We start from the raw sequence: 109123 nt of genomic DNA, 5'->3' as shown, positions 1-109123 counted from the left end.
GCAGGGCGGTGAGATGCTTGTCATGCAGAAACAGCACGGCACGCTCGCGCAATCGCTGCTGTTCGTGCTCGTCCAGGCCGTCGAGGATCGGCAGACGCCGGCAGACTTCGGCCCAGTGGGCGGGATCGATGGGGTTGCGTTCGAGGATACGGTTACGGCGCCAGGCCTTTAGGGACCACATGCATGCGGGCTCGGGAGGACGATGCCGTCACCATAAGGGCGGCCGGCCTTCGCCACAAGCCGGCATGGCCCGTATTGCGCCTCGCGCCCGGCGCTCAGTCGACGTGGATCGGCAGCACGTAGTTCTTGAACTGCTCGTCCTCGACGAAGCCGATGGACTCGTAGACCTTCTGCGCCACTTCGTTGTCGCGGCTGGTGGCCACGCGCATGCGCACGGCGTTGGTGTCCCTGGCCATCTTCTTCGCGGTCTGCAGCAGGCGGTCGGCGACCAGCTGGCGCCGCGCATCCTCGGCCACGTAGATGTCGTTGAGGATCCACACGCGCTTGAGCGACAGCGACGAATAGCTGGGGTAGAGCTGGCAGAAACCGAGCAGCTTGTCCTCGTCGTCGGCCAGGGCCAGGTAGATCACCGACTCCTTGCGCCGCAGGCGCTTCTCGAGGAACTTGCGCGACGACTCGGGGTAGGGCAGTTCGTTGTAGAACTCGCGGTATTTGACGAACAGCGGGGTCAGCAGGTCCAGGTGCTCCAGGGTGGCTTGGACGATGCGCATGGCGGGCCTCGGCTTCTGTGATTGAACTGGATGGACGATGCAGCTGTTGTGCCAGCAGACCAGCCGATGCTGCCTCAAAGCCAGTTGAATGCGCAATCCAAGCAAGCGTTTGATTTCAGCCGGTCGGCAACTTGCTCGCGGCGCCTGGGTCTGAGCAGGGCGCAGCAGCCGCCCGGTGGGCGCTGTGCTAACCTGCCGCCATCGCTTCACGCCCCCGCGTCGGGCTTCATAGAGGTCATTCATGCACATCCATATTCTCGGCATCTGCGGCACCTTCATGGGCTCGCTCGCCGTTCTGGCCAAGGAACTCGGCCACCGTGTCACCGGCTCCGACGCCAATGTCTACCCGCCCATGAGCACCCAGTTGGAAGCCCAGGGCATCGAGCTGATGCAGGGTTATGACCCGGCGCACCTGCAACCGGCGCCCGACCTGGTGGTTGTGGGCAACGCCATGAGCCGTGGCAATCCCGCAGTCGAATATGTATTGAACAAGGGCCTGCCCTACGTTTCCGGCCCGCAGTGGCTGGCCGACCATGTGCTGCAGGGGCGCTGGGTGCTGGCGGTGGCCGGCACGCATGGCAAGACCAGTAGCTCGAGCATGCTGGCCTGGGTGCTGGAGCATGCCGGCATGAGCCCGGGCTTTCTGATCGGCGGTGTGCCGCAGAACTTCGGTATCTCGGCGCGTTTGGGCGATACGCCGTTCTTCGTGGTCGAGGCCGACGAGTACGACAGCGCCTTCTTCGACAAGCGCAGCAAATTCGTCCACTACCGCCCGCGCACGGCGATCCTCAACAACCTGGAGTTCGATCACGCGGACATCTTCCCGGACCTGGCGGCCATCGAGCGGCAGTTCCACCATCTGGTGCGCACCATTCCCAGTGAGGGCCTGGTGATCCACCCGGCCAGCGAAACCGCACTGGCGCGGGTGATCGAGATGGGCTGCTGGACGAAGGTCGAGACCACTGGTGACGGCGGGCAGTGGCAGGCACGCCTGCTCAGCGCCGATGGCTCGCGCTTCGAGGTGAGCTTCGATGGCAAGGTCGAGGGCGTGGTGGAGTGGCAACTGACCGGCCAGCACAACGTTGCCAACGCCCTGGCCGTGCTTGCGGCGGCGCGCCATGTCGGCGTGGTGCCGGCGCTGGGCATCGAAGCGCTGGGCAAGTTCATCAACGCCAAGCGGCGTATGGAGAAGGTTGCCGAGGTCAGCGGCGTGACCATCTTCGACGATTTCGCCCACCATCCCACGGCCATCGCCACCACGCTCGATGGCCTGCGCAAGCGTGTCGGCGACGACACCCAGGTGATCGCGGTGATCGAGCCACGCTCCAATTCGATGAAGCTCGGTGCTCATCGCGACGGCCTGGCCGAGTCGGCCGAGCAGGCCGATGCGGTGTTCTGGTACGCACCGCCGAATCTCGGCTGGGACCTGGCGGCCACCGTGGCGCGGGCGCGCAACCCGACGCGCGTGTGCGACTCGCTGGAGTCGATCATCGACGGCGTGAAGGCCCTGGCGCGCCCCGGCACCCAGGTGGTGATCATGAGCAACGGCGGCTTCGGCGGCCTGCATGGCAAGCTGGCAGCAGCTCTGGAGGGATAAATGTCTGGCCCTGAGAGAATAACCCTGGCCATGACCGGCGCCTCCGGCGCGCAATACGGCCTGCGCCTGCTCGATTGCCTGGTGCAGGAAGAGCGCGAGGTGCACTTTCTGATCTCCAAGGCCGCGCAACTGGTGATGGCCACCGAAACCGACGTGGCGCTGCCGGCCAAGCCGCAGGCCATGGCGCAGTTCCTCACCGAATACACCGGCGCAGCGCCGGGGCAGATCCGCGTCTACGGCAAGGAAGACTGGATGGCGCCAGCGGCCTCCGGCTCCGGCGCGCCGACGGCCATGGTGGTGGTGCCGTGCTCAACCGGCACCCTGTCGGCCATCGCCACCGGCGCCTGCAACAACCTGATCGAACGCGCCGCCGACGTGGCGCTGAAGGAGCGTCGCCAGCTGATTCTGGTACCGCGCGAGGCGCCGTATTCGAGCATTCATCTGGAGAACATGCTCAAGCTGTCCAACCTGGGCGTGACCATCCTGCCGGCTTCGCCCGGTTTTTATCACCAGCCGCAAACGCTGGATGACCTGGTGGACTTCGTGGTTGCGCGTATCCTCAACTGCCTGGGCATTCCCCAGGACATGCTGCCGCGTTGGGGCGAGCATCATATGGTGTCGGATGACTAGCACCCTGCGCCTGCTCGTTTGCGCCGTGGCGCTGCTGAGCCTGACCGGCTGCGCCACGGTGCGCACGCTGGATGCGGCCAAGCCCGATGCGCCGGTGGTCTACGCCGGCACGCGGCTGGACTGGTATGCGCTCAATGGCGGTTGCTGCCCGCTGGATCGTTTCGGCGCCGCGGCGCCGCGCTACCCGGGGCTGGATCTGCCGGCCAGTGCGCTGCTCGATACGCTGTTGCTGCCATTCTCGCTGGCCACCGCGCTGGGGGTGAGCCTGGGCGTCAGCGGCGGGTTGTAGGCCAACGAGATACGCCCCTTTCTGATAACCGGCCCCGGATGCAATCCGGGATGGTGCCATGGCGCCGTAGGGTGCGCTGTGCGCACCGGTTTTCTGCGGCGGTACGCATGGCGCGCACTCAGGTTGCAGCGTTGGAGGTAATCCGGAAAGCCCGGTGCGCGCGGCGCACCCTACGTCGCCCGTTCAGCAGGGCTCCGTTTCCACTTCCTGGCACACGTCGATCCACTCGGCGTCCACCAGTTCGGCCAGGCGTTGCGGGCTGATGCGCACGGCGCTGTGGGTGGCGCCGGCAGCCGGCAGCACTTCGTCGAAGGCCAGCAGCGAGCGGTCGCAGTAAACGCTCAAGGGGGTGGCCAGGCCGAACGGGCAGACGCCGCCGACCGGATGGCTGGTCAGCTCGATCACCGTCTGCGCATCGAGCATGCGCGCCTTGGCGCCGAAGCATTCCTTCATCTTGCGGTTGTCGATGCGCGCGTCACCGCGGGCGACGATCAACACGTCGCGCTCGGCGATGCGAAAGGCCAGGGTCTTGGCGATCTGCCCCGGCGATACGCCATGCGCTTCGGCCGCCAGCGCCACGGTAGCGGTGCTGGTGTGCAGCTCGATGATCGCGATGTCGGGCGCCTTGGCGGCGAAGAAGGCGCGTACAGAGGCCAGGCTCATGAAGCGATTCCCCAGGGCTGTCGAAGTGGGCACGGCACGACGGCCTGCTAGCCAGGCGTAGCCCCTCCCTGGGACGCTGGTGTGGTCGTGACCACGGCGAAAAACAAGCGGCCATGCTCGCGCTGCATGACCGGCTCGTCAAGGCCCGATGGCGTCAGTTTGCCAGCAGATGCACCGCGTTCGTCGCCGCATCGAGGCCGTAGCGGCCTTTTTCGTCTCGCGTCACCCGTCCCATGGCCACGTCGGGGTCGTGGGTGAATACCAGACGACCACCACGGGCGACCAGATCGGCCAGCAGCGTCTCCTTCTCCTCGATCAGGCCTTCGGGGAATCGGTCGTAGCCCATGGTGATCGGCAGGTGCGCCCAGGGCGCGCCGGGGATCAGGTCGCCGGGAAACACCACCGGCCCGCCCGGCATGGCCACTTCCGGCAGCAACTGGCCGGGCGTATGGCCGTCGCTCCAGTGCAGGCGCCAGTCTGGGCCGAGCAGCTCGCAGCGGTCGGTTTCGTCGATCAGCAGCAGGCGGCCGCTGTTTTCCAGCAGATCGAGCAGTTCCGGGATATAGGAGGCTCTATCCCGGGCGTGTGGATTGCAGGCGCGCTGCCACTGGCGACGGCCGGTGAGGAAGCGGGCGTTGGGAAACAGCAGGCGCGCGGGTTGGTCCGCCTGCCAGGCGGCGAGCAGGCCGCCGGCATGATCGAAGTGCAGGTGGGTGAGCACCACGATGTCGATGTCGGCATCGCTCAAACCGACCTTCGCCAGTTCGTCGAGCAGCACGTGGTGGTCTTCCTGCACGCCGAAGCGCTGTTTCAGCTCGGGGCTGAAGAAGGCGCCGATGCCGGTTTCCACCAGGATGTTGCGCTCGTCTTCCTGCACCAGCAGGGCGCGGCAGCCGAGGTCGATGCGGTTCAGTTCGTCGGCCGGCATCCAGCGCTGCCAGAGGGCCTTGGGCGCGTTGCCGAACATGGCGCCGCCATCGAGTTTCTGGCTGTTGCCGGTCAGGGTGGTCAGGGTTCGCATGGGGTTTCTCTTGTTCTTGTCCGTTCGCGGCGATTGTTTCAGCGTTCGATGGCCAGGGCCACACCCTGGCCGCCACCGATGCACAGGGTGGCCAGGCCGCGGCGGGCATCGCGGCGCTGCATCTCGTGCACCAGGCTGACCAGGATGCGGCAGCCGGAAGCGCCGATGGGATGGCCGAGGGCGATGGCACCGCCATTGACGTTGACCTTGGCGCTGTCCCAATGCAGTTCGCGACCGACGGCGATGGCCTGGGCGGCGAAGGCTTCGTTGGCCTCGATCAGGTCGAGCTGTTCCAGGCTCCAGCCGGCGCGCTCTAGCGCCTTGCAACTGGCGAATACCGGGCCGATGCCCATCACTGCCGGATCGACCCCGGCGCTGGCGTGTGCGGCGATGCGCGCCAGCACCGGCAGTTGCAGTTCATCTGCCTTCTCGGCGCTCATCAGCAGCACGGCGGCGGCGCCGTCGTTGAGCGTCGAGGCGTTGCCGGCGGTCACCGTGCCGTCATTCTTGAACGCCGGGCGCAGCTTGCCCAGGCTGTCCAGGCTGGTGCCGGCGCGCGGTTGTTCATCCTGGGCAAAACGCAGCGGTTCGGCGCCGCGCTGGGGGATTTCCACCGGGACGATTTCGCCGGCGAAGCGTCCGGCGTCGATGGCCGCCTGGGCACGCTGCTGCGAACGCAGGGCGAAGGCGTCCTGCTCGGCGCGGGTGACGCCGTACTGCTCGGCCAGATTCTCGGCGGTGATACCCATGTGGTAATTGTTGAAAGCGTCCCACAGGCCGTCCTGAATCATCGTGTCGACCAATTGCGCATGGCCCATGCGCAGGCCGCTGCGGGTGCCGGGCATGACATAGGGCGCCAGGCTCATGTTCTCCTGGCCGCCGGCGATGATGATCTCGGCGTCGCCGCCACGAATGGCCTGAGCGCCAAGGATCACCGCCTTGAGGCCGGAGCCGCAGACCTTGTTCAGGGTCATGGCCGGCACCGTATGCGGCAGACCGGCGAGCAGCACGCTCTGCCGGGCCGGGTTCTGCCCGGAGCCTGCTGTGAGCACCTGGCCGAGAATCACCTCGTCGATCTGCTCGCCTGCAATACCGGTGCGGGCGAGCAGTTCACGAATCACCGCGGCGCCCAGCTGTGGCGCGGGTATGCGGCTCAACGCACCCTGAAAGCTGCCGATGGCGGTACGGCAGGCGGCGACTATCACGACTTCACGCATAAGGACTCCTCGTCGGCTGGGCAGCGCCAGCCGAGGCTCGAATAAAAAAGCGCGGCGCCGAAGCGCCGCGCAACACGCTCAACAGTTTTACAAGGGTTACCGGGTGTCAGGCATTTCGCAGGCGTTGGAGGGCCTCGTAGGGTGGGCTTCAGCCCACGTGAACCGCCGTCGGTAGGCTGAAACCGAACGTTGTCCGGACGGCCCTATGAGCCCCTGCACAGGTAACGCAGACACGGTCTTCAAAATTGCTCTGCAGCCAGACCATAAAGCGGCTGGCTGCCGGCACGAATGCTCGCCTCCAGGCTCAGAGTGCGTGGCAGCAGACGGGCGAAGAAGAACTCGGCGGTGGCCAGCTTGCCGCCGTAGAAGGCCTCGTCTTCGCCCTGCTTGCCCTGCGCCACCGCCGCCATGCGCGCCCACATATAGGCGTAGGCGACGTAGCCGAACAGATGCAGGTACTCCACCGAGGCGGCGCCCACCGAGTTGGGGTCGCTCTTGGCTTGTTCCAGCAGCCAGCCGCTGACCGCCTCCAGGCGTTCCAGGGCTTCGATCAGGCGTTCGCGGTAAGGCGATTCATGGGCATGGGCGAAGTCGCGCACCTCGGCGGCGAACAGGCGCAGCGCGGCGCCGCCGTTGGCCACCACCTTGCGCCCCAGCAGGTCGAGCGCCTGAATGCCATTGGTGCCCTCGTAGATCTGTGCGATACGCACGTCGCGCACCAGCTGTTCCTGGCCCCATTCGCGGATATAGCCGTGGCCGCCGAACACCTGCTGGCCGTGTACGCAGCTTTCCAGCCCGGTATCGGTGAAGAAGGCCTTGGCCACCGGGGTGAGCAGGGCCACCAGGGCTTCGGCGTTCTGTCGTTCGCTGGCGTCCTCGGCGTACTTGGCCAGGTCGAGCTGCTGACCGACGTAGCAGGCAAAGGCCCGGCCGCCCTCGTTCAGCGCTTTCATGGTCAGCAGCATACGACGCACGTCAGCGTGGACGATGATCGGGTCGGCGACCTTGTCGTGGTTGACCGGGCCAGTGGCGGCGCGGCTCTGGATGCGTTCGCGGGCGTAGCTGACGGCCGACTGATAGGAAGCCTCGGCGCAGCCGATGCCCTGGATGCCGATGGACAGGCGCTCGTAGTTCATCATGGTGAACATCGCCGCCAGGCCCTTGTTGACCTCGCCGATCAGGTAGCCGGTGGCGCCGTCGAAGTTCATCACGCAGGTGGCCGAGGCCTTGATGCCCATCTTGTGCTCGATGGAGCCGCAGCTCACGGCGTTGCGCGCGCCGAGGCTGCCGTCGGCGTTGACCATCACCTTGGGCACCAGGAACAGCGAGATGCCCTTCGGCCCGGCCGGCGCGTCCGGCAGCTTGGCCAGCACCAGATGGATGATGTTCTCGGTCAGGTCCTGCTCGCCGCCGGTAATGAAGATCTTGCTGCCGGTGACCTTGTAGCTGCCATCGGCCTGCGGCTCGGCGCGGGTGCGGATGATGCCCAGATCGGTGCCGGCATGGGCCTCGGTCAGGCACATGGAACCGGCCCAGCGGCCTTCGTACATTGGCGGCAGGTAGGTGGATTTCAACTCCTCGCTGGCGTGGGCGTCGATGGCCAGGCAGGCGCCGGAGCTCAGCGCCGAGTACAGCGCGAAGCTGGAACCGGCGGCGTAGAGCATTTCCTCGAAGGCTACGGCGAGCATCTTGGGCATGCCCATGCCGCCGTAATTCGGGTTGCCGGACAGGCCCACCCAGCCGCCTTCGGTGTAGGTGGCATAGGCCTCGCGGAAACCGGTCGGGGTGCGCACGTCGCCATCGACCCACTGTGCGCCTTCTTCGTCGCCGCTGCGGTTGAGCGGGGCGATCAGGCTGCCGGTGACCTTGGCCGCTTCTTCGAGGATGGCGTCGGCGGTGTCGGCATCGACGGTTTCCGCCAGGGCCGGCAGACGTGCCCACAGGCTCGGCGCCTGGAAGACTTCATGGAGGACGAAGCGCATATCGCGCAGCGGGGCGTTGAATTCGGGCATGGTGCAACCTCGACAGCAGTGGCGCCGCGACAGGCGCGGCGCGTGGAACGAAATGCGTCAGTCGGCTTCCGCCGGACTACGCGACTTATCCTTGATGCTGGTGAATTTAAGCAGATGGGTGCGTTCGACCAGGATGTACAGCGCCGCACCCGCGGCCAGGCCCCAGCCCGCGCCGTAGACGGCGAGCACCACACCCATGGTGCCGGCGATGCCGCGCTCGGTGTTGTTGTTGAGCTGCTCGAAACCGACCATCAGGCAGATGTAGCCGGTGAGAATCAGCGTCAGCGACAGGGCGATCGGCAGCACCGGCTGGAAGAAACTGACCAGCGGCAGCATGAACAGCGCGGCGAAACCGGTGATCCAGAAGGTGCCGGCGCCGCTGTAGATCGAGTCCATCGCCTTGCGCCCGTACTTGTAGCGCTCGGCCATGGTCGCCGCCACCGCCGTCCACAGCGGGCCAGCCAGGCCAGGGTAGGGCGCAAAGAAGGCATGCAGGGCGTTGCGGATGGCGGTCACCAGGTGAATTCGGTCGACGTTGTTTTCGATCACCTCGTCGGTGCGCAGTTCATCGGCGCGCTGCATCAGCGACTGGCCGACGATGATGTCGCCGAAGGCGATCACGTAGGCGATCACCGCGGTGGGCACGGCCAGCATGAACACGTCCAGGCCGGGGAAGCCGACGTTGAAGGGCAGGTAGTTCCACATTTCGCCGAAGGCCGGCGCGGTGATGCCCCATTTGACGTCCGGCATCTTGTACTCGCCCACGGCGATGCCGATGAAGATGGCGATCAGCATGCCCGGCACCATGCCGTAGTTGACGATCTTGCGCGCCAGCGGCACGCGCTCGGTCAGGCCCTTGAACGACACCGAGAACATCAGGTACAGGCAGATCAGGCTGCCCAGCACCAGAGAGATCGGCGTGTTGGCCAGGCGGCCGCCGGCGCTGATCTCGCCCATCAGTGCGGCGATGCCGGCACCGATGATGATGCCGCCCTTCATCGAGTTGGGGATCAGCCGCACCAGCGCGCTGCCCAAGCGGGTGACGCCGAGGAAGAGGAAGATCACGAACACCAGGAACTGTAGGGCGAACAGCGCCTGGATGGCCGCAGGACCCGGCTCGTAATTACCGAGAAACAGCAGCACCACCGGAATGCCGGGAGTGATCCAGCCGGGTACCAGCGGCACGCCGAGCAGCGCCGGCAGCATGAAGCCGATGCCGCAAACCACCACGTAGGCCAGGGCCACGTCGTAGGGCAGGCCGAGGTATTTCTCCAGCAGCGGGATCATCGCCAGGCTGACCACGAACATGATCAGTGCCTGCAGCATCTCGGCGGTTTCCCAACGGTAATGCACGAAGGGCAGGCGCACCTTGAACGGGCCGAGGGGCCAGTGCGGTTGCTCGTCGCCGTCACGGCGCTTGAAAATTTGCATGAGGGTTCTCCGTCGGCCGCCTGGGCCGGTTCTTGTTGTTGTGAAAACGGTGCGGTTTTGCCGTAGCCCGGATTGCATCCGGGCTACGTGATCAGAGCGCCTTGGCCATATCGCGCAGGACGAACTTCTGGATCTTGCCGGTGCTGGTCTTGGGCAGCTGGGTGAAGACCACGGTCTTGGGCACCTTGAAGCCGGCCAGGTGCTCGCGGCAGAAGGTCATGATCTCGGTTTCACTGGCCTGCTGGCCGGTCTTCAGGGTGATGAAGGCGCAGGGCGTCTCGCCCCATTTCTCGTCCGGGCGGGCGACCACCGCCGCCTCCAGCACCGCCGGGTGGCGATAGAGCACGCCCTCGACCTCGATGGTGGAGATGTTCTCGCCGCCGGAGATGATGATGTCCTTGAGGCGGTCGCGGATTTCCACGTAGCCGTCGGCGTGGCACACGCCCAGGTCGCCGGTGTGGAACCAGGCGCCCTCGAAGGCTTCGGCGGTGGCGCTGGGGTTCTTCAGGTAGCCCTTCATCACGGTGTTGCCGCGCATGAAGATCTCGCCGATGGTCTGACCGTCACGCGGCACCGGCTCCAGGGTTTTCGGGTCGGCGACCATCACCCCTTCCAGAGTCGGGTAGCGCACGCCCTGGCGCGCCTTGATGGTGGCGCGTTCTTCCAGCGGCAGTTCGTCCCATTCGGCGTGCCACGCGCACAAGGTCACCGGGCCGTAGACCTCGGTCAGGCCGTACACATGGGTGACGTGGATGCCCATCTCCTCCACCGCGCCGATCACCTTCGCGGGCGGCGCGGCGCCGGCGACCATGGCCTTGACCGGGTGATCGATAGCCGCCTTGGCTTCGGCCGGCATGTTCACCAGGGCGTTGAGCACGATGGGCGCGCCGCACAGGTGGGTGACCTGTTCGTCGCGGATCAGGGTGAGGATCTTCGCCGGGTCGACGCGGCGCAGGAACACATGCACGCCAGCCAGTGCGGTGATCGTCCAGGGGTAGCACCAGCCATTGCAGTGAAACATCGGCAGGGTCCACAGGTAGACCGGGTGGTTGCCCATGTTCCAGGTCATCTGGTTGCCCATGGCATTAAGGAAGGCACCGCGGTGGTGATAGACCACGCCCTTGGGGTTGCCGGTGGTGCCCGAGGTGTAGTTGAGGCTGATCGCCTGCCACTCGTCGGTGGGCCACTGCCAGGCGAATTCGGGGTCGCCCTCGGCGAGGAAGGCCTCGTAGTCCAGGTCGCTGACTGCCTGGCCCTCGCCGTACTCGGGGTCGTCGACGTCGATCACCAGCGGCGGGTGATCGAGCATGCCGATGGCGGCGTGGATCACATCGAAGAACTCGCGGTCGGCGATCACCACCTTGGCTTCGCCATGCTGCAGCATGAAGGCGATCGCCTCGGCATCCAGGCGCACGTTGAGGGTGTTGAGCACCGCGCCGATCATCGGCACGCCGAAATGCGCTTCGAGCATGGCCGGGATGTTCGGCAGCATCACCGCTACCGTGTCGCCCTTGCCGATGCCACGGCCGGCCAGCGCCGAGGCCAGGCGTCGGCAACGCGCGTAGGTTTCGGCCCAGTTGCGGCGAATCGAGCCATGCACCACGGCCGGATAGTGCGGGTATACCGCCGCGGTACGTTCGATGAAGCTCAGGGGGCTGAGGGCGACGTGATTGACGGCGGCGCGGCCGAGGCCCTGCTCGTAGATCGACATGGCGGATACACCTTTGGCTGATTGTTAGCTCTGGTTATTCCGGTAATGATGCAGGCATTACCGAAGCTTGCTGGTGATAATTTATAGGTCATTTCTATTTTGTATGGAAGTTGTACCAAGGTTTTATAGAATAACTACTATATGAAGACTGACGCTCATCTTTCCGCGGTTCCCCTGCAGTCCTGGCTGCGCATCCAGCGCGAGGCGCCGCCCCTGGGCGAGCGGGCCGAGGCCCTGCGCCAGGCTCTGCTGGGTTGCCCGCAGGTGCGCCAGGCCTGGTACCTGGCCTGGCAGCCGGCCAGTCGTACCTACGCTCAGATGGACGACGGGCCGCGTCTGCCACCGGGCATGGGCGACCCGCTGGAGGCCAGTGACGAGACGCTGTTCGCTGCGCTTGGTGAGCAACCGAGCCTGCCCTTCGACGCGCTGCGCCGGATGCCCTGCTGGCTGGCCGGGCGTCTGCGCCGCGCCGCGCTGCATCATGGCCAGGCGCTGGCCCTGCAGCTGCAGGCCGGCCAGCCCGGCGTGCTGCTGTTGCAGGTCGACGAGGCGGCGGGGCTGGAATGGTTGCCCTGGTTGCGCGAGCTGCTGGTGCAGATGGTCGAACTGGCCTCGGGGCTGGCGCGCAGTGCGCCGCTGCTGTCATCCGACCCGCAGCCGGCGCTGCTGCTCGACGCCGAGGCGCGTCTGCTGGAGAGCAACGCGGCGTTGCAGGGGCTGCTTGGTGAACGCGCCCTGACGCAGGTGGGCGAGCTGCTGCCGGTGAACCATTTGCCGCTGGTGCGCGCCTGCCTGGAGCAGTCGCGGGCTGTGGAGTCGGTGGAAGCGCAGGATGGCGAGCGCATCCTGATCTGGAGTTTCATTCCCGATGGCGCCGAGCGCCGCGTGCTGGCGCGCTGCCGCGAGGCCACCCGCGAGGTTCGTGAGCAGCGTGAGGCCGCGCGGGCGCGGCGCTTGTATCGGCTGATCACCGAGAACACCACCGACCTGATTTCCCGGCACACGCCGGAGGGCGTGTTCCTCGACGCTACGCCTGCCAGCTGGACGTTGCTCGGCTACTGGCCGGAAGAACTGCGCGGCATGGCCGTCGACAGCCTGCTGCATCCGCAGGACCAACTGCAGCAGGCCAAGCAGGCGCGCGAGGCGCTGGAGCAGGATGGCTACCACACCATGACCTACCGCATCCGCCACCGCGACGGCCACTACCTGTGGTTCGAGACCGCCAGCCGCGCCATTCGCGAGACCTACACCGGTGCGGTGGTCGAGGTGGTCAGCGTGTCGCGCGACATCACCGCGCGCATCCAGGCCGAGGAGAACAAGCGCCGCCTGGAGGACGAGCTGGCGCACACCACGCGGCTGATCACCCTGGGCGAACTGGCCTCGGGTATCGCCCACGAGATCAACCAGCCGCTGGCGGCGGTGGTCAACTACGCCAGCGCCAGCCAGCGCTATCTGCAGGGCATCGGCGGCGATCAGGCCGGTGTGGACAAGGTGGGCCAGGGCCTGGCGCGCATCACTGAGCACGCCAACCACGCCTCGGCAGTGATCAAGCGCCTGCGCGCCTTCCTGCGCAAGGGCCAGCGGCGCATGCAGGCGCTGGATCTGGCCGAGGTGGCGCGCGAAGCGGTGCGCCTGTGCAACTGGGAGGCCGGTACAGCGCAGGTGGCGGTGAGCGACGTCTTGCCGGACAATCTGCCACCGGTATTCGCCGACCGCGTCCTGCTCGAACAGGTACTGCTCAACCTGCTGCGCAATGCCATCGATGCCAACCGCGAACGTCACCCCGGCGCGCCTTCGCAGGTGCGTCTGGAGGCTGGAGAAGCTGACGGCTGCCTGGCCATCCGGGTAATCGATCAGGGGCCGGGCGTCAGCGACGAGCAGATGGCCAAGCTGTTCACCCCCTTCTACACCAGCAAGGCCGACGGACTGGGGCTCGGCCTGTCCATGAGCCGCAGCATCATCGAAGGCTTCGGCGGTGCGCTGGAGGCCTCCCCGGCCGAGGGTGGTGGGCTGTGTCTGGAATGTCGTTTGCCGTTGGGCAGGGACGACGTATAACAACAAGAGGAGCTGCACGCAGATGCAACAACGGGTTTATGTAGTCGATGACGACCAGGGCATGCTCGACTCGACGCTCTGGCTGCTGGAGTCGGTTGGCCTGACAGGCGTGCCCTTCACCAGCGGTCGGGCCTTTCTCGACGCTTGCGATCCGACTGCCAATGCCTGCGTGCTGCTCGATGTGCGCATGCCCGGCATGGGTGGGCTGAACGTGCAGGAGGAGATGCGCGCGCGTGGTATCGACCTGCCGGTGATCTTCGTCAGCGGTCATGCCGACGTGCCCATCGTGGTGCGCGCGTTCAAGGCCGGCGCGGTGGATTTCATCGAGAAGCCCTACAACGAGCAACTGTTGCTCGACAGCGTGCAGCAGGCGCTGGATCGCCGCCCGGCCCGGCCAAAGCGCGACGCGCGTCTGGCCGAGGTGCAGACGCGGCTCGATCAGCTCACCCCGCGTGAGCGTGACGTGCTGCTGCCCTTGGTGCGCGGCTACACCAACCGCGAAGTGGCCGAGCAGCTCGATATCAGCGTGAAGACCGTCGACCTGTATCGCTCGCGGGTGATGAAGCGCATGCAGGCCGAGACGCTGCCGGAGCTGGTGGGCATGGCCATCGCCGCCGGGCTGGTGGATGCGCTGGCGATTCGTTCAGAGATTTGAGCGCACAGGGGGCGTAGGGTGCGCCGTGCGCACCAAGGTGCTTGATGCGCGCAGGGAGCTTATGTCAGCGGCCGCTTCGGTGCGCACGGCGCACCCTACGCTTTCGTACGCCGCGCGTATCAACGTCAATCGGCCCAGCCGCGGTAGACGTGGGTCATCGGCCGCGGGCCCTTGAGATAGCCGGTGCTCATCTCGCGGATATGAAAGCCGCCGGCTTCGATCAGGGCGGGGATATCGCGGTCCAGGTGGCAGCCGCCGGCCAGCGGTTTCCACAGCGGCGTCAGGCGCTTTTGCCAGCGCACCACCGGCAGGTCCGGCGCCAGGCCGTGTTCGCAGAACAGCAGGCGGCCGCCGGGTTTCAGCACGCGGCGCATTTCGCCCAGGACGGCGATGGCATCGGGGATGGTGCACAGGGTGAAGGTGCAGACGATATCGTCGAAGCTGGCGTCCGCCGCCTGAATCTGCCCCAGTTCCAGGGCGATCATCTCCACCGGTACCTGGCAGCGTGCGGCGCGTTCGCGGGCCAGGGCCTGCATCTCCGCGGAGGGGTCGACGCCGACCACCACCTCGACCCGCTGCGCATCGTAGAAGCCCAGGTTCAGACCGCTGCCGATGCCGATTTCCAGCACGCGTCCGCGCGCCAGCGGCACGATCTGCGAGCGCGCCTTCATCACCGCCCCCATGCCGCAGGCGAAATCGATCAGATGCGGCAGGATATGGCGGTCGTAAAGGCCCATGGCTCAGGCTTCGTCTTGCCCGTCGTCGTCATCGTTGTCGCCACGATAGGCGGCGAAACACTTGAGGGAATGGCTGACCTCGTTGCCTTCGATCAGCCAGCTGTCGTCCTCCTCGAGGTGGCGCGCGGCCTTGACCGCAGCGAGGGAGAACTTCCACAGGCGGCGCTCGCGGCCGTCGATGCAGTGCACCTGCAGCAGCGGCTTGGCCGCGCTGTCGGCGCTGTCGGTTCCGGCGCTGACCTGGGCCAGCAGCTCGGTGTCCAGATCGAACTGCCAGGCATGCAGGCCATCGATCTCCAGCATGTCGGCGTCTTGCAGGGCTTCGATCAGGCTTGTCGGTTTCATCGGCTTGTCCACGGCATCAGCGCCCCAGGCGGCGCAGGTCGGAGGACTCTATCACGCGCACGCCGTCTTCTTTCTCCAGCGCCAGGCGCCACAGCGCGCGGGCCAGGGCGCAGGCGTCGATGCCGCGGTATTTGCCCGGCAGCCAGCGCAGCAGCGGCGCCGCCAGGCGCTCGCCAAGACGAAACTCCTGGCGCGCACCGAGCAGCAGCGAGGGGCGGGCGATGGTCAGTTGCGGCCAGTCCATGGCCTTCAGCGCTTGCTCGGTCTCGCCCTTGACGCGGTTGTAGAACACCGAGGAGTTGGGATTGGCGCCCAGGGCGCTGATCACCACCAGATGCCGTGCGCCCAGCTCGCGAGCGCGACGGGCGAAGGCCAGCACCAGGTCGTGGTCGACGGCGCGGAAGGCCTCCTGCGAGCCGGCCTGCTTGATGGTGCTGCCCAGGCAGCAGAAGGCGGTGTCGACCTGGCCGGAAAGCTGCGGCAGCAGGGCCTGCAGATCACCGACCGGGTTTTCCAGATGGGCATGGGCGGCCAGCGGGCGTCGCGTCGGCGCCAGCACGCGGGCGACCGTCGGCTCGCTGAGCAGACGATCGAGCAGATGTTCGCCGGTAAGGCCGGTGGCGCCAGCGAGCAGGATATGTTGCGGGGTCAGGTGCATGCAGTTGTCTCTAGTCCGTTACAGCTGAGCTTAGTCGTTGCCGCTACTGCTGGCCACGGCCCCCAGGGCTCGCTCAGCCTGATTCTGGCGCAGGCTGCGCCAATGCTGGAGTACGCCGCGTGGCGCCCAGATCTGCGGTTCGGAAGGTTCGAAACCGTCGCTCTGCTCGCGCTCGGCGACGCGTTCCCTGGCCAGTTCGAAGGCCCGTTCCAGGTTGTCGGTTTCGCCCAGCGCCTCGGCGAACAGGGCGCGGCCGAAATAGGTGAAGTCGTTCTCTTCGCTGCAGCCGAAGGACACCCGGTCGGCGCGTGCGGCGGTCATCACCAGGGTCTTGTCGTCTTTCAGCGGCGGGATGAAACCGCCGGAGTAGCAGGCCGATATCACCACCACCTTGTTGCGCTGCTTGAGCGGGGCGAGCAGGGCAGCCAGTTCGCTGGCCGGCAGGTCGGCCAGCTGCAGGCGCGGCTGGTCGAGATTGAGTTCGTGGCGGCGCGAGCCATGGCTGGTCAGATAGATAAAGATCAGGTCTTCCTCGCCGCTGCGTTCGGCCAGGGCCTGGACCACACGGGTGAGATTCTCGCGGGTGGCCAGCGGGCGGTCGGCGAGATGGTCGCGATGGTTGATCAGGCTGATGCTGCCATGGGCGCCGAAGCGTTCACGCATCAGGCGGCTGACGTAGTCCGCCTCGCGCATGAACACGCTCTGCTTGCCATCGCCGGCCAGGGTCAGGGCATAGAGTTCGCGCGCCTCTGTCGAGGCCGGAATCGCGGCGATGGCTTCGTCGAGCAGCTGGCCTTGTTGCAGCAGGCCCAGTTCGAGGCTGTCGGGCAGCACCTGGCCCTGATCGTCACGCACCAGTCTGCCGTCTTGCCAGGTGCCGGATTGGCGGCTGCCGTCGGCCAGGGTCAGGGTGCCCTGACCGCTGTATTCGCCGCCGGAGAAACGCCCCCGGTAAGCGCTGCCATCGGGCAGGGTGAGCAGGCCTTCGCCTTCGTACTGCCAGTCGGCAAACTCGCCGAGGTAGCGGGTGCCGTCGCCATCGTTGTATTCACCAGGGCCCTGCATCATGCCCTCGACGAACTCGCCGGCCCAGACTTCACCGTTGGCGCTCTGGTAACGGCCCTTGCCGTGAAACTCGTCGTTCTGGAATCCGCCGCTGTAGTTGTCGCCATCGGCGTTGCGATAGCTGCCCTGGCCGCTGAGCAGGCCCTGGGCGAACAGACCGCTGAACTGATTGCCGTAGGCATCGCTGCGCACGCCCTGGCCCTCGGGCTGGCCATTGACGAACTGGCCCTGGAAGCTGCTGCCGTCAGCCATTTCCAGTTTGCCCAGGCCATGGAAGCGGTCGTTGAGAAACTCGCCCTGATAACGCTGGCCACCCTGCTCCAGCAGGCCCTCGCCATTGAAACGGTTGCGCTCGAAACCGCCCTGATAGCGGCTGCCATCGGCGTAGGTCAGGGTGCCATGGCCATGGAACATGCCCTGGTGAAAGTCGCCCAGGTAATGCTCGCCGCCGGGGCCCTGCCATTCGCCGGGCCCCTCGAACATGCCGTCCTTGAACTGGCCGACGAACCAGCTGCCGTTGCGGTAGTCCAGGCGTCCGGGGCCTTGCAGCAGACCGTCGACGATCTCGCCGCGATACTCGGCGCCGTCGGGCAGGATGGCGTTGGCCGGCAGCAGCGGGCGCGCCTCGTCGCAACCGGCGAGCAGCAGGGACAGGCAAAGGGGGAGCAGGCGCAGGGCAAGGGGGTTCATGACGGACATCCAGGTCGGTGCTGTGGCCCGCAGTATGCCGCAAGCCTGGACGCTTGCGCTGCCGAGTCTCACGCTTTGCAGACGCGAGTGCGTTCCCGCTCCGGCGCGGAGCGCCGAAAACGGGAACGACCGGATGGCCGGGTCAGACGAAGCAGAGGGTCAGCGGTTCGGCGATATAGGCCGGCTTCTCCTGGCCTTCGATCTCCAGCACGGCGCGGGCCTTGAGCAGCCACTGGCCGGGGTTCTTTTCGTTGGCGTCGGTCAGGGTCACCGTCAGGCGCACCTTGGAGTCGACCTTCACCGGCTGGATGAAGCGCACGCTGTCGAGGCCATAGTTCACCGCCATCTTCAGGCCCTGCGGCATGATCATGATGCCTTCCATCAGCATCGGTACCAGCGACAGCGACAGAAAACCGTGCGCGATGGTGGTGCCGAAGGGGGTCAGCTTGGCCTTTTCCGGGTCGACGTGGATGAACTGATGGTCGCCGGTGCATTCGGCGAACTGGTTGATGCGCTGCTGGTCGATGGTCAGCCACTCGGACTTGCCGAGTTCCTTGCCAACATAGTCCTTGAGCTCTGCTACGGGTACGAACGGCATAGTTCCTCCTTGAGGACGCGGGTGTTTTTCTTGTGTGCGTGGAACCGTTGCGGCCTAGATCATCACGGGGCCGGCAACGGGTCAAGCCTGCCTTGATCCACTGAATGGCGGGGCATAGGCCATACGGACGAGGCAATACAGAGGCCAGCGCCGGGTCATCGCGCCTATAATGGCCGGCATGCCCTCAAGATTGCCCGGATACCCCTGCTAGCGCGGTGGTACTGGGCATCGCTCGTTTCGGAGATTGCCCATGCTGCTTCGCGGCCTTTCCTGGCTGGTGCTCTGCCAGTTGCTCGGTACCGTCCTCAACGTTTTGCTGCTGCCCATGTTGCCGGGGCCGATCATCGGCATGCTGCTGCTGTTCGTGTTCCTCATGCTGCGCGGCGAGGTGGGCGAGCCGCTCAGCCTCGCCTCCAGCAGCCTGCTCAAGTACCTGCCGCTGATCCTGGTGCCGCCGGCCGTCGGGGTGATGGCCTATGCCGGCGCCATCGCCGCCGACTTCTGGGCGGTGGTCGGTGCATTGCTGCTGTCGCTGTTGCTGTCGGTGGCGTTCGCCGGCTGGCTGATGCAGAAGCTGATCGAGCGCCAGCAGCGTCGGGAGGAAGCATGAGTCCGGACTGGCAGGGCGCCTGGCAGGCGCTGATTCATCACCCGCTGTTCGGTGTCGGCATCACCCTGGGCGCCTATCAGCTGGCCGTTGCCGCCTATGAGCGTACCCGCTGGGTATTCCTGCAGCCGGTGCTGGTATCGATGCTCACGGTGATCGGCATTCTGCTGCTGTGCGGTTTGAGCTTCGCCGAATACCGCAGCAGCGTTTCGCTGCTGACCCTGCTGCTCGGCCCGGCCACGGTGGCGCTGGCGGTGCCGCTGTATCTCAACCTGCGGCGAATCCGCCAGTTGTTCTGGCCGATCATCCTCACCCTGTCGATCGCCGGCACCTTGGCTACGCTGTTGGGAGCCGGGCTGGCCTGGCTGTTCGGCGCCGAGCGGCTGATGCTGATGAGCATGGCGCCGAAGTCCGTGACCTCGCCGATCGCCATGCTGGTGGCCGAGCAGATCGGCGGCATCGCCGCGCTGGCGGCGGTGTTCGTGATGATCACCGGGGTCATCGGCGCCATGGTCGGGCCTTCGCTGCTGCGTCTGTGCGGCGTGCGTCATCCGGCGGCGCTGGGCATGGCGCTGGGCATCACCGCCCATGCCGTAGGCACGGCGCGGGCGCTGCAGGAGAGCGACGAGTGCGGCGCCTTCGCCGCCCTGGCCATGAGCCTGATGGGCGTGATCACCGCGGTGCTGTTGCCGCTGGCGATTGTCCTGTTCTTATGAGGTGACGATGAACCTGCCGCTGTTCCCCCTCAATACCGTGCTGTTCCCCGGCTGCATGCTCGATCTGCAGATATTCGAGGCGCGCTATCTGGACATGATCAGCCGCTGCATGAAACAGGGCAGCGGCTTCGGCGTGGTGTGCATCGTCGACGGCGCGGAGGTGGGCGAGGCCGCCAGCAGCTTCGCCGCCATCGGCTGCGAGGCGCTGGTGCGCGACTTCCAGCAGCGCCCCAACGGCCTGCTGGGCATCCGGGTCGAGGGCGGACGGCGTTTCAGGGTACGCGAGGCTCGCGTACTGCCGGATCAACTGACGCTGGCGGAGGTGGACTGGCTGCCGGAGCAGGAGGATCGACCGCTGCTCGGCGAGCATGCCGACCTGGCCGCCTTGCTAGCCGCCCTGGCCGAGCATCCGCTGGTTTCGGGGCTGGGCATGGCCGGAGTGGTCGGCGCTCAGCAGCAGCTGGCGAATCAGCTGGCCTATCTGCTGCCGCTGGAGCCGACGCAGAAACTGCAGCTGTTGCAGCAGGACGATCCCGCGCAGCGCCTGGAACAGCTGCAGGTCATGGTGGATCAGCTGCAGGGCGATGCCTGAAGCCTGGGCTCAGTAGGCGTAGCGCAGCAGCGCGGCCGACAGTTGCCAGGCCGCCATGCCGCCGAGTACCGCCAGGCAGGCTGGCAGCACGATCCACCACAGGCGTGCCGGCAATGCCGGCAGCACCTCGCGGCGCTGGCACAGGGTCAGGCTCAGGCCGCATACGGCCGATGCCAGCAGTGCCCCGGCGATCACGTCGCTGGGCCAGTGCACGCCCAGATAGACGCGCGACAGGGCAATGGCCAGCGCCGGCAGACAGGCCACCACCAGCCAGGCCAGGCGCAGACGCACGCCCTGACCTCGACCGGCAAGTACCCCGAGCACCAGGAAGAAGGCGAACGAGGCCGAACTGTGACCGCTGGGGAAGCTGAAGCTGGTCAGCGGCTCGCTCAGAATATCGGGACGCACGCGGGCGAAACCGTGCTTGAGCGTGGTGTTGCCCAGCGCGGTGAGCAGCAGCGTGGAACCGGCGAACAGCAGATGACGCCATTGCCGGGCGAGCAGCAGCAGGCTGCACAGCACCACGGCCGCCACCAGTTGCGTGCGCAGATCGCCGAGCCGCGTCAGGGTGACGATCCAGCGATCCAGGTGCGCCCGGCGCTGCTCCTGGACCAGGGTCAGCAGGCCCTGGTCCAGCGCATCCAGGTGTGGCCAGCCGATCATGATCGCCAGCAACAGCAGCAGGCTGAGCCCGCCGGCGAGCAGGCTGGCGCGTTGTTTTCCCGCCAGGCTGGCCTGCACCGTCAGCAGCAGGATCAGGCCGATGCCGGCCAGCAGAACGGCCGCCTCCGTCCAGAACCCCTCGGCCATCGGCAGGCGCAGCGCGGCGCCGGTGGCCCAGCCGGGCAGCAGGTAGGCCACCGACCAACCGGCTGCCGCCACCAGACTCACCAGAATGAAGCGCAGTAGCGGCATGTTCAGCATGCCGGCGACTAGCGGCAGCAGAGGGCGCAGGGGGCCGATGAAGCGCCCCACCAGCAGGCTGGCCACGCCGTAATGGCGGAAGTACAGCTCGGCGCGCATCACCCACTGCGGATGACGGCGCAGGATCGGCAGGCGCGGAATGTTGTGCTTGAAGCGTCGCCCCAGGGTGTAGGACAGCAGGTCGCCGCAGAAGCCACCGGCATAGGCCAGCGCCAGCGTTTCCCACAGGCTGAGTACGCCGCTGCCGGCCAGCAGGGCGACGCTGAACAGCAGCACCACGCCTGGCAGGAGGATGCCCACCAGGGCCAGGCATTCGAACAGGGCGATAAGGAAGATCGCCAGCCCCAGCCATTGCGGGTTGGCGCTCAGCCAGGTGGTCAGGTTGTCCAGCCAGACGCTCAAAGGTCACCTCCTGCGACGCTCAGCAACTGGTAATCATGTCCTTCGACCTGACCACGGCGCAGTGGGTTGCGTGTGCAGTAGCGCGCGTAGCCGGCGTCGACGAAACGGTAAGGCAGATGCTCGTCGCGCCCCTTGGGAATACCCAGGCGCGCGCACTGGATGATGGTCTGCGGGCGCTCGCCGACGTCCTCGACGAACAGCCGCTGCAGGTCGAAACGGCGCGCGTCCCAGTCCGGCACTTTCAGGGCGAGGGCCTTGCACAGCAGCGTCTGGCCGGCGCACAGGCGCTCGGGCGCGCGCGGCATGCCGAGGCTGTCCGGATTGTTGCGCTGCATGGCGGCTAGCGAGTCGGCGCCGCTGATGGCGTCGACCCAGGGATGCGCGGACTTGATCAGCACCGCATTGCCCGGGCCATGGACGCTGAAGTTCAGCGAATCGCCGCCGCGCGCGTAGTACATGTAGATGTGCCCGCCGTCGGCGAACAGCGCCTTGCGTTTCTCGGTGTAGCCGAGCGAGGCATGGCTGCCCTTTTCCGCCAGGTAATAGGCTTCGGTCTCGATGATCCGCGCGCTCAGCCAGAGCGCGCCGACGCGGTGGCGAATCACCTTGCCGAGCAGCTCGCGCGCCAGCAGTTGCGCGTCACGGTCGAAGAAGGCATCGGCCAGGGGGCGGGCCTGCGGCCAGGGCAAACTAAGGGTGGGTTCGGCTGGCATCATCTGTTGCATGAAGTCGCATGGGCATAGTCTGGGGCGGCGAGCATAACAACAAGAACCTTAAAGATGCCTGAACGTTCCCGCAGCAGCAGTGCCCATATCAGCCCTTCGGCGCATTACACCGGTTACGTCTGGTATCGCCACCAGCTCGCCGAGTCGGCGTTCGTCACCGCCTTCGGCCGCTTCGTGCACAAGCTGCTGTGGCCGCTGACCTGGGGCGCACGCGCAGGCTTCGGCCTGGATATCGAGGCCCTGCTGCTGCAGCGTCATCTGCAGATCGATGCGCTGCTGACCGAAGCCATCGAGCAGGGCGGGGTGCGGCAGGTGGTGGAGATCGCCTGCGGCCTGTCGCCTCGCGGCCGGCGCTTCTGCGCGCGTTATCCACAGCTTCGGTATCTGGAAGCGGACCTGCCCGCCATGGCCGCACGCAAGCGCCTGCTGCTGCATGGTGAAGGCTGGCTGGACGGGCGGCACCAGGTGCGCGCGGTCGATATCCTCGCCGAGCGCGGCAATCAGCGGCTGGGTGCACTGTTCGCGGATCTGGAGCGCAGTGAGCCGGTGGTGGTGATCACCGAGGGGCTGGTCAACTACTTTCCGTTGACGCTGATCGAGGGCTTCTGGAGCCGGCTCGCCAACGAACTTGGCGAGTTCCCCGCTGCTACCTACCTGACCGAGCTTTATCCGGACCTGCGTGAACATCCGCGCTACCGCCAGCTGCGCTGGGGCGTCGATCTGATCGGCCGCTTGACTCGCGGCAGTTACCCGCTGCATTACCGTAATCATGACGAGATCGTCGCGGGCTTCCGGCGTTGCGGCTTCGCTCAGGTGCAGGTGCTTGATCCCAGTGCCGATGCGTCCCGTCTGGGGCTCGCGCCTTCACGCTTGCCCGGACTGGTGCGGGTGATTCAGGCGCGGACCTAGGAAGCGCTGCGCTCCGCGGCTGTGCCGGCTTGCTACCGATCTAGGCGCAGGCCGCTGCCGGCAGCGGCGCCGGATGGATGCGCGCGGCCAGCGCCAGGCTGGCATTGGCATCGGTATGCGGGAAGACGAAGGCCAGGCCCCTGTCTTCGTGGCGCAGCGGTAGCAGCGGCTGGCTGGGCAGATCCGCATAACTCAGCTGCCAGCCCCGCCCAGGCAGATCCCGCGGCAGGTCGCCTTGCAGCAGCCCGCCGAAGAAGCCCAGCTCGCTCAGCTCCACCGTCCATTGCCGGCCTTCGGCATGCTGCAGCAGTGCCTGACGCTGGCGGGGCGCCAGGCGCGGCTCGCAGCGTTTCTCCAGCTTCAGGAGCTGCTCGGCTTGCAGGCGCGTGCTGCCCGGGCTGCGTGCCGGCAGCGGTCGCCCATCGAGGAAGGGGCGGTACAGCGCGGCGCAGGCTTCACGTCGTTCGAACTGGGCAAGATGATCGGCCTGGTGGATCAGGGCGCAATCGGCCTGGGCGCAGGCCGCGGCGAACTGGGCGTGTTCCCAGGGCTGGGTGAAATGATCGTGCTCGCCGGCCAGCACCAGGGTCGGGCATAGCGGGTGGCGCTCGAAGCCGGCGAAGGCCAGCAGGCGCCGGCTGTTCTGCCGGTAACGCTCCACCTCGGTCGGCGACAGGCGCTGGATCTGCCGCAGCAGCGCCTTGCGAAACACCGGTGAAACGCCCGTGTCCTGCAGATGCAGCGGGTTGAGCAGGCCGGTCAGGGCACCCTGGGCGAACTCGCCGATGCGCCCCTCATCGAGCAGGGCAAGGCCCTCCTCCAGCAGCCGCCGCGCGCCGGGGCGGCCGAAGGCGGTGACCCCGGCCAGCAGCAAGCGCGCGCAGCGTTGCGGGTGACGGGCGGCGAACAGGGCCGCCAGCGCCGAGCCATAGGACAGGCCGATGGGCATCAGTGCCGGCAGCTGCAGCTGTTCGGCGAAGGCGGCGATCAGGTCGGCCAGTTGCTCCAGGCCGAGCTCCGGCGCCAGTTGCATATTGCCGCCCTGGCTGGGCAGGTCGAGCAGAATCACCGGATGGCTCGGCAGCAGCTCCTCCACCTCGGCGGCGAAGGAGCGAAAGCTCTGGAACGCACCGCCAAGCAGCAGCACCGGCGGGCGCGGGTCGTGCTGGCGGGTGGAGTAAGCCTGGTAATGCAGACGCCAGCCGGCGATCTCCAGGACCTCGGGCGGGCTGACGAGCAGGGCGGCGCTGTAGTCGGTGCGGTAATGCATGATGGAGGCACTCCGGCTTTTTCTTGTCGTTATCCACGGGGCGGCACACGGCGCCGGGGCGGTCTTGTCTGACAAAGCTTGATCGCAAGGTAAACATCGCGCTGTCTTTTGTTTACCCAACCTTCGGGCGGCCCCATGGCCTGGGTGTCACCGTTGCGCTGGCGGCGGCTCTGCCGTGGGGCGGGCGGCGTTACCGCGGGCCCCTGGCGAACGCCTTGTCTACCTGGCGCGGGCTCTTGTCAGAGAGGCTCTGGGGGCTTCTGCGATGATGGGTCGGCAGGCATGGCGCCGCGGCTAGAACCCCGCCCGCCAGCATCACCCCGACCGCTTGCCAGACGCCGCTGGGCGTGGCCTTGCGAGCTCGCTATAATCAGCCCCTTTTTCCAACTGCCAGACCTCCGCCGCCATGACCGAGTCCGTGCACGCTTACATGACCCGCCTGGGCCAGGCCGCCCGCCAGGCTTCGCGGGTGCTTGCCCGCGCCAGCACCGCGCAGAAGAATCGCGCGCTGCAGGCCGCGGCCAATGCCCTCGACGCCGCTCGCGCCGAACTGACTGCCGCCAATGAACTGGACCTGGCCGCGGCTCGCGCCAGTGGTCTGGAACCGGCCATGGTCGACCGTCTGGCCCTGACGCCAGCGGTGGTCGACGGCATGATCGAAGGGCTGCGCCAGGTGGCGACCCTGCCGGACCCGATCGGCGAGATCCAGGGCATGCGCTATCTGCCCTCCGGCATCCAGGTCGGCAAGATGCGCGTGCCGCTGGGTGTGATCGGCATCATCTACGAGTCGCGGCCGAACGTGACCATCGATGCCGCCAGCCTGTGCCTGAAGTCCGGCAATGCCACCATCCTGCGCGGCGGCTCCGAGGCCATCCACTCCAACCAGGCGATTGCCCGCTGCATCCAGCTGGGCCTGGCCGAGGCCGGTTTGCCGGCGGCCTGCGTGCAGGTGGTGGAAACCACCGACCGCGCCGCGGTGGGTGAGCTGATCACCATGCCGGAGTTCGTCGACGTGATCGTGCCGCGCGGCGGCAAGGGCCTGATCGAACGCATCAGCCGCGATGCCAAGGTGCCGGTGATCAAGCACCTGGACGGCGTGTGCCACGTCTATGTCGACATCGCCGCCGATCTCGACAAGGCCATTCGCGTCTGTGACAACGCCAAGACCCAGCGCTACTCGCCGTGCAACACCATGGAAACCCTGCTGGTGCACCAGGCCATCGCCGAACGCGTGCTGCCGCCGCTGGCTGCCATCTACCGCGACAAGGGCGTGGAGCTGCGCGGCGATGCCGCCACCCGCGCACTGCTCGGCAGCGATGTGCTGGAAGCGAGCGAGGACGACTGGTTCGCCGAGTACAACGCGCCGATCCTGGCGATCCGCATCGTCGACTCGCTGGATGCGGCCATCGAGCACATCAACCATTACGGTTCGCACCATACCGATTCGATCATCACCGAGCACTTCAGTGATGCGCGACGTTTCCTTACCGAAGTGGATTCCGCCTCGGTCATGGTCAACGCCTCGACCCGTTTCGCCGATGGTTTCGAGTATGGCCTGGGCGCCGAGATCGGTATTTCCACCGACAAGCTGCACGCCCGTGGCCCGGTCGGCCTGGAAGGCCTGACCAGCGAGAAGTACGTGGTCTTCGGCGACGGACACATTCGCACATAAATGAACGGTATTGGCGCCCGACGTATCGGCCTGCTCGGCGGTACCTTCAACCCGGTGCACAACGGGCATCTGCGTGCGGCGCTGGAAGTGGCCGAGTTCATGGCGCTGGACGAGCTACGGCTGATCCCCAGCGCGCGGCCGCCGCACCGCGACGCGCCACAGGCGAGCGCCGAGCAGCGCTTGGCCATGGTTCGCCTGGCGGTGGCCGGCGAACCGCGGCTGACGGTCGATGACCGTGAGCTCCAGCGCGACAAGCCGTCGTACACGGTGGACACTCTGGAGTCGGTGCGCGCCGAGCTGGCGGCGGACGATCAGCTGTTTCTGCTGCTTGGCTGGGATGCCTTCTGCGGGTTGCCGAGCTGGCACCGCTGGCAGGAGTTGCTCGATCACTGTCACCTGCTGGTGCTGCAGCGGCCGGATGCCGACAGCGAGGCGCCGGAGGCGCTGCGCGATCTGCTGGCGGCGCGCAGTGTCAGCGACCCGCTGAGCCTGGCCGGGCCGGGCGGGCAAATCAGTTTCATCTGGCAGACTCCGCTGGCGATATCCGCCACGCAGATTCGCCACTTACTGGCAACCGGCCGCTCGGCGCGCTTTCTGCTGCCCGATGCGGTACTGGCCTATATCCAGGCGCACGATCTTTACCGTGCGCCCAATGCTTGAGGCGTCGCGCCTGCGCTGACGTCCATTACACGAGGCAAACGAGTCATTTATGAGCAAGCAGAACATGCCCAGCGAAGAGCTGGTCAAGATCGCCGTGGCGGCGCTGGAAGAGATCAAGGCGACCGACATCACCGTGATCGACGTCAAGGACAAGACCAGCATCACCGATTTCATGGTGATCGCCAGCGGTAGCTCCAGCCGCCAGGTCAAGTCGCTGGTGGAAAACGTGCTGGAAAAGGTCAAGGAGCAGGGCGTGCGCCCGATCGGCAGCGAAGGTCTGGACAGCGGCGAATGGGCCCTGCTCGACCTGGGCGACATCGTCGTGCACGTGATGCTGCCGACCGCGCGCCAGTTCTATGATCTGGAGCGCCTGTGGCAGGGCGCCGAGCAGAGCCGCGCCCAGCATTCCGCTGAATAAGGCGGCGCGATGCGCATCAAGCTGATCGCCGTCGGTTCGCGCATGCCGCGCTGGGTCGAGGAGGGCTGGCAGGAGTACGTCAAGCGTCTGCCCGCCGAACTCCCGCTGGAGCTGGTGGAGATTCCTCTCAATACCCGCGGCAAGAACGCCGACGTCGCCCGCCTGATCCGTCAGGAGGGCGAGGCCATGCTGAGCAAGGTGCAGCCGGGCGAACGTATCGTTACCCTGGAGGTCCATGGCAAGCCCTGGAGCACCGAACAGCTGGCAGCGGAGCTGGAGCGCTGGCGCCTGGATGCGCGCAACGTCAACCTCATGGTCGGCGGCCCGGAAGGGCTGGCGCCGGAGGTCTGCGCGCGTAGCGAACAGCGCTGGTCGCTGTCGCCGCTGACGCTGCCACACCCGCTGGTCAGGATTCTGCTCGGCGAACAGATCTACCGTGCCTGGACCGTGCTGTCCGGCCACCCGTACCACAAGTAGTCATCGATGCCGCAGCCGATTCGTCTCAAGGATCATGAAAAGGACGCCCGCCTGGTCAAGCGCCGGGTGGTGTTCTGTGCTGTGGCAATCATCGTGCTCACCTGCCTGCTGATCATGCGCATGTACTACCTGCAGGTGGTTCAGTACGAGTATCACTCCACGCTGGCCGAGAACAACCGCATCCACGTGCAGCCGATTCCGCCGACGCGCGGGCTGATCTTCGACCGCAACGGGGTGATCATCGCCGACAACCGACCGAGCTTCAGCCTGACCGTTACCCGCGAGCGTGCCGGCGACTGGCTGAGCGTGCTCGATACCGTGGTCGAGGTACTGGAGCTTTCCGCGGACGAGCGCGCGCTGTTCGAGCGCCGCGTGCGCCAGGGGCGGCGGCCCTTCGAGCCGGTGCCGATCCTGTTCGAGCTGTCCGAGGAGCAGATCGCCCGCATCGCGGTCAACCAGTTCCGCCTGCCCGGCGTCGAGGTGGCGGCGCAGCTGGTGCGGCATTATCCGCAGCAGGAGCACTTCGCTCATTCGGTCGGCTATGTCGGTCGCATCAACGAGCAGGAACTCAAGCGTCTCGATCCGACCGACTACGCCGGCACCCACCATATCGGCAAGACCGGCATCGAGCGCTTCTACGAAGACGAGCTGCACGGCGAAGTGGGTTACGAAGAAGTCGAGACCAACGCCCGTGGCCGCGTACTGCGGGTGCTCAATCGCATCGACCCGAAGCCGGGCAAGGACATCGTCCTGAGCCTCGACGTGCACCTGCAGGAGGCCGCCGAGAACGCCCTGGGCGGCCGCCGCGGTGCGGTGGTGGCGATCGACCCGAACAACGGCGAGGTGCTGGCGATGGTCAGTCAGCCCAGCTTCGATCCCAACCCCTTCGTCACCGGCATCAGCTTCAAGGCCTATGGCGAGCTGCGCGACTCAATCGACCAGCCGCTGTACAACCGCGTGCTGCGCGGCCTCTATCCGCCGGGCTCGACCATCAAGCCGATGGTCGCCGTGGCCGGCCTCGATGCCGGCGTGGTCACGCCCACCTCGCGGGTGTTCGACCCAGGCTTCTATCAGTTGCCCAATCACAGCCACAAGTACCGTAACTGGAACCGTACCGGTGACGGCTGGGTCGATCTCAACCTGGCCATCGCCCGTTCCAATGACACCTACTTCTACGATCTGGCGCACAAGATGGGCGTCGATCGCATGCACGACTACATGAGCCGCTTCGGCCTCGGGCAGCGCGTGGCGCTGGACATGTTCGAGGAAACCGCGGGCCTGATGCCCTCGCGCGACTGGAAGCGGGCGCGTTATCGCCAGCCCTGGTACCCCGGCGAAACCCTGATTCTCGGTATTGGCCAGGGCTACATGCAGACCACGCCGCTGCAGCTGGCGCAGGCTACCGCGCTGATGGCCACCCGCGGCAAGTGGATACGTCCGCACCTGGCCAAGAGTGTCGATGGCCGCCTGCCCGTGGACCCGAATCCTATGCCGGATATCGTGCTGCGCGATCCGAAGTTCTGGGAATACGGCATCCGCGGCATGGAGGACGTGCTGCACGGTGCCCGCGGCACCGCGCGCAAGGTCGGCGAGAGTTCGGTCTATCGCATCGCCGGCAAGAGCGGTACCGCGCAGGTGGTGGCGATCAAGCAGGGCGAGAAGTACGACCGCAACAAGGTCCAGGAGCGCCACCGCGACCACGCGCTGTTCGTCGCCTTCGCCCCGGTGGAGAACCCGCAGATCGCCGTGGCGGTGATGGTGGAGAACGGTGAATCCGGCTCTGGCGTCGCCGCGCCGGTGGTCAAGCAGGTGATGGACGCCTGGTTGCTGGATCAGCAGACGGGCCAGCTCAAGGCCGAGTTCGCGCAGCCGAAGAACGCCGAGGTCAGTCAGCGATGAAGAGCAATTTCGACCGCACCCTGTCCGATGAGGACGTGCTGCGCCGCCGCGCCACGCTGCTGCAGCGCATGCACCTGGACGGCTGGCTGTTGCTGCTGCTGCTGGTACTGGGCGCCGGCAGCCTGTTCATCCTCTATTCGGCCAGTGGCAAGAACGTCGACCTGTTGATCCGGCAGGCCACCTCGTTCGGCATCGGCATGCTGGGCGTGGTGCTGATCGCCCAGTTCGACCCGCGCTTCATGGCGCGTTGGGTGCCGCTGGCCTATGTGGCGGGCGTCGGCCTGCTGCTGGTGGTCGAGCTGATGGGACATACCGCGATGGGGGCCACCCGCTGGATCAACATCCCCGGGGTGATTCGCTTCCAGCCGTCGGAGCTGATGAAGATCATCATGCCGATGACCATCGCCTGGTACCTGGCGCGGCACAACCTGCCGCCGCGTTTCAAGCATCTGGTCGTCAGCCTGGCGATGATCGGTGTACCCGTGGTGCTGATCGCCAAGCAGCCGGACCTCGGCACCTCGCTGCTGATCCTGGCCTCGGGGGCCTTCGTGGTGTTCATGGCCGGCCTGCAGTGGCGATGGATCCTCGGCGCTGCCGCTGCCGTGGTGCCGATTGCGGTGGGCATGTGGTATTTCGTCATGCACGACTACCAGAAGCGCCGCGTGCTGACTTTCCTCAACCCGGAGAGCGATCCGCTGGGGGCGGGCTGGAACATCATCCAGTCCAAGGCGGCCATCGGTTCGGGCGGCGTTCTGGGCAAGGGCTGGCTGCTGGGCACTCAGTCGCACCTGGATTTTTTGCCGGAAAGCCATACGGACTTTATCATTGCCGTGCTTGCCGAAGAGTTCGGCCTGGTTGGCGTCTGCCTCCTGTTGCTGCTGTATCTGCTGCTGCTGGCGCGCGGCCTGGTGATCACCGCCCAGGCACAGACGCTGTTCGGCAAGCTGCTGGCCGGGGCGCTGACCATGACCTTCTTCGTTTATGTTTTCGTCAACATTGGTATGGTCAGCGGGCTGTTGCCGGTGGTTGGGGTGCCGCTGCCCTTCATTAGCTACGGCGGAACCCATCTGGTGACGCTGTTGTCAGGCTTCGGGATATTGATGGCGATCCACACCCACAGAAAGTGGATCGCTCAGGTTTGATTGGGGGTTGGGACTTAATGCATTCACTGCGCAGTTGGGCTGCTCGGACGGTCATCGGGGTCGGCATGGCCGGCCTGCTCGGCACAGGTGCCCAGGCGCTGGCGGCTGATTACGACGGCTCGCCGCAGGTGGCCGAGTTCGTCGAGGAAATGACCCGCGACTACGGTTTCGCCAGCGAGCAGCTGGTTGCCCTGTTCGCCGAGGTGGAGCGCAAGCAGGCCATTCTCGACGCCATTTCGCGTCCGGCGGAGAAGGTCAAGCCATGGAAGGAGTACCGCCCGATCTTCATCACCGACGCCCGCATCGCGCGTGGTGTGGACTTCTGGCGTCAGCACCAGGCGGCGCTGGAGAAGGCCGAAGCCGAGTACGGCGTGCCGCCGCAATTCATCGTCGCGATCATCGGCGTGGAGACCTTCTACGGCGGCAACACCGGCAGCTGGCGGGTGATGGACGCGCTGTCCACCCTGGCCTTCGACTACCCGCCGCGCGCGCCGTTCTTCCGCAAGGAACTGCGCGAGTTCCTCATGCTGACTCGCGAGGAGCAGGTCGATCCGCTTTCGCTGAAGGGCTCCTACGCCGGTGCCATGGGCCTGCCGCAGTTCATGCCGAGCAGCTTCCGCGCTTACGCCGTGGACTTCGACGGTGACGGCCACATCAACATCTGGAGCAACCCGACCGATGCCATCGGCAGTGTTGCCAGCTATTTCAAGCGTCACGGCTGGCAGACCGGCGGCCAGGTCGCCAGTCGCGTCCAGGTCAGCGGTGCGCGGGTCGACGAAGGCCTGACCCAGGGCCTGGACCCGGTGAAGAACGTCGCCGAGCTGCGTGCGCTGGGCTGGAAGAGCAAGGACAAGCTGGCCGAGGATCTGCCGGTCACCGCCTTCCGCCTGGAGGGCGCGCAGGGCGACGAATACTGGTTCGGCCTGCCCAACTTCTACACCATCACCCGCTACAATCGCAGCGTGATGTACGCCATGGCGGTCAACCAACTGTCTGAACTGCTGGTCGAAGCACGGGGTAATCGATGAGTGCGTCCAAACTGCTGCCGCTGGCGGCCTGCGTCACCGCGGCGCTGCTGCTGACCAGCTGCTCTTCCAATCGTGCACCGCAGCCGGTGGTGACGCCTGGTCAATCCAGCGGCATTTCCGGGCCGGGCGATTTCAACCGTCCGCACAAGGATGGCGCGCCCTGGTGGGACGTGGACGTGTCGAAGATCCCCGATGCCATCCCCATGCCGCACTACGGGCCGGTCAAGGCCAGCCCCTACGTAGTGTTCGGCAAGCAGTACTACCCGATTCAGGACGCCCGTCGCTATCAGGCGGTGGGGCCGGCTTCCTGGTACGGCACCAAGTTCCATGGTCAGGCCACCGCCAACGGCGAGACCTACGACCTGTACGGCATGACCGCGGCGCACAAGACGCTGCCGCTGCCCAGCTACGTGCGGGTGACCAACCTGGAGAACGGCAAGAGCGTGATCCTGCGCGTCAACGACCGCGGACCGTTCTATTCCGATCGCATCATCGACCTGTCCTTCGCCGCGGCGAAGAAGCTCGACTATGCCGAGAAGGGCACCGCGCGGGTCAAGGTCGAGGGTATCGACCCCCACGAGTGGTGGGCGCAGCAGGGCCGACCGGTACCGCTGGTGCTGGCCAACAATCAGCCGGCCAAGGCCGCTGTGGCCAAGCCTGCCGCGCAGCCGGTGGCACAGGTCGTCGAGCAGTACTCGCCACCGCCGACGCAGCACGCGGCGGCCGTGGTGCCCGTGCAGATCGACTCAAAAAAAAACGATTCACTCGCAGCCTCTGGCCTGTATCTCCAGGTGGGAGCCTTCGCCAATCCGGACGCTGCGGAGCTGCTCAAGGCCAAGCTGACTCAGACCACCAGTGTCCCGGTGTTCATCAGCTCAGTGGTACGCGACCAGCAGATCCTGCACCGGGTCAGGTTGGGGCCGATCAGCAACCAGGGCGAGGCTGAGCAGCTGCAGAGCAGCGTACGCCTGGCCAACCTGGGGCAGCCCACGCTGGTGCGTGCCGACTGAGGGCACTTCCCCGGCAATTGCCGGACTAACACCCGTGGCTCGCTCGTGGCGAGCCGCCAGATGATCCTTCGGGGTCGCGTTTACAACCCAAGCAACACATTTTCGAGAGACGGATGAACATCACCAGCTTCGCGCAACGTGCCTTCCTCTTCCTGGGCCTGCTGACCGCACCGCTCGCCTGGTCCAGCCAGCAAGTGGTTCCCGCTCCCCCGCAACTGGCCGCGACTTCCTACGTGCTGATGGATGCCGCCAGCGGCCAGGTCCTGGTGGAGAGCAACGGTGACCAGCGCCTGCCGCCGGCCAGCCTGACCAAGCTGATGACCGCCTATATCGCCACCCTGGAGATCAACCGCGGCCAGATCAAGGAAAGCGACATGGTCCGCGTCAGCGAGAAGGCCTGGCGCAAGGGCGGCTCGAAGATGTTCATCGAGGTGGGCAAGGAAGTCTCGGTGGACGATCTGCTGCACGGCATCATCATCCAGTCGGGCAACGACGCCAGCATCGCCATCGCCGAGCACATCGCCGGTAGCGAGGACGCCTTCGCCGACATGATGAACACCCATGCCCAGCGTCTCGGCATGAGCAACACCCACTTCATGAACTCCACCGGCTGGCCGGACCCGGAGCATTACTCCTCGGCGCACGACATGGCCAAGCTGGCCCGCGCGATCATCTACGAGGACCCGGCTCACTACGATATCTACAAGCAGAAGGAATTCCTCTGGAACGGCATCAAGCAGCCGAACCGCAACCTGCTGCTGTGGCGTGACAGTACGGTCGATGGCCTCAAGACCGGCCACACCGAAGAAGCCGGTTACTGCCTGGTGGCCTCTGCCGTGCGTGACGGCCAGCGCCTGATCGCCGCCGTGTTCGGCACCGTCAGCGAGCAGGCCCGCGCCGCCGAGGTACAGAAGCTCCTGACCTACGGCTTCCGCTTCTTCGAAAGCCGCACCTTCTACAAGAAGGGCACCGAGCTGGCGCAGGCTACTGTCTGGAAGGGCACCACGCATCAGGTCAAGGCCGGCCTGGCCGAGGACCTGACCATGACCCTGCCCAAGGGCCAGCTGGAGAAGCTGCAGGCGAGCATGAGCCTCAATCCGCGTCTGATCGCGCCGATCCAGCAGGGCGACGTGATCGGCAAGGTCGAGGTCAAGCTGGGCGAGGAGGTGGTGCGCAGCACCGACCTGGTGGCCCTCGAGGCGGTCGAAGAGGGCGGTCTGCTGCGCCGTCTGTGGGACAGCATCCGACTGTTCTTCTTCGGCCTGTTCAACTGATCAAACCTGGCCGCTCCAACCCGGGGCGGCCCTCTTCTGGACGGGCTTTGAGCCCGCTGATGCCATGACCGATAGCGACGTCCAACCGCCCAAAATCGAATTTCCCTGCGAGCGTTACCCGATCAAGGTGATCGGCACCGCTGGCGAAGGTTTCTCCGACCTGGTGATCGAAGTGATCCAGCGTCACGCGCCGGACCTGGATGCCTCGACCCTGGTGATGCGTGACAGCCGCAACGGCAACTTCCTCTCGGTGCAGGTGCTGATCACCGCCACCAGCGTCGAGCAGTTGCAGGCCATTCACGTCGATCTGCGTGCCACCGGCCGCGTGCACATGGTGCTGTGATAGCCGTGCCCGAGCTCGTTGTCCGCCATCTGGGGCTGGTCGAGTATCAGCCCACCCTGGAAAGCATGCGCCAGTTGACGCGCGAGCGTGACGAGCGGACGGCGGACGAGATCTGGCTGCTGCAGCATCCCAAGGTGTTCACCCAGGGCCAGGCCGGCAAGGCCGAACACCTGCTGGCGCCGGGCGACATTCCGGTGGTGCAGGTCGAGCGCGGCGGCCAGGTGACCTATCACGGTCCCGGCCAGCTGGTGGCCTACCTGATGCTCGATCTGCGCCGCCTCGATCTCGGCGTGCGCGAACTGGTCACCGCCATGGAGCAGAGTCTGGTCGACCTGCTTGCCAGCTATGGCATCGAGGCGGCGCCCAAGGCCGACGCGCCAGGGGTGTACGTGGCAGGCGACAAGATCGCCTCGCTGGGCCTGCGTGTCAGCCGTGGCTGCTCCTTCCATGGCCTGGCGCTGAACGTCGATATGGACATGTCGCCTTTCCAGCGCATCAATCCCTGCGGCTACGCGGGGCTGAAGATGGTGCAGATGCGCGATCTGCTGCCATCGCCGCCAGCGTTCGACGAGGTGTCGCAACGGCTGGAGCAGGCGCTGCGCGCCCGTCTGGGCTACGCATAGGGGCGGGCCGCCCAGGGATATCAGCGATTTCGCGGTGCGCACGGCGCACCCTACGGACGGTGATCCGCCATGCGTAGGGTGCGCTGCGCGCACCAATGAGGCTACCGAGTTTAGTGTTGTCAGAAACGAAAAAGGGACGCCTCGGCGTCCCTTTTTCGTTTGTCGTGAAGAGCAGGCTCAGTTCAGGTTCAGCGCCGGAATCAGGCTGGCGTCGACCTCCTGGCCGGGCACTGGAACCGGGGCGGCCAGGCCCAGGTTGTTCTTCTCGAACACGCGGTCGGCGCGGTAGCTGGAACGGACCAGCGGGCCGGCGGCGACTTCCATGAAGCCCTTCTCCAGGCCGATGTCACGCAGGCGGTTAAACTCTTCGGGGCTGACCCAGCGCTGTACCTTCAGGTGGTTGCGCGTGGGTTGCAGGTACTGGCCGAGGGTGAGGATGTCCACGCCGATGGCACGCAGGTCATCCATGGTTTCCAGGATTTCCTCATCGGTTTCGCCCAGGCCGAGCATCAGGCTGGTCTTGGTCAGCACCTGCGGACGGTGCTTCTTGGCGTGCTCGAGCACCTTGAGGGTCTTCTCGTAGCCGGCGCGCGGGTCGCGTACCACATGGGTCAGACGCTTGACCGTCTCGACGTTCTGCGCGAACACCTCCAAGCCCGAGTCCACCACGCGTTCGATGGCCTGATGGTCGCCATCGAAATCCGGGGTCAGGGCTTCGACCACCACCTGCGGGGTGTTCTCCTTGATCGCCCGCACGCAGGCTGCGTAGTGGCTGGCGCCGCCGTCTTCCAGGTCGTCGCGGTCCACCGAGGTCAGCACGATATAACGCAGGGCCATCAGTTCCACCGACTTGGCGGTGTTCTGCGGCTCTTCCAGATCCAGCCAGCCATTGGGGTTGCCGGTGTCCACCGCGCAGAAGCGGCAGGCGCGGGTGCACACCGAGCCCATCAGCATGATGGTCGCGGTGCCGTTGGACCAGCACTCGCCCATGTTCGGGCAATGCGATTCCTGGCACACGGTGCTCAGGCGGTGCTCGCCGACGTTGCGCTTGACCGCCTCGAAACGGCTGCCGCCCGGTGCCTTGACCCGCAGCCATTTGGGCTTGGGCTCGAAGACCTGGGGCTCGGCCGAGGCACGGCGCTTCTGACCATCCTTGATCGCGGTGATGCCTTGGGCGGTGCGGAATTTTTCGCCGCTGGCGACGGGTTTGGGCGAGGAGGTATCGGACATCGGAAATCTGGGCTCCGGTAGAGGCTCCGTGGGCAGGTGGCTTTTGGCCGCCCGCCAGTCTACCACAGAAGGTGTATGCAGACGCCGGGGCCGCTTGTCGACAAGTAGCTTGGCGAGAGGCTGGTGGCCGCCTGCCGGGGCGGCCACGCCAGCGGCGTTGGCGTCAGCGGCCGCGCAGCTGTTGCAGCAGTTGCGTGTTGGGATAGCCGTCGGCCGGCCAGTTCAGCTGCAGCTGCAGGGCGCGGATGGCCTTGCGTGTATTGGCGCCGATGATGCCGTCGGCCGGGCCGGGGTCGAAACCCTTCTGTGCCAGCAGCTCCTGCAGTTCGATGCGTTCGCTGCGGCCCAGCTGACGTTCGTCACGCGGCCATTGGCCCTGCACCTCGCTGGGGCGCAGCAGGTTGTCGGCGAGCAGACCGATGGCCAGCGCATAGGAGGTGGAGTTGTTGTACTTGAGGATGCTGCGGAAGTTGTCCAGCAGCAGGAAGGCCGGACCGCGATGGCCGGCAGGCAACTGCAGGCTGGCTCGGGAGCTTGCCGCCGCCCCTGTCGGTGCCAGTGGCCGTACGCCGAGCTCGGCCCATTCGGCCAATGTGCGGCGCTGCTCGGGGTCGGCCAGGGCGTAGTCGAAACCGTTCGGCAGACGAACCTCGAAGCCCCAGGGCTGGCCGCGCTGCCAGCCGGACGCCTGCAGATAATGGGCGGCCGAGGCCAGGGCATCGCTCGAGGAGTTCCACAGGTCGCGCTTGCCGTCGCCATCGAAATCCACGGCGTGCTGGTTGTAGGTGGTGGGCATGAACTGGGTCTGGCCCATGGCTCCGGCCCAGGAGCCGATCATGCGCTCGCTGCTGATGTCGCCGTTCTGCAGTATCTGCAGGGCGGCCAGCAACTGGGTGCGCCAGAAGGCCTGGCGGCGGCCTTCGAAGGCCAGGGTGGACAGCGAGCGAATCACGCTGTGGCCGCCGATGTTGTTGCCGAAGTTGCTCTCCAGACCCCAGATCGCCACCAGTACCGGCGCCTCGACGCCGTAGCGCTGCTCAATGCGCTGCAGCACTGCATTGTGCTGGGCCAGCAGCACGCGTCCACGGCCTATTCGGCTGGCCGAGACGGCGCCATCGAGGTACTCCCATACCGGGCGAGTAAATTCCGGTTGGCTGCTGTCGGCCTTGATGACGCTCGGGTCAGGCGTGATGCCGGCGAAGACGCGGTCGAACAGGGCGGCATCGATTCCGGCAGCCACTGCCTCGCTGCGCAGCGCCTGGCGCCAATCGGCAAAGCTGGGGGCAGGTTTCTCGGCGGTGACCTGCGGTGCGGCAACCGGTGCGGCTGGCGGAAGACTTTCTGCTGGGGCTTGGGCGCAGGCTGCCAACAGCAATAGAGGAAGCAGGGCCAGGGTGCGACGTGGAAACTGGGGTGGCATGTCTATCTCAGGGCGTTTAAGCAGGCTGCTACCTTAGCATGACCGGGCTGCAGGCAGGGCCATCAGTGCGCCGACATACCCCATAAAGCAAGAAGCCTCCCAGTTGTGGGAGGCTTCGCGGCGGTAGCTGCCTTTGCCTTTCTGCGGTCGTTCCTGGCGGGAACGAAACAGTGGCTGGGCGATGATGGATTTGGCCTTGTTCGGCCGCTTTGCGGCTTTCTTGCTCATGCGGGGTTCCTCGGTAGGGCCTGTTTCCAGCGCAGGCGCGCGGACTATGCGCCGCTGTACGGAAAATGTCCAGATTGTGGAGGCTGCGGTGCGTACCGGGATTACCGCCATTGGCTGCGCACGACCTGGGCGGCCCCGCGGCGCCCTACGCGAGGCGCAGGCGTTGACCGGCCAGTTGCAGGGTCAGCAGTGCCAGATCGCTCCAGGGATCACCGGGCGCCTGGCCCTTGATCTGCGCGTCAATCAGCTGCGCCTGCTGCAGCAACTGGCCCCAGCGTTTGCTGCTGTGGCGTTGCAGGGCTTTGGAAACCAGCGGGCGGCGTTTGTCCCAGACGGGAGGGCGGGCGCTGGCGAAGGCCTTGTCCAGCGGGATGCCCTGGCTCTGCTGGTGGGCGATGCCAGCCAGCAGACGAATCTCGCGCGCCAGAGCCCAGAGGATCACCGGCGTTTCCACGCCCTCGCCGCGCAGCCCTTCGAGGACGCGCAGGGCATGCGCCGCGTCGCCGGCCAGGGCGCAGTCGATCAGGCCGAACACGTCGAAGCGGGCGCTGTCGGCCACGGCGGCTTGCACGGTCTCCGCATCCACCTGGTTGCCTTCGGCGAGCAGCTTGAGCTTTTCCACTTCCTGGGCGGCGGCCAGCAGGTTGCCTTCGACGCGTGCGGCGATCATTTCCACCGCATCGGCGCTGGCGCTCAGGCCGGCCTGGGCCAGGCGCTGGCGAATCCATTGCGGCAGCTGGTTGGCGTCCACCGGCCAGATCTGGATGAACTGGCTCACCTGGCCGTCGATCAGGGCCTTGGCCCATTTGGATTTCTGCGTGCTGCCGTCGAGCTTGGGCAGGCTGAGCAGCAGAACGGTGTCCTCGGGCGGCCGGCCCAGGTATTCGAGCAGGGCAGCCGTGCCCTTGTCGCCCGGCTTGCCGGAGGGCAGGCGCAGTTCCAGCAGGCGTTTTTCGGCGAACAGCGAAAGGCTGGCGCCGGCCTGCAGCAGGTTGCCCCAGTCGAAGTTGGCTTCGGCGTTAAACACCTGACGTTCGCTGAAGCCCTGCTGGCGGCAGGCGTTGCGAACGGCGTCGGCGGCTTCCTGGCAGAGCAGTGGCTCGTCCCCGCTGATGGCGTAGACAGGGGCAAGCGCGCCTTGCAGGTGTTTGCCGAGTTGCGCGGGGGCAAGCTTCATCGAGGTGAGGTCATCTGGACGGAGGCGTCGGGCCGCGGCTGCGGCCCTTGGACTTTTAGCGGGACGGCAGTTCGATCGGCGACTGCTGCGGAGCGACCTGAGCTTCGCGGGCGCTGCGGGCAGCCTCCAGCGCTTCGGCTTCTGCCCTGGCGCGGGCTTCGGCGGTCTGCTGCAACTGGTCCAGCTGTGCAGGCGTGATCTGCTGCAGGCGCAGTGCCAGTTGCTGGATCAGCTCGCGGCGTAGCTCGTTGCGCAGCTGAGCGGCTTCCTGATCCGAGCCGGTCAGGTTGTTGTCATCCTGCTGGTAGTAGTTCTGGACCTCGACGCGGTCGTTGGTCAGCAGCAGGTCGCGTGCACCACGGAGTTCGTAGTCCAGAGCCATGTTCAGCTCGTACTCGGCGGTACGGGCGCCGCTGTTGTAACTCGCGCTGCGACGATTCTCCGACTCGTTGCTCAGCACCAGCTTGTAGGGGGCGCCGGCGTGAACGCGAACGCCGTTGTTTTCCAGCACGTCACGCAGTTCCTTCACGGTTTCGCCATAGGCGTTACGCGCGCTGACATCGAGCTCCTTGAGGGCGAACTGTACGTCGCCGGTGCCACGCAGCTGGAAACCACAGGCGCTGAGCAGGGCGGCCAGGCCGATGACCAGCAGATTCCGTTTCATCATTCTCATATCCCCTTGGCGGATCGCGGCGCCACGTCGCGGTGGCGCCGAGCTTAATCAGTTGGCGACTATGTTGACCAGCTTGCCTGGCACCACAATGACCTTGCGAATGCTCAGGCCCTCGGTGAAGCGCAGCACGTTCTCGTTGGCGCGGGCGGCGGCTTCGACATCCTCGCGGGAGGCGCTGGCCGGAACTTCGATCTGCCCGCGCAGCTTGCCGTTGACCTGTACCACCAGGGTCAGGCTGTCCTGCACCAGGGCGGATTCATCGACCTGCGGCCACTGCGCATCGATCACCGCATCGGCGTGACCCAGGCGCTGCCACAGCTCGTGACTGATGTGCGGGGTGATCGGTGCCAGCAGCAGGGTGACGATCTCCAGACCTTCGTGCACCAGTGCGCGGTCCTGTTCGGTTGCGGTGGCGGCCTTTTCCAGCACGTTCATCAGCGTCATCACCTGGGCGACGGCGGTGTTGAATTTGTGATGCTGGCCGATATCGTTGCTGGCCTGCTTGATCGCCAGGTGAATGGCGCGGCGCACGGCCTTCTGCTCGTCGCTGAGGCTGGTGATGTCCAGCTTGCCAGGCAGACCGGCGCTGACATGGCCGTGGGCCAGGCGCCAGACGCGACGCAGGAAGCGGTTGGCGCCCTCGACGCCGGCATCCGACCATTCGCAGCTCTGATCGGGCGGCGAGGCGAACATCATGAACAGGCGGCAGGTGTCGGCGCCGTACGCATCGATCATGTCCTGCGGGTCGACGCCGTTGTTCTTCGACTTGGACATCTTCTCGGTGCCGCCGATTTCCACCGGCAGGCCGTCGCTCTTGAGCTTGGCGCCGATGACCTTGGCCTTGGCGTCACGCTCGACTTCCACGTCGGCTGGGTTGAACCAGTCCTTGCCGCCGTTTTCCAGGGTGCGGTAGTAGGTCTCGGCGACCACCATGCCCTGGGTCAGCAGGTTCTTGAACGGCTCATTCGAAGACACCAGGCCCTCGTCGCGCATCAGCTTGTGGAAGAAGCGCGCGTAGAGCAGGTGGAGGATGGCGTGCTCGATGCCGCCGATGTACTGATCCACCGGCAGCCAGTGGTTGGCCGCTTGCGGGTCGACCATGCCGCCTTCGTAGTTCGGGCTGGCGTAGCGGGCGAAGTACCAGGACGACTCCACGAAGGTGTCCATGGTGTCGGTTTCGCGCTTGGCCGGGGCGCCGCATTTCGGGCAGCTGCACTCGTAGAACTCGGGCATCTTCGCCAGCGGGCTGCCTGCGCCATCCGGCACCACGTCTTCGGGCAGCACCACCGGCAGCTGGTCTTCCGGCACCGGTACATCGCCGCAGCTGTCGCAGTGGATGATGGGGATCGGGCAGCCCCAGTAACGCTGGCGGCTGATGCCCCAGTCGCGCAGACGGAACTGGGTCTTGCGCGCGCCGTGCGCACTGGCTTCCAGATCACCGACGATGGCGTCGAAGGCGGCGCTGAAATCCAGACCGTCGTACTTGCCGGAGTTGATGGTGGTCAGGCCGGCCTTGTCTCCGTACCAGTCCTGCCAGGTGCTGGCGTCATAGTCCTTGCCTTCGCCGGTGTAGACCTGCTTGATCGGCAGGTCGTACTTGCCCGCGAACTCGAAGTCGCGCTCGTCATGCGCTGGCACGGCCATCACCGCGCCTTCACCGTAGCCCCACAGCACGTAGTTGGCGACGAATACCGGCAGCTTGTCCCCGGTCAGCGGATGAATGACGAACTGGCCGGTGGCCAGGCCCTTCTTCTCCATGGTGGCCATGTCGGCCTCGGCCACGGAGCCGGCCTTGCACTCGGCGATAAAGGCGGCGATGGCCGGATTGGATTCGGCAGCGCGCTGGGCCAGCGGGTGTTCGGCGGCCACGGCGACGTAGGTGGCGCCCATCAGAGTGTCGGGGCGAGTGGAGTAGACCTTCAGCTGACCATCGATGCCGATGCTGGCGACGTCGTAGTCGAACACGATGTCGGCACCGAAGCTCTTGCCGATCCAGTTGCGCTGCATGGTCTTGACCTGCTCGGGCCAGCCATCCAGCTCGTCCAGGCTGCTCAGCAGCTCATCGGCGTAAGCGGTGATCTTGAAGTAGTACATCGGGATTTCGCGCTTCTCGATCAGCGCACCCGAACGCCAGCCGCGGCCGTCGATGACCTGCTCGTTGGCCAGTACGGTCTGGTCCACCGGATCCCAGTTGACGGTGCCGTTCTTGCGGTAGATCACGCCCTTCTCGAACAGGCGGGTGAACAGCCACTGTTCCCAGCGGTAGTAGTCCGGCTTGCAGGTGGTGACTTCGCGCGTCCAGTCGATGGCCAGGCCCAGCGATTTGAGCTGGGACTTCATGTAGGCGATGTTCTCGTAGGTCCACTTGGCCGGCGCCACCTGGTTCTTCATCGCGGCGTTTTCCGCCGGCATGCCGAAAGCGTCCCAGCCCATCGGCTGCAGCACGTTCTTGCCCTGCATGCGCTGGTAGCGCGCGATCACGTCACCGATGGTGTAGTTGCGCACGTGCCCCATGTGTAGCTTGCCGCTGGGGTAGGGGAACATCGACAGGCAGTAGAAGGTGTCCTTGCCGGGCTGTTCGCTGACGACGAAGGATTTCTGCGCGTCCCAGTGGGACTGCGCGGCGGCTTCTATTTCACGGGGCGAGTACTGTTCGTGCATGGCTCTGGCGCTGAAGGAATGGGGCTTGCGGAAAACGTCGTAGCATACATGAGCGCCGTCTGCCGAGGGAAACCCAGATTGCGGCGCGCACGCCGTTTGTCGCGGCATCCGGCTGCTTGCGGGGCCTTCGCTAAGCTTTACTCAAGGGCCGCGAATCTCGGGCCTTGCGAGGTGTTGGATGGCTGATGCGCGGCAATTGGAACGAGGCGGGGGGCTGTACGAGCGGCTGCTGCAGCGGCTCGCCCTGGCGCTCGAGGAAGCCGACACGGCCAGCCGGCTGCATGCCGAGCCCTTGCGCGAGCTGGAGCTGGACGGCCTGAGTCCGGCCGAGCTGGAGCTGATCCGCGCTTACCTCAACCGTGACCTGCACTGGCTGCGTGGCTGGCATGCGGCGGCCGAGGAGCTGGCGCTGATCCAGCGTCAGCCCGTGCGCGTGGGCAAGGGCGCCGCTGCCCGCCCCGTGGCCAAGGCCAAGCCCTTGCTCAAGCGGCGCCAGGCATTGTGCTGCGCCCTGTGCGGCACGCCGGTGACCTGGCAACGGGGCCAGAATGCCCAGGCCTGTCAGGCCTGTGGTTCCAAGTTGTTCCGTAGCGGCAATCCTCGTTAGGCTTGGGCGCCCTGGAGGTGCCCATGCCGATTCGCTTCATCCTCAAACAGCTGCTGATGCCGCCCGGCTTGTTTCTGCTGCTCATCCTGTTCGCCTGGTGGCTGCGCCGGCGCTTTCCCTGTCTGGCGACCGCCTGCTTCGTGGCGGGGGTGGGCGGCCTGTGGCTGATGAGCCTTCCGGCCGTGGTGGAGTGGAGCGCGCGGCAGCTGGAGCGCGAGCCGGCGCTGGCCGAAGCGCAGTGGCCGAGTCTGGCGCAGCGCGCCGATGCCATCGTGATTCTGGGCGCGGGGCGCGAGCAGGGTGATCCGGGCTGGGGCCTTGTCGATCAGCCGGGCCTGATGGCGCTGGAGCGTCTGCGTTACGCCGCGCGACTGGCGCGAGCTTCCGGTTTGCCGCTGGCTGCCACGGGCGGCCTGCACTACGGTCAGCCGCCCAGCGAGGCGGCGCTGATGGCCGATGTGATGCAGCGCGACTACGGCCTGGAGATCCGCTGGCGGGAGGAGCAGAGCCGCACCACCTGGGAAAATGCCCAACTGAGCGCCGAGCTGCTGCAGGCGCAGGGGGTGCGGCGCGTGGTACTGGTGACCCAGGCCTGGCATATGCCGCGGGCTCGCTGGTGTTTCGAACAGGCCGGCTTCGAGGTGATCACGGCGCCCATGGGCTTTCTCAGCAAGGGCTACGAGCGTCCGCTGGGAGGCTGGCTACCGGAGTCTCGGGCCATCTGGCAGAACAGCCAGCTGCTCAACGAGGCGCTGGGCCTGTGGTTTTATCCTCTGGTCTATGGGCAGCGTTAAGCGATAAGCCACAAGCTGTAAGAAGGAGCCGCGGCGATCCGTGCGGCAGGAAGTAGGGCGCGCCGTGCGCACCAGCGCTCCAGGCCAATCCACACCCTGAAACGAAAGTGCGTTCCTCCGGTGCGCACGGCGCGCCCTACGAACTGCAGGCGGCGTAGCGGCTAAAGCGTCTTGGCCATGCGGCTGGCCAGCAGCGCCCAGCCCAGCAGCAGGGCGCAGAGAATCGCCAGCGGCCAGATGCGCCATTGCAGGTAGGGCGTGAGCCCCTGCATCGGCAGCACTTCGCCATAGAGCACGCCTTGCTCGAACTGCGGCAGCGCAGCCTGGATCCTGCCCTGCGGATCGATCACCACGGTCATGCCGTTGTTGGTGGCGCGGATCATCCAGCGACCCGCCTCCAGCGCACGCATCTGCGCCATCTGCAGATGCTGCAGTGGGCCGATGGAGGTGCCGAACCAGGCGTCGTTGCTCACCGTCAGGAGGATGTCGCTGTCTGCCGCCAGCGCCGCGGCAAACTCCGGATAGACCACCTCGTAGCAGATGAACGGCGCCACCCGGTAACCCTTGGCCAGCAGCGGCGGCTGATCGGCCGGACCGCGGGCGAAGTCGGACATCGGCAGGTCGAAGAAGGCGATCAGCCCGCGCAGCACCTCCTGCAGCGGCACGTATTCGCCGAAGGGCACCAGCTTCTGCTTGAGGTAGGTGCCCTGGCCTTCGCCGAAGCTGGTGATGGCGTTGTAGTAACGCAGTTCGCCACGCTCGTTGGACTGCCGCACCGGCACGCCGGTGATCAGCGCGCTGTTGCGGTCACGGGCGAAGCGGTCCATCACGCCGATATAGCCTTGGGCCAGATCCTTGAGCACCGGAATGGCGGTCTCCGGCCAGACCAGCAGGTCGACCCGCTCGGCACTGAAGCTGAGGTCGCGATACAGCGCCAGCTGGGCATTGAGCTGGGCCGGGTCCCATTTCAGGTTCTGCTCGACGTTGCCCTGCACCAGGGCCACCTTCAGGCTGTCGCCTGCCGGGCGCGTCCAGCTCTGGCCCTGCAGCGCCAGGCCGGCGAGCCAGGGCGCCAGCAGCAGAAGCAGGGCGCACAGGTAGCGCGGCTTGTGCGGGCGCAGGCGCTCGAGATTGACGATCAGCGCGGCCGACAGGGCGATCAGGAAGGACGCCAGCCATACGCCACCGATGGGTACCAGGCCGCTCAGCGGGCCTTGCAGCTGGCTGTAGCCGGTGTAGAGCCAGGGAAAACCGGTGAGGAACCAACCGCGAAACACTTCCTGGGCGACCCACAGCGCGGCGAACGCCAGGGCGTCGGCCAGCGGCGCTTCGCTGCGGCGTATCCAGCGCGCCCACAGCGCTGCGGTCAGGGCGAAGAACAGGCCAAGGCCGGCGACGAAGCCCAGGGTGAGCAAGCCGGCCAGCGCCGGCGAGGCCGCGCCATAGTCGTGAATGCTCACATAGACCCAGCTGGTGCCCGCGGCGAACAGGCCGAAGCCGTAGCTCCAGCCACGCAGCGCCGCATGGCCCGGGCGCAGTTCGCGCAGGCCGAGATAGAACAGGGCGATGGACAGCACTGCCAGCGGCCACAGGTCGAAGGGGGCGAGCGCCAGGGTAGTCAGGGCGCCGGCGGCGCAGGCGAGCAGATGGCCGGGCCAGCCCGGGCGGGTCATCCATTGCAGCATGGGCAAATCCTTGGGATCGGGGTGGCGCAAGGGTAGGGGCAGGCAGTGGCAGGCGGCAAGTCGTAGCCCGGATGCAATCCGGGGAGGCACTTCAGCCCTCCCCGGATGCCGGCCGTCAGCGGCTGACCGGGGTCAGGCGCAGCAGGTGGATGCGGCGGCTGTCGGCGTTGAGCACGCGGAAGCGGAACTCGCCGATCTCGGTGACCTCGTTGCGCTTGGGCAGATGGCCGAAGGCGTTCATCACCAGGCCGCCGACGGTGTCGTACTCGTCGTCGGAGAATTCGCTGTCGAAGGTCTCGTTGAAACTGTCGATGGGCGTCAGTGCCTTGATCAGGTAGTCGCCGGACGGCAGCGGCTTGATATAGCCGTCTTCCTCGACGTCGTGCTCGTCCTCGATGTCGCCGACGATCTGTTCGAGCACGTCCTCAATGGTCACCAGTCCGGCGACGCCGCCGTACTCGTCGATCACCACGGCCATGTGATTGTGGTTGGCGCGGAACTCGCGCAGCAGCACGTTGAGACGCTTGGACTCGGGCACAAAGGTGGCCGGGCGCAGCAGGTCCTTGATGTTGAAGCTGGCCTGCTCGCCCTGCAGGATCAGCGGCAGCAGATCCTTGGCCAGGAGGATGCCGATCACGTCGTCGAGGCTTTCGCCGATCACCGGATAGCGCGAGTGGGCGGCGTCGATGATGGCGGGCAGGAACTCGCGCGGGCTCTGGCTGGCCTTGATGCTGATCATCTGCGAGCGCGGCACCATGATGTCGCGTACCTGCAGGTCGGCGACCTGGATGGCACCCTCGACGATGGCCAGCGCCTCGCTGTCGAGCAGCTTGTTCTGGTGGGCTTCGCGCAGGACTTCCAGCAGTTCCTGGCGGTTTCTCGGCTCATGAGCAAAAGCCTGGGTCAGTTTGTTGAACCAGGACTTCTGCTCGTTGCTCGATCGGTCTTCGCTCATGGCGTTTTACTCGGGGTCCTTATCAGGAGAATCATTCGTCGCCCGCATACGGGTCGGGGTGACCCAGTTCGGCGAGCAATTGTCGTTCCAGTTCTTCCATCTCGAGGGCTTCGTCTTCCTCGATATGGTCATAGCCAAGCAGGTGCAGGCAGCCGTGAATCACCAGGTGCGCCCAGTGCGCCTCCAGGGTCTTGCCCTGCTCGGCCGCTTCGCGCTCGAGCACCGGCACGCAGATCACCAGATCGCCCAGTAATGGGATATCGAGAATTCCATCGGGAATTTCGGCAGGGAAGGACAGGACGTTGGTGGCGTAGTCCTTGTGCCGCCAGGTGCGGTTCAGCTCGCGGCCTTCTTCCTCGTCGACCAGGCGGATGGTCAGCTCGGAATCGGCCGTGCGCTGGCGCAGGGCCAGTTCGCACCAGCGGCGCAGTTGTGCCTCGTCCGGGTGCTGGCCATCGCTGGCCAGCTGCAGGTCCAGCTCAAGCATTGCCGTCCTCGACCTTGCCGTGCAGGCGTGCATCGTGGCGCTCGTAGGCTTCGACGATGCGCTGCACCAGCGGGTGGCGCACCACGTCCTTGGGCTTGAAGTGGGTGAAGCTGATGCCCGGCACCTCGCGCAGCACGTCGATCACGTGGGTCAGGCCGCTCTTGGTGCCGCGCGGCAGGTCGACCTGGGTAATGTCGCCGGTGATCACCGCGGTGGAGCCGAAACCGATACGGGTGAGGAACATCTTCATCTGCTCGACGGTGGTGTTCTGACTCTCGTCGAGAATGATGAAGCTGTTGTTAAGGGTGCGGCCACGCATATAGGCCAGCGGCGCAACCTCGATCACCTGCTTCTCGATCAGCTTGGCCACGTAATCGAAGCCGAGCATTTCGTAGAGCGCGTCGTACAGCGGGCGCAGGTAGGGGTCGATCTTCTGCGCCAGATCGCCGGGCAGGAAGCCCAGCTTTTCGCCGGCTTCCACCGCCGGGCGTACCAGCAGGATGCGTCTTACCTGCTCGCGCTCCAGCGCGTCCACCGCGCAGGCCACCGCCAGGTAGGTCTTGCCGGTGCCGGCCGGGCCGATGCCGAAGTTGATGTCGTTGTCGAGGATGGCCTTGACGTAGCGCTGCTGATTGGGACCGCGCGGCTTGATCACCCCCTTCTTGGTGCGCAGCGTCACCTGCGGCGCATTGCTGGGGTTGGCCAGCTCTTCGACGCCGGATTCCTGCAGGTACAGGTGCACTAGGTCGGGTGACAGCTCGGTGGCTTTGGTTTCGCGGTACAGCTTGCGCAGCAGGGACTCGGCGGCGATGGCCTTGTCGCTGGCGCCGACCAGTTCGAACTGGTTGCCACGGTTGCGGATTTCCAGACCGAGACGTTCTTCGATCAGGCGCAGGTGCTCGTCGAACTGGCCGCAGAGGTTGGCGAAACGGCGGGCCTCGAAAGGTTCGAGGGTGAAGCGATGGGGTTCTAGGGGAGCGTTCAAGGTTGTGTTGTGGCCGTCACTTGGCTGAGGGATAACTGGAGCATAACGCCGGCCGCCCACAACGCAAAGCGTGAGCGGCCGTGGCTTTAGTTGAGGGTGCTGGCATCGAGCAGGGTGCCGCGCAGCGAATGGGGCAGGGCGTCGTCGATGTGCACATCGACGAACTGGCCGATCAGGCGCGGATTGTCGCAGCGGAAATTGACGATGCGGTTCTGCTCGGTGCGGCCCTGGAGCATGCCCGGGTCCTTCTTCGAGTAGTCGCTGACCAGGATGCGCTGCACCGTGCCGACCATGCGTCGGCTGTTCTCGAAACCGTACTGGTTGATGCGGTGCTGGAGGATGGCCAGGCGCTGCTTCTTCACTTCATCCGGGGTGTCGTCGACCAGGTCGGCGGCCGGCGTGCCGGGGCGCGAGCTGTAGATGAAGGAGAAGGAAAAGTCGAAGCCGACGTCCTCGATCAGCTTCATGGTCTGCTCGAAGTCCTTCTCGGTCTCGCCGGGGAAGCCGACGATGAAGTCCGAGCTGATCAGAATGTCCGGCACGGCGGCGCGCAGCTTGCGGATGCGCGACTTGTATTCCAGGGCGGTGTGGTTGCGCTTCATCGCCGCGAGGATGCGATCCGAGCCGGATTGCACCGGCAGGTGCAGGTACTTCACCAGCTGCGGGATCTCGGCGTGGGCGGCGATGATGGCGTCGGAGAACTCCAGCGGGTGGCTGGTGGTGTAGCGGATGCGCTCGATGCCGTCGAGGGCCGCCACCGCATGCAGCAGCTCGGCGAAGTCGGCGATGCGACCGTCCGGCGTCGCACCGCGATAGCCGTTGACGTTCTGTCCGAGCAGGGTGACTTCCTTGACGCCCTTGTCGGTGAGTTGGGTGATTTCCAGCAGTACGTCGGCCAGCGGGCGGCTGACTTCCTCGCCACGGGTGTAGGGCACCACGCAGAAGGTGCAGTACTTGCTGCAGCCTTCCATTACCGAGACGAAGGCGCTGGGACCATCGACGCGCGGCTCGGGCAGGCGGTCGAATTTCTCGATCTCGGGGAAGCTGATGTCCACCTGGGCGGTCTTGGTGGTGCGTGCGGCGTCGATCATCTCCGGCAGGCGGTGCAGGGTCTGCGGGCCGAATACCACGTCGACATAGGGCGCGCGGTCGCGAATCGCCGCGCCTTCCTGGCTGGCCACGCAGCCACCGACGCCGATCACCAGATCCGGGTTGGCCTGCTTCAGCTCGCGCCAGCGGCCGAGCTGGGAGAACACCTTATCCTGGGCCTTTTCGCGGATCGAGCAGGTATTGAGCAGGATCACGTCGGCTTCTTCGGGTTTTTCCGTGACCTCCAGAGCCTGATGCTCGCCCAGCAGGTCGACCATGCGCGAGCTGTCGTACTCGTTCATCTGGCAACCGTGGGTTTCGATATAGAGCTTCTTGGTCATGGCACTGTCTGAGGTGGTTAAAAAATGACCGCGCATTATAGGGGAGCGTCGAGCATCAAGCTACCGGCACAGGTGCGAGCCTGGCGCGATATCTGCGGGTGTCACGGGCTTTCGCCACGCGCGCAGGGCATTCCGATCCGCCTGCTGTGCTATCCTGCGCGCCCCGTTTTTCCTGACTTCGAGTCTTCATGAGCAAGCGTGACCCCATCTACAAGGTGATTTTCCAGAACCAGGGCCAGGTGTACGAGATGTATGCCAAGCAGATCTACCAGAGCGATCTGTGGGGCTTTCTGGAGGTGGAGGAGTTCGTCTTCGGCGAGCGCAACCAGCTGGTGGTCGACCCCAGCGAGGAGAAGCTCAAGGCGCAGTTCGAGGGCGTGGTACGCAGCTTCGTGCCGATGCACGCGATCATCCGCATCGACGAGGTGGAGCGCCTGGGCACGGCGAAGATCAGCGAGGCCAAGGGCGGCGGCAACGTCATGCCGTTCCCCATGCCGATGCCGGACAAGTGAGCGCAGAATCGTAGGGTGCGCCGCGCGCACCAGCTTTTCCACGTCAGTGGTGCGCACGGCGCACCCTACGGGTCAGGGCAAGGGCGAGAAGGGTGAACGACCTTCGACGGTCTGCAGCTCCAGCAGGTAGCTGCGGAAGATCTGCCCCAGCACCTGGCTGGCGATTTCCAGTTCATCGCGACGCATCTGCGCCGACACCAGGTCGGCGCTGTCCATGGCTTCGTCCGAGCCATTGACCGATGCCATCTTCAAGACGATATAGGCCTGCACGTTGTTGGCCGGTACGCCTTCGCCCCGAAAGAACATGGTGCCCAGGCGCAGTTGCGCTTCGGCGTGCCCCTGCAGCGAGGCGCGCTCGAACCAGGTCAGCGCCTGCTTGAGGTCGCGCGGGGTGCGTTTGCCGTCGTAGTAGTACTCGCCGAGTTCGAAGGCCGCCTGGACGTTGCCGCCGCGGGCCATTTCCTGGCAGGTGGCCAAGGCGTCGGGCATGTCTTCGGGGGTGCCCGTCAGGGCGCAGCTGCCGGTTGCGGGAATCAGCAGGGAATTGCCGCCTGCCAGTGCAAACAGCGGGAGGAAAAGCAACAGGCAGCCCAGGGAGAGGGTGCGGCCGGTGCGGTTCATCTGGATAACGGGACCTCGGCGGTTCGGAGCGGGTGGCATGCCCGGCCGGCGCAAAATCGTGCCGGCCGTCGCATTATGGAGTAAACCGCCCGCTTCTTACAAAACCTTTACCCGGCCTGCTCGCCTGGACTCCCCGGCAGATGCAGCAGCAGCCAGGCCAGCAGCGGATAGGCCGGCGTCAGCAGGCCGTGAAACAGGTCGATGCGCCTGAGCGGGCCGATGAACCCCTGGGTGCCGACCGCCATCCCGGCTGCCAGAAACAGGCCGACCACTGCGCCGGCCACCAGCAGCGGTGCGCGCCGTGGCCACTGCACGGCACCGGCGTAGAGAATCAGCGCCAGGCTGGCCAGGTTCAGCGCCAGGCGGTAATCCTCCAGATAGCCCATCTGCCGGAACAGCTCGAAGAAGGCGCACAGGCCGAGGACGATGCGCCCCCAGTTCGGCCGGCTCCAGACCCAGCCGCGACCCAGCGCCAACGCCGCGGCGCCGAGCAGCGGCAGGCCGAGAAAGCTGCTGGCCTGGGAGAGCCACAGGTGCGCGGCCTGCCAGCTCGGGTCGAAGCCGTAACGAATCACGCCGACGCCGGCCGCCGCAGCCGGCAGCAGGAAGCCGAGCAGGGCGCAGAACAGCGCCGGCTGATCGCCCTCGCCGTAGCGCCCGCGCGCCCGGCCGATCCATACGACGCAGACGGCGCAGGCCAGGGCCAGCAATGCATCACTGAAGGCGGTGCTGTATTGCATCAGGCTTTTTTCAGCTCGGCGAAGGCGCGCTCGGCTGCGGCGAAGGTGATCTCCAGCTCCTTGTCGCCATGGGCGATGGAGGTGAAGCCCGCTTCGAAGGCGCTCGGCGCCAGGTACACGCCACCTTCCAGCATCAGGTGGAAGAAGCGGTTGAAGCGCGCGCTGTCGCTGGCCATCACGTCGGCGAAGGTGACGATGTCGTCGGCGCCGCTGAAATACAGGCCGAACATGGCGCCCGCCTGGGTGGTGACGAAGGGGATGCCGGCGGCATCGGCGCGCTGCTGCAGACCGTCGAGCATGCGCGTGGTGTAGTCGCTCAGCTCGGTGTGGAAGCCCGGACGGCTGATCAGCTTCAGCGTGGTCAGGCCGGCGGCCATGGCCAGCGGGTTACCCGACAGGGTACCGGCCTGGTACACCGGGCCGAGCGGGGCGATGCACTCCATGATCGCGCGCTTGCCGCCGAAGCAGCCCACCGGCATGCCGCCGCCGATGATCTTGCCAAAGGTGGTCAGGTCCGGAGTGACGCCGTAGTGCGCTTGGGCGCCGCCAAGGGCGACGCGAAAACCGGTCATCACTTCGTCGAAGATAAGCACCACGCCGTGCTTGTCGCACTGCTCGCGCAGGCCTTCGAGGAAGCCCGGCGCCGGCGGCACGCAGTTCATGTTGCCGGCTACCGGCTCGACGATGATGCAGGCGACTTCCTTACCCACCTGCGCCAGGCATTCTGCCACGGCGTCGATGTCGTTGAACGGCAGGGTCAGGGTGTGCTTGGCGAAGGCTGCCGGCACGCCCGCGGAGTTCGGCACGCCCTGGGTCAGGGCACCGGAGCCGGCCTTGACCAGCAGGCTGTCGGAGTGGCCGTGGTAGCAGCCCTCGAACTTGATGATGCTGTCGCGGCCGGTGTAGCCGCGGGCCAGGCGGATGGCGCTCATGGTCGCCTCGGTGCCGGAGCTGACCATGCGCACCATCTCCATCGACGGCACCAGGCTGCATACCAATTCGGCCATCTCGGTTTCCAGCGCGGTCGGCGCGCCGTAGGACAGGCCGTGCTGCAGCTGGCGCCGCACCGAGTCGAGCACGTCCGGGTGGCTATGGCCAAGGATCATCGGGCCCCAGGAACCGACGTAGTCGACGTAGCGCTTGTCGTCTTCATCCACCACGTAGGCGCCTTCGGCGTGCTTGAAGAACAGCGGCGTGCCGCCGACGCTGCGGAAGGCGCGCACCGGCGAGTTGACGCCGCCGGGGATGTGCTTCTGGGCATTGGCGAAGAGGATTTCGGAGCGGGACATGGCAGGTTCTCTCTGAAAAGGGTCAATCGAACAGCGCGGCGAAGGCGCGGGCGCGGTCTTGCACCTCGAGGGCGGAGTCCGCGGCAAACAGGGCGTGGATCACGGCCACCATGCTGGCGCCGCGGGCGATCAGGCCGGGGGCGTTGTCCAGGGTCACGCCGCCGATGGCGACGATGGGCTGGGCAAAGCGCGCGCGCGCCTGATCCAGCAGCTCCACGGTGGCGGCCGGGGCGCCGGGCTTGGTGTTGGAGTTGAAGAAGCGGCCGAAGGCGATATAGCTGGCGCCTTCGGCGACGGCGCACTCGGCCAGCTCCAGCTGGGCGTGGCAGGTACCGCCGATCACGACTTCTGCGCCGAGGCGAGCGCGAGCGGCGGCCAGCGAGCCGTCGGTCTGGCCCAGGTGCAGGCCGACGCCCAAGTGCGCGGCCAGCTCCAGATCATCGTTGATGATCAGCGTGGCGCCATGGCGCTGGCACAGTTCGGCCAGTGCCTGGGCTTCATCGAGGCGACGCACGGCATCGCCCGACTTGTCGCGGTACTGCAGCAGGCGCGCGCCACCGATCAGCGCCGCTTCGGCATAGGGCAGCAGCTTGCCGTCGGCCAGCAGGGGAGTGTCGGTGATGGCGTAAAGGCCGCGCAGCGCCGCAGTCATTGGGCGAAGTCCAGCGGCAGACGGCGCGGCACGTACTGGCCGTGGCCGGGTTGCTCGGCGTCGCGCAGGGTGCGCCAGGTGTAGTCCAAGGCACTTTTCACGGCGCTGACCAGTTCCTCGCCCAGGGCCAGGCGACCGGCCAGGGTGCTGGCCAAGGTGCAGCCGGAGCCGTGGTAGCTGCCGGGCAGGCGCGCGCAGGTGAAGGTGTGGCGGCTGCCGTCACGGCAGTACAGGCGGTTGTGCACTTCGGCTTCGTCACCGTGGCCGCCGGTGATCAGCAGGTGTTCTATAAAAGGCAGCAGCTTCTCGGCGCACTCGTCGGCGCTGCCTTGCGGCAGTTCGGCGAGGATGCGCGCTTCCGGCAGGTTCGGCGTGGCGATGGTGGACACGGCGAACAGGCGCTCGCGCATGGCATAGCCGACGTCGTCCTTGCCCAGCGAGCCGCCGCCACCGGCGCGCAGTACCGGGTCGCAGACCAGCGGTACGCCCGGCAGCTGGCTCATCACCTCGAGCACGGTCTCGACCATCTCCACCGAGCCGAGCATGCCCAGCTTGACGGCGGCCACCGGCATGTCGGCGATCACGGCGCGGGCCTGGGCCAGCACCCAGTCGCGGTCGAGCACGCGGAAGTCGGAGACGTTGACGGTGTCCTGCACGGTCAGCGCGGTTACCGTCGGGGCGGCGTGACAGCCCTGCGCCAGCAGGGCTTCGATATCGGCCTGCAGGCCGGCACCACCGCTGGGGTCGTGACCGGACATGCACAGCACTACGGGGCGGGAGTTTGGCGTTTTCATGGTGCGCGAGCTTATCACTAACCGCCTGTCGGCCGCTGCATGTCATGCAGGCTGCTAGCCGTTCTGATTCTCGTCCGTATTGGCATTTGCGGGCTTGTCGATGGCATCATGCGCGGCCCTGCCGCCTTGCCCGACTGCCTCCGATGACGCTGCGTACCTGCCTGATCATGATGACCGCTCTGGCGGTGATCACCGACAACCTGATCATTCCCTTCTATCCGCAGTACTTCGCCGAGCGCTTCGACAATCCGCCGGAGCAGCACGTCGGCCTGTATCTGGCGGTGGTCAGCTTCGTGGTGATGGCGGTGTTCCCGCTCTGGGCGCGTCTGGCCAAGCGCGTGCACCCGGTGCGCATCCTGATCAGCGCGCAGCTGATGGCCGGTAGCCTCACCGCTGCCTGCTATTTCATCGATTCGCTGCCGCTGTTCTGGGTGGTGTCGCTGCTGATGGTGGTGTTCAAGGGCAGCTACCTGCTGATGTATCCCTACGTGATGAGCCTGCAGCAGCAGGACAACCACACCCAGACCATCGGCACGCTGTCGGTGGTGGTGCACTTCGGCGCCATTCTCGGCGCCGCGCTGGGCGGGCTGATCCTGCAGGTGATGAACATCGGCGACGTGTTCCTGGTGATGGCCGCCGGCGACTTCATCCAGATGGCCATCTGCATGCATCTGGTGCGCGGCTACCTGCCGGCGCCGGGTGAGCAGCCGGCCAGCGACGAGGCGCCGGTGAAGAACGAGGCGCGCAGCCTGCCGGCCATCTACCGCCTGTGCCTGGTAATGCTGCTGTTCTACTTCGTCGGTTACGTGACGCGGCCGTTCTTCGCGGTGTACTGGCAGCAGGTGGCGCACTGGAACAGCGAGATGGCCGCCGGCTTCGTCTATGCGCTGCCCGGCGCGGTGGCCGTGGTGGCGCTGTGGTGGGGGCGCCGCGCGACCAGGCAGGGCAACACCCGTGACGGCATTCTCGCCGGATTGCTGCTGGGCGCGGCGGCCACCTTCATCCAGGGCTTCGGCGATCAGTGGCTGATCCTGCTTGGCCGCGTGCTGTTCGGCTGGGCGCTGTATCAGGTCACCGTGCGTCTCGACGCGCTGCTGTTCGAGCTCAGTTCGCCTGAGCACTACGCAGTGGACTTCAGCAAGATCAATATCTTCCAGTGCCTGGGCAACATGGGCTCGGCCTACGGCGCGGGCCTGCTGGTCAGTCATTACGGCCAGGCCATGCCGTTCTGGGTCGGCGCTGCCGGCCTGCTGGCGACGGCCGCGCTGTTCCCGCTACTGGTGCGCAAACCGCGCACGGCCTGAGTCTTGAATGGCGAATGATAATTTGATGCAGATGCGTTTCGGTGATTAAATTCGCCCTCCGCACTGCCGCCGTCGTCCGGGTTCGCCGCGATGCAAGACCTCCACCATCTGCTCGATGTCATTTCCCGCAGCCTGCCCGGGCTGCAGGGACGGATCGGTGCAGCCGGCGCTGACCTGCTGGTGTGCGGCAGCGAGGGCAATGCCCAGCGTATCGCCACGCTCTATCAGCACTGGCGTCAGGCGCATCCCGAGGCCGGGCCGCATTACTGGACGGTGCGCAGCTGGACCTATCTGGTCTGGCAACCCATCTACCTGACACTGCTCGGCGTGCACCTGGCGCAGCGTGCGCCCTGCCTGTCGAGCCTCGGGCAGTGCGTTGAGGGCGGTGTGGTATCGGGTTTCTGCCTGGCCGAGCACTCCGTGCAACAGGCGGCGCAAGACCAGCTGATCGGCCTGGCCGCGCGCCAGCTGGACGATTGGCTGCGGCGCCAGCACGCCGAGTTCTGCCAGGTGCAGAACATTCACGGCAAGCTGGCCCAGCGCCTGGCGGCCGACTACGTGCTGGCAGCCCTGCTGCTGGTGCAGCGTCAACAGAACCTGGGCAACCAGCAGCTGCGCACCCTGGCCGCGCACTGGCTGGACGCGTTGGGCCTGCGCGGCGCCAGTGAGCTGCTCGAAGTGCGGCTGGACGATGGTCGCGACTGCCTGACCCTGGAGCGCAAGGCCTGCTGTCAGCACTTTCGCCGCGGCGACGGCGAGCTGTGCAGCACCTGCCCGAAGCTGCGGCGTGACGAGCGCCTGCTGCGCCTGCGCGAGGAGCTGGCCCTGGCATGCTGACGCTGCGCGATATCGAAGTGCGCCGCGGCGAGCGGGTGACGCTGGCGCTGGACGAGCTGCAGCTGCAGGGCGATCGCTTCACCGTGATCCTCGGCCACAACGGCTCGGGCAAGTCGACCCTGATGAACCTGCTGGCGCGGCAGCTGCAGCCGACGCGCGGCACGCTGGCGCTGGACGAGCAGCCGCTGGCGCGCTTCTCCGCGCGTGACTTCGCCCGCCGCGTGGCCTTTCTGCCGCAGCATCTGCCCGACGTGGCCGGCCTGACCGTGCGTGAGCTGGTGCGTCTGGGGCGTTTTCCCTGGCGCGGGCTGCTTGGTCGCTGGCGTGCCGACGACCACGCCGCCGTCGATCAGGCGCTGGCGCAGACCGATGTAGCCCATTACGCCGATCATCTGGCCGACAGCCTGTCCGGCGGCGAGCGTCAGCGCGCCTGGATCGCCATGCTGCTGGCCCAGCAATCGCCGCTGCTGCTGCTCGACGAGCCGACCTCGGCGCTGGATCTGGCGCACCAGTACGAGCTGATGGGCCTGCTGCGCCAGCTCAACCGCGACAGCGGGCGCGGTATCGTTGCCATCCTGCATGACATCAACCTCACCGCGCGACATGCCGACCGGGTGATTGCCCTCAAGCAGGGGCGCATCTTCTTCGATGGCAGCCCGGACGAACTGCTCAGCGGGCCGCTGCTCAGCCAGCTTTACGACATCGACATCCAGCTGATCGAGCAGCCCGGCAGCGCGCGCAAGATCGCCGTGGTGGCCTGAGCATGGCGGCAGTTTCGGCGCCGTCACGCCATGTCCTGACGCTGCTTGCGTTGCTGCCCCTGGCGCTGCTGCACCTGTGGCTGGCGGCCGACCTCGACCCGTTCGAACTCGGGACCATGCTCGGCGCTGCGGAGCAGAGTTTCGAGCGCCTGCAACTGCAGCTGTCGGCGTTGCCGCGACTGAGCATGGCCTTGCTGGTGGGCGCTGCACTGGGGCTGTCCGGCAGCCTGTTGCAGCAGATCACGCAGAATCGCCTGGTTTCCCCCATGACCATTGGCGCCTCGTCCGGGGCCTGGCTCGGCCTGGTCCTGGCCACCTTGCTGATGCCGGCCTTCGCCGCCAGCCATGGTCAGTGGGCGGCGCTCGGCGGAGCGCTGCTGGCGGTCGGCCTGGTACTGCTGATCGCCGGGCGCAGCGGCATCGGCGGCCTGCCGCTGGTGCTCGGCGGCATGGCCATGAACCTGCTGCTCGGCGCGCTGGCTGCCGGGTTGGTGCTGATCAACAACCAGTACACCCAGGGCTTGTTCGTCTGGGGCGCGGGGGACCTGGCGCAGATCGACTGGCACTGGGTGCAGTGGCTGTGGCCCAAGCTGCTGCTGGCCGTGCCGCTGCTGATCCTCGCGCCGCGGCCGTTGAGCCTGCTGCAGCTGGGTAGCGACGCCGCTCAGGGCCGCGGCCTGGCGCTGTGGCCGGTGATGCTGGTGCTGTTTCTGGCGGCGCTGTGGCTGTGCGCGGTGTCGATCACCGCGGTTGGCCTGATCGGCTTCATCGGCCTGCTCACGCCCAATCTGGCGAAGATGCTGGGCGCCCGCACGGCACGCGACGAGCTGAGTTACAGCGTGCTGCTCGGCGCCTTGCTGCTGCTGGCCACCGATGCCCTGGCGCTGCTGGCCAACCAGCTCAGCGGCCAGCTGGTGCCCAGCGGCGCGGCGGCTGCGCTGATCGGCGCACCGGTGCTGTTGTGGCTGGCGCGTCGGCACCTGGCGGCAGAGGATCCGCACGGCCTGCGCTTGCCGGCCGGCGCCGAACGTTTTGGCTGGCGCGGCGCCTTGTGGCTCGGGCTGCTGGCTGTGCTGGCCCCGGTGCTCGCCCTGTGCCTGGCGCGCGGCCTCGATGGCTGGCGTCTGCAATGGCCTTCGGCGCTGGTCTGGTCGCTGCGCTGGCCGCGCGTGCTCACCGCCGCTTCGGCGGGCGCCGGGTTGGCGATTTCCGGTCTGCTGCTGCAGCGCCTGCTGCGCAACCCCCTGGCTAGCCCGGACATCCTCGGCCTGTCGGCCGGCGCCACGCTGGCGGTGATGCTGGCGCTGACCTGGTTCGGTGGCGCCTTGCTCGGTGCCGTCGCGCCGCTGGCGGCCTTCGTCGGCTGTCTCGCCGTTCTGGCGCTGTTGATGCTGCTGGGCCGCCGTCACCATTATTCGCCGGCGCTGATGGCGCTGCTGGGCATTTCCCTCGGCGCGCTGCTCAACGCCGCCTTGCAGTTCGTGCTGGCCAAGGGCACGGGCGATTCGTTCGCGCTGCTGGGCTGGCTGGCCGGCTCCACCTACCGCGCCACGCCGGCGCAGGCGCTATGGCTGACGCTGGGCGTGCTGCTGCTCGGCGCGCTGGCGCTGCTGTTCCAGCGCGCGCTGACCTTGATCGGCATCGGCGATGGCGTGGCCGCCAGCCGCGGCCTCGACGTGCCGCGACTGCGCCTGGCGCTGCTGGTGCTGGTGGCGCTGCTCTGTGCGCTGGTTACCAGCCTGCTCGGGCCGGTGGCATTCCTAGGCCTGCTGGCGCCGCATATCGCGGTGACGCTCGGCGCGCGTCGGGTGGCGCCGCAGCTGTCGCTCGCCGCCGCCCTGGGCGCGCTGCTGATGCTGCTGGCGGACTGGGCCGGGCGCACGCTGATCTTCCCCTTGCAGATTCCGGTGGGCATCGTCGCCTCGGTGCTGTGCGGCGGCTATTTCGTGTTGCTGCTGATTCGCGGGAGGCTGGCATGAGGCGGTGGCTGCTGGGCGTGCTGCTGCTCTGGCTGGCGCCGGTGTGGGCTGACACCGCGCCGCGGGTGGCGGCGCTGAGCTGGGAGGCCACCGAACACCTGCTGATGCTCGACGTGACGCCGCTGACCGTTGCCGATGCCGGCGACTATCGCACCTGGGTGGTACGGCCGACCTTGCCCGCTGGCGTGCCCTCGGCCGGCTCGCGCCTGGAGCCCAATCTCGAACTGCTGGCCGAGCTGCAACCCGAGTTGATCGTCATCCCCCCTTTGCTGGAGGACATCCGCCCGCTGCTCGAGCGTATCGCGCCGGTGCAGGTGTACCAGGGCTTCAGCCAGCAGCACGACAATCTGCAGGCGCAGCGCGAGGCGTTTCTCGACCTGGCGCGCGCGCTGGGCCGCGAGGCATTGGCCGAGCAGCGCCTGCAGGCCATGGACGCCGAGCTGGCGCGCTGGCGTGAGCGGCTGCAGGCACATTACGATGGCGCGCTGCCGGCAGTGACGGTGATCCGTCTGTCCTCGCCGACGGCGGCCTTCATCAATGGACCCAACTCCATGCCGCAACACGCGCTGACCTTGCTCGGTCTGCAGCCGGCCATGCAGCTGGCACCCAGCCCCTGGGGCATCACCCAGGTGCCGATCACCGCCCTGGGGCGCATCGACCGGGGCGCGGTGCTGCATATCGAACCCTTCGCCCAGGAGGCGCAGCTGTTCGCCTCGCCGTTGTGGCAGGCGATGCCCTTCGTGCGTGAGCAGCGCTTTGCCGGGATGCCTTCGACCTGGACCTATGGCGGGGTGTTTTCCCTGCAGTACCTGGCCGAGGCCATGGCTCAAGCACTGCTGAAACTGCCGTCCGACGCTGGAAAAGCGCCACGCCAGCCCCTAGAGTAGTGCGATTCGAATATAAGTCTGCCGTGCGTGACGACATCGCATGGGGCAAATGGGGGCCCCGGTGTCGTTCGACAGGCTTGGCAGGTTGTTGAATGACCACCTGCGTTGCCACCGCTGCGTCAAAGACAGGCCCGATCGAAATGCGCACTTACGGCGGTAAGATGTGTCTTTCACGCCTGTCTTTCCTTGCGCTGGCTGCCTCGGCAACGCTTTTCAACAGTCTGCTTAGTGGAGTCGTATGTACCGGCTGCTCCTGCTCTTCTTGAGCCTCGTTTTTTCCTCGCTCGTGGGCGCCGTTACCTTCGACGAAAAGATGCGCGCCTTGCCGCTGGGGCAGAGCATGTACGTGTTCGAGGACGTGCGCGGCGATGCCAGCATCGACGACGTCGCCTCGCCAGCCCTGCAGGGCAGCTTCCGTCTGCATGACAAGCCGGTGCTCAATGCCGGCTACTCGCGCTCGGTGTTCTGGCTGCGTCTGGATCTGGAATACCGCCCCATACAGGCGCAGGGCCCGCGCAACTGGCTGCTGGAACTGGCCTACCCGCCGCTCGATCATCTGGAGCTCTACCTGCCCGACGACCGCGGCAGCTTCGCGCTGGCGCAGCGCACCGGCGACGCCCTGCCATTTGACACGCGGCAGATCCGGCAGAACAACTACCTGTTCGAGCTGAACCTCGAACCAGGCCAGAGCAAGCGCATCTACCTGCGTCTGGAAAGCCAGGGCTCGATCCAGGCGCCACTGACTCTGTGGGCGCCCAACGCCTATCTGGAAGAGCAGCCTGGGCGCATCTACGTGCTCGGCATCATCTATGGCGTGCTGCTGGTGATGCTGGTGTACAACCTGTTCATCTTCCTCAGCGTACGCGACACCAGCTACCTGTATTACATCCTCTACATCGCCTCGTTCGGCCTGTATCAGGTTTCGGTCAACGGTGCCGGCATCGAGTATTTCTGGCCCAACAGTCCCTGGTGGGCCAATGCCGCCACGCCCTTCCTGATCGGCTCGGCTGCCCTGTTCGGCTGTCAGTTCGCCCGCAGCTTCCTGCACACCGCCGAGCACAGCCCCTGGGTCGACCGCCTGCTGCTGCTGCTGATGGCCTGCGGCGCCGTGGTGATGGTCCTGGCGCTGAGCGTCAGCTACGCCACCGCGCTGCGTCTGGCCACCTATCTCGCTCTGCTGTTCACCGTGGTGATCTTCGCCGCCGGTGTGCTCGCCTGGCTGCGTGGCATGCGCGTGGCGCGCTACTTCATCTTTGCCTGGACCGCCTTTCTGGCCGGCGGCATCGTCAACACGCTGATGGTGCTGGGCCATCTGCCCAATGTCTTTCTCACCATGTACGCCAGCCAGATCGGCTCGGCGCTGGAGGTCGGCCTGCTGTCGCTGGCTCTGGCCGACCGCATCAACGCCATGAAGGAGGAGCGCACGCGCATCCTCCAGGAGGCCGGGCGCAAGCTGGAGGCGCTGAACCAGGAGCTGGCCGACAGCAACCGCTTCAAGGACGAGTTCCTCGCCACCGTGACCCACGAACTGCGCACGCCGATGAACGGCGTGATCGGCTCGCTGGAGCTGATGCAGACGGTGAAGATGGACGTCGAGCTGGAGCAGTATCAGAAAACCGCCGCGGCCTCGGCGCGCGACATGATGCGCATGGTCAACGACATCCTGGCGCTGACCGAGCTGCAGGCCGGCAAGCTCTACCCGCGGCGCGAGACGTTCAGCCTGCGTGGTCTGTTCGACGGCCTGCGCGCGCAGTACGCCGCGCGTGCCGACGACAAGGGCCTGGCATTCGTGCTGGAGCTGGACGACAGCCTGCCCGACACCCTCGAGGGCGACGCTGCCAAGCTGGCCCAGGCGCTGGGCTATCTGCTGGACAACGCCATCAAGTTCACCGCCGAAGGCAGCGTGACGCTGCAGGTCGGTCGCGCCGGCAGCCACGCCGACAACCTGCCGCTGAGCGTGGTGGTCAGCGACACCGGCGTAGGCTTCGAGCCCGGCGAGGGCGATCTGTATCAGCGTTTCCATCAGCTCGACGGTTCGATGACGCGCAAATACGGTGGCCTCGGCATCGGCCTGGCGATCTGCCGGCAACTGGTCGACCTGCTCGGCGGCGCCCTCAGCCACGAATCGCAGCTGGGCGTGGGCAGCCGCTTCCGCCTCGACGTGCCCCTGACCCTGCCGCCGCAACAGCCCGCCAGCACCGCCCGCCCGCGCTCGAGCGGCCGGGTGCCGCTGCGCCAGGCTCAGCAGTGCACAGTGCTGATCGTCGAGGACAACGCCATCAACCAGTTGGTGACGCGCGGCATGCTACTCAAGCTCGGTTACCGGGTGCGCACCGCCGACAATGGCGCCGAAGCCCTGGACCTGCTGCGCAGCGAGACCGTGGATGCCGTGTTGCTGGATTGCCAGATGCCGGTCATGGACGGCTTCGCCACCTGCCGCGCCCTGCGTGCGCTGCCCGGTTGCGCCGAGGTACCGGTGCTGGCGATCACCGCCCATAGCCACAGCGGCGACCGCGAACGCTGCCTGGCTGCCGGCATGAGCGACTACCTGGCCAAGCCGATGAAGTTCGAAGAGCTGCGCGTGCTGCTGCACGACTGGGTGCTCTGTCGTCCGCCTGCCGTCTCGCAGTCGCCGGGCATGCCGTAGATCGGCTGCAGCCCGACACGCGTCCGCGCTGCGAAGCGGCTATCGATGTCCGTTCGGCCGCAGATATGGCCGGATCGTCCCTTTAGCCATGGTCTGAATCCTGATTCACTACGAACATGTGAATCAGGATTCAGACCATGGCCTATCGCACCACCGAAGCCCGTCTCGACCGTGACCAGGCGCTGCGCGAGCGCATTCTGGCCTGCGCACTGCAGCGCGTGAGCGCAGGCGGTTTCGCGGCGCTGACCATGCAGGCGCTGGCCGACGATGTCGGCATCGCCACCGGCAGCCTGTACCGGCACTTTCGCAGCAAGGGCGAACTGGCGGCCGAGGTCTTCGCCAGCGCCAGCCAGCGCGAGGTCGATGCCCTGGCCGTGCAGCTGCGTCAGCCCGGCAGCGCTGCGCAGCGCCTGCGCGAGGGGCTGCAGCAGTTCGCCGCGCGCGCCTGGCATAGCCGGCGCCTGGCCTTCGCCCTGATCGCCGAACCGGTCGAGCCGGAAGTCGACGAGCAGCGCCTGCTCTATCGCGAGGCCTATGCCGAGCTGTTCATCGACCTGCTCGAAGAAGGCAGGCGCAGCGGCGAGTTTCAGGTGGACCAGGTGGGCCTGGCCGCCGCCTGTCTGGTCGGTGCCATCGCCGAAGCCCTGGTCGGACCGCTCTCGCCACCGGCGCGTGCGGCCCGTGCTGCAGGTCATCCCAGTCTGGAACTGGCTCAGGTCAGCGCCAGCCTCGTCACCTTCTGCCTGCGCGCCGTGGGCGCCAAGGAGTCAACCCGATGAAACCCAGTCTGCACGCCGAAACCCATGAGGTCTTCAACCAGGTGCCCAGCCTCGACGGCGCCAACCTCTACCGTCTCGATCTGCCGCTGCAGGAGTGGGTCCGCCGCTACGATGGCGCCTGGGCGGAAGAACGTCTGAGCGCCTATGGCGCGCTGGCCGGCGGCGCGCTGATGCAGGCGGGCTTTCTCGCCAACGAGAACAAGCCGGTGTTCAAGAGCCATGACCGCTACGGCAACCGCATCGACCTGGTGGAATTCCACCCGGCCTATCACGAACTGATGCGCACGGCCATCGAGCACGGCCTGCCGTCGCTGCCCTGGACCGACCCGCGCGCCGGTGCCCATGTCGCCCGCGCCGGGCTTTCCTATCTGCACAGCCAGGCCGAATCCGCCAGCGGCTGCCCGCTGACCATGACCTTCGCCGCCGTGCCGGCCATTCGCCTGCAGCCGAATGTGGCCGAGCAGTGGCTGCCGAAGATCCTTGCCACCGAGTACGACCCGCGCAACCTGCCGATGGAGCAGAAGGCCGGCGTCACCATCGGCATGGCCATGACCGAGAAACAGGGCGGCACCGACGTGCGCGCCAATACCACCCGTGCCTATCCCATCGGCCTTGGCGGGCCGGGGCAGGGCTACGAGCTGGTCGGTCACAAGTGGTTCTGCTCGGCGCCGATGTGCGATGCCTTTCTCACCCTGGCCTATACCGACAAGGGTTTGAGCTGCTTCCTGCTACCGCGCCATCGCCCGGATGGCACGCGCAACCAGTTCTACATCCAGCGCCTGAAGAACAAGCTGGGCAACTGGGCCAACGCCTCTAGCGAAGTGGAATACCGCGGCGCCTTCGCCTGGATGCTCGGCGAGGAAGGGCGCGGCGTGCCCACCATCATCGAGATGGTGGCTATGACCCGCTTCGACTGCATGGTCGGCTCCAGCAGCCTGATGCGCCAGGCGCTGACCCAGGCCGCGCATCACTGCGCGCATCGCCAGGTGGGTGGCAAGATTCTCGCCGACCAGCCGCTGATGCAGAACGTGCTGGCCGATCTGGCCCTGGAGAGCGAGGCCGCCCTGGCGCTGTGCATGCGCATGGGCCGCGCGCTCGATCATCTGCATGACGAGCAGGAAGACAAGTTCGCCCGCCTGGTCACTGCGGTGGGCAAGTACTGGATCTGCAAGCGCGCCCCGGAAATGGTCTACGAGGCCAGCGAATGCATGGGCGGCGCCGGCTACGTCGAGGAAACCATCATGCCGCGTCTGTATCGCGAGGCGCCGGTCAACTCGATCTGGGAAGGCTCGGGCAACGTGCAGTGCCTGGACGTGCTGCGCGCCCTGTCCAAGGAGCCGGGCGTACTCGATGCACTGTTCAATGAGCTCGGTGACGGCCATGGCGATGCACGGCTGAAGGCGCATATCCAGCGACTGAAAACCGACTTCAGCGACACCGCCGACATCCAGTACCGCGCCCGCCAGCTGACCGAGGACATGGCCGTGGCGCTGCAGGCCAAGCTGTTGCTGGAGGCCGGCAACAGCGTGGTCAGCGACGCCTTTATCGCCAGCCGCCTGGAAGGCCGCGGCCGCGTCTACGGCACCCTGCCGCGCGGCGTCGACGTCGAGGCGCTGGTGGCGCGCAGCACGCCGCATCTGCTGTAAGGGGCGATAGTCCCGGAACGAAGCGCCGGCTATTCAGCCGGCGCATAACGCGGGTCAGTAGTCACTCTCCAGCACTTCACGGTCGTAGAGCGCCTGGATCGGGCGTGCGTTCATCGCATACAGGTGCTGGAACTGCTCCAGCTGTGCATGGGACAGTTCGACCGGCTGCTTCAGCACGCGCCATTGCACGTTCTCGCTGCACGGCGGGGTGGTCAGCGAGCCGGCGAAGGCGTAGTAGCCCTGCTGCTGCGGCAGCACGGCCTGCGGGGTGAAGCTGCCGGCCAGCTCGACTTTCTCGCCTGCCTTGGGCGGCATGGTGTCGAACACCTGACCCAGCGCCTGGTTCTGCGCGCCTTCCTTGAACAGCACCGCTACCACCGCCAGGCGGCCGTCGCTGGCCTGGTGGACGAAGTGCGCCACCATCGGGAACGCCTGCCCGGCAATGTGCTCCTCGCTGGGCGTATGGAAATGGAATTGCACTAGGCGGTAGGGCTTGCCGTCGATCTCGATGCCGCCGGCATTGGCCAGGTTTACCTGAATGGTGTGGCCGTTGTTTACCACCTCGGCCGGGCTGACCTGGTAGTCGAAGGCGAGGCGCGGCAGGGAGGCTCGGGTGGCATTGCGGATATCGATGGGCGACTGGGCGTGGCCGATCGCGCAGGTTTCGTAGCCTGGGTCCAGCTGGGCCCAGTGTTCGGGGCCTTCGTTGCCGTTGTAGCTCCAGTGCGGTTGCTGTTCGGCGGCCATGGCGCCGGTTGCGAACAGGGCGGTCAACGCAACGATCAGGGTCTTCTTCATATGCGCTCTCGTGACTGGATGATGGGCCTGCAGGCTCGCGTGGGCAGAGGCCGGCGCGAGTGCAGAAATACTACGCTTGCTTTGTAATATGAAGTTACATATACGCCTGGCGGTGTGACGCTTTCCGCATCTGTGCCGCATCGGCCGTGTTCGGGACAGCGTTCGTTCAGCCAGCGCGGCGCAGCTGCCGGAAAGTGGCCTGCGGCCTGCACGTGGCTCGGTCGCCCACCTGACCCGTGCGGCGGCGAGTGCGGATGCTGTCTTTTGCTCCGGCGGCGGAGTAAGGTTGCCGCCGATGGTTCCGCCGCCTCTGGCGCGCGGATGAAAAGGGAACAGGGTGCGGCGCCGCGTCGCCAATGCCCTGGCTGCCCCCGCAACTGTAAACGGCGTACGACGCTCCCTATGCCACTGGCCGCCAGGCCGGGAAGGCGAGCGAAGTGGCAAGCCGTGAGCCAGGAGACCTGCCATCGGCAAACGGGCGATTCGCCCATCCTTCATCCGAATCGTCGCGCGGTGGGCGCGGCCAAGGAACTCGCATGCATATCGAACCCGGTGTCGTCGAAGGCGCCAAGATCTTCCTCAGCTACGCAACCGCTGTCGGCGCCTTCGGCCTGACCGCCAAACTGGCGCGCGATGCCATCCGCGACAACGGCGGGGTGACGGCCCTGGCGCTGCGCAGCCTGCTGACCACTGCTTTGGTGTTCTGCTTCTTCGAGGTGTTGCCGCATCACCCGGTGGGTGTTTCCGAGGTGCACCTGATCCTCGGCTCGACCCTGCTGCTGCTGTTCGGCGCCGGCGCTGCCGCCATTGGTCTGGCCGCTGGCCTGTTGTTGCAGGGGGTGCTGTTCGCTCAGTTCGACCTGCCGCAGTACGGCATGAACGTCACCACCCTGCTGCTGCCGTTGTGGGGCATCAGCCTGCTGGCCAAGCGCATCGTCGCGCCGGGCACGGCCTACGTGGACCTCTCCTACAAGCAGGCGCTGGCGCTGTCGACCGCCTACCAGGGCGGTATCGTCGCCTGGGTGGCCTTCTGGGCGTTCTACGGTCAGGGCTTCGCCGGCGAGAACCTGGCGGCTGTGGCCAGTTTCGGTCTGGCCTATATGAGCGTGATCCTGGTCGAGCCGCTGATCGACCTGGGCGTGCTGGCCGCCGCCAAGGCCCTGTCGCGTTTCAGCCAGGGGCCGCTGTTCAACGTGCGTCTGCACCACAGCGCCGCCTGAGCACGCGCCGCTAACGGCGGCGCTGCCAGATCATCTTGCCGGTATTGCTCTCGGTGACCAAGTACTGGTCGCTGAAACGGTAGTAGGCGGCCGGTTGATAGTCGGCAGCGCCTGCCAGGCGCACCAGCAGCATGCCGTCCTGGCTGCGCCAGTGGCCGCTGTACTGCACCTCGCCGGGGCTGTCATAGCTCCAGTCGCTGCCGCCATCGATCGAGCGGGTCCATTGCGTGACACTGCCATCGGCGTTCAGCTGCAAGGTCATCAGGGTCGTGAACGAAGCGAAACTGGCACCGCCGCTGTTGATGATCTTCTCGTGCACCCAGGTGCCGATCAGTGCCGGGTCCTGCTTGCCCGAGGTGGCTGCCGGCGGCGTTTGCGCGGCGGGGGCTGCGGCAACGCGCTGGAACAGGGCCTGGCGCTCGAGCACCTGACCGTTGCGCGGATCGCGCGCGGCGATGCTGGTGTTGAGCATGGCATTGGCGTAGGTGGCGTTCATGTTGGCCAGCAGCAGCCCTGACTGCGGTTCGCTGATTTCGGCGCGCAGCAGCTCACCGTCATAGCGCCCCTTGACGATCAGGCGCAGGCGCTGGTTCTCCAGATATTCGCCTTCCACCACATCGCCGTTCTGGCGCAGGATCAGCTCGCTCGGCTGGCCGTCGAGCGTGGCGCGATAGTGGCCGTCCAGTTCCCCGGCCTGAGCGCAGCAGCAAAGCAGGGCAAGCAGCAGTGGAGCGATGGCACGGGGCATGGCGCGGCCCTCCGGCTGGCTGATTGCCATAAGCCTAGCTGCTGGCGCGACGACGGGCTCGCTGCCGCGCGCTATGTTTTCGTCGCCGTATGCAGGCAAGATAGGGGCGTTCACTCAGCCAGGAAGACACGCTGTGAAACCCTGTTCCGATGATTTCGTCATTGCCCATACGCCGGAAGAGGCGGTAGATCGCCTTGCCGCCCTGCATCTGCAGGCCACCAACGCCCTGAGCCGGGCGCTCAAGCGCTATCTCAAGGAGCGCATTCGCCCTGACGCCAGCGAGCATTGCCTGTTCCGCTACCCCGAGCTGCGCCTGACCTACCTGTGCCAGGGCGAGGTGCCGACCACCGTGCGCGCCTACGCCAAGGTGCAGGTGCCGGGTACCTACGCCATCACCGTGACCCAGCCGGCGGCCTTCCGCAAATACCTGCTGGAGCAGCTGCGCCCGCTGATGAACGACTTCACCCTGCGCGTCGAGGTGGGTGTCAGCCAGCAGAACATTCCCTACCCCTATGTGGTGGAGCAGGGCGACGAGCTGGCCGGCAGCGGCGTGACCGCCGCCGAGCTGGCGCGGGTGTTCCCCAGTACCGATCTGTCCGCCGCCACCGACGGCACCGCCGACGGCCTGTACGACTGGGAAAACATCGACCCGCTGCCGCTGGCGCTGTTCGACGCGGCGCGCACCGACTTCTCCCTGCGCCGCCTGGTGCACTACACCGGCAGCGACTGGCGCCACGTGCAGCCGTGGATCCTGCTGACCAACTATCACCGCTACGTCGACCAGTTCATCCGCCATGGTCTGGACATGCTGGTGGGCGACTCGCGCTTCACCCGCATGGTGCTGCCGGGCAACGTGGTGATCGAGCGCGGCATGGCCGAAGGCGAGATGCAGGCGATCATCGAGAACGTGGTCTGGCACCGCTACCAGATGCCGGCCTATCACCTGCTGGCCGCGGATGGCCATGGCATCACCCTGGTCAACATCGGCGTCGGCCCGTCCAACGCCAAGAACATCACCGACCACCTGGCCGTGCTGCGTCCGCACTGCTGGCTGATGATCGGTCACTGCGGCGGCCTGCGGCAGTCGCAGACCATCGGCGACTACGTGCTGGCCCACGCCTATATGCGCCGCGACGGCATTCTCGATCGCGTACTGCCGCCGAACATCCCGCTGCCGGCGCTGGCCGAGGTGCAGCAGGCGTTGCAGGAGGCCGCCAAGCTGGTCACCGGCGAGCAGGGCGACGAGCTGAAGAAGCGCCTGCGCACCGGCACCGTGCTGACCTACGACGACCGCAACTGGGAGCTGCGCTGGGCCCAGGAACGGCCGCTGATCAACCTGTCGCGCGCGGTGGCGGTGGACATGGAAAGCGGCACCATCGCCGCGCAGGGCTATCGCCTGCGGGTGCCCTACGGCACGCTGCTGTGCGTGTCGGACAAGCCCCTGCACAGCGAGATCAAGCTGCCCGGCGCAGCCGGCGCTTTCTACGAGCGCGCGGTGACCCAGCACCTTCATATCGGCATCGCCGCGCTGGAGCTGATGCGCAGTCAGCTCGATTCGCTGCATTCGCGCAAACTGCGCAGCTTCGACGAGCCGCCGTTCCGCTGAGTCAGGCCGCGACCGGCGCCTCGTCACGCAGCAGTTCGGCCAGCGCAGCGCGGTCGATATTGGCGCCGCTGAGCACCACGGCCACACGCTGGCCGGCGTTGCGCTCGCGCTCCTGCATCAGCGCGGCCAGCGCGGCGGCGCCGGCGCCCTCGGCGAGGTTGTGGGTGTCCTCGTGATAGGCGCGGATGGCGGCGCGAATCTCCTCATCGCTCACGCGCACGATGCGCGCGGCACCGGCGCGGATCATCTCCAGCGCCAATGGCTGCGGCTGACGACAGGCCATGCCGTCGGCCAGGGTGTCGGCGCGTTCGGTCTGTACCAGGCAACCCTGCTCGAAACTCTGCGCGTAGGCATCGGCGCCGCTGGCGACCACGCCGACGATTTCGGTGTCGAGGCCGAGCAGGTCGCGGGTGCGGATCATCCCGCAGATGCCCGAACCGAGGCCGATGGGCACGTACACTCGGCGCAGGTTCGGCAGCGCCTCCAGCAGCTCCAGGGCATAGGTGGCCACGCCGCGCACCAGATCCTCGTGCAGTGACGGCACCCAGTGCAGGCCGTCGCGTTCGGCCAGGCGCGCGGCTTCGGCGCGCGCTTCGTCGAAGTCGCGGCCATGTTCGATCACCTCGGCGCCGAGGGCGCGCATCGCCGCATTCTTCTCGCGGGCGTTGCCCTGCGGCACCAGGATACGAATCGCCAGGCCGGCCTGACGCGCGGCCAGCGCCAGGCTCTGACCATGGTTGCCGCGGGTGGCGGTGACCAGCCCGCGCACCTGCGGCTCGCGGCGCAGCAGCGCGTCGATATAGACCAGCCCGCCGCGCACCTTGAAGGCGGCGGTGGGGGCGTGGTTCTCGTGCTTGACCCACAACTCGCAACCCGTGCGCTCGCACAGCAGCGGCCAGCTCAGCTGTGGCGTGGGCGCCATATGGCGGTGAACCAGTTGTGCGCTTTGGCGCAGTTGGGCGAGGTCGAACATGACGGGCACTCCGGGTGGTGTTGACCCCGATGCTAGTGCGGCGCATTGTATGGATAAATCTTTATATTGCATGGCAAACAATGTGGCTCCCTGACCTGTCCAGCATTTCCTTGCCCACCTACCTCGCCCTGGTGGAGGCCATCGCCGCCGCCATCGGCCGCGGTGAACTCAAGCCCGGCGAACGCCTGCCGCCGCAGCGGCGCCTGGCCTGGACGCTGGGTATCAACCCGAGCACGGTGATGCTCGCCTACCGCGAGGCGGCGCGTCGGCATCTGGTCTCCGGCGAGGTCGGCCGCGGCACCTACGTGCTGGCCGGTAGCCGCGAGGCGAGCCTGTTCCGCCTCAAGCAACCGGCTGCGCAGGGTGAACTGATCGACCTGTCGACCAATGTGCCGGTGCACGATCCGGACAACCGCGACCTGTCCGTCAGCCTTGCCGCGCTGGCTGCACGCGGCGAGCTGGATGGGCTGCAGGCCTATCCCTCGGCGGCGCTGGTCGAGCGCGCGCACCTGGCCGGCGCCACCTGGCTGCGCCGCCGCGGCCTGGAACTGGCGCCGAACGGCCTGCTGCTCTGCGCCGGCGCCCAGCAGGGCGTCTCCGCAGCGCTGCTGGCGCTGTGCGAGGCCGGCGAGCCGATTCTGGTAGAGCGCTTCACCGCGCCGGGGATCAAGGCCGCCGCGCGCCAGTTGCGCCTGCCGCTGCATGGCGTGGCGATGGACGAGCGCGGCATCCTGCCCGACGAGCTCGACCGCCAGGCACGTGCCACCGGTGCTCGCGTGGTGGTGCTTACCCCCTGCCTGCAGAACCCCACTGGCGCCAGTCTGGACGCCGAGCGGCGCGCCGCCATCGCCGAGGTGGCGCGCCGACGCGAGCTGTGGATCGTCGAGGATGACGTCTACGGCGTGCTCGGCAGCGCGGCGCCACTGGCGGTGCAGGTGGCCGAACGCTGTCTGCTGATCAGCAGCCTGTCCAAGAGCGTGGCCCCGGGTTTGCGCCTGGGTTTTATCGCCGGCGCACCCGAGCTGCTCGAGCGTATCGACCCCGAAGCCCAGGCCACCCGCTGGGCGGTGACGCCGCTGAGCCTGGCGCTGGCCTGCGAATGGGTCGAAAGCGGCATCGCCGAACGGCGCCTGGCCTGGCAGATCGAGGAATTGCAGCAGCGCTGGCGCCTGGCCGCGCGGGTGCTCGGGCCGCGCATGCCGCAGGGCAGGGCGGTGGCGCCGCATCTGTGGCTCGATGGCGCGCCGCCGGCCGGTTTGGCCGAGGCCTGTCGGCAGCATGGCGTGGAGGTGGTGCCGGCCGAGGTATTCGCGGTGGAGGCCAATCCGGGGCATGCGGTGCGCATCAGCCTCGCCGCGGCGGCCAGCCGGGTTGAGCTCAAGCGTGCATTGGAAGGGATAGTCGCAGCCTGGCCCGTTTAGCCAAGAGACATATGCAGAATCGGAAAGGGCCGCCCGCCGCCATCCAGACGCGAGCGATCGGTCACCACGAAACCCAGGTGCTGGTAGAAACCAACGGCCTGCGGGTTCTGCTCGTTGACGTCGACCCGCGTAGCGCCCAGCTCGTCGATGGCGTGGCGCATCAGCCGCTTGCCCACGCCCTGACCGTGACAGGCCGGGTCGACGAAGAGCATTTCCACCATGCCCTCGGCCGTGCCGAGAAAACCCAGGATTCGCCCCGCATCATCGCGTGCGCAGGTCAGCTGCACGGCCGGGAAATACTGCTCGCGCAGCAGCGGCTTGATTACCTGCAGGTCGCTCTCCGGCAGGAAGTGGTGGGTGGCGCGCACGGCGGCCTCCCAGATTTCCACCAGGGTGGGCAGTTCGGCAGGGCTGGGGGTGTCGAGAGTCAGTGGCATGAGGGCAGGCATCTTGGATGAAGCGGGGCGCAGAGCATGCCAGCTCCGCGCCCATGCTGTCATTTGCTGGCGTCGAGCACCACGCGATAGCGCGCCTTGCCGCTGCGCAGGTGGTCGATGGCCGCGTTCACCTGGCTCATGGGGAATTGCTCGACCTGCGGCAGGATCTGGTGGCGGGCGCAGAACTCCAACATGGTCGCCATGGTGCTCGGCGAGCCCACTGGCGAGCCGGACAGGCTCTTCTGCTGCGGGATCAGGTTGAACACGTGCACCGGGATGGCGCTGGGCACGATGCCGACGAAGTGCAGGCGACCCTTGCCACGCAGGGTGGCGATCAACGCCTGCCAGTCCAGATCGGCGCTGGCGGTGACCAGGAGAAAATCCAGCGTGCCGGCAATCGCCTTCATCGCTGCGCTGTCGGTGGAGGCCACCACCTTGTGCGCGCCCAGGCGCTTGGCTTCGTCCTGTTTGTTCAGCGAGGAGGTGAAGGCGGTCACCTCGCAGCCCCAGGCGTTGAGAAAACGCAGCGCCAGGTGGCCGAGGCCACCGATGCCGACCACGCCGACGCGGTCGGTGGGCTTGATGTCGAATTCCAGCAGCGGGCTGAACACCGTGGAGCCGGCGCAGAACAGTGGGCCGACCAATGCCGGGTCGAGCCCGTCGGGCAGCGGCACGGCCCAGGCCCAGTGCGAGCGCAGGCGGTCGGCGAAGCCGCCGTGGCTGCCGACGATGGTCGGCTTCACCGAACGGCACAGCTGGTGCGAGCCCTCCATGCACGAGCCGCAATGCATGCAGCTGCCCTTGTACCAGCCGATGCCGACGCGCTGGCCCAGCTTGAGGCCGCGCGCCTGCTCGCCGAGACGGACGACGGTGCCCACCACTTCATGACCGGGGATGAAGGGGTAGCGCGCGTTGCCCCATTCGTTGTCGATCATCGACTGGTCGGAGTGGCAGATGCCGCAGTATTCCACCGCGATCTCGACTTCCTCGGCACCCAGCGGGCCAGGGTCGTAGCTCAGGGGCTCCAATGGTGCCTTGGGCGCGGTGGCGGCCCAGCCGCTGAAAGTGGCGAGTTCGGCGCTGCTGCTCATGGCTGACTCCTGTTTCGAGGGGAGGGAATCAGCAGCTTAGTCGCCGCGTCGCGGCGGGGAAGCACCATCAGCGCCGCTTATCGTGAGTTACACTGCAAGGCCCAGTTCCACCGAAGCCTGTCGCATGTCTCGCCCTCGTCCTCCTGCCAGTCGCCGTCCCGCTACCCCGCACCGTGTGGCCAAGGCGCCGCCCGCGCAGCCGCGGCTGATCCTGCTGAACAAGCCGTTCGACGTGCTGACCCAGTTCAACGACGAGCAGGGCCGCGCCACCCTCAAGGACTTCGTCGAGGTGCCCGGCGTCTATCCGGCCGGGCGCCTGGATCGCGACAGCGAAGGCCTGCTGCTGCTGACCAACGACGGCCGCCTGCAGGCGCGCATCGCCGACCCTAGGCACAAGCTGGCGAAGACTTACTGGGTGCAGGTGGAGGGCGAACCGAGCGAGGCGCAGCTGCAGCAGTTGCGCGATGGCGTGACGCTCAATGACGGCCCGACCCTGCCGGCCGAGGCGCGGCTATTGGACGAACCGCAGCTGTGGGACAGGAATCCGCCGGTGCGCTTTCGCAAGAGCGTGCCGACCAGTTGGCTGGAGCTGGTGATCCGCGAGGGGCGCAACCGCCAGGTGCGGCGCATGACCGCCGCGGTGGGCCTGCCCACGCTGCGCCTGGTGCGTGTGGCCATCGGCCCCTGGACGTTGAGTGGCCTGCAACCTGGTCAATGGTGCGAGGTCCCGGCGTTATTGCCATAGGGAACGCCACTGCCGGCGAAGTGGGTGCGCACGGCGCCGGTGTCCCCGTAGGGTGCGCCGCGCGCACCAGGGTTCCCGTGTCGCCGCTGGACGACGGGTACAGGAGGAGAACGGCGACGGCCGCGGTGATCGGTGAGGCGCACCGCGCAGCGGACGTTTTGTCGCAGAGGCCGACCCTGGCGAAATGACCTGAATCAATAACCGCCCTTGATCACGGCGATACCTTTGTTCAGCACTTCACGCCAGGCCTGGCGTATGTCCGCGTCGCACTCCTTGTCGTGTTCGCTGATGGTCAGCAGTAGCGCGTCGAGCCACAGGTCGTAGAGTTCGGGGCGGATATCCAGGCGCTGGCGCGAGTGCGATTCGCCAAGGGCGCGCAGCTTGGTGTCCGGCATGCCGCGGGCATGCATCACCAGATTCATGATGCCCTGGCGCAGCAGCTGCTTCTGCGCGCTCATGTCGGTATCGACGAACTTCTCGCGGATCAGCGGCGAGCTGGCGAGGAAGTGGCGGTAGAAATCGTCGAAGAAGGCGGGGCTGGCGCAGCAGCGTCCATAGCTCTGCATCACCAGATTGGCGGCGCTCATGTGTAACTCCTTGGGTTGCTGGCCGCCTCACCAAGGCGGCCCTGAATCGATCGGACGCGTGGCGGGCGCTGGGCGATACGTCAGCCGTGGATACCGCGTGCGGTCTCGATGATGTAGGTGATGATGGGTTTCGCCAGGAAGGCGAACAGGCACAGGCCCAGGCCGAGGAACAGGATGGCGGTGCCGAGACGGCCGGCCTTGGACTTCTTCGCCAGGTCCCAGATGATGAAGAACATGAACAGCATCAGCCCGCCGACCAGCACGTACATCATCAGGGCTTCGAATTGTTCGGTTTCCATGGGACCTCGGGATTCGGACGGAAAAAACAGGGCGGGGATTATACGCGCCCTGTCTTGGACCGCGGCATGATCCGTTTCTCCCTGCGACTTTCAGTCGCGCAGGTGCTGTAACGGCAACTGGGTGCTGGACAGGATCTGCTGCAGCACGAAGCTCGAGCGCACGCTGGATACGCCATCGATGCGGGTCAGGGTGCCCAGCAGCAGCTTCTGGTAATGATCCATGTCCGGTACCACCACCTTCAGCTGGTAGTCAGCGTCCATGCCGGTGACCAGGCAGCACTCCAGCACCTCCGGGCATTTGCGAATCTGTTCCTGAAAATGTTCGAAGCGCTCCGGCGTATGCCGGTCCATGCCGATCAGCACGTAGGCGGTCAGGCTCAGGCCGAGCTTCTTGCGGTCGAGCAGCGCCACCTGGCCGAGAATGTAGCCATCGTCTTCCAGTTGTTTGACCCGGCGCGAGCAGGGCGAGGGCGACAGGCCGATACGTTCGGCCAGTTCCTGATTGGACAGCCCGGCGTCGCGCTGCAATTCGGCAAGAATGTTCAGGTCGTAGCGGTCGAGTTTGTTCATTGCGCGCGGTCCCCGTTATCGAATTGCGAGCAATGATGATCCTTTAGGTGAAAATTGCGCAATAGCCTGGTCGATAAGCAATATTCGCAATCTTCTTTCGGCGCCACAGGCGTAAGCTTTCTCTCAGTTTCACGGCCCGGACGACAAGTCCTACCGGACTCGCCCAACCAGGTGAGCCGGCGCCGACGGTCCTACCGGACCGCACCGGCACCCGGGTCCGCACTGCCCAACCAGGCGGGCGACGAAAGCGGCGACAACATCGCCAGTACCGGACAGATTCCCCGAGGGGGCCGCAAGGCCCCTTTTTTATGGCCTGCAAATGGCCAATCGCGAGGCCGGCTACGGCAGTCGAGGGGCCAGTCTCAGTGCCTGACGACCTCGGGCGGGTCGGCATGCACCAGCACTTCGGATCTCGGGTAATGCTCGCGAATCGCTCGCTCCACTGCCACGCAGTGCGCGTGCGCCTCGGACAGGCTCATCTCGCCCGGCAGCTCCAGATGCAACTGGACGAACCAGCGGGTGCCAGAGACGCGGGTGCGCAGGTCGTGTGCGCCGAGTACGCCGGGCACGGCGCAGGCGAGCTGGTGCATGTGCTGGCTGACCTCGCTGGGCAGCGCCTCGTCCATCAGCACCGCCACCGCGCCGCGCACGATGCTGATGGCGCTCCAGAAGATGTAGAAGGCGATGCCGATGGCGAAGATCGCATCCATCTGCAGCCAGCCGAAGCGGGTCAGCAGCAGGGCGAGCAGGATGCTGCTATTGAGCAGGATGTCGGAGCGGTAGTGCAGGGAATCGGCGTGGATGGCGGTGGAGCCGGTCTCGCGTACCACCTTGCGCTGGAAGCCCAGCAGGGCGAGGGTCAGTGCCAGTGACAGCAGCATCACCGCAATGCCGACGCCCTCGGCCTCCAGCGGCTGCGGCGCCTGCAGGCGCTCGATGCCCTGCAGACCGATGAGCACCGCGCTGACGCCGATGAACAGCGCCTGGCCCAAACCCGCCAGGGCCTCGGCCTTGCCATGGCCGTAGCGGTGGTCCTCGTCGGCCGGGCGCAGGGCGAAATGCACGGCGATCAGGTTGATCAGCGAGGCGGCACTGTCGAGCAGCGAATCGGTCAGACCCGCCAGCAGGCTGACCGAGCCGCTCAGCCACCAGGCGATGGCCTTGGCCAGCACCAGGGTCAGCGCTACTGTCAGCGCTGCCCGGGTGGCCAGGCGCATCAGCCTGGCATGGGGCGCGTGCATGGCCTCAGGCGGCCGGGCGCAGACCGTAGGCGGCCAGTTGCTCGGTGCTGCCGCTGTGCTGGATCAGGCGCGGGTCGTCCAGCGGCAGCTGATGGCCGGTGCTGCTTTCGATCAGCGCCTTGAGGGCGTACTGGTCGACCTTGCCGTCTTCGCCGATCAACTGCTTGAGCTGCTGCGGATCGACCTGAGCGGTCTGGCCCTGCGGCAGGTAGATGGCGCCGGTGGCGAAGTCGACGGCGAAGGCGATCAGGCCGGGAATCACGTAGAACAGGATGCCGATGGCGTTGGCCCCGGCGATCAACGGGTCGATCTGGCCTTCGATCTGGCCGCGACGATCCGGATAGAAGATGGTGCCGCAGGCGGTCAGTTGAGTGAACAGGGTTGCGGCGACAACGCCGGCGATAACTCGGGATTTCGTGCGCATCGAGCACCTCCATGGAAAAAAGTGGCGCAACTATAGCAAGGCGGTGATTGCAAAACTGCTGCTCGATCTTTCTGACTCGCGGGGCGGTTGGCAGTTCGCCGTTATAATCGCCGGCTTGCTGCGGAGAGACCATGAACGCCCTGCCCATCGATGCCCTGTTACCTGCCCTGCGCGATGCCTTGAGCGCCCGCCACGAAGTGGTGCTGGAGGCGCCGCCCGGCGCCGGCAAGACCACCCGCGTGCCTCTGGCGCTGCTCGATGCGCCCTGGCTGGCCGGACAGACCATCCTCATGCTCGAACCACGCCGACTGGCCGCCCGCGCCGCCGCCGAGCGCCTGGCCAGCGAGCTGGGCGAACGGGTCGGCGAGACGGTGGGCTACCGCATTCGCCTGGACAGCAAGGTGGGGCCGAACACGCGCATCGAGGTGGTCACCGAAGGCATCCTCGCCCGCCGCCTGCAGGACGATCCGGCGCTGGAAGGCGTCGGCCTGGTGATCTTCGACGAATTCCACGAGCGCAGCCTGGATGCCGATCTGGCCCTGGCGCTGACCCTCAACGGCCGCGCCATGTTCCGCGGCGAAGGCAGCGGCGAGGCGCCGCTAAAGGTGCTGCTGATGTCCGCCACCCTGGAAGGGGAGCGTCTGGCGGCGCTGCTTGGTGAGGCGCCGGTGCTGCGCAGCGAAGGGCGCATGTTTCCGGTGGATATCCGCTGGGGCGCGCCATTTCAGCCAGGCGAGTGGATCGAGCCACGGGTGCTGCAGACGGTGCAGCAGGCGCTGGCCGACGAGCCCGGCAGCCTGCTGGTGTTCCTGCCCGGGCAGGCCGAGATCCGCCGCGTCGCCGAGCAACTGGGCGAGGCGCTGGCGGGGCGCGACGACATTCTGCTCTGCCCGCTGCATGGCGAGCTCGATCTGGCCGCCCAGCGCGCCGCCATCGAGCCGGCGCCGGCGGGTACGCGCAAGGTGGTGCTGGCCACCAATATCGCCGAGACCAGCCTGACCATCGACGGCGTGCGCGTGGTGGTGGATGCCGGCCTGGCGCGGGTGCCGCGCTTCGACCCGGCCAGTGGCATGACCCGTCTCGATACCCAGCGCATCTCCCGGGCTTCCGCGACCCAGCGTGCCGGCCGCGCCGGGCGTCTGCAGCCGGGTGTGTGCTATCGGCTGTGGTCGCAGGCGCAGCACGAGCAGCTCAGCGCCTATTCCGGTGCGGAAATCCTTGCGGCCGATCTGGCCGGGCTGGCCCTGCAACTGCTGCGCTGGGGCGTGACGCCACAGGAGCTGAGCTGGCTCGACGTGCCGCCGCCGGCTGCCTACGCGCAGGCGCTGGATCTGCTCGGTCGCCTCGGCGCGCTGGACGAACGTGGCGCGCTCAATGCCCATGGCCAGGCCATGGCCGAGCTGCCCAGCCATCCGCGCATCGCCCATCTGCTGCTGCGTGGTCAGGCGCTGGGCCTGGGCGCGCTGGCCTGCGATCTGGCCGCGCTGCTCTCCGAGCGCGACATTCTGCGCGGCGGCGGCGCCGATCTGCACAGTCGCCTGGCCCTGCTCAGCGGCGAAAGCCGCGCCACGCGCAGCGCTCAAGGCGGCGTGCAGCGCGCCCGGCAGCTGGCCAAGCAGTTTCAGGGACTGCTCAAGGGGCGGCCGGTCATTGGGGCGGTGAGCGACCCCGAGCACCCGCGCTGGCTCGGCTGTCTGCTGGCCTTCGCCTACCCCGACCGCATCGCCCAGCAGCGCCGTGCCGGTGGCGCCGACTACCGCCTGGCCAACGGCCGCGCCGCACAGTTCGGTGAGGCCGATGCGCTGATGAAGCACGAATGGCTGGTGGTGGCCGACCTGGGTAGCCGTCAGGGTCAGCGCGAGGAGCGCATCTATCTGGCCGCCGATCTCGACCCGGCGCTGTTCGAGCGCGAACTGGCCGAACAGGTCACGACGCTGGAGGTGCTCGACTGGGACGAGCGCGAAGGCGTGCTGCGCGCCGAACGTCAGCGCAAGGTGGGCGAACTGGTGCTGGAGCGCCAGGCACTGGCAGCGCTGGACGAGGACACGCGCAGCCGCGCCCTGGTCGGGCTGGTGCGACGCAAGGGCCTGGAGCTGCTGCCCTGGACGCCCGACCTGCGTCAGTGGCAGGCGCGCGTGGCGCTGCTGCGCGAGCTGGACCTGCAGCAGCAGGGGCAGAGCGAATGGCCGGACCTGTCCGATGCCGCGCTATTGGCCAGCCTCGAGCAGTGGCTGACGCCGTTCCTGGGCAAGGTCAACCGCCTCAGCCACTTCGCCAATCTCGACCTGCCGGCGATCCTGCAGACGCTGCTGCCCTGGCCGCTGCCGCAACGCCTCGACGAGCTGGCGCCGCGCACGCTGAGCGTGCCGTCCGGCTCGCGCATCGCCATCGACTACACGGAAAACCCGCCGGTGCTCGCCGTGCGCCTGCAGGAGCTGTTCGGTCTGGCCGCCACGCCGCGCATCGCCGGCGGCCGCCTGGGCCTCAAGCTGCACCTGCTGTCGCCGGCGCGCCGGCCGGTGCAGGTCACCCAGGATCTGGCCAGCTTCTGGGCCAACACCTACCTGGAGGTGAAGAAGGACCTCAAGGGCCGCTATCCCAAGCACTACTGGCCGGACGACCCGCTGATCGCCGAACCCACGGCGCGCGCCAAACCCCGCAAATGAGGTGTTCATGTTGACCCTGGATATCGGGCCGCTGGCCCTTTCTACGTCGCACCTGCTGTTGCTCGGCAGCCTGCTGCTGGCCACCCTGGTCGGCTGGTGGAGCGGCCGCAGGCTGGGCTGCAACCCGGAGCGGCAACTGTTTCGCCAGTTGCTGCTGGGCCTGCTGGTGGCGCGTCTGGCCTTCGTGCTCAGCTACGCCGAGTTCTATCGCGAAGCGCCCTGGCAGGTGCTGGACATTCGTGACGGCGGCTTCATCGCCTGGCCCGGCGTGCTGGCGGCGCTGGCCCTGGGCGCCTGGTATCTATGGCGCGACGCCCGCCTGCGCCGGCCGCTGGGCGTGGCGATGGCGTTCGGCCTGAGCCTGTGGCTGGGCGGCAGCCTGTTGCTGCACGCCCTGGAGCGGGGTACGCAATTGCCGGACCTGCAGCTGCAGGACGCTCAGGGCCGCACGGTGAACCTGCGTGATTACGCCGGGCAGCCGCTGGTGGTCAACCTCTGGGCCACCTGGTGCCCGCCGTGCCGTCGCGAGATGCCGGTGCTGGCGCAGGCGCAGCAGCGCGAGGCCGGCATCCGCGTGCTGTTCGTCAATCAGGGCGAGAGCGTCGGCGAGGTCGAGGCCTACCTCGCCAGTCAGAATCTGGAGTTGCAGCACGTGCTGCTCGACGCTCAGGTACGTCTCGGTCAGCTGGTGGGTTCGCGCGCCCTGCCGACCACGCTGTTCTACGACGCCCAGGGGCGTCAGGTCGGCAGCCATCTCGGTGAGCTGTCGCACGCCAGCCTGCAGCGGGCGTTGGCCGCGCTGCGGCCGGAGTGAGGCGTCACGGCAGCCAGAGGTCCTCGCCGGCCTCTTCCAGTTCCTCATAGGCACGGTCGAGCTCGTCGCGCAGGCGCTCGGCATCCGCGGCGCGGCGCGAGAAGATCAGCTTCAGCGGCAGGCGCTGCACTTCGATGAAGGGCAGCTCGCGCATGCCCAGCAGCTGCCTGGCCTCGTCCACCGGCGTCTGGTAGTCCAGCAGGTAATCGCCACGCCGGCGCAGCAGCATCTCCAGGGCCGAGGTGTGGCTGGCGGTGCGGTGCTGGGTGATTTCACGCGCCGGGTCTTCCAGCCACCGGTTGACCTCCTGCCAGTAGCTGTAGCCGGTGATCAGGATCACGCCGCGTCCGTTCAGGTCGTCGGGCACGCGCGGTGGCGGGGTGTCGTGGCGAAAGTACAGGTTGAGGGTGATTTCACCGAGCAGGTGGCGACCTTCGAGGGTGTGCTCGGTCAGCTCGGGTTTGCCCGATGCCCCCGTCCACACCTCCACGCTGCCGTCGATCAGGCCGCCATAGAGGCGCGCACCGGGGTAGGAGCGAAACTCCGCCTGGTAGCCGGCCTGCTCCAGCAGGCGCGCGGTCAGCTCGAGGCCGGAGCCGCTGGGCTGGCCTTGGGCATCCGTGTAGGAGTACGGCGGGAATTCGTAATAGCCGACATGAATGCGGCGTTTGGCGTCGTCCGCATGGGCAGCGGGCAGCCAGAGCAGGGCGATGAGTAACAGGCAGAAGCGTCTTGGCATCCGGTCGTCGCGGCTCTTCGCCGTCTTGTCGTTATGGGCTGGTGCCCTGCGAGCATGGACAACTCCTGGTGGACTTGTCCAGTCCCGCCCCGGTTATTCCTCGCTGGGCAGAAAGAAGCGACCGATGACCGGCAGGTGGTCGGAGATGCCCAGGGTGTCGTGCTGGCGCACCTGGCTGGCGAAGGGCGTCAGGCGCGGGCTGTAGAACAGATAGTCGAGGGTGCGATCCGGGCCGCTCGCCGCCGGGTCGTTGGGGTAATGGGTGTACCACTGCGCTTGCTGTGCGCCGCTGGCCTGCTGCAGGCTGGGAATCATCGGGTAGCGCCCGGCCAGATCCTGCAGTTCGCTGTCGGCGGCGTACCAGCCGCGCTGGTTCTCCGGCAGATGCTGGAACTGGCCGGGCGGCAGCAGGTTGAGGTCGCCGCCCAGGATCCAGGCGCTGGCGCCTGCCTGCAGCTGCTGCAGCAGCGCATCGGTCATCTGCACCTGACGCCGCATGGTGTCGTCGCCCTGAGCGAAGGCATCGAAATGGGTATTGATCGCCACCAGCTCGCCGCCGCCACGGATCGGCAGGTGGCTGACCAGCAAGGCGCGCTTGAGCTGGAACTGGCGGCTCAGCGGGTCGCTGGGGATTTCCGGCAGTTGCAGGCGTTCGGCGCGGGCGATCTGGAAGCGGCTCAGGGTGCCGAGCTTCATGCCGACGCTGCCGAGGATGCGCGGGTGCGGGACGAACGCGGCCTTCCAGTAAAAGGCCTGGCTGCTGCACGGGTAGAGATCGGCCAGGCGTTCCTGCAACAGGGCCAGCTGGTCCTGATAGTCGCTGGCCTTGGCGCCGTCGTGCAGCTCCTGCAGCAGCACCAGATCCGGCTGCTCGTCGCGCAGTACGCGCACCACTTCGTCCAGGGTGGCGGCCAGATCGTCGCTGCTCGGGCGCTCGTCCGGGCCATCGCCGCCGGGCAGGTCGTACCAGAACACATGGCGTTTGCCGGCCAGGTACTGCACGTTCCAGGTCATCACCTTGAGCGCCTGGCCCGGTTGCAGCTGCGCCACCTTGCCGTTGCAGGCCAGCGGCGCCGGCTCGTGCGCGGCGGGGCGCCAGGTCAGGGCATGCAACAGGGCGAACAGGGCGCCGAACAGCAAAGCGATGATGAGCAGCAGACGGAACGGGCGGGACAGGGACATGGCGACGCGGACGGCTATGCTGAAGGGAGGCGAGGATACCCGACTGTGGCCCGCCGGCCCAGGCTCGCGGCATTCTGCCGGGAGGTTGAAATGAACCAGCCGCTGATCGCCCAGCGCGGCCCCTACGCAGTGGATGTGGAAGCCGGGCAGGACTATTTCTGGTGCCGTTGCGGGCACAGCGCCAGCCAGCCGTTCTGCGACGGCAGCCACAAGGGCAGCGGGCTGACGCCGCTGAGGTACCATGCCGAGCGCGCCGAACGGGTATTTTTCTGTGGCTGCAAGCACACGGCCACGCCGCCCTGTTGCGATGGCAGCCATAACAGGTTGTAGTGTCGCGAGGGCAGTGCAGGGGAGCAGCGCATGTATCGCAAGGTGTTCGCCAACAAGGTGTTCGATCGCAAGGTCGTCCTCATCACGGGGGGCTGTGCCGGTATCGGCCGCGCCTTGGCGATGCGTCTGGCTCAGGCGGGCGCGCGCCTGGTGATCCTCGACCTGCAGCAGGCCTCGTTGGACAGCCTGGTGCAGCATCTGGCCGACCACCACAACGCCGAGGCCCTGGGGCTGGTCTGCGACGTCGCCGACGCCGAGGCGGTGCAGCGTGCCGTGGCCCTGGCGGTGGAGCGTTTCGGCGGTATCGACGTGCTGGTCAACAACGCCGGCATCACTCATCGCAGCACCTTCGCCGAGACCAGCCTGGAGGTGTTCCAGCGGGTCATGGCGGTCAACTATTTCGGCGCCCTGCACTGTACGCAGGCGGCGCTGCCCAGCCTGATCGCGCGGCGCGGCCAGATCATCGTGCTCAGCTCGCTGTCGGGCATCGCCCCCTTGCTCTATCGCAGCGCCTACAACGCCAGCAAGCATGCGCTGCACGGGCTGTTCGAAACCCTGCGTTACGAGCTCAAGGGCTCCGGGGTCAACGTCATGCTGGTGTGCCCCGGCTTCACTGCCACCGACCTGCGCAAGAACGCCCTGGTCGGCGACGGCTCGGTGGCCGCCCAGCCGCCCCTGGCGATGGGCAAGGTGGCTTCGCCGCAGGACGTCGCCGAGGCGATCTACCGGGGAGCGCTCAAGCGCCGGCGTCTGCTGGTGTTGTCCAACGTCGACTGGCGCGCCCGGGTGCTGGCGCGCTTCTTCCCGCGGCTGTTCGAGCGGGTATTGCTGCCGCGGCTTTCCGGGCTGCGGCCGCAGGGCTCGGGGCGCCACTGATGCGCAGCTGGCTGTTCGCAATGCTGATGCTGGTGCCGCTGTGCCGGGCCGGTGAAGCCGAGCCCCTGCGGGTGATGACCGACCTCTGGCCGCCCTTTCGCATGGAGGGCGAGAACGGCCGCTTGCAGGGGCTGGACATCGATCTGCTCGACGAGCTGTCACGCCGCACCGGGCTGCGCTTCGAAGTGGAGCGGGCACCCTGGGCGCGCGGCCTGGCAGCGCTGGAGCAGGGCAAGGCCGATCTGATGACCGGGCTGGCCAGAACGGCGGAGCGCGAGCGCTATATCCAGTACCTGAACGCGCCGTACTACGCCTGCTCGCCGCGCTTCTACGCCAGCCCGACGCTGGCCACGCGCCTGGACGACTACGAGAAACTTCGCGGGCTGCGCATCGGCCATGTGCTGGAGTCGGTGTACTTCCAGCCGTTCGACGGCGATCAGAAGCTGAACAAGGTCGGTGTCAGCAACGAGAGCCAACTGCTTCAGATGCTCGCACGCGGCCGCATCGACGTGCTGGTGGGCACCGACTGCCAGGTCGACTACGCCCTGCTCGCCCCCGAGCTGGCCGGGCGCATCGTCAAGGCGGCCTACCGTCCCGAGGCACGCACCGAACTCTACATCGGCTTTTCCCGCCAGCGCCTGCAACGCCTGCCGCAGCTCTCGGCTGCACTGGAGAGCCTGCTACGCGAGGGCTGGATCGCGCGAGCCGCGCTGCGTTACCAGCGAGTGGTGGCGCGTCAGTAGCTGGGCCTCAGCCGTGCTCGTGCGGCTCGACGTACAGCTCGTACATCATCGACATGTCCCAATAGGCCGCCTCGATCTTGTGGCCGTCGAGATCGCGCACGAAACAGCCGTAGTAAGGCTCGCCGTAATCCGGGCGCGGGCCTGGCTGGCCTTCGTCGCTGGCGCCGGCTTCCAGGGCGGCCTGGTGAAAGGCGTGCACCGACTCCTTGTTCGGGGCGACGAAGCCGAAATGGCTGCCGTTGCCGAGGGTAGCCGGCTGGCCGTTGATCGGCGTCTGCACCCAGAATTCCGGGTACTCGCGGCCGAACGCCACGGCGCCGGGATGACGCATGATCTCCTTGCAGCCCAGGGTGGCGAGCACCTTGGCGTAGAAGGCGCTGGCCTCGTCGAAGCGGTTGGTGCCGATCGACACGTGGGACAGGATGCTGGGGTTGGTTTCGCTCATGGCGCTCTCTCCTTATCTGGCCAAAGCTGCAAGCCTAGTCGGTGTTTTCCTCCGGCGCCGATTGCGTGTCGAGGAGCATGAACAGGCGAAACACCACCACCACCGCCAGCAGCTGGAGAAAGCCGTTGCCGGCCTGCTGCAGCACCCACAGCAGGGTGTCGTCGCGGCTCGGCTGCGTCCACCAGTCCAGCAGCCACAATGGCACCAGCACGTTGGCCAGGCAGACGAACACCGGCCAGAAGCGCCCCTCGGTCAGCCCGAAGCTGCTCTGCAGGGCGCGCATCGGCGGCTCCTGACGCAGCACCAGGATCACCTCGGCGAAGGCCAGGCGCACCATGATCCAGATACCCGGCACGATGAACAGCGACAGACCCAGCATGATCACCAGCGTGCTCAGGCCGGCGAGCAGGGCGAAGCTCGGCCACAGCTGCAGCGCGGCGGCGAATAGCTGGCCTGCGCTCGCTTCGCGCCCGCTGCTGCGCGCATGCAGGAAGAGAATCAGCGGCGCGGCGTACAACGGGTAGAACAGCACGCCGAGCAATATGCCGTATGCCGGGTTGGCGTCCGCGCCGAGCTGGGCGGCGAGCAGAACCTGGCAGATGGCTTCGAGCAGCAGCAGGGGCAGGGTGATGCGGGCGATGGCCGCCAGGTTGTGACTGAAGAAAAACCAGGCGTCGCGCAGGACGGACAGAGGCTTCATCGGCAGGTTACCAAGTGTGGGGGCGAGGGCGCTGGCCGTTCGCCGAGGCAGTCGAATGGGTTCAAGGGTACTCCAGCTGCGCATTGGGCTGCGCCGCGAGCAGGCGCGGCAGGGCGCTGCCCGGTACCTCCAGGGTGAGCCCGGGCGGGCCGGGCGAGTACAGCAGAAAGTCGCAGCCCAGCACCTGGCGGTCGATCACCAGGGTGATGCTGGGGTCATGGCCGAAGGGGCAGGCGCACATCGGCACGCAGCCGGTGTGCTCGCTCAGCTCCGCGTCGCTGGCAACACGTGGCCGGCTGCCGAGCAGGTGCTTGAGCCTGGTCCAGTCGGCGCGGGCACCTTCGAGGCTGACCAGCATGGCGTAGCGCTGCGCCGCGATGCGCAGGAACAGGCTCTTGCTCTCCACGCCGCGCAGGCCGAAGCGCTGGCGCACGGCGTGGGCGGTTGGGTAGTCCAGCACCGGTTCGTGTTCGACCAGGCGGTGGTCGATATTCAGGCTCTGGAGCAGGTCGAGGTTGCGCTGGCAGAGGCGTTCGAGAGGCGTCATGGCGGCTAGGATAGGGGCTGCGCCACGCCCGGGCCAGCCCCGGACGCAGGATGCGGCCGGCTCTGGCATACTGGCGCCTTCGTCGCCCCCGAGGACTCCCGGTGAAGAAGATCGCCGTATTCGCCGATGTGCAGAACCTCTACTACACGGTGCGCCAGGTCCATGGCTGCCATTTCGACTACAGCGTGCTGTGGGCCGAGGTCAGCCGCCGTGGCGTGATCGCCGAGGCCTACGCCTACGCCATCGATCGTGGCGATGCCAAGCAGCAGCAGTTCCAGCAGATCCTGCGCAAGCTGGGCTTCACCGTGAAGCTCAAGCCCTATATCCAGCGCGCTGACGGCTCGGCCAAGGGCGACTGGGACGTGGGCATCACCATCGACGTGCTCGACGCGCTCGAGCGGGTCGACGAGATCGTCCTGGCCTCCGGTGATGGCGACTTCGATCTGCTGCTCGAACGCGTGCGCAGCCGGGGCGTAGAGGCCATCGCCTTCGGCGTGCCGGGGCTGACGGCGCAGTCGCTGATCCGTGCCGCCAGCCTGTACGTGCCCATCGAGGGTGAACTTTTGCTCCGTAATCATTGAGGCGTACGTGGAATCCATTGCAGTAATCGATTTCGAAACCACCGGCGTGTCGCCGAGCCAGGCGCGCGCTACCGAGATCGGCGTGGCGATCATCGAGGACGGGCGCATCGTCGACCGTTACCAGAGCCTGATGAACAGCGGCGCCTGGGTGCCGCCGTTCATCGAGCAGCTCACCGGCATCAGCAACGCCATGCTGCGCAAGGCGCCACCGTCGGAGCAGGTGATGAACGAGGTGGCCGACTTCATCGGCGAGCGGCCGCTGCTGGCGCACAACGCGTCCTTCGACCAGAAGTTCTGGGACGCCGAACTGGCGCGCGTGCGCCGGCGTCGTTCGCAGCCCTTCGCCTGTTCGCTGCTGCTCTCACGCAGGCTGCTGCCGGAGGCGCCGAGTCACAAGCTGGGCAACCTCAATGCCTGGGCCGGCCTGCCGGATACCGGCCGTGCCCACCGCGCCCTGGCCGACGCCGAGATGGCGGCGAACCTCACCCTGCATCTGTTCGGCTTGCTGCGCGAGCGTCATGGTCGGTACCAGGCCGACCATGCCTTTCTCTGCCAGCTGCAGAGTCTCTCGGCCGCCAAGGTGCGGGCGCTGCTGGCCACGGCTTAGCCGTCGTAGCCCGGATGCAATCCGGGGGGCGCTATTCCCGGATTGCATCCGGGCTGCGCAGCGGTGCTTTACGGGCACGAACGGGTAAACTACGCGCCAGTTTCCTACTTCCTGCGGTTAGCCTCCATGACCTTCGCCTCCCTCGGTTTGATCGAACCGCTGCTGCGCACCCTCGCCGAACTCGACTACCAGACCCCGACCCCGGTGCAGAGCCAGGCCATCCCCGCCGTGCTCAAGGGCCGCGACCTGATGGCCGCGGCGCAGACCGGCACCGGCAAGACCGCCGGTTTCGCCCTGCCGCTGCTGCAGCGCCTGACCCTGGAAGGCCCGCAGGTGGCCAGCAACACGGTGCGTGCGCTGGTGCTGGTGCCGACCCGCGAGCTGGCCGAACAGGTGCTGCAGAGCTTCCAGGCCTACGGCCAGCACCTGCCGCTGAGCAGCTACGCGGTGTACGGCGGCGTCAGCATCAACCCGCAGATGATGAAGCTGCGCAAGGGCGTCGACGTGCTGGTGGCCACGCCGGGGCGGCTGCTCGACCTGTACCGGCAGAACGCGGTGAAGTTCGCCCAGCTGCAGACCCTGGTGCTGGACGAGGCCGACCGCATGCTCGATCTGGGCTTCGCCCGTGAGCTGGACGAGCTGTTCAGCGCGCTGCCGAAAAGGCGCCAGACCCTGCTGTTCTCCGCCACCTTCTCCGACGTGATTCGGCAGATGGCCGGCGAGCTGCTGCGCGATCCCGTGTCGGTGGAGGTCAGCCCGCGCAATGCGGCGGCCAAGAGCGTCAAGCAGTGGCTGATCCCGGTGGACAAGAAGCGCAAGAGCGAGCTGTTTCTGCACCTGTTGCAGGAAAAGCGCTGGGGCCAGGTGCTGGTGTTCGCCAAGACGCGCAAGGGCGTCGATCAGCTCGAGCAGGAGCTGCTGGCCATGGGCGTGTCCGCCGACTCGATCCACGGCGACAAGCCGCAGCCGAGCCGCCTGCGCGCGCTGGAGCGCTTCAAGGCCGGTGAGGTGCAGATCCTGGTGGCCACCGACGTGGCCGCGCGTGGCCTGGATATCGACGACCTGCCGCTGGTGGTCAACCTCGACCTGCCGATCAACGCCGAAGACTACGTGCACCGCATCGGCCGTACCGGCCGTGCCGGCAGCACCGGTGAGGCGGTCTCGCTGGTGTGCGCCGACGAGGTGGAGCTGCTGGCTGCCATCGAGCGGCTGATCCGCCAGGTGCTGCCGCGCCGCGAGGAGCCGGACTTCATCCCCGATCACCGGGTGCCGCAGACCACCATCGACGGCCAGGTGCTGAAAAAACCGAAGAAGCCCAAGCAGAAGCTGATCCCCGGCGCCGCCAAGCCTGCCGGCAAGGGCAATATCCACCTCGGCCGCTGGTTCGAGGAAGAGGATGCCAAGCCGAAAGCCAAGGCGGTGCGCAAGGTGCCGAGTTTCGGCAGCAAACCCAAGGGCGGCAAGAAGTAGGTGGAATCTCCGTTGGCGGGTTGCACCCGCCCTACGGCACGCCGCAGCCGTCTCGTAGGGCGGGGGCACCCCGCCATTGCTCTCAACTATTCTGCGCGATTCGCCACAGCACGCCGCTAGGATCGAACACCATGAACTCGCGCATGCCCCAGGGCTGATCCTGCGGCGCGATCAGTCGCGTGCCGAACCGCTCATCCAGACGGGCTGCCTGAATCTGCTGCCACCACGCATCGACTTCTTCCACCAGCAGGTGCATGACGAAGTTCTCCGCCTGTTCCTTCACGTAGAAGTTCTGCAGCAGAAAGGCGCAGTGATCACCATGGCTGAAATAGGCCATCTGTTCGTCCGACCAACCGCGCTTAAAGCCCATGGCCTGGTAGAAATCCATGCTCAGGGCGAAGTCCCGTGCCGGGACGAAGGTTTTCAGTTCAACACTGCGCAGCATGTAAATCCCTTTTCTGAGAGCCGTAGCCCGGATGCTATCCGGGAACATTGTATGCAGCATGACCCGGATTGCATCCGGGCTACGACAACCTCAACTCGTAGATTGCGCCTGCGCCGCCACGGCCGCCGCGGTCATGTCGTAGATCACCAGACACACATGCTCCACCGGCTGGCCGGCCAGCGGCAGCAGGGTGACGTTCTGATACATGAAATCGGCCTGGCCGGTGATCGGCTGATAGCTCTTGAAACGCATCAGGTAGGGGCGCTGCTGCCACAGGCTGAAGGCGCGGGTGCCCAGCTGTACCACGCTTTCCACCTTGCGCTCCAGCCAGGGACGGTCGATGTCCGGGAACAGCTCGAACAGCGAGCGCCCCTGCACCTGATCCGGCCCCAGCCCGGAGTGGTTCTCCATGAAGGCGTTCCACACCTCGACGCGGTACTGGCGGTCGAGCACCAGCACGCCGACGTCGATGCACTGCACGATGTCGAGCAGCCAGTGAACCTCCTTGATATCGATCTGCGCGGGCATCGCCTCACTCCATCAGGTAGCCGATCTTCGCCGTCAGGCGGGCGATCGAGTCTTCGGTGAACAACAGCAGCAGGTCGAAATGAATGGCGTGGCCCTCCAGGCTGTAGCTGATCTCCACGGCCAGGGTCTTGCGCCAGCGCTGGCGGTTGACCTGAATCAGCTGGTCGAGGCTGGCATGCTGGCCGAGCAGTTGCGGGTGGCCCTGGGAGAAACGCAGGTCGAGCTGCTCGGCGACGCCGGCCAGGCAGGCGCCGATCAGGATGCTGGCCAGGTCCAGCAGCATCTCCGAAGTCTGCGTCTCGTTCTTCGGCTGCCAGCCGAGCAGGCGCGCCATGTCGTTCACTTCCGAGTCATGGAACAACAGCAGCGCCTCGCCGGCGATGGCTTCGCCGATGAAGCCCTGGCAGATGGCGCTGAAGCGCTCGCCGCGCTGGGCGTCGAGCAGGGTCATGTGTAGCTCGCTGACCTCGAAGAGATTCACCTGCGGCACGGGGAGCTGCACGAATACCCCCAGCACCTTGGCCAGCAGGGCGGCGGCGCGGCCCATGGCGACGTTGCTCACCTCGCGCAGGGCGTCGCGGAAGCTCACCTTCAGCTCCGACAGCGCCGCGGCCTGGGCCTGCGCCATGGGCGTGGCCTGGGGGTTGAACAGGCCCAGTTCGATCAGCGTCTGGCGCAGGATGGCGGGGTCAGCGGGTTTCCTGATAAAGGCCAGGGCGCCCAGCTCGCGCACGCGGCGCACGGCTTCGTCCTGCACGTCGCCGGACACCACGATGACCTGGCTCTGCAGCCCCTCGGCCCGCAGCGCGGCCAGGGTCTGGTAGCCGTCGAGCACCGGCATGGTCAGGTCCAGCAGCATGATCTGGCCCTGGCCCTGGCGAACCAGTGCCAGTGCCTCCTCGCCATTGGCCGCCTGGCTCAGGGTCACCGGCCATTCCGGCGGCAGCGCGCGAATCAGTTGCTTGCGCGCCATGTTGGAGTCGTCGCAGACCAGCAGCGGGATCACGGCGGGGGATTACCTGTGTGGGGGAGCGCTGAAACTGAGCATAGACGCAGCCTGGGGCAAGGGCACGGCGGTTTTTCCGGTGTAGGGCGGCGTGTCGCCGGACTACCAGGCGCCATGATCGCCTGGTAGGAGCCCGCTTGCGGGCGATCGAGGCGGCATGAGGCGGATCGCCCGCAAGCGGGCTCCTACGCCAGGTGCTGCAGCCAGCGCAGAATGCCCTGCGCTGCCACCTGCCCGCTGGCGAAGCAGGCGGTGAGCAGGTAACCGCCGGTGGGCGCTTCCCAGTCGAGCATCTCGCCGGCGCAGAACACGCCGGGCAGGGCCTTGAGCATCAGTCCGTCGTCCAATGCCTCGAAGCGCACGCCGCCGGCGCTGCTGATCGCCTCATCCAGCGGGCGGGTGCGCAGCAGGGTGATGGGTAGCGCCTTGATCCACAGAGCAAGCGCGGCCGGATCAGTGAAAGCCTCGGCGGGGGCGAGCTCGCGCAGCAGGGCAGCTTTCACGCCGTCGAGGCCGGCCTGGCGGTGCAGGTGCTTGGCCATGGAATGCTTGCCGCGCGGCTTGCCCAGCGCCTGCTGCAGTTTGGCCAGCGGCATCTGTGGCAGCAGGTCGAGGTGGATCAGGGCCTGGCCGTCGGCCTCGATGGCGCGGCGGATATCGGCGGAAAAGGCGTACACCAAGCTGCCTTCGATGCCGCCTGCGGTCAGCACGAATTCACCGATGCGAGGCACCTGGCCGGGCAGGCTCAAGGCGACGTTCTTCAGCGGCGCCCCGGCGAATTTCTCCCTGAGATATTCACTCCAGCCGGCCACTTCGAAACCGCAGTTGCTCGGTTTCAGGGCCGCTACTTCGACGCCGCGCTGCTGCAACAGGGCCGTCCAGGCGCCATCGGAGCCCAGGCGCGCCCAGCTGCCGCCGCCCAGGGCCAGCAGGCAGGCATCGGCGGCCAGTGCGCGTTCGCCGTCTGCGCCGGCGATACGCAGGCTGCCGTCCTGGTTCCAGCCCAGCCAGCGGCTGCGGGTATGGATGGTCACGCCCAGCTCGCGCAGGCGGCGCAGCCAGGCGCGCAGCAGCGGTGCGGCCTTCATGTCGCTGGGGAACACGCGGCCGGAGGTGCCGACGAAGGTGTCGATACCCAGGCCATGAATCCAGGCGCGCAGGGCGTCGGCATCGAACTCGTGCAGGAGCCTTGCGACCTCGGCCTGGCGCTCGCCGTAACGGCCGATAAAGGCGTCCTTGGGCTCGGAGTGGGTGATGTTCATGCCGCCAACGCCGGCCAGCAGGAACTTGCGCCCCACCGAGGGCATGGCGTCGATCAGCTCCACGCGCACGCCACCCTGCGCCAGCACCTCGGCAGCCATCAGCCCGGCAGGGCCACCGCCGATAATGGCGACGTGATGAGCATTGGGCTGAGCGGCAGTAGTCATGGCGATGAGCAGACAGGAGAAAGGCTGCGCATTCTACCCGAGTGCTCCCCGGCCTTGTCATTTGCCCCGGGTTGGGGCAGGTTCAGCTCGAACCTTTTCGGCTGGAGCCCGTTATGTCCCAGATCTGCCCCGACATCGATCCCGATGGCCTGCTCGAATATTCGGTGGTTTACACCGACCGCTCGCTGAACCATATGTCGCAGTCGTTCCAGGGCGTGATGCGCGATATCTCCGCCACCCTGAAACAGGTCTACAACGCCCATGCCGTGGCGGTGGTGCCGGGCAGCGGCACCTACGGCATGGAGGCGGTGGCGCGTCAGCTGGCGACCGGGCAGAAGTGCATGGTGCTGCGCAACGGCTGGTTCAGCTACCGCTGGACGCAGATCTTCGACATGGGCCGCATTCCCGCCGAGGCCCAGGTGCTCAAGGCGCGCCCGGTCGCCGAAGGCCATCAGGCCGCCTTCGCTCCGACGCCGCTGGACGAGGTGCTGGCCACCATCGCCGAGCAGAAACCACAGGTGATATTCGCTCCGCACGTGGAAACCTCGTCGGGCATGATCCTGCCGGACGACTACCTGCGCGCGGTGAGCGATGCAGTGCACGCGGTCGGGGGCCTGCTCGTGCTCGACTGCATCGCCTCCGGCACCCTCTGGGTGGATATGCAGGCCTGTGGCGTCGACGTGCTGATCAGCGCGCCGCAGAAGGGCTGGAGCGCCTCGCCCTGCTGCGCCCTGGTGATGCTCAGCGAAGCGGCGCAGGCGCGCGTCGAGGCGACGCAGAGCACCAGCTTCGCCTGCGACCTGAAGAAGTGGCTGCAGATCATGCAGGCCTACGAGCAGGGCGGCCACGCCTACCACGCCACCATGCCCAGCGATGCCCTGGCGCGTTTCCGCGACGCCATGTTCGAGGCCAAGGCCATCGGCTTTGCCAAGGTGCGTGAGCAGCAGCAGGAACTCGGCGACCGGGTGCGTGCGCTGCTGGCGGCGCGCGGCTTCAGAAGCGTCGCCGCCAAGGGCTTCGAGGCGCCTGGCGTGGTCGTCTGCTACACCGACGATGCGCAGATCAAGACCGGCGCCAAGTTCGCCGCCGTCGGCCTGCAGATCGCCGCTGGCGTGCCGCTGCAGTGCGACGAGCCGGCGGACTTCCAGACCTTCCGCCTCGGCCTGTTCGGGCTGGACAAGCTGGGCAACGTCGAGCGCACGGTGAAGACGCTGGAGCAGGCGTTGGACAAGGTGCAGGTCGGCTGATCCTCAGCGCAACCCTCGCGCCGCCCACACCCTTGCGGCGCTGTGATGCAGGATGCCGTGGCGGCGGGCGAGGGCGGCGTGATCCTTCGAGTAACCGCCGCCGATCACTCCGAGTACGGGAATGTCGCGGCCCAGGCAGTGATGCAGCACGGCTTCGTCGCGGGCGGCCAGGCCGGCGTCGGTGAGTTGCAGGTAGCCCAGGGCGTCGTCCTTGTGCACGTCGACGCCGGCGTCGTAGAGCACCAGGTCCGGCTGGTAGATCGGCAGCAGGTAGTTCAGCGTGTCATCCACCACCTTCAAATAATCGGCGTCGCCCATGCCGCGCGGCAGGGGAATGTCCCAATCGCTCTGCGCCTTGCGCGCCGGGAAGTTCTGTTCGCAATGCAGTGACACGGTGATCGCATCCGGCTCGTCTTCCAGCAGCCGCGCGGTGCCGTCGCCCTGGTGCACGTCGCAGTCGAAGATCAGCACGCGATGCACGCGGCCGGCCTCCAGCAGGTAGCGGGCGATCACCGCCAGGTCGTTGAAGATGCAGAAGCCGGAGGGAAAGTCGTAGTGCGCATGGTGCGTGCCGCCGGCCAGGTGGCAGGCCAGGCCATGTTGCAGGGCCAGTTCGGCAGTCAGCAGCGAGCCGCCCACGGCACGCACCGTGCGCCGCGCCAGCGCTTCGCTCCAGGGCAGGCCGAGGCGGCGCTGGTCCTCGTATGACAGCTCGCCGGCCATGTAGCGGGCGATGTAGTCCGGGCAGTGAACCAGGGCGAGAATCTCCGCCGGGCACAGCTCCGGCCGTTGCAGTTCGGCATCGCTGGTCAGGCCGCTATCGACCAGGTGATCGCGCAGCAGACGGAATTTCTCCATGGGGAAGCGATGCCCGGCCGGGAAGGGCGGGCTGTAATCCTCGTGGTAGACCAGCGGTAGCGGCATACAATGACGACTCAAGCGAATTGACGGCTTATGGTCGCAGCCAATCGAGACAACTGCCATGCCCCTGATCGAAACCTCCACCGAGCGGCTGCTGCTGCGCGCCTGGCGCGACAGTGATCTGCCGGCGCTGGCCGCGCTGAATGCCGATGCCGAGGTGATGCGCCATTTCCCCGCGCCGCTGGACGCCGAACAGAGTGCGCGCCTGCTGGCGCGCTTGCGTGCGCATCATGAGCAACATGGTTTCACCTTCTGGGCACTGCAGCGGCGCGACAGCGGCGAGCTGATCGGTTTCACCGGCCTGGCGCAGGTCGGCTTCGAGGCGCCTTTCGTGCCGGCCGTGGAAATCGGCTGGCGTCTGGCGCGGGCGCACTGGCGCCAGGGCTATGCCGGCGAGGCAGCGCGCGCCGCGCTGGCGGTGGCCTTCGAGCAGCTTGGGCTGGACGAAGTGGTGAGCTTTACCGTGCCGGCCAATCTGCCGTCGCAGGCGGTGATGCGCAGCATCGGCATGCAGCGTGACCCGGCCGGCGATTTTCTCCACCCGCGTTTACCGGACGGTCATCCGCTGCAACTGCATGTGCTTCATCGCATCCGCTGCGAACAGTGGGAGGCCGGACGATGAAGGATGTGCTCGCCTATCACCAGCTCAGCAAGCATGCGCCGGAACGCTTCGCGCCGGGGCCGGGGCAGCTGGATTGGGCGACCCAGCCGGCGCCGTTTCGCCGCTACGAAGGCGCTCGGCTGATCGAGCTGCACCACCGCCCGCTGGAAGAAGGGCCGGGCTACGACACGGCATTTGCCGGGCCTCACACACCGCCCGCGCCGCTGGATCGCGCCAGCGTCTCGCAACTGCTGTACGACAGCCTGGCCATTTCCGCCTGGAAGGAAGCCGGCGGCAATCGCTGGGCGCTGCGGGTCAATCCGTCATCCGGCAACCTGCACCCGACCGAGGCCTATCTGCTGTTGCCGCCAGGTGCCGTGGATGAGGTCGCTGTGTTGGCCCACTATTCCCCGGATGCCCATGCGCTGGAGATACGCAGTGAGTTGCCCGCGCCGCTTGGCCGGCAGCTGGCGAGCAGTCTGCCGCCCGGTGGTTTTCTCCTGGGGCTGAGCAGCATCGCCTGGCGCGAGGCCTGGAAGTACGGCGAGCGCGCCTACCGTTACTGCCAGCACGACCTGGGGCATGCCCTGGCGGCGTTGGCCATCGCCGCCAGCGTGCAGGGCTGGCAGGTGCGCATGCTGCATGGCGTGGCCGAAGCGCGTCTGGACGGCCTGCTGGGACTGGATGGAGACAACTTTCACGAGGCCGAACACGGCGACTGCCTGCTGTGGATCGGCCCGGCGCAAGCGATGGAAATCGCGCTGCCCGAAACCCTGCTTAACGGGTTGGCGCAGCTAGAGCGGGTCGGGGCGCCCAATCGTCTGTCGCGCGAGTATCGCCACTGGCCGGAGCTGCAGCGGGTGCATGGGCTGTGCCGCGCGCCGGCACGTCCTCGCGCCGTCTGGAGCCTGGATGCGGCCAACGCAGGGGCTGACAACCCCGGCCTGCCACTGCGGCCGATCCTGCATCGCCGACGCAGTGCGCAGGCCATGGATGGCCGCAGCGGCATTCAGGCGTCACTGCTGCTGGCCTGGCTGCGTCGCCTGCTGCCGCAGCACTCGCCGGTGCCCTTCGCCGTCAGCGGCGAGCCGAGCGAGATCGACCTGCTGCTGTTCGTCCATCGCGTGCAGGGCCTGGAGCCGGGGCTGTACTGGCTGGATCGCACAGGCAGCGGGGTGCAGCCACTGCGCGAGGATTACCAATGGCTGCGGGTCGATGACGAGCTGCCGCTGTACCGTCTGCTCGAAGGCGACGCCCGTGGTCTGGCGGGCTTTCTCAGTTGCGGCCAGGACATCGCCGCCGATGGCTGCGTGGCCTTGGCCATGCTGGCGCGGGTGGAGCGCGCCCTGGCCAATGGCGCCTGGCGCTATCCCAGGCTCTACTGGGAGTGTGGCCAGATCGGTCAGTTGCTCTATCTGGAAGCCGAAGCGGCAGGGCTTTCCGGTACGGGCATCGGTTGCTACTTCGACGACGCCTTGCGCGAGTTGCTCGGCGATGCCGACAGCGGGCTGCAAAGTCTTTACCATTTCACCCTTGGCCGCGCCGTTTGGGATGAACGCCTGACATCGCTGCCGGCCTACCCGCAACTGCGTATACCCCCCGTGCAAGGAGATGACACCCCATGACTCAGGTTCTCGATGATCTGGTGGCGCTGCTCAGCCTGGAGCAGATCGAGGAAAACCTGTTCCGTGGCCGCAGCCAGGATCTCGGTTTTCGCCAGCTGTTCGGCGGCCAGGTGCTTGGCCAGTGCATCTCCGCCGTCAGCCAGACGGTCGAGGAGGCGCGCCATGTGCACTCCATGCACGGCTACTTCCTGCGCCCGGGCGATGCCAGCCTGCCGGTGGTCTATCAGGTCGAGCGCACCCGCGATGGCGGCAGCTTCAGCACCCGCCGCGTGGTGGCGGTGCAGAAGGGCAAGCCGATCTTCTTCTGCAGTGCCTCGTTCCAGTACGACGAGGAAGGCTTCCACCACCAGAGCGAGATGCCGGATGTGCCCGGCCCCGAGAACCTGAAATCGGAAACCGAGCTGGCGCGCATGGTGGCGCCGATGATTCCCGAGCGCATGCGCGAGCGTGCGATCAGCGACAAGCCCATCGAGATCCGCCCGGTCACCCTGATCAACCCTTTCGCGCCGCAGCCTTGCGAGCCGGTCAAGTACGTGTGGTTCCGCGCCGCCGGCGAGCTGCCGGACGACCCGCAGTTGCACAAGTACCTGCTGGCCTACGCCAGCGACTTCAACCTGCTGACCACCTCGATGCAGCCGCACGGCGTGTCGGTGTTCCAGAAGTTCATGCAGGTGGCCAGCCTCGACCACTCGCTGTGGTTCCACCGCAACCTGCGCATGGACGACTGGCTGCTGTACGCCATGGACAGCCCCTGGGCCGGCAATGCCCGCGGTTTCTCCCGTGCCAGCATCTACAACCGCCAGGGCGAACTGGTGGCCTCCGCCGCCCAGGAGGGCCTGACCCGCGTGCGTGAGGACTGGAAGTGAGAACACTGCGCGAGGCGCGCCACTGGGTGTTCGACATGGACGGCACCCTGACTCTGGCGGTGCATGATTTCCCCGCAATCAAGCGGGCGCTGGGCATTCCTGAAGAAGACGACATCCTCCATCACCTGGCGGCGCTGCCGGCGGAGGAGGCCGCGGCCAAGCATGCCTGGCTGCTGGAGCACGAGCGCGAACTGGCGGTGGCCTCACGCCCGGCGCCGGGCGCCATCGACCTGGTGCGCGCCCTGTGCGAGCGCGGTTGTCAGCTCGGCATCCTCACCCGCAATGCCCATGCCCTGGCCCTGCTGACCCTGCAGGCCATCGGCCTGGATGACTGCTTCGCCAGGGCGGACATCCTTGGCCGCGACGAGGCGCCGCCCAAGCCGCATCCGGGCGGGCTGCTGCATCTGGCCGAGCGCTGGGCGGTCAAGCCGCAGGAGCTGGTGATGGTCGGCGACTACCGCTTCGACCTGGAATGCGCCCAGGCTGCGGGCGCGCGCAGCGTGCTGGTCAACCTGCCGGACAACCCCTGGCCGGAGCTGACCGAGCTGCATGCGCAGGATTGCGCGCAGCTGCTGGCTGCGTTGGGCTGAGTGGCGGCACGGAGCATAGGGCGAAATCGGGGGCGGGCGGATCGCGAATGAATTCGCTCCTACAAAGAGGGCACTGCGCGCCAGCTCGCCTTCAACGTTCTCTGGAGGCTTCGGGTGCCTGCCACTGACAACAGGCGGCTTCAGGTTTCTGTAGGAGCGAATTCATTCGCGAAAGCGAACTTCAGGCTGCGTCCGAATCGCCGCCATCCAACTATCGCCAAGCCTCAGGGTCCCAGATTTCGTTGGGGCTACGGTGCGGCCTCCGTCAGAACGCGTACAAAAAAACGCCCCCGCAAAGACTGCGGGGGCGGCGCGTGGGGTAAGGTCGTCCTTGAAGCGGGTTACGCGCGGTCAACCTTATGGGGCGTTGCTCCCCGTATCGCTCCAGCCCCCACCCAGGGCCTTGTACAGCTCCACTTCGCTGCTGAGCTGGGCCAGGCGGTCGGCGATCAGTTGCTGGCGTACGCTGAACAGCTGGCGCTGGGCGTCGAGCAGGGTCAGGTAGCTGTCCACGCCGGTGCGGTAGCGGCGCTCGGCCAGGTCGTAGTAGGTCTCGGTGGTGTCCAGCAATGCGCGCTGGGCATCCAGCTGGCGGCGGTAGGTGGTGCGCGCGGCGAGGCGGTCGGCGACCTCCTGGAAGGCCACCTGAATGGCTTTCTCGTACTGCGCGACCTGGATATCGCTCTGCAGCTCGGCATAGTCGAGGTTGGCGCGCAGGCGGCCGGCGTTGAAGATCGGCAGGCTGATCTGCGGCTGGAACAGCCAGGTGCCCGAGCCGCTGTCGAACAGGCCGGACAGCTGGCTGCTGGCGGTGCCGGCATTGGCGGTCAGGCTGATGTTGGGAAAGAACGCCGCACGCGCCGCGCCGATATTGGCGTTGGCCGCCTTGAGCTGGTACTCGGCCTGCAGCAGGTCGGGGCGACGCTGCAGCAGGTCGGCGGGCAGGCCGGCCGGTACCTGCTCCAGCAGTTCGGCATCCAGCGCCAGGCCCTGCGGCAGGTCGGCCGGCAGGCCGCTGCCGAGCAGCTGGGTCAGGGCGTTGCGGTCCTGGGCGACCAGACGCTGGTACTGCGCCAGGCTCACTCGCGCGCTATCCACCGCGCTGCGCGCCTGGCTCAGGGCCAGGGCATCGGCGACGCCGACGTCGAAGCTGCGCTGGGTCAGCTGGTAGCTTTCCTCGAAGGTCTTCAGGGTGTCCTGGGTCAGCTCGAGCAGCGCCAGGTCGGCCTGCCACTGCAGGTAGGCGTTGGCGACGCTGGCCACCAGGCTGATCTGCGTGCTGCGCGCGGCCTGTTCGGTGGCCAGGTACTGCTGCAGGGCCTGCTCGCTAAGGCTGCGCAGGCGACCGAAGAAGTCCAGCTCCCAGGCGTTGACGCCCAACGTGGCGCTGTACTGGCCGCCGGTGCGGGCTTCGCCGGTCTGGCTCAGGTCGGCCGGCAGGCGCTGGCGGGTGCCGGCGCCATCGGCGGAAACCGAGGGCAGCAGGTCGGCGCGCTGGATGCGGTACAGCGCGCGGTAGGCCTCGACGTTCAGTGCGGCGACGCGCAGGTCACGGTTGTTCTCCAGTGCCACCTGCACCAGTTGCTGCAGCGCCGGGTCACGGAAGAACTCGCGCCATTGCAGGTCGGCGGCGGCGCGGCTGCCTTCGCTGGCGGCGCTGCCGTAGGCCTCGCCCTGCGGCCAGTCGGCGGCCACCGGGGCGTCCGGGCGCTGATAGTCGGGAATCAGGCTGCAGCCGCTGAGCAGAGCGGCGGCCACGGCCAGGGACAACAGGGACTGCCTCATTGCAGTACCTCCTTCTCGTTTTCAACGGCCGGCTCGGTTCTCTTCTTCTCGAACAGCGAGCAGACCACCACGTAGAACAGCGGAATCCAGAAGATCGCCAGCACCAGGGCGCTGAGCATGCCGCCGATCACCCCGGTGCCGATGGCGTGCTTGCTGCCGGCTCCGGCACCACTGGCGATGGCCAGCGGCAGACAGCCGAGGATGAACGCCAGCGAGGTCATCACGATGGGGCGCAGACGCATGCGGCAGGCCTCGATGGCGGCTTCGGCCAGGCCCATGCCCTGCTCGTACTGCGCCTTGGCGAACTCGACGATGAGGATCGCGTTACGCGCCGACAGACCGATGGTGGTGAGCAGGCCGACCTTGAAGAACACGTCGTTGGACAGCCCGCGCAGTTCGGTGAACAGCAGCGCACCGATGATCCCCAGCGGCACCACCAGCATCACCGAGAACGGGATCGACCAGCTCTCGTACAGCGCTGCCAGGCAGAGGAACACCACGATGGCGGAGATCACGAACAGTGCAGTGGTCTGCGAGCCTGCCAGGCGCTCCTCGTAGGACAGACCGGTCCAGGAGTAGCCGACGCCCTGCGGCAGCTGCGAGGCGATTTCCTCCACCGCGGCCATGGCGTCACCGGTGCTGTAGCCGGGGGCTGGCGCACCGAGGATCTCCACCGCCGAGACGCCGTTGTAACGCGCCAGCTTGGGCGCGCCGTAGGTCCACTCGCCGCTGGCGAAGGCGCTGAACGGCACCATGCGGCCCTGGTCGTTGCGCACGTACCACTTGTTCAGGTCCTCCGGGCTCATGCGCGATTGCGCCGTGCCCTGCAGATACACCTTCTTCACCCGGCCGCGATCGATGAAGTCGTTGACGTAGCTGGCGCCCCAGGCGATCGACAGGGTGCTGTTGATGTCCGCCAGCGACAGGCCGAGGGCGCGGGCGCGCTCGTCGTCGATCAGCAGCTGGTACTGCGCCTCGTCGCGCAGGCCGTTGGCGCGCACGCTGTCGAGCACCGGATGCTGGTCGGCCAGCTGCAGGAACTTGTCGCGTGCCTCGTTCATCACCTGATGGCCGACGCCGGCCTGGTCCTGCAGGAAGAAGTTGAAGCCGGTGGCGTTACCCATCTCCATCACCGCCGGCGGAGCGAAGGCGAACACCATGGCATCGCGGAAGCTGAAGAAATGTCGCTGCGCACGTTGCGCCAGCGCCGCCACGCCATTCTCCTCACCCGGACGTTCGCCCCAGGGCTTGAGCATGATGAAGGCCATGCCGGAGCTCTGGCCGCGGCCGGCGAAGTTGAAGCCGGTGACGGTGAACACCGACTTGACCGTGCTCGCTTCTTCTTCCAGCAGGTACTGGCGCATCTCGTCGACCACCACCTGGGTACGCTCGGCACTGGAGCCGGACGGCGTCTGCACCTGGGCGAACAGCACGCCCTGGTCTTCCTCGGGGAGGAAGGCGGTGGGGATGCGGCTGAACATGAATGCCATGATCGCCACGATCACCAGGTACAGCAGCAGGTACGGCGCCTTGCGCTTGAGCATGCCGGCCACACCGCGCTGGTAGGCATTGCTGGTGCGGTCGAAGGAGCGGTTGAACCAGCCGAAGAAGCCGCGCTTGGCTTCATGGTGCTCGCCGTCGATGGGCTTGAGCAGGGTGGCGCACAGCGCCGGGGTGAAGATCAGCGCCACCAGCACCGACAGGGCCATGGCCGAGACGATGGTGATGGAGAACTGCCGGTAGATCACCCCGGTGGAGCCGCCGAAGAAGGCCATCGGCAGGAACACCGCCGACAGCACCAGGGCGATGCCGATCAGCGCGCCCTGGATCTGGCCCATGGACTTGCGCGTCGCTTCCTTGGGCGACAGGCCGTCCTCGCGCATCACCCGCTCGACGTTCTCCACCACCACGATGGCGTCGTCCACCAGCAGGCCGATGGCCAGGACCATGGCGAACATGGTCAGGGTATTGATGGAGAAGCCGAACGCGGCGAGCACGCCGAAGGTGCCGAGCAGCACCACCGGCACCGCCATGGTCGGGATGATGGTGGCGCGCAGGTTCTGCAGGAACAGGAACATCACCAGGAACACCAGCACGATGGCTTCGAACAGGGTGTGCACCACCCCTTCGATGGAGGCCGAGATCACCGGCGTGGTGTCGTAGGGGAAGACCACTTCCATACCCGCCGGGAAGAACGGCTCCAGGGTGGCGATGGTTTCGCGCACCGCCTTGGCGGTGTCCAGGGCGTTGGCGCCGGTGGCCAGGCGAATCGCCAGGCCGGAGGCGGGCAGGCCGTTGAACTGCGCGTTGATGGCGTAGTTCTCGCCACCCAGCTCCACCTTGGCGACGTCGTCCAGGCGCACCTGGGAACCGTCGGCCTGGACCTTGAGCAGGATCTTGCGGAACTCTTCCGGGCTCTGCAGGCGGGTCTTGCCGATGATGGTGGCGTTGAGCTGGTTGCCCGGCGCGGCCGGCAGGCCCCCGAACTGGCCGGAGGAGATCTGCACGTTCTGCGCCTGGATGGCGCTGCGCACGTCCACCGGCGTCAGCTGGAAGGCATTGAGCTTGGCCGGGTCGAGCCAGATGCGCATGGCGTACTGCGCGCCGAACACCTGGAAGTCGCCGACACCCTTGGTCCGCGAGATCGGGTCCTGCAGGTTGGAGACGATGTAGTCCGACAGGTCCTCACGGGTCATGCTGCCGTCTTTCGACACCACGCCGATGACCATGAGGAAGTTGCGCACCGACTTGGTCACGCGGATGCCCTGTTGCTGCACTTCCTGCGGCAGCAGCGGAGTGGCCAGCTGCAGCTTGTTTTGCACCTGGACCTGGGCGATATCCGGGTTAACCCCCTGCTCGAAGGTCACGATGATTTCCATGCTGCCGTCGGAGTTGCTCGACGAGCTGACATAGCGCAGGCCATCGAGGCCGTTGAGCTGCTGTTCGATCACCTGCACCACGGTGTCCTGCACCGTCTGCGCCGAGGCGCCCGGGTAGCTGACCTGGATGGCAACGGCGGGTGGCGCGATGCTCGGGTACTGGTTGATCGGCAGCTTGAGGATGGACAGGCCGCCGGCCAGCATGATCACCAGGGCGATCACCCAGGCGAAGATAGGCCTGTCGATAAAGAATCTGGACATTCAGTAGCTCTCCTTCAGAGGGCGTTTACAAATTACTGCGCTCGGCCATGCTGCGTTGAAATCAGCCTCAAAATGCTCATGTACTACTCGTACACTCCGCTTTTTCGGCTGGTTTCGCCTTGCCTGACCATCGCTCGCTACTTTTGTAAACACCCTCTTATCCCTTGCCGTTGTTCTTGGCGGCGTCCTGCGCCACCTCGCCGGCTTTCACGTTGCGCGCCGGCACGGCCTTGACCTCGGTGCCGGGCTGGACGAACTGCAGGCCTTCGGTGATCAGGCGATCACCTTCCTGCAGGCCATCCTCCACCAGCCAGGTGTTGCCGGCGGTGCGGTCGGCCTTGAGTACGCGCAGTTCGACCTTGTTGTCGGCGCCCACCACCATCGCCGTCGGTTCGCCGCGCTGGTTGCGGGTCACGCCCTGCTGCGGGGCGAGGATGGCGTTCTCCTTGACCCCGGAGAGCAGCTCGGCATGTACGAACATGCCCGGCAGCAGCAGGTGGTCGGGGTTGGGGAACACGGCGCGCAGGGTCACCGAACCGGTGCTTTCGTCCACCGCCACCTCGGAGAATTCCAGGGTGCCTTCATGGGCGTAACGGCTGCCGTCCTCCAGCTTCAGCGCGACCTTGGCGGCGCTATCGCTGGCCTTCTGCAGGCGCCCATCGGCCAGATCGCGGCGCAGGCGCAGCAGATCCTTGCTCGACTGGGTGACGTCGACGTAGATCGGGTCGAGCTGCTGGATGGTGGCCATGGCGTTGGCTTGACCGTTGCTGACCAGCGCGCCTTCGGTCACCGCGGAGCGGCCGATGCGACCGCTGATGGGCGCCATCACCTTGGTGTAGCGCAGGTCGATGCGCGCCTGCTCCAGCGCGGCGTCGGCCTGCAGGCCGGCGGCCCGCGCCTCGTCGTAAGCCTGTTGGCTGACCGCCTTGTCGGCCACCAGCAGCTTGTAGCGGTCGGCCAGGGATTTGGCCGACAGCTGCGTGGCCTGGGCGCTCTTGAACGCGGCTTCGTAGGTGGCCGGGTCGATCTGGTACAGCTGCTGACCGGCCTTGACTTCGCTGCCTTCGGTGAACAGGCGCTTCTGGATGATGCCATTGACCTGCGGGCGCACCTCGGCGATGCGGTAGGCGCTGGTACGGCCGGGCACCTCGGTGGTGAGGGCAAAGGGCTGCGCCTGTAGCGTCACCACTCCGACTTCGGGGGCTTGCTGGGCCTGTGGGGCGCTGGCTTCCTTGCAGCCGCCAAGGCTGAGCAGAGCCACGGCGATGGCGGAAACCAAGGCGGCTACGGCTGGCTTCGTATGCATCTGAGAGAACCTCGTTTGTCGAATCGCTGCCCGAAGGGGCGGAGGAGGGGGTAATTGAGAACCAATGCCGCGGAATATACTTACGTACGTGAATGTTTGTAAATGCCTAAAACTGCCTGCATACTCCCAGACCGCACCTGTTACAGGGGCGGTTCAGGCGATGCGACGGCAGGTAGGTGAATGGTCAGACGAACCAAAGAAGAGGCACAGGCGACGCGGGCGCAGATACTCGATGCCGCGGAGCAGGTGTTCCACTCCCAGGGCGTATCCCGGGCGTCACTGGCGGAGGTGGCCAAGGCGGCGGGCGTCACCCGCGGCGCCATCTACTGGCACTTCGAGAACAAGATCGATCTGTTCCAGGCCATGCTCGAGCGTCTGCGTCTGCCGCTGGAGGAACTGGCGCGGGCCAGCGAGAGCGAGGACGAACCTGACCCGCTGGGCTGCATGCGCGAACTGCTGATCAAGGCGCTGACACGCCTGGCGAGCGAGCCGCAGACCCGGCGTACCCATGACATCCTGCGTTACAAATGCGAGTACACCGGCGAGCTGCTCGGCCTGCGCGAGCGCATGCAGGCGCTCAGTGCCGAGTGCGATCAGCGCATCGCCAAGGCGTTGAGCAACGCCGTCGGCAAGGGCCAGCTACCGGCTGAACTGGACTGCCAGCGCGCGGCCGTCTGCCTGCATGCCTACATGGAAGGCATCGAGGCCAACTGGCTGCTGGTACCCAGCTTCGACCTGGCTGCCCAGGCCCCGGCGCTGGTCGATACCGTGCTGGACATGCTGCGCAGCCCCGCGCTGCGTCGGGTGCCGATTGGTTAAGCGTAGGGTGCGCCATGCGCACCAAGGGCGAGCCCGGTGCTATCGGTGCGCACAGCGCACCCTACGGACATCGCGGTCAGCCCGCCCGACGCTGCGCGGGCAGGCTGTGTGGCGCACGCAGGCGCGCTTGCAGCGTGGCGACGAAGACGCGGGCCTGCTCCTCGCTGCGAAAACTCACGCAATGCTGATCCAGCTGCACCTGCCATCGGCGTTCACCACCCTGATCGAGTGGTTGGACGAGAATCTTCATGCTGACCACCTCCTGAGCTGACCTTGAAATCGAAGCCGTTTGGAGAGTGGTCATCCTAGTCCGTGCCGGTGATCCTTTGCTGACCTGGATCAGGGTGCGAGGCGCCGTTTCGCTGCCGGGGCGACGAACGGCGCCGATGCCATGGTTTAGGGGGGGCGGGCGGCGCTCCGCTTCAGCCTGTAGGGTGGGCTTTAGCCCACCACGCCACGCCACCATCGCACCTCAAAACCCTTCGAGCACGATCTTGCCCTTGGCCTTGCCACTTTCCAGCAGCGCGTGGGCGCGGCGCAGGTTGGCCGCGTCGATGCGGCCGAAATGCTCGCCGAGGGTGGTCTTGAGCACGCCGCTGTCCACCAGTTCCGCCACGCGCTGCAGCAGGCGGTGCTGCTCGATCATGTCCTCGGTCTGGTACAGCGAGCGGGTGAACATCAGCTCCCAGTGCAGCGACAGGCTCTTGCGCTTGAGCTGCATGACGTCCAGCGGTTGCAGCGGGTCGTCGATCAGCGCCAGGCGCCCTTGCGGCTGCAGGCACTCGATCAGCTGGGCATAGTGCTGGTCGGTCTGGGTCAGGCTGGCGACATGGCTGACCTGGCCGATGCCGATACGGGCCAGTTCCTCGCTCAGCGGCTTGCCGTGGTCGATCACGTGATGCGCGCCCAGCTCGCGGACCCAGGCCTGGGTTTCCGGGCGCGAGGCGGTGCCGATCACGGTCAGGCCGGTCAGGCGGCGCGCCAGCTGGGTGAGGATCGAACCAACGCCGCCGGCCGCGCCGACGATCAGCAGGCTCTGGCCCTGATCGGTCGAGCCTTCGGCGATCTGCAGGCGCTCGAACAACAGCTCCCAGGCGGTGATGGCGGTCAGCGGCAGGGCTGCCGCCTCGGCGAAGGACAGGCTGGCGGGCATGCGCCCGACGATGCGCTCATCCACCAGATGCAACTCACTGTTGGCACCGGCGCGGTCGATGGCGCCGGCATAGAACACCCGGTCGCCGGGCTGGAACAGGCTGACCTCGCTGCCCACCGCCTTGACCACGCCGGCGGCGTCCCAACCGAGTACCTTGGCTGCGCCGTGTTCCGGCGCGACGTTGCGACGGATCTTGGTATCGACCGGGTTGACCGAAATGGCGCGCACCTCCACCAGCAGGTCGTGCGGGCCGGGGGACGGTGCATCCAATTGTACGTCCTGCAGGGCTTCGGGGTGATCGGCAGGCAGGGATTGATAGTAGGCAACGGCTTTCATGCTGGGGCTCCGGTTTACGGGTTCAGGCGATAGGGCCCATGGTCATCTGTTCTGCTGGTTGAAAAAAGCAGCTGGGGATAGAGTCTCTTTCATCATTATTTTGAAAGTGAGCCGCCATGCTGCGTTTCGACGACCTGCAACTCTTCGTGCGTACCGCCGAATCCGGCAGCCTGTCCGCCGCGGCGCGGCTGCTGGATGTCTCGCCGGCCGTGGCCAGCGCCGCACTCAAGCGTCTCGAGCAGCAGTTGCAGGTGCGCCTGCTGGCGCGCTCGACGCGCAGCCTGCGCCTGACGCCCGAGGGCGAGCTGTATCTGGTGCATGCGCGGCTGGCGTTGCAGAGCCTGGAGGAAGGGCGCCAGCAACTGATCGGCAGCCAGCAGGGCATTTGCGGTGTGCTGCAGCTGTCGGCGCCTTCGGATCTGGGGCGCAACACGCTGCTGCCCTGGCTCGACGCATTCCAGGCCGAGCATCCGCAACTGCAGCTGCGCCTGCTGCTGGCCGACCGGGTGGCCGATCTGTTCCGCGAGCCGGTGGATATCGCCCTGCGCTACGGCGCACCGGAAGACTCCAGCCTGGTGGCACTGCCGGTGGCGCCGGACAATCGCCGCGTGCTCTGCGCTGCACCAGCCTACCTGGCGCGTCATGGCGCACCGCGAACGGTGGAGGAGCTGGGCGGACACAACTGCCTGCTGTACATGCTGCACGGGCGCGTGCATGACCGCTGGCGCTTCCAGAGCGGCAAGCGCGAGACTCTGCTGACGGTGGCCGGCAATCGCGTCAGCGACGATGCCGATGTCACCCGGCGCTGGGCCGTGGCCGGGCAGGGCGTGGTGTACAAGTCCTTTCTGGACGTGGCCGACGATGTGCGCGAAGGCCGCCTGCAGGTGCTGCTGCCGGACTGGCAGGGCGAGCCAACACCGCTGTATCTGGTCTGCGCCCATCGCGCCCAGCTGAGCAAGGCGGTGCATCTGCTGCGCGAGTTCCTGCAGCGGCGTTGCCAGCGTCTGCTGGAGGCCGCGCCGTGGCGTTAGCCGCGCGCGATAAAGCTGCAAACGCCTGCTAGACTCCCGTACCAAACGACTGCGGCAACGCACCGCAGTGTCGCGTCGCCATCCTCTGTTTAGAGTCGCGCCCCATGAAACTGGCCCGCAAAGACCGCTCGCTGACCGCCTGGTTGCTGTACTTCAGCATCCTGTTCGGTGCGTTCGCCTGCGCCATCAGCCATGGTCAGATGGCCGGCCTGCAGCTCAGCGGGCTGAGCAGCCAGTACTGCTCGTTCGAGGGCAACTTCGGTGCCGGTGCCGATCTCGACGGCTCCGGCGTGGTGGCGCCCAATCCGGCCACCGGCAGCGGCTGCGCCCTGGGCAGCCTGTTCAGCGCCATCATCCTGGCCGCCTTCTTCGGCTTGCTGGGCTTGCTGGCAGCCGCTCGCAGGCCTGCTGCGACCTGGCTGTTCGTCCCGCATCCGCTTCGCTATCTCTGGCCCTCGGCCAATCCCCGTGCTTCTCCCGCACTGATCTGAGTCGTTCCTGGCGGCCGCTCCTAGGGCCGCGTTGGTTACCTGCGATCAGATAAGAACTGCGCTTGTCGGTGCCTGCAAACCTGCATCCGGGCGGCACCCGACCAGCCGACGTTGGGGGAAATCCATGCGTCAGATGTCCGTATTCAGCCTGCTGGCCGCCAGTGCCAGCCTGGCCACCTGCGCTCATGCCGCGCATATCGAGCTGGAAGACAGCACCGTGGTGGCGCGCGAGCAGCGCGATGCCACCGCACCGAGCATCGCCGAGAAGCGCGCCGAGTTCGCGCGCATTCCCGGCGGTGCCGGCATCGTCGATGCCGACACCTACAAGACCGGGCGTGCGAGCTCGCCGCAGGACGCCCTCGGGCACGCCACCGGGGTCTACATCCAGTCGCGCTCCGGCGCCGAGGAGTCGCGCCTGTCGATTCGCGGCTCGGGTCTGCAGCGCACCTTCCACCAGCGCGGCATCCTGCTGATGCAGGATGGTGCGCCGCTGAACCTGGCCGATGGCAGTGGCGATTTCCAGAGCATCGAGCCGATCGCCCTGGACCACATCGAGGTGATGCGTGGCGCCAATGCCTGGCGCTACGGCGCGGCCAACCTGGGCGGGGCGATCAACTTCGTCACGCCCACCGGCAAGAGCGCGCCCAAGGCGCAGCTGCGCACCGAGGCGGGGAGTTTCGACTACCGCCGCGTCTTCGGCGCCGTCGCCCAGGACTTCGGCGACTGGGACGCCTACCTGAGCGTTTCCGACTATTCCCAGGACGGTTTCCGCGATCACGCCCGTCAGGACAATCAGCGCTACTTCGCCAATATCGGCGGGCGCATCAACGAAAGGCTGTCCACGCGCTTCCACGTCAGCCACGTGGAAACCGACTCGGAACTTCCCGGCAGCCTGACCAAGGCGCAATTGCGGCGTAACCCCGAGCAGGCCGCGTCGAGCGCGGTGACGGGCGACAACAAGCGCGATTTCACGCTCAACCGGTTCGGCAACATCACCACCCTGCAACTCGATGGCGGCCACAGCCTGGAGCTGTCGAGCTTCTACAGCGAGAAGTCGCTGTGGCACCCGATCTTCCAGGTACTGGAGGTGGACAGCGAGGACCTCGGCGTACGCCTGACGCACAAATGGCACAACGCCGAGGGATGGCACTGGAGCGCCGGCCTCGAGGCGCTGCAGGGGCGCAATCAGACGAAGAATTACGTCAATGTTGCCGGCCGGCGCGGCAATCTGGTCGACCGTCAGCTGCAGACTGCACGCAGCCTCAACGCCTTCAGCGAGCTGGAAGTGCCGCTGGCCGAGGACTGGGCGCTGATCGGTGGCCTGACCTGGCTGCACAGCGAGCGGGACGTCGACGACAAGCTCAAGAGCA

At 66.8% G+C, this 109123-nt stretch carries 108 protein-coding genes, 1 pseudogene and 1 riboswitch (2 of these 110 running past the window's edge); of the genes and pseudogenes, 52 read left to right on the top strand and 57 right to left on the bottom strand.

What is annotated here, in order from left to right; translation table 11 throughout:
- Together L1F06_RS21165 and L1F06_RS21160 are read right to left on the bottom strand one after the other, a co-directional pair.
- On the bottom strand, window positions 1-181 hold the beginning of the coding sequence (locus L1F06_RS21165) for a M90 family metallopeptidase (RefSeq protein ID WP_129483012.1). 647 nt of this gene lie to the left of the window's left edge; only the first 181 of its 828 coding nucleotides appear in the window; its start codon is at window positions 179-181; its stop codon lies off the left edge, out of view.
- A 94-nt stretch (window positions 182-275) separates the two neighbouring features.
- Window positions 276-731: a GNAT family N-acetyltransferase gene (locus tag L1F06_RS21160; RefSeq protein WP_003244070.1), complete on the bottom strand. Its 456-nt coding sequence runs from the start codon at window positions 729-731 to the stop codon at window positions 276-278.
- A 241-nt stretch (window positions 732-972) separates the two neighbouring features.
- On the opposite strand from L1F06_RS21160, the gene mpl reads away from it, so the two are divergent.
- From mpl to L1F06_RS21145, 3 genes are read left to right on the top strand one after another with little or no spacing between them, the layout of a single operon-like run.
- Window positions 973-2328, top strand: coding sequence for a UDP-N-acetylmuramate:L-alanyl-gamma-D-glutamyl-meso-diaminopimelate ligase (gene mpl / locus L1F06_RS21155; protein ID WP_129483011.1), 1356 nt, complete (start codon window positions 973-975; stop codon window positions 2326-2328).
- A complete protein-coding gene (gene ubiX / locus L1F06_RS21150; protein WP_129483010.1) occupies window positions 2329-2958 on the top strand; it encodes a flavin prenyltransferase UbiX in 630 nt (209 codons plus the stop codon). It abuts the gene before it with no gap.
- Entirely contained in the window at window positions 2951-3247 is a 297-nt protein-coding gene (locus L1F06_RS21145; protein WP_129483009.1) for a YceK/YidQ family lipoprotein, read from the top strand. The genes ubiX and L1F06_RS21145 overlap by 8 nt, the downstream gene beginning before the upstream one ends.
- Before the next feature lie 183 nt (window positions 3248-3430).
- Here the strand turns inward: L1F06_RS21145 and L1F06_RS21140 are convergent, their stop codons facing one another.
- From L1F06_RS21140 to L1F06_RS21115, 6 genes are all read right to left on the bottom strand, one after another.
- Window positions 3431-3910, bottom strand: a complete 480-nt coding sequence (locus L1F06_RS21140) for a YbaK/EbsC family protein (RefSeq protein ID WP_129483008.1) — start codon at window positions 3908-3910, stop codon at window positions 3431-3433.
- Window positions 3911-4064: 154 nt separating this feature from the next.
- Window positions 4065-4931, bottom strand: coding sequence for an MBL fold metallo-hydrolase (locus tag L1F06_RS21135; protein WP_129483007.1), 867 nt, complete (start codon window positions 4929-4931; stop codon window positions 4065-4067).
- A gap of 38 nt (window positions 4932-4969) precedes the next feature.
- Window positions 4970-6148 carry an acetyl-CoA C-acetyltransferase gene (locus L1F06_RS21130; RefSeq protein WP_129483006.1) on the bottom strand — a complete coding sequence of 393 codons (1179 nt, stop codon included), beginning with the start codon at window positions 6146-6148 and terminating at the stop codon, window positions 4970-4972.
- Between the two features lie 239 nt (window positions 6149-6387).
- Window positions 6388-8160 carry an acyl-CoA dehydrogenase C-terminal domain-containing protein gene (locus tag L1F06_RS21125; protein ID WP_129483005.1) on the bottom strand — a complete coding sequence of 591 codons (1773 nt, stop codon included), beginning with the start codon at window positions 8158-8160 and terminating at the stop codon, window positions 6388-6390.
- A 57-nt stretch (window positions 8161-8217) separates the two neighbouring features.
- Window positions 8218-9591, bottom strand: a complete 1374-nt coding sequence (locus tag L1F06_RS21120; protein ID WP_090433018.1) for a solute carrier family 23 protein — start codon at window positions 9589-9591, stop codon at window positions 8218-8220.
- A gap of 91 nt (window positions 9592-9682) precedes the next feature.
- Entirely contained in the window at window positions 9683-11302 is a 1620-nt protein-coding gene (locus L1F06_RS21115; RefSeq protein WP_129483004.1) for an acyl-CoA synthetase, read from the bottom strand.
- 141 nt (window positions 11303-11443) lie between these two features.
- Here L1F06_RS21115 and L1F06_RS21110 point away from each other — a divergent pair, with 141 nt between their 5' ends.
- Together L1F06_RS21110 and L1F06_RS21105 are read left to right on the top strand one after the other, a co-directional pair.
- The gene (locus L1F06_RS21110; protein ID WP_129483003.1) at window positions 11444-13357 is read left to right on the top strand and encodes a sensor histidine kinase; all 1914 of its coding nucleotides are present in this window, start codon (window positions 11444-11446) and stop codon (window positions 13355-13357) included.
- A 22-nt stretch (window positions 13358-13379) separates the two neighbouring features.
- A complete protein-coding gene (locus L1F06_RS21105; RefSeq protein ID WP_129483002.1) occupies window positions 13380-14012 on the top strand; it encodes a response regulator transcription factor in 633 nt (210 codons plus the stop codon).
- 125 nt (window positions 14013-14137) lie between these two features.
- On the opposite strand, the gene L1F06_RS21100 is transcribed toward L1F06_RS21105, so the two are convergent.
- The 5 genes from L1F06_RS21100 to L1F06_RS21080 all read right to left on the bottom strand — a co-directional run bounded on the left by L1F06_RS21100 (window position 14138) and on the right by L1F06_RS21080 (window position 18105).
- On the bottom strand, window positions 14138-14749 hold the full coding sequence (locus L1F06_RS21100) for a class I SAM-dependent methyltransferase (protein WP_129483001.1): 612 nt from the start codon (window positions 14747-14749) through the stop codon (window positions 14138-14140).
- A gap of 3 nt (window positions 14750-14752) precedes the next feature.
- Window positions 14753-15094, bottom strand: a complete 342-nt coding sequence (locus tag L1F06_RS21095; protein ID WP_012019729.1) for a DUF5629 family protein — start codon at window positions 15092-15094, stop codon at window positions 14753-14755.
- Between the two features lie 16 nt (window positions 15095-15110).
- Window positions 15111-15752 carry an oxidoreductase gene (locus L1F06_RS21090; RefSeq protein WP_129483000.1) on the bottom strand — a complete coding sequence of 214 codons (642 nt, stop codon included), beginning with the start codon at window positions 15750-15752 and terminating at the stop codon, window positions 15111-15113.
- Window positions 15753-15782: 30 nt separating this feature from the next.
- Window positions 15783-17507, bottom strand: coding sequence for a C13 family peptidase (locus L1F06_RS21085; protein ID WP_129482999.1), 1725 nt, complete (start codon window positions 17505-17507; stop codon window positions 15783-15785).
- Between the two features lie 142 nt (window positions 17508-17649).
- Window positions 17650-18105: a MaoC family dehydratase gene (locus L1F06_RS21080; RefSeq protein ID WP_003240173.1), complete on the bottom strand. Its 456-nt coding sequence runs from the start codon at window positions 18103-18105 to the stop codon at window positions 17650-17652.
- Window positions 18106-18355: 250 nt separating this feature from the next.
- Here L1F06_RS21080 and L1F06_RS21075 point away from each other — a divergent pair, with 250 nt between their 5' ends.
- From L1F06_RS21075 to L1F06_RS21065, 3 genes are read left to right on the top strand one after another with little or no spacing between them, the layout of a single operon-like run.
- Window positions 18356-18715 (top strand): CidA/LrgA family protein, encoded by a 360-nt coding sequence (locus L1F06_RS21075; protein WP_003240176.1) that lies wholly within the window; start codon window positions 18356-18358, stop codon window positions 18713-18715.
- Entirely contained in the window at window positions 18712-19428 is a 717-nt protein-coding gene (locus L1F06_RS21070; RefSeq protein WP_012019726.1) for an LrgB family protein, read from the top strand. Before L1F06_RS21075 ends, L1F06_RS21070 begins: the two co-directional genes overlap by 4 nt.
- A 7-nt stretch (window positions 19429-19435) precedes the next feature.
- Complete coding sequence (locus L1F06_RS21065; RefSeq protein WP_003240179.1) at window positions 19436-20020, top strand: LON peptidase substrate-binding domain-containing protein; 585 nt, start codon at window positions 19436-19438, stop codon at window positions 20018-20020.
- A 9-nt stretch (window positions 20021-20029) separates the two neighbouring features.
- On the opposite strand, the gene L1F06_RS21060 is transcribed toward L1F06_RS21065, so the two are convergent.
- Together L1F06_RS21060 and L1F06_RS21055 are read right to left on the bottom strand one after the other, a co-directional pair.
- Window positions 20030-21346 (bottom strand): bifunctional DedA family/phosphatase PAP2 family protein, encoded by a 1317-nt coding sequence (locus L1F06_RS21060; RefSeq protein ID WP_096825546.1) that lies wholly within the window; start codon window positions 21344-21346, stop codon window positions 20030-20032.
- Window positions 21343-22059, bottom strand: a complete 717-nt coding sequence (locus tag L1F06_RS21055; protein WP_129483041.1) for a DNA-3-methyladenine glycosylase — start codon at window positions 22057-22059, stop codon at window positions 21343-21345. The genes L1F06_RS21060 and L1F06_RS21055 overlap by 4 nt, the downstream gene beginning before the upstream one ends.
- 66 nt (window positions 22060-22125) lie before the next feature.
- Here L1F06_RS21055 and L1F06_RS21050 point away from each other — a divergent pair, with 66 nt between their 5' ends.
- The gene (locus tag L1F06_RS21050) at window positions 22126-22980 is read left to right on the top strand and encodes a class I SAM-dependent methyltransferase (protein WP_129482998.1); all 855 of its coding nucleotides are present in this window, start codon (window positions 22126-22128) and stop codon (window positions 22978-22980) included.
- Between the two features lie 40 nt (window positions 22981-23020).
- Here the strand turns inward: L1F06_RS21050 and L1F06_RS21045 are convergent, their stop codons facing one another.
- Window positions 23021-24250: an alpha/beta fold hydrolase gene (locus tag L1F06_RS21045; protein WP_129482997.1), complete on the bottom strand. Its 1230-nt coding sequence runs from the start codon at window positions 24248-24250 to the stop codon at window positions 23021-23023.
- 406 nt (window positions 24251-24656) lie between these two features.
- On the opposite strand from L1F06_RS21045, the gene L1F06_RS21040 reads away from it, so the two are divergent.
- The 11 genes from L1F06_RS21040 to lipB all read left to right on the top strand — a co-directional run bounded on the left by L1F06_RS21040 (window position 24657) and on the right by lipB (window position 34796).
- Entirely contained in the window at window positions 24657-25922 is a 1266-nt protein-coding gene (locus tag L1F06_RS21040) for a glutamate-5-semialdehyde dehydrogenase (RefSeq protein ID WP_003240189.1), read from the top strand.
- Complete coding sequence (gene nadD, locus L1F06_RS21035) at window positions 25923-26582, top strand: nicotinate-nucleotide adenylyltransferase (RefSeq protein ID WP_003240190.1); 660 nt, start codon at window positions 25923-25925, stop codon at window positions 26580-26582. It begins immediately after the preceding gene.
- Between the two features lie 64 nt (window positions 26583-26646).
- On the top strand, window positions 26647-27000 hold the full coding sequence (gene rsfS / locus L1F06_RS21030) for a ribosome silencing factor (RefSeq protein WP_003240193.1): 354 nt from the start codon (window positions 26647-26649) through the stop codon (window positions 26998-27000).
- Between the two features lie 9 nt (window positions 27001-27009).
- Complete coding sequence (gene rlmH, locus L1F06_RS21025; protein WP_003240195.1) at window positions 27010-27477, top strand: 23S rRNA (pseudouridine(1915)-N(3))-methyltransferase RlmH; 468 nt, start codon at window positions 27010-27012, stop codon at window positions 27475-27477.
- Window positions 27478-27483: 6 nt separating this feature from the next.
- Window positions 27484-29376 (top strand): penicillin-binding protein 2, encoded by a 1893-nt coding sequence (gene mrdA, locus L1F06_RS21020; protein ID WP_003240197.1) that lies wholly within the window; start codon window positions 27484-27486, stop codon window positions 29374-29376.
- Window positions 29373-30518, top strand: a complete 1146-nt coding sequence (gene rodA, locus L1F06_RS21015; RefSeq protein WP_012019718.1) for a rod shape-determining protein RodA — start codon at window positions 29373-29375, stop codon at window positions 30516-30518. The genes mrdA and rodA overlap by 4 nt, the downstream gene beginning before the upstream one ends.
- A 17-nt stretch (window positions 30519-30535) precedes the next feature.
- Entirely contained in the window at window positions 30536-31546 is a 1011-nt protein-coding gene (gene mltB / locus L1F06_RS21010; protein ID WP_129482996.1) for a lytic murein transglycosylase B, read from the top strand.
- Window positions 31543-32556 carry a septal ring lytic transglycosylase RlpA family protein gene (locus tag L1F06_RS21005; protein ID WP_012019716.1) on the top strand — a complete coding sequence of 338 codons (1014 nt, stop codon included), beginning with the start codon at window positions 31543-31545 and terminating at the stop codon, window positions 32554-32556. Before mltB ends, L1F06_RS21005 begins: the two co-directional genes overlap by 4 nt.
- Before the next feature lie 113 nt (window positions 32557-32669).
- On the top strand, window positions 32670-33830 hold the full coding sequence (locus L1F06_RS21000; protein ID WP_003240203.1) for a D-alanyl-D-alanine carboxypeptidase family protein: 1161 nt from the start codon (window positions 32670-32672) through the stop codon (window positions 33828-33830).
- Window positions 33831-33894: 64 nt separating this feature from the next.
- Window positions 33895-34173, top strand: a complete 279-nt coding sequence (locus L1F06_RS20995; RefSeq protein ID WP_003240204.1) for a DUF493 domain-containing protein — start codon at window positions 33895-33897, stop codon at window positions 34171-34173.
- 65 nt (window positions 34174-34238) lie between these two features.
- Window positions 34239-34796 carry a lipoyl(octanoyl) transferase LipB gene (lipB, locus tag L1F06_RS20990; protein ID WP_252576795.1) on the top strand — a complete coding sequence of 186 codons (558 nt, stop codon included), beginning with the start codon at window positions 34239-34241 and terminating at the stop codon, window positions 34794-34796.
- 177 nt (window positions 34797-34973) lie between these two features.
- On the opposite strand, the gene lipA is transcribed toward lipB, so the two are convergent.
- The 6 genes and pseudogenes from lipA to leuS form a co-directional block, all read right to left on the bottom strand.
- Window positions 34974-36026, bottom strand: a complete 1053-nt coding sequence (lipA, locus tag L1F06_RS20985; RefSeq protein ID WP_003240209.1) for a lipoyl synthase — start codon at window positions 36024-36026, stop codon at window positions 34974-34976.
- 163 nt (window positions 36027-36189) lie between these two features.
- Entirely contained in the window at window positions 36190-37446 is a 1257-nt protein-coding gene (locus L1F06_RS20980; protein ID WP_096825553.1) for a lytic murein transglycosylase, read from the bottom strand.
- Window positions 37447-37527: 81 nt separating this feature from the next.
- Window positions 37528-37674: pseudogene (gene arfA / locus L1F06_RS20975) on the bottom strand (alternative ribosome rescue factor ArfA); the annotation flags it as partial.
- Between the two features lie 145 nt (window positions 37675-37819).
- Window positions 37820-38851, bottom strand: a complete 1032-nt coding sequence (gene holA, locus L1F06_RS20970; protein ID WP_096825554.1) for a DNA polymerase III subunit delta — start codon at window positions 38849-38851, stop codon at window positions 37820-37822.
- Window positions 38852-38906: 55 nt separating this feature from the next.
- Entirely contained in the window at window positions 38907-39518 is a 612-nt protein-coding gene (locus tag L1F06_RS20965) for an LPS-assembly lipoprotein LptE (protein WP_129482994.1), read from the bottom strand.
- Between the two features lie 54 nt (window positions 39519-39572).
- The gene (leuS, locus tag L1F06_RS20960; protein ID WP_129482993.1) at window positions 39573-42185 is read right to left on the bottom strand and encodes a leucine--tRNA ligase; all 2613 of its coding nucleotides are present in this window, start codon (window positions 42183-42185) and stop codon (window positions 39573-39575) included.
- A 178-nt stretch (window positions 42186-42363) separates the two neighbouring features.
- Here leuS and L1F06_RS20955 point away from each other — a divergent pair, with 178 nt between their 5' ends.
- Both L1F06_RS20955 and L1F06_RS20950 read left to right on the top strand, forming a co-directional pair.
- Window positions 42364-42792 carry a hypothetical protein gene (locus tag L1F06_RS20955; protein ID WP_003240222.1) on the top strand — a complete coding sequence of 143 codons (429 nt, stop codon included), beginning with the start codon at window positions 42364-42366 and terminating at the stop codon, window positions 42790-42792.
- A gap of 23 nt (window positions 42793-42815) precedes the next feature.
- Window positions 42816-43586: a YdcF family protein gene (locus L1F06_RS20950; RefSeq protein WP_129482992.1), complete on the top strand. Its 771-nt coding sequence runs from the start codon at window positions 42816-42818 to the stop codon at window positions 43584-43586.
- Between the two features lie 161 nt (window positions 43587-43747).
- On the opposite strand, the gene lnt is transcribed toward L1F06_RS20950, so the two are convergent.
- From lnt to miaB, 5 genes are all read right to left on the bottom strand, one after another.
- Window positions 43748-45271 (bottom strand): apolipoprotein N-acyltransferase, encoded by a 1524-nt coding sequence (gene lnt / locus L1F06_RS20945; protein ID WP_129482991.1) that lies wholly within the window; start codon window positions 45269-45271, stop codon window positions 43748-43750.
- 115 nt (window positions 45272-45386) lie between these two features.
- Window positions 45387-46226: a CorC family transporter gene (locus L1F06_RS20940; RefSeq protein ID WP_012019708.1), complete on the bottom strand. Its 840-nt coding sequence runs from the start codon at window positions 46224-46226 to the stop codon at window positions 45387-45389.
- Window positions 46227-46257: 31 nt separating this feature from the next.
- Complete coding sequence (gene ybeY, locus L1F06_RS20935; RefSeq protein WP_003240231.1) at window positions 46258-46713, bottom strand: rRNA maturation RNase YbeY; 456 nt, start codon at window positions 46711-46713, stop codon at window positions 46258-46260.
- Entirely contained in the window at window positions 46706-47698 is a 993-nt protein-coding gene (locus tag L1F06_RS20930) for a PhoH family protein (RefSeq protein WP_003240233.1), read from the bottom strand. Before L1F06_RS20930 ends, ybeY begins: the two co-directional genes overlap by 8 nt.
- An 86-nt stretch (window positions 47699-47784) precedes the next feature.
- On the bottom strand, window positions 47785-49128 hold the full coding sequence (gene miaB, locus L1F06_RS20925) for a tRNA (N6-isopentenyl adenosine(37)-C2)-methylthiotransferase MiaB (RefSeq protein WP_003240235.1): 1344 nt from the start codon (window positions 49126-49128) through the stop codon (window positions 47785-47787).
- A 188-nt stretch (window positions 49129-49316) separates the two neighbouring features.
- Here miaB and L1F06_RS20920 point away from each other — a divergent pair, with 188 nt between their 5' ends.
- Window positions 49317-49640, top strand: coding sequence for a DUF1820 family protein (locus L1F06_RS20920; RefSeq protein ID WP_003240237.1), 324 nt, complete (start codon window positions 49317-49319; stop codon window positions 49638-49640).
- A 72-nt stretch (window positions 49641-49712) separates the two neighbouring features.
- On the opposite strand, the gene L1F06_RS20915 is transcribed toward L1F06_RS20920, so the two are convergent.
- The 5 genes from L1F06_RS20915 to L1F06_RS20895 form a co-directional block, all read right to left on the bottom strand.
- Entirely contained in the window at window positions 49713-50261 is a 549-nt protein-coding gene (locus L1F06_RS20915) for a tetratricopeptide repeat protein (RefSeq protein WP_003240239.1), read from the bottom strand.
- 107 nt (window positions 50262-50368) lie between these two features.
- Window positions 50369-51001, bottom strand: a complete 633-nt coding sequence (locus L1F06_RS20910) for a DUF6962 family protein (protein ID WP_003240241.1) — start codon at window positions 50999-51001, stop codon at window positions 50369-50371.
- Entirely contained in the window at window positions 51001-52290 is a 1290-nt protein-coding gene (hemL, locus tag L1F06_RS20905; RefSeq protein ID WP_012019703.1) for a glutamate-1-semialdehyde 2,1-aminomutase, read from the bottom strand. Before hemL ends, L1F06_RS20910 begins: the two co-directional genes overlap by 1 nt.
- A 22-nt stretch (window positions 52291-52312) precedes the next feature.
- Window positions 52313-52942: a thiamine phosphate synthase gene (gene thiE, locus L1F06_RS20900; RefSeq protein ID WP_129482990.1), complete on the bottom strand. Its 630-nt coding sequence runs from the start codon at window positions 52940-52942 to the stop codon at window positions 52313-52315.
- A complete protein-coding gene (locus L1F06_RS20895) occupies window positions 52939-53736 on the bottom strand; it encodes a hydroxymethylpyrimidine/phosphomethylpyrimidine kinase (RefSeq protein WP_012019701.1) in 798 nt (265 codons plus the stop codon). Before L1F06_RS20895 ends, thiE begins: the two co-directional genes overlap by 4 nt.
- Before the next feature lie 143 nt (window positions 53737-53879).
- Here L1F06_RS20895 and L1F06_RS20890 point away from each other — a divergent pair, with 143 nt between their 5' ends.
- From L1F06_RS20890 to L1F06_RS20855, 8 genes are all read left to right on the top strand, one after another.
- Window positions 53880-55040: an MFS transporter gene (locus L1F06_RS20890; RefSeq protein ID WP_129482989.1), complete on the top strand. Its 1161-nt coding sequence runs from the start codon at window positions 53880-53882 to the stop codon at window positions 55038-55040.
- Window positions 55041-55130: 90 nt separating this feature from the next.
- Window positions 55131-55877 (top strand): siderophore ferric iron reductase, encoded by a 747-nt coding sequence (locus tag L1F06_RS20885; RefSeq protein ID WP_129482988.1) that lies wholly within the window; start codon window positions 55131-55133, stop codon window positions 55875-55877.
- A complete protein-coding gene (locus L1F06_RS20880) occupies window positions 55871-56638 on the top strand; it encodes an ABC transporter ATP-binding protein (RefSeq protein ID WP_129482987.1) in 768 nt (255 codons plus the stop codon). The genes L1F06_RS20885 and L1F06_RS20880 overlap by 7 nt, the downstream gene beginning before the upstream one ends.
- 2 nt (window positions 56639-56640) lie before the next feature.
- Window positions 56641-58617 (top strand): Fe(3+)-hydroxamate ABC transporter permease FhuB, encoded by a 1977-nt coding sequence (gene fhuB, locus L1F06_RS20875; protein ID WP_129482986.1) that lies wholly within the window; start codon window positions 56641-56643, stop codon window positions 58615-58617.
- Window positions 58614-59504 (top strand): ABC transporter substrate-binding protein, encoded by an 891-nt coding sequence (locus L1F06_RS20870; RefSeq protein WP_129482985.1) that lies wholly within the window; start codon window positions 58614-58616, stop codon window positions 59502-59504. The genes fhuB and L1F06_RS20870 overlap by 4 nt, the downstream gene beginning before the upstream one ends.
- A gap of 238 nt (window positions 59505-59742) precedes the next feature.
- Window positions 59743-62151 (top strand): hybrid sensor histidine kinase/response regulator, encoded by a 2409-nt coding sequence (locus L1F06_RS20865; protein WP_129482984.1) that lies wholly within the window; start codon window positions 59743-59745, stop codon window positions 62149-62151.
- Window positions 62152-62288: 137 nt separating this feature from the next.
- Window positions 62289-62930, top strand: coding sequence for a TetR/AcrR family transcriptional regulator (locus L1F06_RS20860; protein WP_129482983.1), 642 nt, complete (start codon window positions 62289-62291; stop codon window positions 62928-62930).
- Complete coding sequence (locus L1F06_RS20855; protein ID WP_096825566.1) at window positions 62927-64576, top strand: acyl-CoA dehydrogenase family protein; 1650 nt, start codon at window positions 62927-62929, stop codon at window positions 64574-64576. Before L1F06_RS20860 ends, L1F06_RS20855 begins: the two co-directional genes overlap by 4 nt.
- Window positions 64577-64630: 54 nt before the next feature.
- Here L1F06_RS20855 and L1F06_RS20850 read toward each other — a convergent pair whose 3' ends face one another.
- The gene (locus L1F06_RS20850) at window positions 64631-65374 is read right to left on the bottom strand and encodes a carbonic anhydrase (protein ID WP_129482982.1); all 744 of its coding nucleotides are present in this window, start codon (window positions 65372-65374) and stop codon (window positions 64631-64633) included.
- 279 nt (window positions 65375-65653) lie between these two features.
- A riboswitch (cobalamin riboswitch) is annotated at window positions 65654-65857 on the top strand.
- A gap of 53 nt (window positions 65858-65910) precedes the next feature.
- Between L1F06_RS20850 and L1F06_RS20845 the strand changes: the two genes are divergently transcribed.
- Window positions 65911-66594: an energy-coupling factor ABC transporter permease gene (locus tag L1F06_RS20845; RefSeq protein WP_003240266.1), complete on the top strand. Its 684-nt coding sequence runs from the start codon at window positions 65911-65913 to the stop codon at window positions 66592-66594.
- Window positions 66595-66604: 10 nt separating this feature from the next.
- Here L1F06_RS20845 and L1F06_RS20840 read toward each other — a convergent pair whose 3' ends face one another.
- Window positions 66605-67342, bottom strand: a complete 738-nt coding sequence (locus L1F06_RS20840) for a hypothetical protein (RefSeq protein WP_129482981.1) — start codon at window positions 67340-67342, stop codon at window positions 66605-66607.
- 133 nt (window positions 67343-67475) lie between these two features.
- Between L1F06_RS20840 and amn the strand changes: the two genes are divergently transcribed.
- Window positions 67476-68948, top strand: coding sequence for an AMP nucleosidase (amn, locus tag L1F06_RS20835; RefSeq protein ID WP_096825569.1), 1473 nt, complete (start codon window positions 67476-67478; stop codon window positions 68946-68948).
- 1 nt (window position 68949) lies between these two features.
- On the opposite strand, the gene L1F06_RS20830 is transcribed toward amn, so the two are convergent.
- Window positions 68950-69921: a threonine dehydratase gene (locus tag L1F06_RS20830; protein ID WP_129482980.1), complete on the bottom strand. Its 972-nt coding sequence runs from the start codon at window positions 69919-69921 to the stop codon at window positions 68950-68952.
- Window positions 69922-70001: 80 nt separating this feature from the next.
- Between L1F06_RS20830 and L1F06_RS20825 the strand changes: the two genes are divergently transcribed.
- A complete protein-coding gene (locus L1F06_RS20825; protein ID WP_129482979.1) occupies window positions 70002-71342 on the top strand; it encodes an aminotransferase-like domain-containing protein in 1341 nt (446 codons plus the stop codon).
- On the opposite strand, the gene L1F06_RS20820 is transcribed toward L1F06_RS20825, so the two are convergent.
- Together L1F06_RS20820 and ahr are read right to left on the bottom strand one after the other, a co-directional pair.
- On the bottom strand, window positions 71339-71779 hold the full coding sequence (locus L1F06_RS20820) for an acetyltransferase (RefSeq protein ID WP_129482978.1): 441 nt from the start codon (window positions 71777-71779) through the stop codon (window positions 71339-71341). The two genes, L1F06_RS20825 and L1F06_RS20820, sit on opposite strands and share 4 nt — an antisense overlap.
- A gap of 59 nt (window positions 71780-71838) precedes the next feature.
- Window positions 71839-72870, bottom strand: coding sequence for an NADPH-dependent aldehyde reductase Ahr (gene ahr, locus L1F06_RS20815; protein WP_129482977.1), 1032 nt, complete (start codon window positions 72868-72870; stop codon window positions 71839-71841).
- A gap of 124 nt (window positions 72871-72994) precedes the next feature.
- Between ahr and L1F06_RS20810 the strand changes: the two genes are divergently transcribed.
- A complete protein-coding gene (locus L1F06_RS20810) occupies window positions 72995-73615 on the top strand; it encodes a pseudouridine synthase (protein WP_129482976.1) in 621 nt (206 codons plus the stop codon).
- A 194-nt stretch (window positions 73616-73809) separates the two neighbouring features.
- On the opposite strand, the gene L1F06_RS20805 is transcribed toward L1F06_RS20810, so the two are convergent.
- From L1F06_RS20805 to L1F06_RS20785, 5 genes are all read right to left on the bottom strand, one after another.
- Window positions 73810-74202, bottom strand: coding sequence for a globin (locus L1F06_RS20805; RefSeq protein WP_096825574.1), 393 nt, complete (start codon window positions 74200-74202; stop codon window positions 73810-73812).
- Window positions 74203-74282: 80 nt separating this feature from the next.
- Complete coding sequence (locus L1F06_RS20800; RefSeq protein ID WP_003240295.1) at window positions 74283-74501, bottom strand: DUF2788 domain-containing protein; 219 nt, start codon at window positions 74499-74501, stop codon at window positions 74283-74285.
- A 90-nt stretch (window positions 74502-74591) separates the two neighbouring features.
- Window positions 74592-75071 carry an Lrp/AsnC family transcriptional regulator gene (locus tag L1F06_RS20795; protein WP_012019674.1) on the bottom strand — a complete coding sequence of 160 codons (480 nt, stop codon included), beginning with the start codon at window positions 75069-75071 and terminating at the stop codon, window positions 74592-74594.
- A gap of 362 nt (window positions 75072-75433) precedes the next feature.
- The gene (locus tag L1F06_RS20790; RefSeq protein ID WP_096825575.1) at window positions 75434-76312 is read right to left on the bottom strand and encodes a cation diffusion facilitator family transporter; all 879 of its coding nucleotides are present in this window, start codon (window positions 76310-76312) and stop codon (window positions 75434-75436) included.
- 4 nt (window positions 76313-76316) lie between these two features.
- Window positions 76317-76736, bottom strand: coding sequence for a hypothetical protein (locus L1F06_RS20785; RefSeq protein ID WP_003240301.1), 420 nt, complete (start codon window positions 76734-76736; stop codon window positions 76317-76319).
- A 131-nt stretch (window positions 76737-76867) separates the two neighbouring features.
- Here L1F06_RS20785 and hrpB point away from each other — a divergent pair, with 131 nt between their 5' ends.
- Together hrpB and L1F06_RS20775 are read left to right on the top strand one after the other, a co-directional pair.
- Window positions 76868-79402: an ATP-dependent helicase HrpB gene (gene hrpB, locus L1F06_RS20780; RefSeq protein WP_129482975.1), complete on the top strand. Its 2535-nt coding sequence runs from the start codon at window positions 76868-76870 to the stop codon at window positions 79400-79402.
- 7 nt (window positions 79403-79409) lie between these two features.
- Window positions 79410-80216: a TlpA family protein disulfide reductase gene (locus L1F06_RS20775; protein WP_012019671.1), complete on the top strand. Its 807-nt coding sequence runs from the start codon at window positions 79410-79412 to the stop codon at window positions 80214-80216.
- A 4-nt stretch (window positions 80217-80220) separates the two neighbouring features.
- On the opposite strand, the gene L1F06_RS20770 is transcribed toward L1F06_RS20775, so the two are convergent.
- Together L1F06_RS20770 and L1F06_RS20765 are read right to left on the bottom strand one after the other, a co-directional pair.
- The gene (locus tag L1F06_RS20770) at window positions 80221-80955 is read right to left on the bottom strand and encodes a substrate-binding periplasmic protein (RefSeq protein ID WP_012019670.1); all 735 of its coding nucleotides are present in this window, start codon (window positions 80953-80955) and stop codon (window positions 80221-80223) included.
- 93 nt (window positions 80956-81048) lie between these two features.
- Window positions 81049-82137, bottom strand: a complete 1089-nt coding sequence (locus L1F06_RS20765; protein WP_129482974.1) for an endonuclease/exonuclease/phosphatase family protein — start codon at window positions 82135-82137, stop codon at window positions 81049-81051.
- A gap of 90 nt (window positions 82138-82227) precedes the next feature.
- On the opposite strand from L1F06_RS20765, the gene L1F06_RS20760 reads away from it, so the two are divergent.
- The 3 genes from L1F06_RS20760 to L1F06_RS20750 are packed head-to-tail and all read left to right on the top strand — an operon-like array spanning window position 82228 to window position 84086.
- Entirely contained in the window at window positions 82228-82467 is a 240-nt protein-coding gene (locus tag L1F06_RS20760) for a CDGSH iron-sulfur domain-containing protein (protein WP_003240311.1), read from the top strand.
- A 30-nt stretch (window positions 82468-82497) separates the two neighbouring features.
- Window positions 82498-83343 (top strand): SDR family oxidoreductase, encoded by an 846-nt coding sequence (locus tag L1F06_RS20755; RefSeq protein ID WP_012019668.1) that lies wholly within the window; start codon window positions 82498-82500, stop codon window positions 83341-83343.
- Entirely contained in the window at window positions 83343-84086 is a 744-nt protein-coding gene (locus tag L1F06_RS20750) for a substrate-binding periplasmic protein (RefSeq protein ID WP_129482973.1), read from the top strand. The genes L1F06_RS20755 and L1F06_RS20750 overlap by 1 nt, the downstream gene beginning before the upstream one ends.
- 7 nt (window positions 84087-84093) lie before the next feature.
- Here L1F06_RS20750 and L1F06_RS20745 read toward each other — a convergent pair whose 3' ends face one another.
- From L1F06_RS20745 to L1F06_RS20735, 3 genes are all read right to left on the bottom strand, one after another.
- The gene (locus tag L1F06_RS20745; RefSeq protein ID WP_129482972.1) at window positions 84094-84531 is read right to left on the bottom strand and encodes a VOC family protein; all 438 of its coding nucleotides are present in this window, start codon (window positions 84529-84531) and stop codon (window positions 84094-84096) included.
- A gap of 34 nt (window positions 84532-84565) precedes the next feature.
- Window positions 84566-85231 carry a YciC family protein gene (locus L1F06_RS20740; RefSeq protein WP_003240326.1) on the bottom strand — a complete coding sequence of 222 codons (666 nt, stop codon included), beginning with the start codon at window positions 85229-85231 and terminating at the stop codon, window positions 84566-84568.
- Window positions 85232-85292: 61 nt separating this feature from the next.
- Window positions 85293-85778, bottom strand: a complete 486-nt coding sequence (locus L1F06_RS20735) for a YbaK/EbsC family protein (RefSeq protein WP_129482971.1) — start codon at window positions 85776-85778, stop codon at window positions 85293-85295.
- Window positions 85779-85879: 101 nt separating this feature from the next.
- Between L1F06_RS20735 and L1F06_RS20730 the strand changes: the two genes are divergently transcribed.
- The 3 genes from L1F06_RS20730 (at window position 85880) to rhlE1 (ending at window position 88436) form a co-directional block, all read left to right on the top strand.
- Window positions 85880-86359 carry a LabA-like NYN domain-containing protein gene (locus tag L1F06_RS20730; RefSeq protein WP_003240331.1) on the top strand — a complete coding sequence of 160 codons (480 nt, stop codon included), beginning with the start codon at window positions 85880-85882 and terminating at the stop codon, window positions 86357-86359.
- Between the two features lie 7 nt (window positions 86360-86366).
- Window positions 86367-86966 (top strand): 3'-5' exonuclease, encoded by a 600-nt coding sequence (locus L1F06_RS20725; RefSeq protein ID WP_012019664.1) that lies wholly within the window; start codon window positions 86367-86369, stop codon window positions 86964-86966.
- Between the two features lie 126 nt (window positions 86967-87092).
- Window positions 87093-88436: an RNA helicase RhlE1 gene (gene rhlE1, locus L1F06_RS20720; RefSeq protein ID WP_129482970.1), complete on the top strand. Its 1344-nt coding sequence runs from the start codon at window positions 87093-87095 to the stop codon at window positions 88434-88436.
- 82 nt (window positions 88437-88518) lie between these two features.
- Here rhlE1 and L1F06_RS20715 read toward each other — a convergent pair whose 3' ends face one another.
- The 4 genes from L1F06_RS20715 to L1F06_RS20700 all read right to left on the bottom strand — a co-directional run bounded on the left by L1F06_RS20715 (window position 88519) and on the right by L1F06_RS20700 (window position 91842).
- Entirely contained in the window at window positions 88519-88881 is a 363-nt protein-coding gene (locus L1F06_RS20715) for a VOC family protein (protein ID WP_129482969.1), read from the bottom strand.
- Window positions 88882-88971: 90 nt separating this feature from the next.
- A complete protein-coding gene (locus L1F06_RS20710; protein ID WP_129482968.1) occupies window positions 88972-89409 on the bottom strand; it encodes a PAS domain-containing protein in 438 nt (145 codons plus the stop codon).
- Between the two features lie 4 nt (window positions 89410-89413).
- Window positions 89414-90415 carry a response regulator gene (locus L1F06_RS20705; protein ID WP_003240340.1) on the bottom strand — a complete coding sequence of 334 codons (1002 nt, stop codon included), beginning with the start codon at window positions 90413-90415 and terminating at the stop codon, window positions 89414-89416.
- A 185-nt stretch (window positions 90416-90600) separates the two neighbouring features.
- Window positions 90601-91842 carry a TIGR03862 family flavoprotein gene (locus L1F06_RS20700; protein WP_096825586.1) on the bottom strand — a complete coding sequence of 414 codons (1242 nt, stop codon included), beginning with the start codon at window positions 91840-91842 and terminating at the stop codon, window positions 90601-90603.
- Window positions 91843-91955: 113 nt separating this feature from the next.
- Between L1F06_RS20700 and L1F06_RS20695 the strand changes: the two genes are divergently transcribed.
- Window positions 91956-93089, top strand: coding sequence for an aminotransferase class V-fold PLP-dependent enzyme (locus L1F06_RS20695; protein ID WP_096825587.1), 1134 nt, complete (start codon window positions 91956-91958; stop codon window positions 93087-93089).
- A 3-nt stretch (window positions 93090-93092) separates the two neighbouring features.
- Here L1F06_RS20695 and L1F06_RS20690 read toward each other — a convergent pair whose 3' ends face one another.
- On the bottom strand, window positions 93093-94013 hold the full coding sequence (locus tag L1F06_RS20690) for a histone deacetylase family protein (RefSeq protein WP_096825588.1): 921 nt from the start codon (window positions 94011-94013) through the stop codon (window positions 93093-93095).
- Between the two features lie 58 nt (window positions 94014-94071).
- On the opposite strand from L1F06_RS20690, the gene L1F06_RS20685 reads away from it, so the two are divergent.
- From L1F06_RS20685 to L1F06_RS20670, 4 genes are read left to right on the top strand one after another with little or no spacing between them, the layout of a single operon-like run.
- Entirely contained in the window at window positions 94072-94632 is a 561-nt protein-coding gene (locus tag L1F06_RS20685; protein WP_096825589.1) for a GNAT family N-acetyltransferase, read from the top strand.
- Window positions 94629-96236 (top strand): nitroreductase family protein, encoded by a 1608-nt coding sequence (locus L1F06_RS20680; protein WP_129482967.1) that lies wholly within the window; start codon window positions 94629-94631, stop codon window positions 96234-96236. Before L1F06_RS20685 ends, L1F06_RS20680 begins: the two co-directional genes overlap by 4 nt.
- Window positions 96233-97102, top strand: coding sequence for an acyl-CoA thioesterase II (gene tesB / locus L1F06_RS20675; protein ID WP_129482966.1), 870 nt, complete (start codon window positions 96233-96235; stop codon window positions 97100-97102). Before L1F06_RS20680 ends, tesB begins: the two co-directional genes overlap by 4 nt.
- Window positions 97099-97692 (top strand): HAD family hydrolase, encoded by a 594-nt coding sequence (locus L1F06_RS20670; protein ID WP_096825591.1) that lies wholly within the window; start codon window positions 97099-97101, stop codon window positions 97690-97692. The genes tesB and L1F06_RS20670 overlap by 4 nt, the downstream gene beginning before the upstream one ends.
- A 357-nt stretch (window positions 97693-98049) precedes the next feature.
- On the opposite strand, the gene adeC is transcribed toward L1F06_RS20670, so the two are convergent.
- From adeC to L1F06_RS20655, 3 genes are all read right to left on the bottom strand, one after another.
- Window positions 98050-99477, bottom strand: a complete 1428-nt coding sequence (gene adeC, locus L1F06_RS20665) for an AdeC/AdeK/OprM family multidrug efflux complex outer membrane factor (RefSeq protein WP_096825592.1) — start codon at window positions 99475-99477, stop codon at window positions 98050-98052.
- The gene (locus L1F06_RS20660) at window positions 99474-102617 is read right to left on the bottom strand and encodes an efflux RND transporter permease subunit (RefSeq protein ID WP_096825593.1); all 3144 of its coding nucleotides are present in this window, start codon (window positions 102615-102617) and stop codon (window positions 99474-99476) included. Before L1F06_RS20660 ends, adeC begins: the two co-directional genes overlap by 4 nt.
- A gap of 157 nt (window positions 102618-102774) precedes the next feature.
- Window positions 102775-103923 carry an efflux RND transporter periplasmic adaptor subunit gene (locus L1F06_RS20655; RefSeq protein ID WP_096825594.1) on the bottom strand — a complete coding sequence of 383 codons (1149 nt, stop codon included), beginning with the start codon at window positions 103921-103923 and terminating at the stop codon, window positions 102775-102777.
- A 180-nt stretch (window positions 103924-104103) separates the two neighbouring features.
- Between L1F06_RS20655 and L1F06_RS20650 the strand changes: the two genes are divergently transcribed.
- Window positions 104104-104742: a TetR family transcriptional regulator gene (locus tag L1F06_RS20650; protein WP_096825595.1), complete on the top strand. Its 639-nt coding sequence runs from the start codon at window positions 104104-104106 to the stop codon at window positions 104740-104742.
- 76 nt (window positions 104743-104818) lie between these two features.
- Here L1F06_RS20650 and L1F06_RS20645 read toward each other — a convergent pair whose 3' ends face one another.
- Both L1F06_RS20645 and L1F06_RS20640 read right to left on the bottom strand, forming a co-directional pair.
- Window positions 104819-104992 carry a hypothetical protein gene (locus L1F06_RS20645; RefSeq protein ID WP_003240369.1) on the bottom strand — a complete coding sequence of 58 codons (174 nt, stop codon included), beginning with the start codon at window positions 104990-104992 and terminating at the stop codon, window positions 104819-104821.
- Window positions 104993-105214: 222 nt separating this feature from the next.
- Window positions 105215-106231 carry a zinc-binding alcohol dehydrogenase family protein gene (locus L1F06_RS20640; RefSeq protein ID WP_129482965.1) on the bottom strand — a complete coding sequence of 339 codons (1017 nt, stop codon included), beginning with the start codon at window positions 106229-106231 and terminating at the stop codon, window positions 105215-105217.
- 116 nt (window positions 106232-106347) lie between these two features.
- On the opposite strand from L1F06_RS20640, the gene vimR reads away from it, so the two are divergent.
- The 3 genes from vimR to L1F06_RS20625 all read left to right on the top strand — a co-directional run.
- The gene (gene vimR, locus L1F06_RS20635; RefSeq protein WP_129482964.1) at window positions 106348-107262 is read left to right on the top strand and encodes a transcription regulator VimR; all 915 of its coding nucleotides are present in this window, start codon (window positions 106348-106350) and stop codon (window positions 107260-107262) included.
- A 104-nt stretch (window positions 107263-107366) separates the two neighbouring features.
- Window positions 107367-107753 (top strand): DUF2946 domain-containing protein, encoded by a 387-nt coding sequence (locus tag L1F06_RS20630; protein WP_003240374.1) that lies wholly within the window; start codon window positions 107367-107369, stop codon window positions 107751-107753.
- Between the two features lie 124 nt (window positions 107754-107877).
- Window positions 107878-109123, top strand: the 5' portion of a protein-coding gene (locus L1F06_RS20625; protein WP_129482963.1) for a TonB-dependent receptor family protein. It continues 800 nt past the right edge of the window; only the first 1246 of its 2046 coding nucleotides appear in the window; it begins with the start codon at window positions 107878-107880; the stop codon falls past the right edge of the window.

The organism is Pseudomonas hydrolytica (assembly GCF_021495345.1).
GTDB classification, from domain to species: domain Bacteria; phylum Pseudomonadota; class Gammaproteobacteria; order Pseudomonadales; family Pseudomonadaceae; genus Aquipseudomonas; species Aquipseudomonas hydrolytica.
Note: the sequence above shows the minus strand (reverse complement) of the source record. Positions and strands in the feature narration are given on the sequence as shown.

Excerpts from the sequence above, each read along its gene's own strand:
- L1F06_RS21160 (WP_003244070.1), bottom strand. The coding sequence starts at position 731 with ATGCGCATCGTCCAAGCCACCCTGGAGCACCTGGACCTGCTGACCCCG.
- mpl (WP_129483011.1), top strand. The coding sequence starts at position 973 with ATGCACATCCATATTCTCGGCATCTGCGGCACCTTCATGGGCTCGCTC.
- ubiX (WP_129483010.1), top strand. The coding sequence starts at position 2,329 with ATGTCTGGCCCTGAGAGAATAACCCTGGCCATGACCGGCGCCTCCGGC.
- L1F06_RS21145 (WP_129483009.1), top strand. The coding sequence starts at position 2,951 with ATGACTAGCACCCTGCGCCTGCTCGTTTGCGCCGTGGCGCTGCTGAGC.
- L1F06_RS21140 (WP_129483008.1), bottom strand. The coding sequence starts at position 3,910 with ATGAGCCTGGCCTCTGTACGCGCCTTCTTCGCCGCCAAGGCGCCCGAC.
- L1F06_RS21135 (WP_129483007.1), bottom strand. The coding sequence starts at position 4,931 with ATGCGAACCCTGACCACCCTGACCGGCAACAGCCAGAAACTCGATGGC.
- L1F06_RS21130 (WP_129483006.1), bottom strand. The coding sequence starts at position 6,148 with ATGCGTGAAGTCGTGATAGTCGCCGCCTGCCGTACCGCCATCGGCAGC.
- L1F06_RS21125 (WP_129483005.1), bottom strand. The coding sequence starts at position 8,160 with ATGCCCGAATTCAACGCCCCGCTGCGCGATATGCGCTTCGTCCTCCAT.
- L1F06_RS21120 (WP_090433018.1), bottom strand. The coding sequence starts at position 9,591 with ATGCAAATTTTCAAGCGCCGTGACGGCGACGAGCAACCGCACTGGCCC.
- L1F06_RS21115 (WP_129483004.1), bottom strand. The coding sequence starts at position 11,302 with ATGTCGATCTACGAGCAGGGCCTCGGCCGCGCCGCCGTCAATCACGTC.
- L1F06_RS21110 (WP_129483003.1), top strand. The coding sequence starts at position 11,444 with ATGAAGACTGACGCTCATCTTTCCGCGGTTCCCCTGCAGTCCTGGCTG.
- L1F06_RS21105 (WP_129483002.1), top strand. The coding sequence starts at position 13,380 with ATGCAACAACGGGTTTATGTAGTCGATGACGACCAGGGCATGCTCGAC.
- L1F06_RS21100 (WP_129483001.1), bottom strand. The coding sequence starts at position 14,749 with ATGGGCCTTTACGACCGCCATATCCTGCCGCATCTGATCGATTTCGCC.
- L1F06_RS21095 (WP_012019729.1), bottom strand. The coding sequence starts at position 15,094 with ATGAAACCGACAAGCCTGATCGAAGCCCTGCAAGACGCCGACATGCTG.
- L1F06_RS21090 (WP_129483000.1), bottom strand. The coding sequence starts at position 15,752 with ATGCACCTGACCCCGCAACATATCCTGCTCGCTGGCGCCACCGGCCTT.
- L1F06_RS21085 (WP_129482999.1), bottom strand. The coding sequence starts at position 17,507 with ATGAACCCCCTTGCCCTGCGCCTGCTCCCCCTTTGCCTGTCCCTGCTG.
- L1F06_RS21080 (WP_003240173.1), bottom strand. The coding sequence starts at position 18,105 with ATGCCGTTCGTACCCGTAGCAGAGCTCAAGGACTATGTTGGCAAGGAA.
- L1F06_RS21075 (WP_003240176.1), top strand. The coding sequence starts at position 18,356 with ATGCTGCTTCGCGGCCTTTCCTGGCTGGTGCTCTGCCAGTTGCTCGGT.
- L1F06_RS21070 (WP_012019726.1), top strand. The coding sequence starts at position 18,712 with ATGAGTCCGGACTGGCAGGGCGCCTGGCAGGCGCTGATTCATCACCCG.
- L1F06_RS21065 (WP_003240179.1), top strand. The coding sequence starts at position 19,436 with ATGAACCTGCCGCTGTTCCCCCTCAATACCGTGCTGTTCCCCGGCTGC.
- L1F06_RS21055 (WP_129483041.1), bottom strand. The coding sequence starts at position 22,059 with ATGCCAGCCGAACCCACCCTTAGTTTGCCCTGGCCGCAGGCCCGCCCC.
- L1F06_RS21050 (WP_129482998.1), top strand. The coding sequence starts at position 22,126 with ATGCCTGAACGTTCCCGCAGCAGCAGTGCCCATATCAGCCCTTCGGCG.
- L1F06_RS21045 (WP_129482997.1), bottom strand. The coding sequence starts at position 24,250 with ATGCATTACCGCACCGACTACAGCGCCGCCCTGCTCGTCAGCCCGCCC.
- L1F06_RS21040 (WP_003240189.1), top strand. The coding sequence starts at position 24,657 with ATGACCGAGTCCGTGCACGCTTACATGACCCGCCTGGGCCAGGCCGCC.
- nadD (WP_003240190.1), top strand. The coding sequence starts at position 25,923 with ATGAACGGTATTGGCGCCCGACGTATCGGCCTGCTCGGCGGTACCTTC.
- rsfS (WP_003240193.1), top strand. The coding sequence starts at position 26,647 with ATGCCCAGCGAAGAGCTGGTCAAGATCGCCGTGGCGGCGCTGGAAGAG.
- rlmH (WP_003240195.1), top strand. The coding sequence starts at position 27,010 with ATGCGCATCAAGCTGATCGCCGTCGGTTCGCGCATGCCGCGCTGGGTC.
- mrdA (WP_003240197.1), top strand. The coding sequence starts at position 27,484 with ATGCCGCAGCCGATTCGTCTCAAGGATCATGAAAAGGACGCCCGCCTG.
- rodA (WP_012019718.1), top strand. The coding sequence starts at position 29,373 with ATGAAGAGCAATTTCGACCGCACCCTGTCCGATGAGGACGTGCTGCGC.
- mltB (WP_129482996.1), top strand. The coding sequence starts at position 30,536 with ATGCATTCACTGCGCAGTTGGGCTGCTCGGACGGTCATCGGGGTCGGC.
- L1F06_RS21005 (WP_012019716.1), top strand. The coding sequence starts at position 31,543 with ATGAGTGCGTCCAAACTGCTGCCGCTGGCGGCCTGCGTCACCGCGGCG.
- L1F06_RS21000 (WP_003240203.1), top strand. The coding sequence starts at position 32,670 with ATGAACATCACCAGCTTCGCGCAACGTGCCTTCCTCTTCCTGGGCCTG.
- L1F06_RS20995 (WP_003240204.1), top strand. The coding sequence starts at position 33,895 with ATGACCGATAGCGACGTCCAACCGCCCAAAATCGAATTTCCCTGCGAG.
- lipB (WP_252576795.1), top strand. The coding sequence starts at position 34,239 with ATGCGCCAGTTGACGCGCGAGCGTGACGAGCGGACGGCGGACGAGATC.
- lipA (WP_003240209.1), bottom strand. The coding sequence starts at position 36,026 with ATGTCCGATACCTCCTCGCCCAAACCCGTCGCCAGCGGCGAAAAATTC.
- L1F06_RS20980 (WP_096825553.1), bottom strand. The coding sequence starts at position 37,446 with ATGCCACCCCAGTTTCCACGTCGCACCCTGGCCCTGCTTCCTCTATTG.
- holA (WP_096825554.1), bottom strand. The coding sequence starts at position 38,851 with ATGAAGCTTGCCCCCGCGCAACTCGGCAAACACCTGCAAGGCGCGCTT.
- L1F06_RS20965 (WP_129482994.1), bottom strand. The coding sequence starts at position 39,518 with ATGATGAAACGGAATCTGCTGGTCATCGGCCTGGCCGCCCTGCTCAGC.
- leuS (WP_129482993.1), bottom strand. The coding sequence starts at position 42,185 with ATGCACGAACAGTACTCGCCCCGTGAAATAGAAGCCGCCGCGCAGTCC.
- L1F06_RS20955 (WP_003240222.1), top strand. The coding sequence starts at position 42,364 with ATGGCTGATGCGCGGCAATTGGAACGAGGCGGGGGGCTGTACGAGCGG.
- L1F06_RS20950 (WP_129482992.1), top strand. The coding sequence starts at position 42,816 with ATGCCGATTCGCTTCATCCTCAAACAGCTGCTGATGCCGCCCGGCTTG.
- lnt (WP_129482991.1), bottom strand. The coding sequence starts at position 45,271 with ATGCTGCAATGGATGACCCGCCCGGGCTGGCCCGGCCATCTGCTCGCC.
- L1F06_RS20940 (WP_012019708.1), bottom strand. The coding sequence starts at position 46,226 with ATGAGCGAAGACCGATCGAGCAACGAGCAGAAGTCCTGGTTCAACAAA.
- ybeY (WP_003240231.1), bottom strand. The coding sequence starts at position 46,713 with ATGCTTGAGCTGGACCTGCAGCTGGCCAGCGATGGCCAGCACCCGGAC.
- miaB (WP_003240235.1), bottom strand. The coding sequence starts at position 49,128 with ATGACCAAGAAGCTCTATATCGAAACCCACGGTTGCCAGATGAACGAG.
- L1F06_RS20920 (WP_003240237.1), top strand. The coding sequence starts at position 49,317 with ATGAGCAAGCGTGACCCCATCTACAAGGTGATTTTCCAGAACCAGGGC.
- L1F06_RS20915 (WP_003240239.1), bottom strand. The coding sequence starts at position 50,261 with ATGAACCGCACCGGCCGCACCCTCTCCCTGGGCTGCCTGTTGCTTTTC.
- L1F06_RS20910 (WP_003240241.1), bottom strand. The coding sequence starts at position 51,001 with ATGCAATACAGCACCGCCTTCAGTGATGCATTGCTGGCCCTGGCCTGC.
- hemL (WP_012019703.1), bottom strand. The coding sequence starts at position 52,290 with ATGTCCCGCTCCGAAATCCTCTTCGCCAATGCCCAGAAGCACATCCCC.
- thiE (WP_129482990.1), bottom strand. The coding sequence starts at position 52,942 with ATGACTGCGGCGCTGCGCGGCCTTTACGCCATCACCGACACTCCCCTG.
- L1F06_RS20895 (WP_012019701.1), bottom strand. The coding sequence starts at position 53,736 with ATGAAAACGCCAAACTCCCGCCCCGTAGTGCTGTGCATGTCCGGTCAC.
- L1F06_RS20890 (WP_129482989.1), top strand. The coding sequence starts at position 53,880 with ATGACGCTGCGTACCTGCCTGATCATGATGACCGCTCTGGCGGTGATC.
- L1F06_RS20885 (WP_129482988.1), top strand. The coding sequence starts at position 55,131 with ATGCAAGACCTCCACCATCTGCTCGATGTCATTTCCCGCAGCCTGCCC.
- L1F06_RS20880 (WP_129482987.1), top strand. The coding sequence starts at position 55,871 with ATGCTGACGCTGCGCGATATCGAAGTGCGCCGCGGCGAGCGGGTGACG.
- fhuB (WP_129482986.1), top strand. The coding sequence starts at position 56,641 with ATGGCGGCAGTTTCGGCGCCGTCACGCCATGTCCTGACGCTGCTTGCG.
- L1F06_RS20870 (WP_129482985.1), top strand. The coding sequence starts at position 58,614 with ATGAGGCGGTGGCTGCTGGGCGTGCTGCTGCTCTGGCTGGCGCCGGTG.
- L1F06_RS20865 (WP_129482984.1), top strand. The coding sequence starts at position 59,743 with ATGTACCGGCTGCTCCTGCTCTTCTTGAGCCTCGTTTTTTCCTCGCTC.
- L1F06_RS20860 (WP_129482983.1), top strand. The coding sequence starts at position 62,289 with ATGGCCTATCGCACCACCGAAGCCCGTCTCGACCGTGACCAGGCGCTG.
- L1F06_RS20855 (WP_096825566.1), top strand. The coding sequence starts at position 62,927 with ATGAAACCCAGTCTGCACGCCGAAACCCATGAGGTCTTCAACCAGGTG.
- L1F06_RS20850 (WP_129482982.1), bottom strand. The coding sequence starts at position 65,374 with ATGAAGAAGACCCTGATCGTTGCGTTGACCGCCCTGTTCGCAACCGGC.
- L1F06_RS20845 (WP_003240266.1), top strand. The coding sequence starts at position 65,911 with ATGCATATCGAACCCGGTGTCGTCGAAGGCGCCAAGATCTTCCTCAGC.
- L1F06_RS20840 (WP_129482981.1), bottom strand. The coding sequence starts at position 67,342 with ATGCCCCGTGCCATCGCTCCACTGCTGCTTGCCCTGCTTTGCTGCTGC.
- L1F06_RS20830 (WP_129482980.1), bottom strand. The coding sequence starts at position 69,921 with ATGTTCGACCTCGCCCAACTGCGCCAAAGCGCACAACTGGTTCACCGC.
- L1F06_RS20825 (WP_129482979.1), top strand. The coding sequence starts at position 70,002 with ATGTGGCTCCCTGACCTGTCCAGCATTTCCTTGCCCACCTACCTCGCC.
- L1F06_RS20820 (WP_129482978.1), bottom strand. The coding sequence starts at position 71,779 with ATGCCACTGACTCTCGACACCCCCAGCCCTGCCGAACTGCCCACCCTG.
- ahr (WP_129482977.1), bottom strand. The coding sequence starts at position 72,870 with ATGAGCAGCAGCGCCGAACTCGCCACTTTCAGCGGCTGGGCCGCCACC.
- L1F06_RS20810 (WP_129482976.1), top strand. The coding sequence starts at position 72,995 with ATGTCTCGCCCTCGTCCTCCTGCCAGTCGCCGTCCCGCTACCCCGCAC.
- L1F06_RS20805 (WP_096825574.1), bottom strand. The coding sequence starts at position 74,202 with ATGAGCGCCGCCAATCTGGTGATGCAGAGCTATGGACGCTGCTGCGCC.
- L1F06_RS20800 (WP_003240295.1), bottom strand. The coding sequence starts at position 74,501 with ATGGAAACCGAACAATTCGAAGCCCTGATGATGTACGTGCTGGTCGGC.
- L1F06_RS20795 (WP_012019674.1), bottom strand. The coding sequence starts at position 75,071 with ATGAACAAACTCGACCGCTACGACCTGAACATTCTTGCCGAATTGCAG.
- L1F06_RS20790 (WP_096825575.1), bottom strand. The coding sequence starts at position 76,312 with ATGCACGCGCCCCATGCCAGGCTGATGCGCCTGGCCACCCGGGCAGCG.
- L1F06_RS20785 (WP_003240301.1), bottom strand. The coding sequence starts at position 76,736 with ATGCGCACGAAATCCCGAGTTATCGCCGGCGTTGTCGCCGCAACCCTG.
- hrpB (WP_129482975.1), top strand. The coding sequence starts at position 76,868 with ATGAACGCCCTGCCCATCGATGCCCTGTTACCTGCCCTGCGCGATGCC.
- L1F06_RS20775 (WP_012019671.1), top strand. The coding sequence starts at position 79,410 with ATGTTGACCCTGGATATCGGGCCGCTGGCCCTTTCTACGTCGCACCTG.
- L1F06_RS20770 (WP_012019670.1), bottom strand. The coding sequence starts at position 80,955 with ATGCCAAGACGCTTCTGCCTGTTACTCATCGCCCTGCTCTGGCTGCCC.
- L1F06_RS20765 (WP_129482974.1), bottom strand. The coding sequence starts at position 82,137 with ATGTCCCTGTCCCGCCCGTTCCGTCTGCTGCTCATCATCGCTTTGCTG.
- L1F06_RS20760 (WP_003240311.1), top strand. The coding sequence starts at position 82,228 with ATGAACCAGCCGCTGATCGCCCAGCGCGGCCCCTACGCAGTGGATGTG.
- L1F06_RS20755 (WP_012019668.1), top strand. The coding sequence starts at position 82,498 with ATGTATCGCAAGGTGTTCGCCAACAAGGTGTTCGATCGCAAGGTCGTC.
- L1F06_RS20750 (WP_129482973.1), top strand. The coding sequence starts at position 83,343 with ATGCGCAGCTGGCTGTTCGCAATGCTGATGCTGGTGCCGCTGTGCCGG.
- L1F06_RS20745 (WP_129482972.1), bottom strand. The coding sequence starts at position 84,531 with ATGAGCGAAACCAACCCCAGCATCCTGTCCCACGTGTCGATCGGCACC.
- L1F06_RS20740 (WP_003240326.1), bottom strand. The coding sequence starts at position 85,231 with ATGAAGCCTCTGTCCGTCCTGCGCGACGCCTGGTTTTTCTTCAGTCAC.
- L1F06_RS20735 (WP_129482971.1), bottom strand. The coding sequence starts at position 85,778 with ATGACGCCTCTCGAACGCCTCTGCCAGCGCAACCTCGACCTGCTCCAG.
- rhlE1 (WP_129482970.1), top strand. The coding sequence starts at position 87,093 with ATGACCTTCGCCTCCCTCGGTTTGATCGAACCGCTGCTGCGCACCCTC.
- L1F06_RS20715 (WP_129482969.1), bottom strand. The coding sequence starts at position 88,881 with ATGCTGCGCAGTGTTGAACTGAAAACCTTCGTCCCGGCACGGGACTTC.
- L1F06_RS20710 (WP_129482968.1), bottom strand. The coding sequence starts at position 89,409 with ATGCCCGCGCAGATCGATATCAAGGAGGTTCACTGGCTGCTCGACATC.
- L1F06_RS20700 (WP_096825586.1), bottom strand. The coding sequence starts at position 91,842 with ATGACTACTGCCGCTCAGCCCAATGCTCATCACGTCGCCATTATCGGC.
- L1F06_RS20695 (WP_096825587.1), top strand. The coding sequence starts at position 91,956 with ATGTCCCAGATCTGCCCCGACATCGATCCCGATGGCCTGCTCGAATAT.
- L1F06_RS20690 (WP_096825588.1), bottom strand. The coding sequence starts at position 94,013 with ATGCCGCTACCGCTGGTCTACCACGAGGATTACAGCCCGCCCTTCCCG.
- L1F06_RS20685 (WP_096825589.1), top strand. The coding sequence starts at position 94,072 with ATGCCCCTGATCGAAACCTCCACCGAGCGGCTGCTGCTGCGCGCCTGG.
- L1F06_RS20680 (WP_129482967.1), top strand. The coding sequence starts at position 94,629 with ATGAAGGATGTGCTCGCCTATCACCAGCTCAGCAAGCATGCGCCGGAA.
- tesB (WP_129482966.1), top strand. The coding sequence starts at position 96,233 with ATGACTCAGGTTCTCGATGATCTGGTGGCGCTGCTCAGCCTGGAGCAG.
- adeC (WP_096825592.1), bottom strand. The coding sequence starts at position 99,477 with ATGAGGCAGTCCCTGTTGTCCCTGGCCGTGGCCGCCGCTCTGCTCAGC.
- L1F06_RS20660 (WP_096825593.1), bottom strand. The coding sequence starts at position 102,617 with ATGTCCAGATTCTTTATCGACAGGCCTATCTTCGCCTGGGTGATCGCC.
- L1F06_RS20655 (WP_096825594.1), bottom strand. The coding sequence starts at position 103,923 with ATGCATACGAAGCCAGCCGTAGCCGCCTTGGTTTCCGCCATCGCCGTG.
- L1F06_RS20650 (WP_096825595.1), top strand. The coding sequence starts at position 104,104 with ATGGTCAGACGAACCAAAGAAGAGGCACAGGCGACGCGGGCGCAGATA.
- L1F06_RS20645 (WP_003240369.1), bottom strand. The coding sequence starts at position 104,992 with ATGAAGATTCTCGTCCAACCACTCGATCAGGGTGGTGAACGCCGATGG.
- L1F06_RS20640 (WP_129482965.1), bottom strand. The coding sequence starts at position 106,231 with ATGAAAGCCGTTGCCTACTATCAATCCCTGCCTGCCGATCACCCCGAA.
- vimR (WP_129482964.1), top strand. The coding sequence starts at position 106,348 with ATGCTGCGTTTCGACGACCTGCAACTCTTCGTGCGTACCGCCGAATCC.
- L1F06_RS20630 (WP_003240374.1), top strand. The coding sequence starts at position 107,367 with ATGAAACTGGCCCGCAAAGACCGCTCGCTGACCGCCTGGTTGCTGTAC.